Origin of the sequence: Coleofasciculus sp. B1-GNL1-01, assembly GCF_040220235.1 — a bacterium.
Taxonomy (GTDB): domain Bacteria; phylum Cyanobacteriota; class Cyanobacteriia; order Cyanobacteriales; family Coleofasciculaceae; genus Coleofasciculus.
This window is the reverse complement of record NZ_JAVJTO010000112.1, coordinates 1-95,451: the sequence shown is the minus strand read 5'-3', so window position 1 is coordinate 95,451 and position 95,451 is coordinate 1. Positions and strand designations below refer to the sequence as shown.

Below are 95,451 nucleotides of genomic sequence, written 5' to 3'. Positions count from 1 at the left end.
CTCCATTAATTTGGAGATAGCCGCCAGTTAGGTGGTGTTAGCTTGTGGACTGGTTGAGTGCCGACACCGCCAGGATGAAGCAGGAAGTAAGTTCCAGGGATGTCCATTTGTGGGTAGCTTTGGGTAAGTCTTATGTAACGGCTTGATATCCGATTATCGACTCGACGCCATCAGTTGCTGAGGCTGGTAATCGGAACCTTGCTTATTCGCACAAAATCCCAAATCATGCTTTTGTCCCGGTTCAATCACCCGTCCCCAATCCATCGGCGTGACAATATATCGTGATCCTTTCTGTTGAAAATTCCCATTCCAACTCTGATTAATCGCCGCTTGATTCATCTCAAATTGCACTTGCCAGTCGCGCACTTTGTTATCCGTGGGATTAATAACCGCTAAACTCATGCAAAATCCCTCTTGCCAATCCGATTGTAGATTAGACATGACTTTCAATTGCGGTGGAGTGGTGGGAATTCTGACGGAGGGAGGAAACTCAGCATCACTCCTAACCGCCACGGCTGACAGTTCTCGCGGTTGGTAATCCGCACCTTGCTTATTGGCGCAAAATCCTAACTCGCGGCTTTTTCCGGGTGCGATCGCCCGTCCCCAGTCCAAGGGTTTCCCGACATACTCTGAACCCTGGGCTTTAAAGTTCCCATTCCAGGTCTGACTAATTGTCGCCTGATTCATCTGGAACTGCACTTGCCAATCCCTCACCGCCTGATCTGTGGGATTGATCACCTCGATACTCATACAAAACCCATCTTGCCAATCCGATCGCATCGTTGAGGTGACTTTTAATTCCGGTTGACGGGGACGGGGTTTGAGGGTGGGATTCATCCCTAGGGATGGACTGGGTTTAATATCAGGAATGAACGCCATGGCGGGTTTGTGGGCAAATCGAGTGGCAATTAGGACTCCTTGCAGTAAATCTTGCTTCGGTTCCTGCACCGTCAGCCAGTCATCTTTGAGCAGTCCTCCGGTATCATCACTATTGGGATTCCAACTCCAGTAGGCAAAACCCAAATCCTCTTTCTGCACAAAATTAACCAGTTTCTGTTGCCAAACGCCTTCCTTGGATTGGGAATCAACTTGTCGTCCGCCAAACTCCCCGATAAAGACGGGGGCGATTCCTTTTCTGGCAATATAATTCCAGCCGATTTCCCAGCGTCGGGTGAGATTTTGGGGAAAACTGGGTTCAGAAAACCAGGGTTGATCAAAGACGCCCGGACCATATTCATGGGGAGAATAGACCACTTTATTAGGACGGGACAATCGTACTGGGAAGCGTTCCACGCCCTCTAGATTAGCGCCCATCCAATGAATCTCCAGTTGTTGACCGGGAACGTTATTTTCCACCCCTTCAACCACCATTAACCAATCCGGGTTAATCTCCAGAATCGCATTTCCAGCCCGTTCCGCCGCCAGTCGCCAATCGGTTTCTAAATCTCCAGTTCCCCAACTCGCACGCCCATGGGGTTCGTTTTTCAGATCCGCCCCAATCACGTTTAATTGATTTTTGTAGCGTCTGGCTAAGACTTCCCAGGTATCGATCCAATCGGCTTCAGTGAAGCCATCGCCGTACCACAATTCCGGAATCCGTTCATCGTTGAGTCGGTGAGAGTCCAACAGAATCATTAACCCTTGGCGATCGGCTTCTTGGATAATCATATCCATCACCTGTAGGGGCGATTTCCCTTCTAGTTCAGCATTTGCACCGATACTATAGTCAATACCCGTCACTTCTGGAGCTCTCAGGGATTTTACGGCATAAGGGAGTCGGATCATGTTGTATCCTAACCCTTTAATCTGCGCCAACATCTCCTTATAATCCCGTTTCCACAACCCGTGAGGGGCGTGCATTTCGGTTTCAATACCAAACCAGTTTACGCCTCGCAGAATGATAGGTTTACCTGTCGCATCCACGATTTTTGCTCCCTCGGTGGAAAGGGGGAAGGTAACGGTAATGATGGGATTGTTCGTCGCCGCCACGGGTAAATCTGTTGCCCAATCGACGCCCATCACCAGTGATAAAAGGAATGCTAAGAGGAAACAAATCCCTCGGCGTAAGCCCCGGACTTTTCGCCTTCGTTCCTGGGTATTGTTTTGCAGTGGGGGCGACAAATCCTTGCGTCCTGGCGATCGCGCCCAAGCTGATGCCTTTGGCATCGGGATAAATCCCTTATGCCATCTACCTTCTGCCCGCTGTTGGGCTTGGGTCAAGGGCTTCCTCATCCGGCGTAGCAATAGGGATGGGATGTGGCTAATGGGTAAGAGCAGGTCTTGGAAAACGTTAAACATAGTGCTGTGGATATCCGAATCAGAAACTGTGACGATTTCAAACTGGGCTTGGCAATTCCTGGGAGTTGTGACAGACGTTTATCCCAATCGACTCCTCCAAGCGATCGCTCTCCTGTCTACTCAGTATTCTAGATAAAGTCTAGGGGGTATAGCCAACTGGCTTAGAGTTAAGAAATGAGCCAAAAATTGTCAGCACCGGAGAGAGCTTGTTTTGTTTGGGTCAAGACTGTTCCTCACCCTGTCGAGTTTGACCCGAAGTCTCTATCTGATGTTCCCTCGTCCTAGTAATATTTTCTCTCTTTGAACTTTAATTGTAAAGAGATTTTAGGTTTATAAAGTTTACGTAAAAATACGGACTTATCCTCTGATTCTTAATCGTAACTTTATAAAAATATATGGACATTTTTCGTCACAAAGATTAACCTTAAAACAGTCCTCCTTGAAGTCCTCCTGCCAGTTGGAATTTCTCTCGCCAACGTTTAATAGTCATTAACAGTACAGTACGACGAACACTGGAAATTGTCACTAGGAACTACAAATTATGACGGGCTCTCCACTACAACGATTCTTAATTACACCCGCCGTTATCTCGACCGCCGTCTTTGGTGTCTTGACCTTACCTCTGGCTATCTTTGGGGATCAGCCAGTCACCATTCAACTCCAAGACGAACCTATATTTCATGGGGAACTCCGAGATCCTAATGTGGCTATGCCTTACCTAGGTTTAGCGGCTGTACTCGGCTTGACAGCAGGAGCCTCTAGTATTGCCATAACTGGTTGGCGTCAGTCTGCCCGTAAATCTGCGGAGACGGAAGCACAACTCTCCAGTTTGGAGCAAAACTTGAAAGAACGAGACGAATTATTAGAGTCTCTCAAAGCGGAAGAATCTCGACTAACCGCCTCTGGCTTAACCTCCTTTTTGGATGAAGAACTCCAAACCGGAGTCCAGGCGTCTCCAGAGGAACAGCCAGCTCAATCCGCATCAGAACCCGCACCTGAACAAAGTCAACCGGAACCTGCATTGTCACTACCCCAACTGACTCAACCGGAACCTGCACCAACTCCCCAGCCAGAGGTCAAACCAGCACCTGCACCGTCGTCTCCTCCCTTTGTGATTAATACTTCACTCGCGACGACTCCCTCTGAGAGTTCTACTCCAGCCACCGTGCAATCCGCCGCCGCCAAGTTTGCTTCCGCCCAAACCTACATGGCTTATGCGTCCAAAAAAGCCCCAAGCGAACCGCAGAATGTGACCCCTGCACTGACTCCCTCAGACTTGGAAAAACTACAAAGTCAATTCCAACAGATTAAAGAGCAAATGGAATTTCTCAACAAGGCAATACAAGCCCAGCAGGATGCCCCCAATGCTTCAGGAACAGCACACCCAACCCAACTCCGGGTGATTAAAAATTGGTCGGTGGAAAAGATTTCTTAGGGCTTTGTCAATGTCTTGACACCGATTTTATCGCTTGTTTGAGTGAATCGCCAAGACTTCAACATCTTGGCAAGCGAGCTACTTTCGGTTAAGCTGTCATGCCTTTCAATTGGGGATTAGTAGCGAGCTGGCTGGCTCGCCATGATTGACATTAAGGTTTAAATGCCGAACCGCTTAAGACGGACTGGTATTCCCCTCTACCCGGTTAGAATTTCCTTGAAGCTGGTTGGACAACATGGAAATAATTTGACCCACTTTCCGGCGATTTTGCTCCCCAATCCATAACGGTAGAACTTGAGTCTCGGCTAATTGTAAGACTAGCGACATAATTTCACTGTTTGATGCCTCGCCATGGAGCAGTAAAACTAACATGGCTTGGTGTTCGTCTGCTATCTGTTTCGCTTTGGGCAAAATTTCCAGGGATTTAGCCCAGTGGACTGGGAACATCAGGTGAGGCGGTTGATTGGCTCCAATGTCAACGAGGGTTGGCTCCAAAATAGTACAAGTACCGTCCTCTTTTTCATACCAAGGGCGACTATTGGGGGAGGAAGCTGCCTGTGATTGCATAAGATTGCCCATTGATTATCTGAATGTGGATGATTTTTGTCCTATTTAATCAAATTTTTTTAAAGATTGTCGAGCTTCTCTCCAAGAAATACCGTATAATTACGGACAGGATAATTTGTCAGAAAATAAAATTTAGTAAGTTGTAGAGATGTTGCCGGAAACGCCTCTACAATCTGAGACGTTATGAACTAGACGAGTAAGATGCCCATCCCCTAAAACACAAGCGAAACACCAACTACTGGGTTGTTGGATGTTCCTTCGTTTTTTCCCAATCCTCTAATGCTCCGATAACAAAGCTGGCAGCAGGATGGTTGAGGAACTGTTCAAAGGCTTTAACGCTGCCTGTTGCTAAAGCACTGAGAATTCGCTTGGCTAGTGTGGGATTGCTTTCAATGCGTTGCACGGCTTCAAGGGTTAATGCCATCTTACCCGTGTTGGTGTTGATGTCATAGAACTTATCAAGCTGTTCAAGTATGGCTTGAATTTCCTGTGCTGCATCAGCCAGGATTTGTCTTTGTTCGGGGGCGTAGTTGTTATTTATGATGCTTTGTTGTCTGCCTACATTTTTCCCCGCTAGATTACCCTGTGTTCCTTCATTAGCAACGCTGATTGCAGGGGCGTGAATGTTGATTTGTTTTTTAGATTCTGGCATGAGCTGTAGAAGTTATTCTTGTCGGTGGTTAATTCAAGAGCTGCCTTTGGCTGTGGCACTTTTATCGGCAATAAAAAACTAGGCGGCTTCGGTTAAAGTTGACTTTGACTCTAGGTCATCATTGTCTTGCCTGTTTTTTTGACAACCTTGGTTCTCTGTAGCTAAATTTCCCTGTACGCCTTGATTACCAACACTTACGACAGGAGCATGGAAATCCCAATCGTATTTAGTTGTGTAAGCTTCTGTCATTAGTTTAGGAATAGTGCCGAGTTGTTTTTGTAAGTGATTTACTAAATCAAAAAGTTGATTAATGTGTTCATTTTTGTCTGCTATCCTAGCTTGATATTGTTTTTCTAGCGCTTCCTGTACAAACTTATAGTTATGCCAGAAGTCATTGTCAATCTTACCTTTATCAGTATTAGCTGTAACACTAACCTTGATCAAAACCGTTCCATCTCCTTTGTTTTCAATACTTTGGATACCCAATGGAACATCTTCATGAACTATCTGAGTATTGGCAAAGGAATAAGCAAAAGCTTTCCAGTTAACACCATCACGGAAAATCAGATCAACGGTTTCTAGAGCTTTCTGGAAGAGTTGAGTAAATTCTCCTGGTGCAAATTCACCGACATGAGGACGGCGATCTTGTTGATATTCCTGTAGATAAATATAAAGGCAAGTCGTGCAATTTAAGTTTGTTTCTCCATTAATATTCCAGTCTTCAATACATGCTCCGGTTAGTGTTGCTTCTTCAAAGTTAGTAGCTAAGGCTTGAGTTCTAATTAATTTGGCGTCACTAAGATTCGCACCACTGAGATTCGCACCACTGAGATCAGCTTTAGACAGGTTAGCACCACTGAGGTTAGCGCCACTAAGGTTAGCACCACTGAGTTCAGTGCCTCTGAAATCTACTCTTTGCAAATTAGCCCCCTTGAGGTTAGCTTCGCTGAGGTTAGCTCTAAAAAAACTAGCGCCCCTGAGATTTGCACCACTCAAGTTGGCACCAATCAGATCCGCCATGCCAAAATTTACTTGTTCAAGGGAAGCTCTACTAAAATCGGCTCCTACGAGTTTTGCGTCAATGAGTTTGGCTTGACGGAGATTAGCTTGATGGAGGTTGGCTAGATTGAGTTGAGCTTTAGTCAGATCGGCTTTAGTTAGGTTAGCTTTCTTTAAGTTTATTTCTATGAGGCGGGTTTCATAAAAATCCGTAGCTTTGAGATGAGCCTGACTCAGATTGGCTTGAGTGAGATCGGCTCTTCTGAAAGTAGCTCCATTGAAATGGGCTTGACTCAAATTTGTTTTAATGAGTTGAGCTTCAAAGAGACTTACTTTACTGAAATTGGCTTTTCTCAGGTCGGCTCCACTCAGGTTGGCTCGTCTAAGAAAAGCTTGAATAAGATAGATAACTCTAGGTTTATCTGCGCTGAAGATAGCACAAAAAAGTTTAGCTCTTCTTAAAATAGCTATCAATGGGTTTATTTTCCATTCATTTTCCCCACTTAAACTCACTAACGGGAAAGACAGAATATCCATACCTAAACTCTCTAACACAAACTAGCCAAATTTTTCTTCTATTTGCAGGATAACTTAGGGTTTATAGAATGGCAAGCTCACCAGAGCAAAGACTGGATTTGCTTTGTATTATTATTTCGATATAGTTTTTTGTTAAAATTCAAAAAAATAAAAATATTTTAAATTTACAGACATGAATTGGATCAAATACTTCAGTTTACAGATATTCCTATTGTGCCAAGGTTTTACCGCTAATTATCGGTAATCTCTTGATCAGAGAGTTGCTAATAAAAAAGTATCCAATACAGGGGCGAGTCGCTAGATTACTGGAGATGGGGCAATAGATTACTGAGGTTGACTTGCACAGTCGCAGACCAACAGCGATCGCGCTTCTTCGTTACACTCCCAACCTCAGTGGAACCAAGCCTCGTCGCGAGAGTCATCTAAAGCGTTAACCCGCATTCAGTCAGAACTGAGCTACCCTAATTAACTAGGTAGACTAGGTAGAGCCAACTAGCGCCACTACCTCATTGTTACCATCACACCCTACCGAGCAATCCCTGGAGATCGGCTGATGAAACTGCTCTGGAATTCCCTTTTACTCTCCTTAGGCATCCTACTGCCAACTTCAACCTCTATCGTTTTAGCCGAGTCTGCGAAAACCCCCGAATCCATTCGTTCTACTCAAAATCTCACCGTTTCAGATTCCTCAATTGAGCCAACCGTTCAGACGTCCGATCCCCTCCATCACCCGATGCAGATCGGATTACCTGAACAAGTCACGGTTGAACACCAATTACCCACAAACAGGGCGGAAGCGATCGCCATTCCAGAGACTCCCTCAGCCGCTTCCCCTTCAGTTATCGTTGCTGAGGATTCCTCGGAAACGCCAGAAACGATTGTCATTCCAGAGGCTATACCCACTTCAATTCCCTCAACCCCCTCTGAGGAAACACCACCAGAGTTCACGACTCAATCTTCCCCATCCACAGTTGAAGACTCGACCGAAATCGAGACAATAGAAATCCCAGAAACCGTCAGTGATGACTCAGCGGATGCAGAAGACGACAGCGAAACCACCGCCGAAGACTCGACCGAAGTCGAGACAATAGAAACCCCAGAAACCGCCAGCGACGACTCAGCGGATACAGAAGACGACACCGAAACTACCGCCGAAATCCCCGAACTGACGCCCGAAGAACGGGAACGTCAGCAAAAGCTGATTGAAGCCGATCGCCTTTACATGAGTGGTCAATTTACCGCCGCCCAACAGCTTTATCAGGAAGCCAAAGCCTCTTTTGACACGGAAGCAGCCCTAGAGAAACCCGTCGCTATCTATGAGCCGAGTGAACTCTCACCTGCGGGTGCGGTGTATTGGCGTCAGTCTGAGGAAGGGTTAGAACAGGAACTAGAAACCAAGATTCTTGTCCCCCTCCAGTTTTTAGTCGAACAGCAACCAGAATTTATTCCCGGTCATTTGCGCTATGCTCAAACCCTCCAGGAGTACGATCGCCAAGAGGAGGCGATTCAGGTATTGGAACGGGCGACAACCTTATATCCCAATGAGCCGGATTTAATTAAAGCCAAAGTTACCGCCCTCGCCGACACCAAACGCTGGTTAGAAGCCTCCTTAGCCGCCCGTCAATTTGCCATGCTCAACTTCAATCATCCCCAAGCGGCTGAATTTGAGGTGTTGGCGGAGGAGAATTTGGAACGCTATCGATCGCACCTGCGGGGTGAACTGAGAGGAAACGCGATCGCGAATGTGATTACCGGGGCATTGGGTTATATTTTTACTGGAAATCTCTTTGGTCCGATTTCGGCAATTGAAACCACCACGTTAATGCTGCGCGGTGAATCCGCCGTGGGGGAAAGTTTTGCTGAACGGGTACAAAACCAACTCCCCATGGTGGAAGATGAACAGGTGTTGGAGTATGTCCGAGAAATTGGCAACAAACTCGCGATCGTAGCGGGGCGGGATGAGTTTGAGTATCAGTTTTATGTGGTCATGGATGACCAACTGAATGCCTTTGCCTTACCAGGTGGAAAGATATTTGTCAATGCTGGCGCGATCCTGAAAACGGACTCGGAAGCAGAGTTGGCAGGGTTATTGGCTCATGAATTGGCTCATGCCGTATTATCTCATGGCTTTCAGTTGGTAACAGAAGGGAATTTAATTGCCAATGTTACCCAATATATTCCCTTTGGTCGCACCGCCACCAATTTAATTGTTCTCGACTATAGCCGGGACATGGAACGTCAGGCTGATGCGTTGGGGACAAAGATTTTAGTTGCTGGCGGCTATGCGGCGGATGGGCTGCATAATCTCATGATTACGTTAAATGAAGAAGACCGCGATCGCCCCTTATTTGCATGGCTGTCTACTCACCCGAATACAGAGGAACGGATTGATAATATTGAAACCCTAATTCAGCGCAATGGCTACAACCGTTATACCTACGAAGGCGTCGCCCGACATTTAGAGATTCAACAGCGAGTAGCGCAATTGCTCAAGGACTACGAAGCGCAAAAAGAGTGCGAGGAAAATGATGATCAGGAGTGTGAACAGGAGGAGGACACCTCAGAAGAATAGTCTTCTACAGAAGGAATAGGACTACGGGAGCATGTCACTTTTGCACAAAATGTTCTTGTAGGTTGGGTAGAGCCTAACCGAAACCCAACAACCCGCATTTCTCACAAGTTTTGCTATCTGAATCGTCGAAACCTTTACCTGGAGTAGGTTCCGAGCATTTTTGACCGACCCGGAATTTCGACAGAGTGTTGAAAGCCTTATTCTACGGTTAATCCAGGTTGTATGAGCCTTTGGGTAATTGTGGTGAGAAATCCGGGTTTATAAGCTTTGACCGTATCTTCGGCATTCAGTGTTTCTTTTGGTACGGAACTTCTCACCACATATAAACCATCCAATGTAGCTTCTTTATTGATACTTTCACTGTTTCTTTGGTAAGAAAAGCTATCGAGAGTTATCTGGATTTTGAAATGTTTCGCTACACCATACTTGTTGATGACTTCACCCACTTTCAGTCCAATTTCCGCTTCACCCCTTAATGGGCATCTTTGCCGCGATGTGGCGCTGACTATTTTATCTAATTTCCGTTCTGTGGCTTGTAATAACTCTTCGCGATTTCTTTTTCTTTCTTCGGCTAAGAAGGGATTCCGACAGGCGACTAATCTCTCTCCCGGATAGTCTTCACAAGTAATTTCAGCTAGGTCTTTTTCTTTAATCCAAACCGAGTGCGGACTTTTTCTATCTGTTGGGTTAATGTACTAGGGTCGGCTGTATTTCCTGAAAATACTTCTACCGCAATTGGACATCCTTGGGCATTACATACAATTTAGACAGGTTCGCTAGGGTACGTTTACGCACTTTCTTGCCTATTGTCTCACAAATTTTCTCCCAAGAGTATTCAGAAAATCTTAAAAATACATGGGTACGATTTGAGGGGCTAATTGGCTCAAAGGTTTACTTAGTCCGGGTTTCGGCTTCTATCCTCAATCGGGATGGGGGGAACTTCAGTTGTCCAAAGTCCAAATGTAAGTCAGGACGGGTAAAAATAACTAAGTGAGTATAAAAATATAGAATCAGATGCCAAGCTGCAACAAGCCAACTTAGAAAATTTTGCTAGCCCCATTGAAAATGAGGCGAGAATGTCAGAGAAAGCAGACAATCTTCAAGCTACCTGCTAAGTTTGCTTATTCTTCAAGAAGGCTCTATCTACGTACCTCAACCCAATCGACAAAGGGGATCATAGAGCCGAAAATTAACTTGACCCAGTGAGCTGATCAGGTACGATTCAGATGGTATCCTCTTGGATGATCAGCTATGTGCAGGAGATGCTATGGATAACTGGCAATCTGTTCGCGTTTTTGGCTTGCCAGCAGAAAAAGGCAGATGGTTTTTAATCCCGTTAGGCTCGCTTGTCCTACTGTGTCTAGGCACAGTCTATTCTTGGAGTATCTTCCGTAAACCGCTAGAGGACTTATTTGGCATCAGCGCCACCCAAAGTTTGTTACCGTTCACCTTTTTATTAGTCCTCTATGCCCTGTTGATGCCCATTACGGGATTCTACATTGATAAGATCGGCGTGAGCAAAATTACCGCGATTGGTGGCGTGGTAACGGGAATTGGTTATCTCCTCTCCAGTTTCACCACGAATATCATTCTTTTAACCATTACTTATGGGGTAATTGCTGGCGCGGGAGTTGGCATTGCCTATGGTGTTCCCCTAGCCGTTTCCGCTAAATGGTTTCCCGATCGCAAAGGGTTGGCAGTGGGATTGACGGCGATCGGCTTTGGACTTTCTCCCTTGGTGACAGCACCGCTAGCCAAGGGCTTAATTGAGGCGTTTGGCGTTCTTCCTAGCTTTGCGATTCTGGGGATTAGCTTGACGGCAATTATTCTGGTTATCTCCATCACCTTAAGATTACCCCCAGTCGGATGGAAACCCCACAACTGGACGCCAAAACAGATTGAAAGCAGCAAAAATCAGCGACGACAACTCTTGCAATCGCCGTCTTTTTATGCCCTCTGGTTTTGCTATACCATTGGCACGTTTGTCGGACTCTCGGCGATCGGTATTTCTAGTCCTGTGGCACAGGAAATTATTCAACTCGATGCGACGACTGCTGCGATTACGGTTTCTATCTTTGCTGTCTTCAATGGCATCGGGCGTCCTCTATTTGGTTGGTTAACGGATCGCCTACAACCCAAGGGAGCGGCTATTATTTCCTATGTGTTAATTCTGATCGCTTCAATTTTGATGCTCAATGCTGGAGAGGGGCAAGCGTTGACCTATCTGGTTGCTTTTTCTCTGTTCTGGCTTTGCTTAGGAGGATGGTTGGCGATCGCACCGACAGCAACGCTGATCTTGTTTCCTCCAGAGGACTATGCTAAGAACTATGGGATTGTCTTCACCGCCTATGGCGCTGGAGCATTATTAGGGACTCTCGCCATCGGACAACTCCGGGATTTGTTTGGCAGTTATACCTACGCTTTCTATCCCACCGCCATTTTAGCCATTATCGGCATTATTATTGCCCAATTTAAGCTTCGCGCTTAAGTATTGGACTTTGGACAAAAAAATAAATTTGCGTAATTTATTCGTCAAGGCATTTGGGACAGAAAAACTAGATGTAGGGGCGGATTTAGGGATAATTGTAGGGGCGGGTTTAGGGACTCAATTCAAATATCCACCAATAACGGAACAACAAAACCCACCCATTCCCCCACCGAAAGGCAATCGATTAATCCAAAACTGGACAACCCAACCCACCTTATTCTCAACCGCGATCGCACTTTGTTTGTCCAAAGTCCAGTAAACACAATCCCATCAGTAAATCCGATTAGCTAACCTTTGCCAAGGTTCCCCATTCCAACGAATAGATCTCAATCAGTTCACGCAGTCGATACTGTTGATAATTTTTTGATGAACTGAGACGAGCTTTATTAATCGTCCGAACCAGTTGCTCTCGGCAGAATGGTTTGCTTAAGTGAGCAATAGCCCCCTGTTTCATGCCCCAAATTCGGTCAATCTTATGACTTTTAGAGGAACATATAACAATCGGAATAGCCTGCGTATCCGGATGTTTTTTAAGCTGACGACACACCTCAAACCCGTTCATTTCCGGCATAATTAAGTCGGTAACGATGACATGGGGTTGATAAAGAACTGCCTTATTCAGCGCTTCTTTCGGGTTGGTTAGATTGACAATCCTATGACCGCTATCGCGCAGGTAAAGATTCATCAATGCTAACTGGCTGATACTATCCTCAATCAATAAAATCTTACTCATGAGACGATTATCCTGCAAGTTTAGATGAGCTGGGAAGGAATAAAAATAGGAAATTGGTTTTAGATATCTTTAGCTTATTACCAGAGTAGCTTTACTTCCTGTAACAAATAATCCGTTGATTCGCTGAATAATCCTACGCAGAATGGCTGAGTTTCCGAAAAATGAATCAGTATATATGCTTATCGTGTTGAAAACTGGGGATTATTGGGATTATAATGATTCATTCTGGGGGACAGTAAAAACTTGCTAATGACAGACATCTCTGGTGCATCAACTCATCTGCAACACCATCGACAGCAGTTTCCAGCTTTAGCCAACAAAGCCTATTTCAACTTTGGCGGTCAAGGGCTTCTCCCCGCCAGGTCGTTAACGGCGATTCAACAGGCTTATGAGTATACTCAGGCTCACGGACCCTTCTCCGGTAAGGTTAATGAGTGGCGGTTGGAACAAACCGGGCAACTTCGAGGTGCGATCGCGTCGGAGTTGAGAACGCCTCCCGAAACGATTACCCTCACCGAAAACGTGACTGTTGGCTGTAATATTGCCTTCTGGGGGATAGACTGGCAAGTGGGCGATCGCATCCTGCTGACGGATTGTGAACATCCGGGTATTGTGGCGACAGCAGAAGAGATTGGACGGCGATTTGGTGTAGAGGTGTCCACTTGTCCAATTATGGCGACGCTGAACCAGGGTGATCCTACCGCCGTAATCAAACAACACCTGACACCGCGTACCCGGTTAGTCGTTCTCAGTCATATCCTCTGGAATACGGGTCAAGTTTTGCCCTTAAAAGAAATTGTGGAAACCTGTCGTAATACGGCGACAGAAAACACCCCGATCCGAATTTTAGTCGATGCGGCTCAATCGGTTGGTTCTTTACCCTTAAATTTAAGCGAACTTGGGGTAGACTTTTATGCCTTTACGGGTCATAAATGGTGGTGTGGACCTGCGGGGGTTGGCGGTTTATACGTGCGCCCTGAGGTATTAGACGATCTGCATCCGACGTTTATTGGTTGGCGCGGTATTACGATGGACAACAGAGGTAAACCCATCGGTTGGAAGCCGGATGGAGAACGCTTTGAAGTCGCGACATCCGCCTATCCTCTCTACGTTGGATTGCGAGAGGCGATCGCAACTCATCAGCAATGGGGAACGGATCAAAGCCGCTATGAACAAATTTGTCAGCGTAGTCAGTATCTTTGGCAACGCCTATCTGAGTTAAACTCGGTGCGTTGCTTATTAACCTCTCCCCCCCAAGCGGGTTTAGTCTCCTTTGTCTTAACCGATAGTACCCCCTCTTCCCAACTTGTAAAACAACTGGAAGAGAAGAGTTTCCAGCTTCGCACCCTTCGCGATCCCGACTGCATTCGCGCCTGCGTTCATTACTTTACGGACTATGAGGAAATGGATCGGTTAGTAGAGGCGATCGCGAATCAATTGTAGGGGCGGGTGTAGGAATAATTGTAGGGGCGGGTGTAGGGGCGGGTTTAGCCACACAATTAGAATGTCAGTGATAACATCTCAACAAAACCCGCCCTTATTCAATTAAAATGTCAGTGATAACATCTCAACAAAACCCGCCCTTATTCAATTAAAATGTCAATGATAACATCTCAACAAAACCCGCCCTAACACCAAATCCTGACAAATGACAAATGACAAATGACCAATGACCAATGACCAATGACCAATAACTATTCCGTTGACTTTTGCCGCACACCTTGCACAATTCGCGAGAGTTCACTCTTCTCATTAACCGTAATCCGACTGGGGGAACCACTGATAATCCGCTCGTAATTGCGGAATGAATCTTTAATTTCTGCCCCATCTTTGCTAATCGTATACTCCCGAATTCCCGTATCATGCCAAGAGCCGCGCATTTTAAACACATTAATTGCCCGGGACATTTCACCGCGAATTTCCACGTATTGCAGCATTAAAATCGTATCAGTAATCGTAGAAATATGGGAATCGGTAATTGAATTCGATCCCATAAATTGATCCGTTGTATTAGTGAAAAACCCGGTAATTTCTTCTTGCTTGGCGTAACCCGTCACCCCAATCACGAACTGACGGAATGCATTATTACTCACTCCCCGCGCTAACGCCGAAAGAGAATCAATGGCAATCCGAGACGGTTTAAACTCCTGAATTTGGGATTGAATAATTTGCAAATGATCTTCTAATCCTGCCGATTCTGGGTAAGAACAAAGAATTTTCAATAATCCTTTTTCCTCCATTTCCTCAAAATCGATTCCCCAGGATAAACCGTTTCGCGTGAGCTGCGCTCTGGATTCTTCGTAAGCGAAGAGAATCGCCCGTTCTTCATTTAAACAAGCATCATGAATAAACTTACTAACTAATAAAGTTTTTCCGGTTCCCGTAGCTCCCGTTGCTAGAATAATGGAATCTTTAAAGAAGCCACCGCCACACATTTCATCCAGGGTTTTAATTCCAGAAGATACCCGAACATTAGACGAACGCTGAGTTAATTGCATGGCACCTAAGGGGAAGATATTAAACCCTTGATTGCTTAGGGTAAACGGGTATTCCCCTTTCATGTGGGTTGTACCCCGTAGCTTGAGAATTTCAATGGTGCGGCGTCGCCGTTCTCCTTCCAAAACATTACGAACAATTACCACATTATCGGAGACAAACTCTTCCACACCAAACCGGGCTACAGGTCCATACTCTTCCACGCGCTCCGTCGTCATCACTGTCGTCACGCCAATTTGTTTGAGACGAGCGACTAAGCGAAAAATTTCTCGCCGCACCACCGAAGCCGCATCATATTGTTGAAATATGGCGGTGATGGAATCAACCGAGACGCGCTTGGCTTTGTACTTACGAATCGCGTATTGAATCCGCTCAATTAAAGCTGACAGATCAAAGTTGCCCACCACTTCTTGTCCTTCTGGATCAGGAGAAGCATCCAGAATAAACAGTTTGCCATCATCAATTAACTTTTGCAAATTCCAGCCTAAGCTATGGGAATTTTTAATAATATCGTTGGGAGATTCTTCAAAGGTAACGAAGACACCCGGATCATCGAATTGAGTAATCCCGTTATAGAGAAACTGAACCGCAAACAAGGTTTTTCCCGTACCAGACGTGCCACTCACCAATGTGGTTCGAGCCACGGGTAACCCACCATGGCTGATATCATCGAACCCCTCAATCATCGTCCGGATTTTATGGACTCCTGGGGTGTTAAAATCATCGGGTCTTTGCTCATCTAGATTAAATGGACTCATATTTTTCGTCAAATTTAAAGATATAACTAAAATCGCCGTCATCTGAGAATAGATCTCGAATCCGCTATTATCTCATAAAATCTGAACATGCCCTAAAAATCTATCTCTCCATCCCGAATTTCTTCATACAGCAGATCCAATCCGATTAAGACTCTTTCACGATCCGACAGATCCCCAATAATTTTTCGCACCGGAGGGGGTAAAACTTTCGCTAGAGTTGGCGTTGCCAGAATTTTATCTTCCTCGGCAAGTTGAGGACTTTTGAGAACATCAATCACTTTCAGGGCGTAAACTCCTTGAAATTCCTGTTCCAGTATATTTTTGAGGGTTTTCAATGCTGTAACTGAGTGGGGAGTATTCCCAGCCACATAAAGCTTGAGGACATAAGTTTTTTTTAGGGGACTCATAGGGTTAGCCATTAGGAATAAGCGAAGGATAGTTGCCAATTTAAAAGTAACCCGGAATAAATTCGTTCACCGTTGACGTTGATGGGTCGGGAGCGAATTGCTAATACCATAACTATAATTATAACTCTCTGGGAATCGAGCGACGATACATTTCACCTAAATGAGCAATTACATCGATCAGTGTTAGGCGATAGTCTGTGAGAATATCCTCATTGCGACCCTCTAGCTTGAGTTGTTGAGCAAAATCATCCATCAAATCCATGTGAATTTCTACAATTTTAGAAACGGATATATCGGCAAAAAATGCTTCATTTACCAAATTATCAATTAACTGGTTAATCACGCTTTCTTGACTGAAGTACATTAAAACAATCTCACGATAATCATGCTTAAGCTGTTCGAGCAGTTTGTTTTTTTCATTTTGAGGTAAATAGCGAAAGAAAAACTGAGGATTTCGTTTATAGTACACACCGAGATATCCCAGTCGCTCTTTTAGTTTTTCCGATAACCGATACTGCTGCTTCATTAAAGAACTCCGATTAATTTCTTCGGTTTTCTTATCCGCATTAGCCATAAGAGTAGGCAAGTTGCAGTTCGGAGAAAGAGAAAGGAACTGGGTAATTGCCTGTTCCAGAGCATGTTCTAGATCAGAGACTTGGCTAATATCGAGTCGCACTTCAGCGGCGTGAAACAAATAATGCACCTCTCCTGGTGTATAACGAACGGTTGTCTGAATTGGGTTTGGCTGAGCATTTGTGACAACAACAGAATCATTGTTTTTTGATTCTTTTGGAAAAATAACTAGAGGAAGTAGGGTTCCTTGTTCGTACAACTGATTAATAACGGGTGGTAAGGAGTCGTCATCTTGCAGCACTAAACAATCGATATGCTGCTGTTTTTGTTCCACGAACTCCAGAAACTCAGAGGCTGAGTTCGTGATCGATAAAACATAGCGATCGCCACTTAAAACCTGGCTCAGTGACTGCGCCAGGACTGGGGAATGAACAAAAATACCAATTGACAGTTGAGGATGCAAAACGATAGGACTTTAATGTTGAAAAACAACCTTACCAATTGCCGAGTTAAATTTCTCGACTGTCAAGTATTTTAACAAAATTTTTCTAAAGTTAATTAACATTACGTTAAGTACTCTAAGAATTGTAAGTAATTGTAAGCATTTTGCCCTTTACCCCCCCGATCGAGAGCAATAATTGATCTAGAGCGGTGGTTGTGCTGGTCAGCGGAGCAAGTCCCTGGCGCTATTCGGCTTATGGGCAACTTAATAATTTATAGCCTGCGACCTAGCCGCTTCCCCTGATTTGAGCTAATTGGTCATATCCATGTCAACTCCCAGTTTAAAAGAATGTGCTGCTCCTGTTCCGATTTGTTCCCAAACCACTGATCTAACTGCCCTACTGGAAATTTTTCACGCATCAGGGAGTGACTCGATTGTTGTGGTCAGTGAGCAGCAATATCCTCTGGGAGTCGTGAATCTGCGACAGGTTATGCCCCATCTCCTGACCGGGGCGACGTCAGCAGCAACTCTAGGAACAACCGCAACTAGAGATTTCTCTCAACGGCTCTCGGAATTGGAACCCTCTGTAATTGAACCCCTAGAGATTCTACCAGCATCGTTGACAATCAGCCAGTTCTGGACTATCTTAACCGACTTGGGTAGGGGAAAACCAGACACACGCTTCGATACATCCAACATTCCCTACCCAGAAGGTTCCAGACAATGGGCATTAGTCGAACCCAATGGTAGCTTTTTGGGACTGCTCAATAGCTGGCAATTATTGAAATTCTTAGCACCATTACCCCAGACTGAGGATGTAGAGACATTGCATGCAACGTCTCTACGTCAGGGCGGGTTCTGCACAAACGCTACCATCAATAGCCAAAAGAAAGTTTCATTACCCACCCCGACAAACCATTCCCTCGAGAATCGCGAAGGATTCCCCAATCCCCAATCACCCTTAGTCCAACTCCTCGAACAACTACCCCTACCCCTGAGTTTACAAACCGCAACCGGGCAAGTCTTGTCCGAAAATCGGGCTTGGCGTCAGCAGATAGGGTTATCCTGGGAGCAGCCAACTGGGATAGAATCAACCTCGGTTGAATCACCCTCCAACCTAGGCATCCTCAACCCTAACACTCAGCCCGACTCAACCCGCCACTGTGCCAATGGGCAGACAAATCCTCAGGTGACAGAACCATTAGCGGTAGCTGAACCGAACCCCACCCATAAGCCGCTTAACAATAGAGAGAAGCCAGTAACTTGGGGGGTTGGTGATCAAACTCAGCCAACATTCACTTCCCCTAGAACGATGGGTTTTGACTGTGCAGGCGATCGCACTCACCTCATGACACCCCATGCTCAACATCCAGAACTTGAGTCTCCAGCAACATCTCAGTATCCTCAAGACTCACACCGGGATGGGGAAACCCTAGAAATGACGAAAAAAATCCAGGATCGCCAGTTTGTGTTGACAAAAATGCCTCTACCTCCCTCGTTGTTCCCCGAATTGACAACTGAGGACTGGAACGGCACACCATGGGAAGATACACCATGGCACGTCTGTACCCAACCCGATACAGCCAACCCAACGATCCCGAAAAATACCCTCAATCCCCCTAATTCACAGCTTTGGTTAGTCATGGCGCAAGACACGACGACTCAACAGCAAGTCGCTCAAGAACTGACTGCCAAAAATGCGGATTTAGTCCAACTCAACCGCCTGAAAGACGAGTTTTTAGCCTGTATTAGCCATGAACTGAAGACGCCACTCACCGCCGTTTTAGGATTATCAACCCTGCTCAAAGACCAGTCATTAGGCGAACTCAATGAACGTCAAGCGCGTTATGCTCGGTTGATTTACCAAAATGGGCGTCAACTGATGGCAGTGGTCAATGATATTCTGGATCTAACGCGCATGGAAACGGGTCAGCTTGAACTGACGTTAGAACCAGTGCAGATTCAGAGCCTGTGCGATCGCGCTTATCAACAAGCCCTGCAAGTCTACTCAGACAACAATCCTAATCACGAAGGCGCAACCCCCGACATCTCCTTTGTATTAGACATCGAACCCGGTCTAGACACCATCATTGCCGACGAACTACGGCTGCGGCAAATGCTGGCACACCTGCTATCCAATGCACTCAAATTTACCGACAGCCAAAACACCGTCGGTTTAAAGGTTAACAATCAAGATGGCTGGATAGCCTTTACCATCTGGGACACAGGGATTGGCATTCCCGAAGACAAGCAGCACTTGATTTTCCAGAAATTCCAGCAGTTGGAAGAACCGCTCACTCGTCAGTTTGAGGGGACAGGGTTAGGATTAGTCTTAACCCAACGCTTGGCTCGCTTGCATGGAGGAGATATCTCGTTTATCTCTAAAAACGGCAACGGTAGCGAGTTTACCCTGCTCCTTCCCCCCTGTCCCCCTTCGGGCAGGGATTTGGCAGAGACTGAGGACTGGGGACAGGCAAACACCAACGTCTCATCCCCCAATCGTAACCGCTTGGTGTTAATTGTGGAAACTGTACCCCGGTATCTAGAAAGCCTGACGGTGCAGCTAAAACAATTAGGCTATTGGGCGGTCAACGCTCGTTCGGGTCCAGAAGCCCTCTCCAAAGCGCGTAGCTTACAACCGAGCATCATTTTACTCAATCCTCTTCTCCCACAAGTTTCGGGTTGGGATGTACTGACATTACTTAAGTCTGATCTGCAAACCCGTCACATCCCCATCTTAGTTACAGCGACTCAAGCTGAAAAAGAACAGGCTGATCAAAATAACGCCGATGGCTTCTTAAGTTTACCGGTTCAAGCGGAAGCATTAGCCAAAAGCCTGACTTGCTTGGGTAAACATCAGCCTCCCGTCACTCAGGTTCTAACGCTGCTTTATCTGAGTGCGGGGTTAGTCGAGGTTCCCCCGGAATCGTCAAGACTAATTTCTCAGTTAACCGATAGACTCAGTTGCCAACATTCAGATCTCAAATACCGGGTACTGGAAGCCGATGATTTAGAACAAGCAGAATTATTGGCGCGGGTTTGGCATCCAGATATTGTTTTGCTCGACGGGGCTGGGATCAATGATGCCCCAGGTTACTTTAAAACCTATTTGTTATATCCCACATTAGCGGATCTGCCCCTGATTACCCTGGATCATCAAACCACACAAGCTGCCAATCAAGCGATCGGTCTTTCTGTCTATCCTTGTTTAGCCCCAGATAACCCCCAGAAAATTACCACACTGCTGCAAGTGATTCAAATTGCGGCTGGTGTGAGTCGCAAGTCGAGTATTCTGATCTTTGATCTGGGCGACACTCAAGGAGTTAGTCCAAAACCTCACGCTTTAAATCCTAATTCCGTTACACCTTACACCCCTTGGTTACGGGCATTGATTCAATATCTACAAGCGGCTGGATTTAGAAGTCTATTCTCCCAGTGTTGGTCAGATGTCTATCATCAACTTCAAGCACAAATGGTTGATGTGCTGCTGATTCGGATCAAGGATATTGAAAATGATTTGGGCGTGGTTCAAGGATTAAAAGAGTTGAATCAGCTCCCGAATCGACCCCCGATTCTTTTGCTGGATCATCGATTGCCCGATTCCTCCCTCAATGTTGGAATCTCTGAGTCTGATAAAAGAACGACGGAATTAGAGTCGCAATTGCAAAGCGTGGCTACTAAAATTTTGCCCGGTCGTTCCTATTCCATGAGTCAATTGTTAGAACAAATTCATCAGGTTCTCGGCTAAGGTATATCCAAGCCAGATCCCCGACTTCTTGGAGAAGTTGGGGATCTCTGTTCTTACCGATCAACAATTAATTTGGTATGAATTCCTAGATAAGAGTGGCTGCCAATTCTCACCTCTAAATTTGAGGCTCTGTCAAAATAGACGATAGTCGCGGTAATCATCGCGAGTCCGAGGAGGATGACGCCAATATCAATTTTTTCCATGGTAGTATGCCCTCATTGCTGATACCTTCAACAATAGACGGCTGACTCCATGGGAAGAGAATACACAGGACAAGTTACTGAATTGACTATGACATAGGGGTTTAACTTAACCAAGATTGGGGAACGGTTAGCTTTGGGGAGTGGACAATTTCTCAGCTAGCACGGTTACTATAGGATCTGCTGAATAAGTCTTGTGGTGGGGAGAGGCAATAGGCAACAGGCAACAGGCAACAGTTAACTGTTAACAGGTAAGGTAGAGTTTGAGTTAACTTCCCCCGCTTCCCCATCTTCCCCATCTTCCTCATTTCAATGTAAATCTTCTTCCCAAATGCCGATATAGATTCGTCCCTCTTGTTGGCGTTCAATCACGCCTTCGAGATAGTCTAGCTGAAAGGAAAACTGCCGAGATTGACGTTGCCACACTTGTTCTAATCCCTGTTGGATTTGCTGATTCAGCTTGCACCCTAACATTCCATTCAATGTCAACAATACTGTCTGGGAATCAACTTCAGCCGTAAAGGAGGCTTCGGTTTGTCGAATTCGTAGAGAATTTCGGTCAAACAGAAAACCTAAGCTAATTTGATCCGGTATTAATTCATAGAATACAGCACGAGTATTGGGCCAATAACCGCGTGCGGTTCCGGTGGGAGTGCCTAATAAACGCATCACGTCTTCTTTGGTAATTCCTGGCTGAAAGGCGGGAATGCCAACGCCTGTCGGAACTTCTCGACATCGCGTTTCAATCATGTCCCCTAGAGGAGGTGGAAAGACGTTGATGGATTCTAAGGGGAATGTAGAGGGCTTTGAGGCAAGTAGGGAACTCAGTTGCAACCGCGTTAGTGGTGAGAAAAATTGAGCGGATAGCACGACAGGGAAAACCTCGGCTATCAGGCAATTTATAATGATGACTATTACCATGATAATTTTCTGAGGATTTAGAGTGGTAAAGCACCGCCGATAATCGGGTTAATTTACCTAATAATTGGCAATTACAAAGTTATAAATAGGATTAGATTTATACTCAAATAATGGCGCATTTTTTAGGACTATCCAAACATTACGCCTTAAATAATTCGGTTAAAAAACTGTCGCTCGTTTTTTACGAGTACATCATTTTTCTGGTCATCCCGCCATCAATGACAAAATTCGCACCCGTGATAAATGTGGCTGGAGAAGCGGCGAGATAAACAGCAAAAGCAGCAATGTCTTCGGGTTTGCCCACTCTACCCGCCGGATGTTGTTGATGATCCTGGGGGGTTAATTGGAGTTGATGTCTAGTTGAGGGCTTTTGCCATTCACTAACATCTATCCATCCTGGACTAATGCAGTTGACTCGAATATCTGGACCGAGGCTAATGGCAAGGGCATGAGTTAAGGCGACAATTCCGCCTTTAGCCGCCGCATACGCTTCTGTATTCGGTTCAGACATAAACGCTCTAGTCGAAGCTATATTAATAATTATGCCTTGGTTTGGCTTGAGATAGGGAACAGTATATTTGGCACAAAGAAATGCCCCCGTTAAATTAGTCGTTAGCTTGTGATTCCAATCGTCTAAACTGAGTTCTGTGATTGGCGGATTTTCGGGATTGGCAATCGCCGCATTATTGACTAAAACATCGATTCTGCCCCATTGGTTTTGGGTGGCTTGAATCGCCTGTTTCACAGACTCTTCCTGGGAAATATCCGTTTGCATAAATTGAATTGAACCAAGGGGTTGAAACTCGGCGGCTGTAGCTGTTCCGGCTTCTGGATCAAGTTCTGCGATCGCGACGTTCATTCCTTGTTCTAAGAAGGCTTTCGCGATCGCCTTGCCAATCCCTTGTCCGCCTCCGGTAACAATGGCGACTTTCCTGTGCAAGCTCATCGGTTACTATCCCCTAATCCTTAGGATTGAGCCGCCCGTTGTTGTTTCAGATAGGTAAAAACTGACTTATCGCCAATATCAGGGGGAATTGGCTGCATTGCCTTACGCACCGCAAAGATTAAAAATAGAACTGTCCACAGTCCTAAAAGCACCTGTTCCGCCGTGGCGGGTAACACATTAACTAAATGTCCCAGTAACAAGACGGGTACTAGGGGAGTCAGCAGTTTGGTTTCAAAGCGGTTGAAACAAAAGGCTTCTTTGAAATAAATCCCCGTTAACGCCGCAAACACAAAGCCAATCCCGAACAGGGTAACGGGTTGGTTATACACGAAAAGGGCGAGGGGTTCGCTAGTCTGGATGGCAAACACACCAGCCGAAATCGTGCCAATTCCCCAAAACAGTTGGAGGAGGCGGTGTAGGGGGGCTAAATAGATATGAATCGTTGCTAAACTCACGCCTAGTGCTACACAGAACAAGCCATACAGGGGCGTGAGGGCGGTTAAAATGGTGGGATTATCCGGTTGCCACAAGACCAACCCACTAGCGATCGCAAAACTCAATGCCGCGATCATCAGGCTACTGCGGTATACAATAACGCCGACGCGATCGTTGTCGGTAATCGTAAATTCGCCAAATTGACCCTGGTACACCTCAGAGTCCCATTGTTGTTGTAATACCATTGTTATCTCTTTTCCTTTCAATACCACGAGGGGCTGACTGTAGAGACGCGCCATGGCGCGTCTCTACACCACATCTCCCTTATCTCCCAGCCAATGCCCTCTGTCTTTATATAATTTAACCTTTCATTTCCGTGGTGACAGCCACATCGACCCGATTTCCAGACGCGCCATGGCGCGTCTCTACACCTAACTCTAACTGCAACTCAGATTGAGCGCTACCGCCATTCACAGCAATTTCGACCCAACCGTGACTCCCAATTAAGGCGATAAGTTCTCCGAGGGGGCGATCGCTATAGGTTTGACCCGTGGGGATCTGGCGCTGGTTGACGGTGACTGACCCCATTTTTCCCCTCACGTCATCGGCGGGAATATTGGTGATCAGGTTGCCGAAATGGTCAATATACTGGATAGAACCCGTGATCCCCGTCGCGGTTTTGGTCAGTTCCGGGATTGGCAATTGTACCAGAGTGCCAGGTTCGATCACTGATCCCAACTCGTTTAAGGAAACACCACTGGCAAGATGTGCGCCGACGGGGGCAAATATATCTCGACCATGGAATGTTTGACTAGGGGTGGGGGTGCGCCAGAATTCTGGGTTAGTGAGTTCAACGGCAAAAACAATCGTACTTTGGGTTAAGATACCGCTAAACAATCCATTATCAGGTCCGACGAGGAAACCGTCATCCGCTTGTAGCGCGATCGCACGACGCTGACTACCTACACCGGGATCAACCACCGCGACATGGATGGTGCGATCGGGAAAATAGGGATAGGCGTTCATCAGGTTAAATCGGGCGGCGGCGATGTTTTGTCGAGGAATCTCGTGGGTGAGATCGATGATCGTCAGGGCTGGGTTAATTTGGGCGATGACGCCTTTCATGACTCCCACGTAGACATCGTTGATGCCAAAGTCGCTTAATAGGGTGATGATTGGAGTTGTAGACATAGCATTAAGTTAACTGTTCTGGGCGGTTGAAACCACAGCTACACAAACGAAACCCGCCTGCGCGGGTTTCCACACCCTAGTTTTTCTCTCTTTCCTTTGATCAATAATCAGTTTCAGTACCACTTAAGGATCTCTCCATTTCAGATCATCGCCCTCAAGATGATAATCCTGTAAACCAAGACGCGCATCCTGCAACCAGTTTTTATTCTGCTTGCGATCGCCTTGAGTCATGATATTTCTATTTGCTGCTTAGGAAGAGGGTGTTAGGTTTCGCTTTCATCAACCCAACCTACAACCTAATTTTGAGACTGTGAACCCGTTTTAACGGGTTTTAGCTTTTAGCCTGAACTTTAGTTCAAGGCTCAAGTCTTAGGAAGAGGGTGTTGGGTTTCGCTTTCACTCAACCCAACCTACAACCTTTCTGATTCAATGATATGGATAAAACTCCTATCTTGCAGCACTGGTAATAAATCCTCACTTACTACGAACGGTTTTGTTCGTGTAGCTGCGGTTTCTAACCGCCCAGCTAAATTGTTGTGGGGAATTTTTTATTATCACAATCCTCATCAACGGAATGCGATCGCGCTTCGGTTAGGGCGCACGTCTATGCGTCCCTACGGGATTGTGGTATTGTTATCCCCATCAACGGAATGCGATCGCGAAGACAGCGCAACTACGAACCTTCGCTAACTTACTTTTGCTGTTTCACGTACAGACTCAATAAAATGAATGATCTCTTGAATAAACGGCGCTTGGCGTAAAATCTCAGCACCTTCATATTTCAATTGTGCAATAATCTGTAACTGATTTTGAACTTCTTTTGACTGAGAAAGCAATTGCTCTAAAGCTCTTTTAGGTTGAAAACTTGCCAAATTCAGTACATCTTGAGGAGGAGTGTATCCGAGTAAACGTGAAAGCAAAGAAACATCTTGAAAAAAAATAGTTTCCATTTCCGGAACAGCAGTAATCACTTTGACAGGTGTATTCACCGCTACACGTTTAACTATTTGCTCAATATTTTCAATGCGCTCTTGAATAAACTCAGGGTCTACTGAATCTGCATCAACGACAATAATGACTGGTACTTGCCTACGAACGAGCAAAGAACGAGCAAGTGACTTAACAGCATATAGCCCACCAGCCTCCACAACTTCCACATTATTCAGACATTTTTCTGGCAGCACAGTTTTCAGTAATTGTTTATCTAACGATCCTTCAGTCAAAATATAACCAATCATGGGATGTCTCTCTCTCTAATGTCGTAATCTGGAAATGCATTTTCTACACAAACACGATATTTCAGAGTTAATAGTTCGCAAATGATTTCATTCTCTAATACATACTTTATTTCTTCTCCATGCCACAGTAGAATTGCCTGCGGTAGTGAAAAGTGTGAAAGATGGCGAGCTGCCTCGGTGAAGCCAGTTCGGCTAAAAACTAATCCAACCGTACCTGCGGGGCGACGTAAAAGTTGATTACGGAGTTTGGCGATAGGAGTAACATCAACGTTGGTTTTGAAGTCTTTACTTTCAACTAAACAAGAAAGTCCAGAGCAATAGACGGCGCCATCAATTTGCTCAACTTCTTCTTCAAACAGTTGTACTCTGTAGGGATACTTTACCTCTGCGCCATCTAGTTGAAAGGCTCGTATAACCAGATACTCAAAGGCTTTGCCCTGCTCCCATCCTGGTGTGTTACGTTTCTCGATGTTGTCCCATAGCGCTCGTAATCCATCCCATTGCAGCGATGCTATTATACTTTCGTATTGTTCTGCTGTAGCCAATTATAGTCCTCCCACTATAGCAATCCTATTTAGGTCGTGGCAATTTTCAAAAATGAAACCCTTGCTATACCTGGGTTTCGAGCATTTTGCTTGTTGCATCCTATTTAGGATTGCTATATAGGCTTCTAAAGTTATCTGTAAGTCTATCAGATTCAAAAATATAAGTCAGGACACACATCGGTGCGCCCCTACATAATGAATTATGCCATGATCATTCCTATCAGTGCGATCTAGCCGACGAAGACAGCGCAACTACGAACCTTCCGCCATCACCATCCCCATCAGTGCGATCGCAGGGGCATTATAATCAATCGCATATTCGTTCGTGGCATAAGATCGCTGATCATCCACATAACTTAGCGGACCCAATCCTTTCGGAGCAATTCCATCCTGGGCTTCTGTATTCGCCCCCCCTACCATTAACCCAGGAATTACCGTCTTTTTCGCGACAGCAACTCGGTGATGCACATTGCGGACTGAATTTGACCCCACAGCCGTAACAAAGGATAGATTAAAATGATTGCGTCCTAACAAATAATCTAACTGATCCACCGCCGCCTGATAATACGCTTGATCCCCGGTTAGTTTATAGGCATAAAACAAGGTAATTCCTTCCTCCGCTACCATCTTATTCGACGCCCAAATAAACTTATCCAGTGCCAAGCGATAGCCACTGCGATTCACCGTATCCAGTAACCGATCTGCCCGTTCTAATAACTTCTGCTTCATTTGCGCCTTCAGATTTTCTAACCCTTGCTGACGCGGTTGCAACAGATAATCTGCCATCCCTAATGCTGAGGGATCTTTCCATTCAAATAGAGTATACGATAACCCAGGAAGCTCTTGCTCTAAATACTCCGAAAAACTTGCCTCCCCTGTCGTAATCAACAATTCCGCCGCCGCCCAAAAACGGTCATCTTTATCCGTCTTTAACGACGCTTCCTTGTCCCATTCCCCAGCTAGATATTTTCCTGAACCACTATCATCCCCCTCAACCCAATCCACACGCATAGAGGGTTCATTTTGCAAAAATTCCCAAGCTTTTTGCGCCGCTTTTAAATAATTCTTCGCCAACAACACATCATAGTCTGAATATACTCGCGCCGCCATAGCTAACGCTGCGGCAAACTTCCCTGTTTCTGGTGTGGAAATTCCATAAATATAGCGAGGTTGGATATCTTCATTCGGTAGAATCATGGGGGGCCATTCTTTCCCCGAAAGCTTGCGATAAACCGCACCATCGCGCCGTTGCATGGTCAGCATCCAATCCAATCCCACTTTCATTTCATCCAATACATCGGGACTGCCATTTCCACTTTCAGGAATCATCAATTGGCGGTCAGAAAATAGCGACGGATATTGCTCATATAAACTTAATAAACGACCCACAGTTACCGCCGTGGGTCCAACATATTTACCAAAATCGCCCGCATCATGCCAACCCCCTTGGGCGCGTTTCATTTCACCCGCCCGATGCATGTCATCGGTATGGGCAAAGGTGCCATCATTTAAATGGCAAGGAGAATGACCAATCCCATTAATAGAATCCCGTATGGCTACCCCGCAGCGTTGTAAATAGTAGGAACGTAGCATTTTGTTGAAAGCATCTTGATAAATAGCCTGACCAATTTCAAAGGGGTAGGACTGAATTTCTCCAATTTTCAGAAAATAGCGTCCGGGGCGGTTGAATGTGGTGAAATCAATCCTTTGGATACTATCTTGACTGGCTGTATCTTGTATCGGCGCTGACAACTTAGTCTCGAAAACGGGGCGGTTATTGCGGACGTTAATTAATTGGACGGGATTGGTGGTAGAAGAATTGTAATTGAGTAAAAAGACTACCTTAGGATGGGTTGTTGAATATCCGACTTGGTTAATCAAAAGTTTACTTGGGTTATCTGGGTTTATCGTTTGCGCTTGTCCTTTAGCCCAGAATCCATAAGCCATCGATATTGCCCAACCGAGGAAAAAACGTCTATCGATTTTCATGACATCATTCCATCCTATTCATTTACAGAGTTTAATCTGTAGACGCACCTTTAATTCCTAAAAAATTAATCACCTAAAGGTTTGAGGAGAGGGCGAACCAAGTCAAGTCAGGGCGGGTTTTGTACAAACGTTATTATCAATAGCTGCACGAAAGTCCCTAAACCCGCCCCTACACACTCACGCACTATACCCTCGAAAGTCGTGAAGCATCAAAACTATTTCACCCCTCTTTTGGCGGTTCAACTCCCCAAATTAATTGTCCACTATTATAAACCGGAATATGAGTACGTTTGCCCTTCCCAGCTTGTTCTAGCATCTCTTGGTACGACCAATCATTAGTCATAGTCCAGCTTCCTGTCGGCGTACTCACCTGAAATTGGACATCTTTTTTATAATAAACTTCTCCTCCAGGATAAAGTTGTGTCCCATCCACATCCACCTGAATATAATAAATCGTTGGGGAATTTTGCCAAGGATTGAGTCCAGATACCGTTATTCCTGATTCAGGGCTAGCATTGACTGTAATATCCCTTGGGTTTCCTCCGGCTTCAATCACCTCACTACTATCAATAAAATAGCGAAACGATAAATTAGGAATAATCCGGGCGGGCCACGCGGACTGGTTATAAATTGTGGCTTGAACCTCCATCAAATTATCACTCAGTTGATTCCCTTGCGCCTCGACAAAAAATTCATCACTTCGTTGTTCTGGTTCCGGAAAATTGGCTAAAGAATTACCCCCATATTTCTGATAAAGTTTCGCCACAGCACCCGTAAATCCAGCATTATAATCTGTGGCAACTTCAGTCATCTGAAAATTAGACCGTTCATCGATATAATTATCCTGCTGATCGGGTCCGCCAACTAAGGCTCCATACAAAATATGTCGCGTTTCTTCCGGAATTTCTTTACTATTTGCCCAAGAACCATGGGCTGTTCGATGATGGGGTTGTCTGGGTGGGTTCTTGCCAAATCCGACCACATAACTGCGCTGATCTGGATTCGATCCTAACATATAATTAATCTGCCGTTCGGCAAAGGCATGATATTTGCGTCGCGTCCAAGGCGAGTCTACTGAGTCCCCATAAATAAAGGCTAAAAATGCCGTTTTTGCCGCATATCTCAACGAACCCCATTCATCCAGCCAAGCCAGTCCTCCTGGAGTATAAGAGATGTGCTGCCAGTGACAGCGATCGCACCAATAGTCTAACCAACGTTCGGCGTCTTGTCGATACTTATTTTTCCCCGTTAATTCAGCTAATAAGACATAACTGCCATAAGATTTATCATCCCAGGTATGTGTCCAATTATAAGCGAGAGTCGCATTAGGTTGATCCCTTAACTGCTCATAATAGGCTTCAGATTTCTGTAAATACTCTGGCGCTTCTGTTGCTCGATAAAGCCATGCTGCACCCCAAACCAGCTCATCGGTATAACCACTGGATTTATAATACTCTGCCGCCTCAGTAATGCAATCCGAATAGATTCCCTGATAGTCCTCAGCAAAGTCATAGAGTTCCTGGGCATGTTTTAGCAAAGTTTGGGCATAATTCGCATCAGTTGCTTGAAAAACCATAGCTGAAGCTGCCATCGCCGCAGCCGTTTCTCCAGCTAAATCAGAACCCGGACAAGTGGCATCAATTTTATAGGAAGGACGCTCCATCGGCATCACCTCCGCTGCTCCCCACCACCCATGATCTAAACTTCCTTTACCCACCTGACCCCACAACACTGTTGGTGCAGGATGAGCTTTAATAAAATAGTCATTAACCCAGCGTAAATTATCCAGCATGGCATTATATTGACCACTTTGTTTGTAAGCGTCTTCGTATTCAATGACGCCCCAAGCCAAAAGCGTAGTCGAAGCTGCCATGGGAAAGCCAAATTTTAGATGATCCCCGGCATCATACCAGCCTCCGGTTAAGTCAATCCCATTATCTGCACCATCATTTAATGCCGAATCCCCCCGCCATTCCACCCGATTATTGGCAGGCAGTGTTCCGGATCGCTGTACATCATAAAAATAAACCGCTTTCTGCAATACCTCACCGTAATTGTACTGATTGCCTGCCAGGGAGTCTTGACCCAAAACATTGAATACACCGAACATCCAATAATGAAGGCAATTAAAGCTTAAAATAAAGACCGTCAGTAAAAAAATGATCAGGAATTTAATCAGAGTACGGGCTTTAAACATAACGTTGGGGTTATCCAGATTAATCTCATACTAGCTTAGTCAGTTCCTGAAGCCATCCGAAAATTCACTCAATTGCTAATTTTTCATTAAATCTTTAATTAAGATATATTTTTTTGACAAAGAAAAATTCCTTGGCAATTTAAGACACGTCACTATTTTTCCTCAACGGTGTACTATTCGGATCTACCTTTATCCCTCATAATCGTCCGGATAGTGTGATACCACATCTGCTTCAGGAATCCCCTTTATCCTGTGCGTACTTTTTCCTTGAAGCCCTCTGTCATTTACCTTCTACACCTGTGCAATCCAACTCAACCCCCATCTATCAGCACCTCTTCAAGGGGGCGGCGCGGTGAAGTGGGCATGACTTGAGCATAACCAATCCGTAGTAGTAATAGAGGTTGTGCTTCCTCTAATCCTAAATAGTTCTGGAATTGCTGTCGCACCTCTAACACTTCGCAGGGCATATTAATATGCGCGTGTTTAATAGTTAACGAACTTGCTGTGAGAGCCACACGTTGGAAACTTCGTCCCAGATTTACCCAATGTTTTTTATCATGCTTGTGGGCAATAAATACCATCAGTGCTGAGGAACTCTGAATCAGTTTCTCGCACCGCTTCGCTTCACCTTCTGGAGTGGCTAATACTTTCATCAGGGTTTGACCCAACCAGCGAGGTATCGATACAGACGGAAAACCTAAAGCCGCTGCGATTAAGCCATCCTGATGAGAGGTTATTTCACGCTGATTAAAGCGAATCCAGGAAAGGAGTTCATTAACAAACGCCGGATTATTAAACTGGTGGCGATTCCCTTGTTTAACAAAGTCAGTAATCTGTTCAATGTCGTCAGCTTCCGTAAATAGCCTCAACTGAATCCCGTCTTGAGTATTTGCCTTTTCCAATTCTTGCAAATCTGTCACTGGGATTGCTCGACTATCATAAGCGCAACGAGTGGATTGACGCTGAGGAATAGTGTGGAACAGGGCTGTATCCGCAGGATGGGAATTGGGGTGTAAATGAACGACCAAACAGTCCTGATCAGGAAAATACTCAACATCACCGTTGAAACCGCTATGCTGTGCCGCAATCAATAGATTTTCTAAGGCACAACCTAAACTGATAAACAGCGCATGGTCATCGGGATCTACTATCGGTAGACGACGGGAATAGTCCGGGTAGATACGGATAGTATTGGTATCAATAGAAAATTTCCAGGGTTGGGTGTTGTGACCCGATGGTGCTAAGGTGGCGAGGCGAATCAGTTCTCTGGCTTGTGGCTGAGAAATCATGGTTAAAGTAGTCGGTACAATTAACGTCCAGTGATGAGTGTCGTTATTGTAGTATTGTCATGTTGTAGGTTGGGTTGAGGTAGGAAACCCAACAAACTCTAGGCTCACATCCTTGACTACGAAGTGTGACCAAATAGGCGGTAAATACCTACTAACCAACCGTCAACCGCCACCAGTCACCAGCCACCAGTCAGCCGTCAACACTAAAATTACAATAATGACCCGATCGCAACCTGGGGTCAAGCGATGATTAACACCGCTTGATATCCTCAAGAAACCGAGATACTCCCCACCGCCTCTATGGATGGCAGAATGTTCCAGGCTTGGGCGACAATATCACTAAGCCAGCGTCGTTGTGCCTGATCTAAGACACTATCTTCCGCTAGCACTTCAGCGGTAAGCTCGTCTAAGGACTGTCCTTGAGAACGGGCAATCTGAATGACACCGGCAATTGCCGCTGCCACTAATTCTTCATTCACTGGTTTTTGACGGAGAGCCGCCATTTCTTTGGGACTAACTGGGATGGGATAATTCATGGCGAGTTAACAAAAGCACCCTAATTGACCGAAAATGAGAAGAGTGTAAACTTTTTTTACTAATATTAAACCAATCAGTATCCGGAAGTGTAGCGTATTTTGCTTCAAGTCACCTCCGTCATCTTGCGTAATTCCTCAGCGAATCAGATCACTCCGATGAAAGAACTTCTCTACGTAGAAATACCGAACCCCGATACCGACGCTGTTCGCACCTGGTTGCAGCAGGACTGGTACTTTGAGCTGGGGAAGAAAACTCTAACCCTGGATGGTATCCTGGTACAAATTGAACATGCGTCTTCAGCCAATTCATCTACACCGATTTGCGTCCCGATTCCGGAAATCTCCATTTTTGTTTGGTCGGTGCAGCGAACCACCTACTTGAAAGCCTTTCGCTGTTGCGATCGCGCGATCGCGGGAGAACGGCAATTACTCCAGAAGCTGACAGGGGACTTACGCCGTCAGTTTCCCTATCGCTATCCTGAACCCCCAGAGGTCGATTTATCGCAACAGTCGATCTTTGAGGCGCTAGCACCCTATTATCCCCAGACGGTTCATTTCTTCCAAAAAATGCCCAAAGGGGAATATGACCTCAACCGCGTCTATTGGTGGGAAAAACGATGGCGCGAAGGGGTGCGGAATCCACAGCAGCCTAAACAGGTTGTGTTTAAGACAACCGAGGAACCAACACAGCTTCGAGGACACAGCTACTCCAATTCCACCTATGACCTGATTTACATCGGTGGCGCTCTGGGAGTCATTCACGCCGCTGTGATGGCACAACGGGGGTATCGAGTCCTACTGGTAGAACGGTTACCCTTTGGGCGCATGAACCGAGAATGGAATATTTCCCGGGCTGAGTTTCAGAGTCTCATCGATTTGGGGTTATTTACGCCCGATGAGTTTGAAGCCATGATCGCCAGAGAATATATTGATGGCTTCAACAAATTCTTTGATGGCAACAATCCTCCTCATCTAAAAGCACCTGTATTACATACACCAACTGTACTGAATGTGGCAATTGATTCAGAGAAATTGTTACAATTATGTGGAGAAAAGTTACAAAAAGCGGGCGGCGACATCTGGGATGAGACGGAGTTTATCCGGGCAGAGATCACGCCAGAAGAAGTTGTCGTCAGTCTACAGCATTTGCCCAGCCAAACCCCCCGACAAGCCAGAGGACGACTTTTAGTCGATGCCATGGGCACAGCTTCCCCCATCGCTTGGCAACTGAATGGGGGCAGGGCGTTTGATAGCGTCTGCCCCACCGTCGGTGCAGTGATTGCCAGTGGGTTTGAGCCAGGGGTGTGGGATTCTAACTATGGAGACGTTCTCAATAGCCACGGCGACATTTCCCGGGGACGGCAGTTGATTTGGGAACTGTTTCCGGGGGCGGGGGAGGACTTGACGATCTATTTGTTCCATTACCATCAGGTGCATCCTGAGAACCCTGGCTCTTTATTAGAAATGTATGAAGACTTTTTTACAATTCTGCCGGAGTACCGCCGCTGCGACATGGAAAAATTGGTGTGGAAGAAACCAACATTCGGCTATATTCCTGGACACTTTAGCATAAGCAGTCGCGATCGCACGGTGGCGTTTGATCGGCTGGTTGCCATTGGGGATGCGGCTTCGCTGCAATCACCTCTAGTGTTTACGGGATTTGGTTCCCTGGTGCGTAACCTGTATCGGTTAACCGACTTACTCGATACCGCTCTACGCCATAATCTCCTAACTGCCAAAGATTTAAACCAAATTCGCGCTCATCAAAGCAATGTTGCGGTCACCTGGCTCTTTTCCAAAGGCATGATGGTACCAACCGGGCGTCATTTGCCTCCCCAACGGGTTAATGCCATGCTGAATACTTTCTTTGGGCTTTTAGCGGATGAACCGCCAGAGGTTGCTGATACGTTTATTAAAGATCGTTTTGATTGGTTAACCTTCAACCGACTGGCATTAAAAGCAGCCAGACGTAATCCTGCCCTGATTTTTTGGATTTGGGACATGGCAGGGGCAAAGGATTTCTTACGCTGGATGGGTAGTTACTTCACGTTTACTCGCCATGCTGTGGTGAGTGGGTTACTTAAGGGATGGTTCCCTAATCTGATTCGCCGCTTACAACCGTGGATTGAGCCGCGTTATCCAGCACTATGGTTACGACTGTTAGCCCAACGTTATGCCATGACATCGGGGATGGAACATCCGGAATGGGTGCAGCGTGAAGCACCAAATCAGGATGAATTAGTGACCCATTCGGGTCAAAAGAAAGCCTTTGATTCTTAAGGGTTCAACCCATGTAAATCTTACCCTACAATAGGGGCTGCTGAATAAGTCTTGTGGTGGGGTAGGAAGCAGGGCTGCAGGGGAAGCTCAAACAGATTCTCGGCTTAGTTAGGGAGTTTGTCCTACTGGCAATTGCCCAAACTATTGCCAACGCAATGCAGCTTAAAGTTCATCAAATGAATCAAGCTAAAGTCTCCCGCCTTCAAAATTGATGAACCTGAGCAATAAGTAAATTGTCTACGACGCCTACGTGAACTGCTGACTCAGCACGACAGGGTTGTGAACCGTGATTTTTTTCTTTTGAATAGAAATCATTTGATCCGTTCGCAGATCCCCCAGTAGACGAGTGACGGTTACTCGTGTAGAGCCAATCGCTTCCGCGATCGCTTGATGGGACAGCTTCAAGTCAATGGTAATCCCATCCTTACCAGGGACACCGAAGTCACGGCAGAGAATCAATAAAAAACTGACCAAGCGAGATCCCATATCCCGGTGAGCTAATGTCTCGATCATCATTTCCGTCTGTAAAATCCGCGAGGACAGTCCCTGGAGCATCAACATGGATAGCTCTGGGTTGTCCTTGAGCGCTTGCTCTACCTGGTCAATCGGAGCTGAAAGCAGTTCAACCGGGGTAAACGCCACCGCATGGTAAAACCGATCAGAGCGGTGACCTGTAATCAATGACAATACCCCAAAGACACTATTTTCCCGCAACAAGGCAACTGTAATTTCTTCACCCGCCTCATATACCCGGGAAAGCTTCACAGCGCCTTTCATGAGAAAGTAGACCCGTTCGGCAGGATCTCCTGGGAAAAAAATAGTTTTGCCCCGTTCAAAGGTTTCAATAACGGGAGGAAATGAGCTTCCGCCGATTTGACGGAACACAGCTGCTAACGGTCTATCTTGCATTACGACCATACCTATTACCCTTGCGCCAAAGCCTTACTGACTTCCTGTAAGTGATTGCCGATGAAGCTTGAGACTCCAAAATCGGCTCAATGAACGATCCCTATATTGTATTCAAGAATACTTAATCTGAGTCCCAATAGGTTTTTTGTACCAATTGTTACATAATGAGGTGAGATGTCAACGGACACCTGATGAATTGAGTTGATAGCTAACGGTTTGGCGTTATCATACAACGAACATCGCCCAAACACGGTTATTCTTTAACGAATTGTTTTATTGTCTTGAAGAATTAAGATACCTATGCTGAATTTGACTGGAAAGAATGCCCTAGTGACTGGGATTGCCAACAATCGATCAATCGCCTGGGGCATTGCCCAACAGTTGCACCAAGCGGGTGCTGAGTTGGGAGTCACCTATTTACCCGATGAGAAGGGACGCTTCGAGAAGAAAGTCAGAGACTTGGTAGAACCCCTACAACCCAGTGTATTCTTACCCTGTAACGTCCAGGATGATGCTCAAATCGACGCCACCTTTGAGGCGATTGAGAAGCAGTGGGGCAAACTGGATATTCTCATCCATTGTCTTGCCTTTGCCAACAAAGAGGACTTATCGGGAGAATTTAGCCAAACCTCGCGCCAAGGGTTTACCACAGCCTTAGAAATTAGTACCTATTCCCTCACGCGATTAGCCGCTGCTGCTAAACCCTTAATGAAGGAGGGAGGAAGTATTGTCACCATGACCTATCTTGGCGGCGTGAAAGTGATCCCCAATTACAATGTCATGGGGATTGCCAAGTCAGGATTGGAGATGAGCGTCCGTTACCTCGCCGCCGAATTGGGACCGAGTAATATTCGGGTCAATGCGATTTCCGCAGGTCCAATCCGCACCCTAGCCTCTTCAGCCGTGGGCGGCATCTTGGATATGATTCATCATGTGGAACAGGTAGCACCCCTACGGCGAACCGTTACCCAGCTAGAAGTCGGCAATACCGCCACCTTCTTATCGAGTGATCTCGCCAGTGGGATCACGGGTCAGGTTTTATATGTCGATGCTGGATATGAAATCATGGGTATGTAATTGGATGCCTCGGTCAAGAAACCGGGTTTCTTTGGGTGAAACTTGATATTTCTGTCATCTTCACGAGAAACCCGGTTTCTCATAATACTTGACCGACGATCTAGGCATCAGCATTGAAAGGAATGATGTTGGAGCAACTCATCAAATATTTTGTCTATAAGACAAAAGGGCATATCACAAAAACACAGCTCGTTAATTTTTTATATTTGGCTGATCTTTATACGGTTAAATGGACAGGAAAGCAGCTTACTCAATTAAACTGGTGTTACTACCACCATAGTCCCTGGCATGAAGATATAGACGCAGCTCTCAGTCAAATGGACGGGAAAGAGATTGCCCAGAAAGCTGAAGGCAGGATCACCTTTATTAGACTAGGTATAGAAGCAGAGATCACAACTGATATAAATTTACCTTTGGGTCTAAAACTAATGCTTGATAACATTAGAAGAGAGTGGGCTAGTGCAGCAAAATTTGAACAGTTATTAGATTATGTACAGAATACGGCTCCAATGCTGGAAATGAGGCAAATCCATAAAGCCGAAGAAAAAGTTAAGCTCAATTTAAACGCCGAACGAGAAAAATTGGTGCGTGAGTTAGGATTGTAAAATGGCTGGACAAAAACCTCGGCAAGGATGGATCTACTTGATTAATCCTTCTCGTGTTTCTTTGCGCTGTAAGCAGGGTCATGTTCATATTTATGATTTAAAAGAACCCAGTCAGATCGAGTGTAATCATGAATATTGTACAGAAAAGCTTAATGCTAGTCGAATTTTGAGAGGCAGTCATCCTCACCTTGTTTGGACAAGTGAGCAATTTAGAAATAACTCGAATGACATACAGACATTTGCCATTATTCCATTGAGTTCACAAGAGATATACAAGGGTTTACCAACGGTTTACCCGATTAACCCAACTCAAAGGAATGAGCTTGATACTGAATATTATGCTTTAATACATCAAATATACACTGTTGATGGTAACTGTTTTAAAGATTCTAACCATCATTGGTTGAAGCGCATAGGACAGTTAGATAAATCAGACAAAGAGGCTATAGAGAAACGATTACAATATTTTTTGGTAATACAAGATAATCCTGATGGGGACTGGTTTTCCCAAAATGCCTCTCCAGAGTTGACTAAAAAGGTATTCTATCAGTTATCTGAAGATGAGCGAAACAACCTCATCGATGAATTTCTAGGTTTTTGATAAAACACCAGCACTCTCAAATCTTATTTGACCTCCCTGCCTTAAGCTCTGCGATGGACGAGGATTCTTCCTTTATCGGGTAAGTTTGCTAATCTGATGCTCTCATAGCACAGTCAATTCATAGTCAAAAAAACAGCAGGAACACCAAAAAACTGGCACATACGGTAATGTGACAGTTAATTAGTTATTGGCTGAAACCCTAGTCGAATAAGAATACTGGAGTTTCTTGTTTAACGAGCACGGAGGGATTTGAACCCCCGACACCCAGAACCGGAATCTGGTGCTCTATCCACTGAGCTACGCGCCCCTGTGTGTAACAGCGTTTCAAAGGAAACACACTGACACAAATCAGATTATAACGTTGATTTGGAAAAAACGGCAATCTGTGCCGAATAAAAAATTTCCCTGCCTATGGCTCAGACTAAATCCGGGTTAACTACCCCCATGTTGAGCTTACTTTTCACGGGATCTGGAAAACCTCTCTCTGAACCTCTCCCTAGCCTTCTCCTACAGCACTTTCTAACACGGTGTAGTACAGTCACTCTAGGACAACTCTGTTCTGCTCTTGTTTGGGTGTATCACATCGAGTCTGAAAACGCTGTACAAGGAGAGGGAAGCGGAATATATTTTTTTATATTGGAGAGGCTTTGAATTCTCCCTCTTCATGAAGCATTCTTTGGTCTCCCCCATGGAACAAAAAGCGAAGCCTCCTCTGGCTTCCCCGTGCAAAAAAAGCGAAGCATCCTTTGGCTTCCCCCTTTTGAAGGGCAGGGCTAATTCCGCAGTGATGAGAGAAAATTAGGGCGACCAGGATAAGCGCGTACACTAAATCTTGCAACCATGTTTAATCGAGTCATTTGCTTGCTATGAAGGTCAATCTCCACCGAAGCCTTAACCCAAGTGCCAGACTTTCGCGCTAAAAGAGGACGACAGAACCTTTGTGGTAATAAGCTCCTAGGTGAGTGCTAGTGGAAAGAGCGATCGCGTTGTTGAGCCAAACCCTAGAACCTTTGTGGCAACAAGCTCCTCAGCCAGTGTTAGTGGAAAGAGCGATCGCGTAAAGTAACTATAGCAATCCTAAATAGGACGCAACAAGTGAAGGGCTGGAAACCCTTATCTGGTCTACCTTACACGCTTATGCAGCAAGCCCTACATATAGCAGTAGACACATCGATTAGGACTTTCGGCACCATTGTAGAGACGCGCCATGGCGCGTCTCTACATAACATAAATGATGTGTCCTAACCGCTATGGCGGTTGCTATAAATCCTCAAAAATAAAGCGACGCCTTTTGAACAAGGAGCGTCGCTTTTGATGATTAGAAACAGAGGCTAGCCTCTGGCTAACCCCTAATCCTAACCTGCTATTTCGTTTCCGAGAATTCAGCGTCGATGACATCATCACCACCACCGGATTCACCACCGGGAGCCGCACCGGGTTCTGGACCACCTGCACCACCAGGAGCCGCACCGGGTTCTGGACCACCCGCTTGTTGATACAAGTTAGCACTGATGCTGTAGAGTGCTTGTTGCAATTCTGTGGTCAGCGTCTTGATCTTCTCATCGTCTTCTTGAGACACGGCATCTCGCAGATCTTTGATCAAGCCTTCAACCTTAGTCTTGTCTTCTGCTGGGACTTTATCACCCAATTCATTAAGCTGCTTCTCCGCTTGATAGGTGAGCGAATCGGCTTGGTTCTTGCGATCGATTTTCTCACGCCGCTCTTTGTCCGCCGCTGCATTGGCTTCAGCTTCCTGAACCATGCGATCAACGTCTTCACTGGGTAGAGTAGATGCGCCTGTAATGCTAATCGATTGCTCTTTACCCGTACCTTTATCCTTGGCGGTAACGTTCAGGATACCATTGGCGTCAATATCAAAGGTAACTTCAATTTGGGGAACGCCGCGTGGTGCAGGGGGAATCCCATCCAGACGGAACGTACCCAGACTCTTGTTATCGCCAGACATTTCCCGTTCACCTTGGAGAACGTGGATTTCGACGTTAGTTTGACCATCCACAGCCGTGGAGAAGGTTTCTGACTTCTTGGTAGGAATGGTGGTGTTACGGGGGATAATCTTGGTCATCACACCGCCCAAGGTTTCCACACCCAAGGATAGAGGGGTAACATCAAGGAGCAGAATGTCTTTCACTTCACCCGCCAAGACACCCGCTTGAATTGCTGCACCAATTGCAACCACTTCATCCGGGTTTACCGTTTGGTTGGGATCTTTACCCAATACCCGCTTAACCACCTCTTGTACCGCCGGCATCCGGGTAGAACCCCCGACTAAGACAATCTCATTGATGGCACTCTTGTCAATTTTGGCATCACGTACCGCATTCTCAACCGGGATGCGGCACCGATCAATTAAGTCTGCACAGAGTTCTTCAAACTTCGCCCGAGTCAAGGTCATATCCAGGTGCTTGGGACCTTCCTGGGTAGCGGTAATAAAGGGGAGGTTAATTTCGGCTTGGGTAACGCTGGAGAGTTCAATCTTGGCTTTCTCCGCTGCTTCCGTTAACCGTTGCAGGGCTTGCTTGTCTTTGCGTAAGTCAATTCCTTCGGATTTCTGGAATTCAGCGGCGAGGTAATCAACAATTTTCTTATCGAAGTCGTCACCACCTAAGTGAGTGTCACCAGAGGTAGATAATACTTCAAAGACACCATCACCGACTTCTAGGATGGATACGTCAAAGGTTCCACCACCCAGGTCAAAGACTAAAATTGTTTCGTTGCTCTTCTTGTCTAAACCGTAGGCGAGAGAAGCCGCTGTGGGTTCGTTAATAATCCGCAACACCTCAACGCCAGCAATCTTACCCGCGTCTTTTGTGGCTTGACGCTGGGAGTCATTGAAGTACGCCGGAACCGTAATCACGGCTTGAGTCACCGTTTCGCCCAGGTACTTACTGGCGTCATCGACGAGCTTCCGTAGCACTTGAGCCGAAATCTCTTCCGGTGCAAACTGTTTGCCTTGAGAGGGACAATCTAGTTTAACGTTATCGCCAACTTTGAGGACTTTATAAGAGACTTCGGTAGCTTCATTGGTCACTTCGCTATGTCTACGCCCAATGAAGCGTTTGACCGAGTAGAACGTATTTTCCGGGTTCATCACCGCCTGACGTTTGGCGATTTGACCCACGAGGCGATCGCCATTTTTGGCATACGCCACAACTGAAGGGGTTGTACGTCCACCTTCTGCGTTAGCAATCACGGTGGGTTTACCCCCTTCCATAACGGCTACGCAGGAGTTTGTTGTACCTAAATCAATTCCAACTACTTTTGCCATAAGAGTGTTCCAAGTTCGCTTAACTACAAATACTGGTGAAGTCGGGGAGCGTGACTGTTGAACCAAAATCTAGTTCAATCAGCAGCCAATGTGAGCTTCAATATCATTGGTTCGGCTACCAATCTCTATACTGAACGCGGTTAGCCTGTCTCATGAAGGGGGGGTTCCCGAACCTGAGATGGGACGGTTCGATCTGGTGATTGCTCGTTCCAGTCGCTATCCCAATTACCAATCATCAACCATGAACTTCGTGCTGATTTCTTGCGCTGTGTCTAATGTAAGAAACTCTATGGACTAAAGGTTTGGGGCGAACCGTAACGAATCAGTTGTGTTTGCCGTCTGTTAGTCTGTTGAGGTATCTGCTCCCTGTCTTTGCTGGCAAACCTTGGTCTTAAGCACAACCCAGGAATCAGTGGTTAAGCACTTGATTTTTACCAAAATATCGGACTATTATATAAGATTATTTGAGAACCAATCCTCGATTTTTTGTCTCCTAGGGAGCTTCTAAATAGCCGATTTCTGGATAAATCCTGCTTACAGTTGTACGGAAAAAAGGAATTTTGTGTCTAGTAGAATCTTGTGGAGTTAACGGCGGTTAGCAAATTTCATCATCCAAGTGATTAAATCGGGAAACCATCGATAGGTTTGGGTGGCGATAACTGTCGGTCCAACCACAACCTCTGAACGCTGCTCCTGGAGAGCGTCCCAAATCCCTTGGGCAATGTCCTCGGGTTGACTCACCAGCGGCGATTGTAAAACCTGATTCATTTGTTGACGGCGAGACTCGGCTTCAGAGTCATCCTCACCCCGAAACATCGCCCGTTCCATAAAGCTGCTTTTAATGACGCCGGGATGAACGGCGCTGACAAAGATACCTTTAGGTTCTAATTCTAAGCGTAGGGATTCAGTCAAACCTGTAACGGCATACTTACTAGCACAATACGCCGTCATTTCAGGTAAGGGCATTTTGCCACCAAAAGAACCGACGTTAACAATTGAGCCAGTTTTTCGGGTTAGGAAATGGGGTAATACTGCCTCTATGGTGTAGACATAGCCAAAGAAATTGGTATCCATAAGCTGATGCCAATCACTTAACTCTGTCTTTTCCACCGATCCAGTCAAGCAGATCCCTGCATTATTGATCAGGACATCAATTTGGCTATAGTGTGACAGTGCCTTATCCACCAATTCTTGCACCTGTTCGGGGTTTGTGACATCAGTGGAAATAGCCAAGGCGTCGCCTCCCTGGGCGCGAATGTCTTGGGCTACCGCCTCTAATCGCTCAGGTTGGCGGGCAGCGAGAACCACGGAATAGCCGTTTTGGGCAAATAGATGGGCAGTGGCTTTACCGCTACCTTGAGACGCGCCAGTAATCAGAACAGTGGAAGCCATAGGCACCGAATGAGTAAGTTCATCTGTTTTTGATTGTGCCAAAACTTGACCCGATAGTGTTGGCTGGCGTCACTCAAGTTAGCGATCGCGATAAGTCATCAGTCCATTGTAGGGGCGGGTTTAGGAACTGAAGTTAGCTATTCACAAATAAATGAACCACAAAACCCGCCCTGATTAAATGCAGAACGTTCTCAACGTAATGAATCACTTAATTGAATAAGCCAAGCAATCTTCACAGTAAAGATTACCTGGCTCATAAATATCAAAACATTTTCGTTGACTGACTGGGCGATCGCTCAAAAACCGGACTGTAATCCTAAAGCAATCAACGCTAACAGCCCGCCTGTCAAATAAAACGCCCCCACAATTTGGGTTTCTGACCAACCGCTTAATTCTAAATGGTTATGAAACGGTGACATTTTAAACAGCCGTTTGCCCACCCCAGCCTCATCTTTGGTGGCTTTGTAATAAGCAACTTGAGCAATCACTGAGATTGATTCCCAACAGAAAATGCCACTGAGAACAAATAAACACCAGAGATTCTGACTCAATAATCCTACTGCCGCGAGAGCGCCACCTAAAGCCAGGGAACCCGTATCTCCCATAAACACAGCAGCGGGGTGGCGATTATGCACGACAAACCCCAGACAACTGCCACTGAGACAAGCACAGAACACCATTAAACCCGGTGACGTTGGGGCAACGATCGCTGCCAATGCCAAAAGCGCGATCGCACAGGTTCCCCCAGCCAATCCATCCACCCCATCAGTCAGATTCGTGGCATTGCTTTCCGCCGCCAGCACAAACAGCGCCAGGGGCCAGAACAGTAATCCTAAGGGTAAAACGATACCAAACGGGAGTGCGATCGCGGTAATACTAATCGGTTGACTTGCTGCCAGCCAGATACAAAACATCAACCCCACGCTGATCTGTAGTGCCAATTTCAGGCGAGGGGAAATGCCTTTATTAGAACGGCGGCGGATAATTTGCCAATCATCCAACCAGCCAATCATCCCATAAGCCAGGGTCACAACGGATACAACCAGGACATTAACAAACTCTTGCCCTGCTAGTGCCAATCCCGACCAAACTAGAGCAACCATTACTGCCACAGGTACAAAAAACACCCCACCCATGGTAGGAGTTCCAGCTTTTTGTAAATGAGTTTGGGGTCCATCCTCCCGGACAATCTGCCCCATTTTCAGGGTTTGCAGAAAGGGGACAACCCAATACCCCAGTGCTGCCGTCACCACAGCACAAATCAACAGGGGTAAGGTCATGGAAACTCCGGCGAACAGGGAGCGTTCCCCCAACCCATCTAGAATCAATGACCCCAGACTCAAACCAACGGCTAGTAACGTCAAGAGGCTGGAACCCGTTAAATTAAACGACCGCCCAGAAGTTAATTTTGCGTCTATCACGGACAAAACATCCCTTTATCGAACTTCCTCACACACAATCAGACGCATGGCGTCTTGGCGATTCCCGTGTGACCCACGGCACTGATGGGAATCGTAACATCAATAGGGTACTTGCAATCAATCCTTCAAGCAAATTTACTTATTGTTGCCCGATGATTCATCACGATCGCTAACGATAGAGCAACTAATAGCGGAAAACTGCCGCGATCGGTGATTGAGCGGGGACACGCTCGGATTCTACAGCAAAAACTGTGCCACCATTCAAAACCGTATAAACGGCTGCTAAATCCAATAAATCTTGGTCACCAGCCTGGTGTTGCTCATGTAGCTGCACCGTGTTGCTCTGTGGGTCAAAGTTACCCCACTGCTGATGGTCTACGGCGACAAACAACGAATCAATGCGTTGATTATAAGCCGCCGGCACTACTTCTTTCAGGGCATCAGAGGCTTGTTCCTGATTATTTCCAGAAAATTCTCTGAAGCGGTCAATTGCGTCTTTCTCTGCCTGTTGAAATTTCGGCTGCACGATTGCCCAGGCTTGAGTATGGAGTTCTTCGGGCTTCGAGAGTTCGGGATTACCCGTAATGCCTTCGTCCAAAAGATGAGGGTAGGAATTCACTCGTTTATAAATCGGCAGGAGATAGTCTACCCCCGCTAACACTAGCGGAACTGTCTCATCTGGTAGAAACTCTTGTATCCCTTGATTCACTTGGCTGAAAAAACGGATGATCTGATTTTCTTGATCTTCATCCACACCTCGTCCATGCATAGTTCCCGGATCTGAACCGGGTAATCCACCCGGAGAATAGGTTTCAGAGGACATCAACTGAGTCTGATTTTCCGAATCCTCATACTGTAGTACACTCATCAGACTTTCAGGCAGATTTTCAATATTCTCAGGCTGAATTTCCCGAATGCGATCGCGCCCTCCCACTAAGAGTCGTACTTGGTTTTGACTCAGTGCCAAGATATAGAAACACCCATCACCCGTCAGCAGTGGCATTAGTGGCTTGAGGTGAAATTGGTCACTAACCACGACTAACTCGTCAAAATCAAGGGGTAGACGGTAATAGCGAAAGAAATTGGGAGCAATGAACAGGGCAAGTCCCTGATTCTGATGACGCCAAAACTCATCGCGTTCCAACTCTTGAGCGCTGTTGAGCAGTTCTTGGGCATCGGATGGGCGCATACCCTTCTCAACCAACTGGGCTTCGGCTTTTCCCCGGAGATTCTTGAAGCGAATGGGGTCTTGTTGAATTTCTGGACCCGCCGTATGGGTGGGCATAAATATAGAAACACACAATCCTTCTGGCTGTTTAACCAGGGTTTTGAGTTCTTCTCTCGATAGTAATGGCATGAAGTTGAACTCCTCTTTTCTCTTCAATTGAAAAAATTAAACGAACAGGCAAGATAGCCAGCTAACCCTAATGGTTAGAGGCTAAATCTCTGACGATTTTTTGGGTTAGGCTGCACTACAAGCCCAAAAGCCTAAGCTTGCCTGCCTTCATTTCAACGAAGATAGTCTGTTCAATACATCTGCCTTACGATAGGAAAGTTATCAGGACTGATGCACTTAAGGTTATTGGTTGAGACAGGGTGTAGGGTATGGGGTCTGGGGTGGTAAGGATTTGGGTTTCCGGCGAATCCAGCTAAAATTGCGCCATTACACAAACAAAGTGGGAGCATGTCAGGGACAGCACAAAATGTTCCAGTTAACCAAGGGAGTTGGGTTTCGTTTCTCAACCCAACCTACTCTCGTTGACATGCACGCGACAAAGTCCGCCTAGGACATCGGTCAAGAAACCGGGTTTCTTTGGCTCGGTTGATATGGCGTTGTCATCCTAACGAGAAACCCGGTTTCTAGCCATACTTGACTGACGCTTTAGCCTACAAGCTAAAACGGACTAACAAACACAGACAGTTCACACGCTACCAAATGTAGGAATTGGGCTATTCGTCGGACGACCAAAACTGGGTAGGTCAACATGAGTGATATTGCGATTCCTGACAGCTAGTCGATAGCTGACACTTTGCAACTCCGCATGAAGTTGGCGATTCTCTCGTTGTAATCGGCTCACCTTTTCTCTCACTGGTGCCATGCGTTCAGCAAACTTCTGGCGATAAATTTGGGGTAGCTCCTGAACCACCTGCTCTAACATGCGAGAGCGATCCGTTAATTCTTGCACAGACTGGCGCAACTGATAAATTTCTTGATCACGAGTCGTAATCTGCTCTTGGTAAAATCTGACTTGCTGCTCCACATCTTGCAACTGTTCTCGCAAGACTCGCATTTGGGCTTGATGACGCTCAGAAACCTCGGCTGGCGGTTTGAAGTTCGCATTGCCTTTAACCAAGCGAAATAGCTCTTGAGAGAGTTGCTGCACGAGCTGATCTCTCAGATGTAACTCTTCCCGAAGCCGAGACACTTCAGTTTGTAGCGCTGGTAGGGTTTGGGTTTCAGTCGCGTTCACGATAGCTTACAGCTCCAATACAATAGGGACTTCCAATAGCAGAAGACGATGGGCAACGTCGCTCGGTGATGTGATTACCCTGTAGGAGGATGATATCACTACTAAGGTTATGCTTGACACGTTAACTCCAAAATAGTCATTTGTCATTGGTCATTGGTGGTTGGGGATGAGTAAGTTCCTCTTGCACCAATTGCGCTAACTTTTGGGCGGCACCTGATTCACCTCGGACTGACCGTAGGCGCGATCGCATGTCTTCTAGTTTTTGGGGATGCTCTAAATACTCAAGTACCAATTGTGCCACATCCTGAGGTTTCAGTTGACCCACGACTTCTGGGACAATTTCCGCTTTTGCCCAAATATTGGGCCACGCAAATAGGCGTCCTTGTCGCAGAATCAGCCAATTAATCAGTTTGGCAAAGCTTGTTCCTACCCCCGGTAACCGGGCTAACAATCCGGGTAATCCATCCCAAGCCCGCATCGCATCCAGTTGCTGAGTGGGTAATAAGACGATCATTGGTACACCGAGGGAACCTAATTCCGCCGTATTCGCTCCCACTGTGGTTAAACACAGACAGCATTGCGATAATATCTCATGGGCGGGAAATTCGGTTATAAGTTCTACCGTTACACCACTCGCCATTTTGAGTATTGAGTGTCGGGGCGGGTTTAGGGAATTTTGTTTCGCGATTGATGATAACTTGGGTTCAAAACCCGCCCTGAATAATGTAGAGACTTCGCTCAAAGAAACCTGGTTTTGAGTGTAGGGGCGGGTTTCACTACTATCGTTCTCTGTCACCTTGATGTGGCTAAACCCGCCCTCATCTTCACCATCTAGCATCACCAATCTCGCCGCCCCCCATCCTAATTTCTGAATCAGGGGATTTTCTTGGGGATCAGCAAAACGGGCTAGCGTGGGTAAATCCAAGGTTGGTGCAACAGGAATCAAAAAACGGGTTTGAGGTCTAACGTTGTGAATGTGTTCAGCAATCGCTAACCCTAATGGTACTCCCTGAATCAATTTGGCAGGTTTTGACCCTGGAAGTAAACCAATCCATTCAATTGGGGAAGTGTTAAGTGTTGACCCTTCGCTTCGCTCGAAGGGAACCTGGTTTTGATCCTTCTCTTCTCCTTCACTTCCTTCGAGGACAGGGTTTTGAGTTAACGCCCTCTGCTTCCCCAGCTCCCTCTGCTCCCCCTGCTCCCCCTGCTCCCTCTGCTTCCCCTGCTCCCCCAGCTCCCCCTGCTTCCCCTGCTCCCCCTGCTCCCCCTGCTCCCCCAGCTCCCCCAGCTCCCCCAGCTCCCCCTGCTTCCCCAGCTCCCCCAGCTCCTCTGCTCCCTTACTCCCTCTCGCCACATCTGCCATTAAATCTCCAACTACCGTTAACTTGTGGCGATATTTTTTCGGGGCTTTGGCGATAATATCGGGTTTCATCACCCCGAACCGATCAATCCAGCGATGCCAACGGGCATCCCATTCGGCATAAACAACAGTACGATATTTTAAGCGAGAACCAATAACGACAGGAAAAAACTGATCGCCGCCTAAGAATACCACCACGCCGCGATCGCGCCAGTCCCAATTTTCGGCAGTTTTCCCCCAAAGTAAAAAGGGAAAGAAATGCTCTGCCCCTTGCACTCGGTCTACTTCGGGGTAGGATTGAACAATCTGGGCTTCTTTGCCTGTAGCATTGGGACAAGGAGACAGAATCACCGAGATGCGGACAAAGGCGCGATCGCATCCTAGCTGCTGGCGCAAGGCTTTGACCACAGGACGTACCCAGGTGGTGACTTCTCCCGGACCATTGGAGAGAATTAAAATGTCAGCATTGGTCATTGGTCATTGGTCATTGGTCATTGGTCATTTGTCAGGAAATATTACCCTTTTATCTGTCATTGGTCACTCCAATCCCACAATAGAATTCGCCAACCTTAGCAAAAATCAGCCAAATCAGTGAGTGCTATTCGTTTTGATCAAGTTCATCTCCAATTTCCCGGGACGCCCCAACCTGCGGTAAATGGTGTAACCTGCGACATTGAAGCGGGTCAACTGGTCGTTATTTTAGGTCCATCGGGATGTGGTAAAACCACAGTTCTCAAGATGGTCAATCGATTGTATGAACCCACATCCGGTGCGATTTATCTGGATGGGGTTAACATCCGCAAAATGAAAGTCACGACGCTGCGTCAGCAAATTGGCTACGTGATTCAACAGTCGGGCTTATTTCCTCATCAGACGGTGGCAGAAAATATTGCCGTTGTTCCCAAGCTTTTAGGATGGTCACGCTCAAAATACCAGTCTCGCGTTGATGAGTTATTGACGCTGGTCGAACTACCCCCTCAAGTTTACCGGAATCGTTACCCGGCACAGTTATCCGGTGGACAGCAGCAGCGTGTTGGCGTGGCGCGGGCGTTGGCTGGTGATCCGAAGTTAATGCTAATGGATGAACCTTTTGGTGCCATTGATGCGATTACCCGCCAATCTTTGCAAGACGAAATCTTACGAATTCAGCGTCAACTGCATAAAACGATTCTTTTTGTCTCCCATGATGTGGAGGAAGCGCTGCGTCTGGGGGACAAGATTATGATTTTACAAAAGGGTGAAATTGTCCAATTTGATACGCCGTTAAATATTTTGACGCACCCGGCTAATGATTTTGTCCGGGAGTTAATGGGTGCCGATGATCTGTTGCGTCAGTTAAGTTTACAGCGGGTGGAGGTGGCAATGCAGCCAGTTTCTCCAGATTATCAGCATCAGGATAATCGTGCGATCGCACCTGACGAGAATTTGCGTCAAGCTTTATCCCTCCTCTTACAGACAGGAACTCAGAGATTGCCTGTCATGGATGAAGGAAAGGTAATTGGTGTGTTAACCCTGGAGACGATTCAAAAAGCCGCTAAAATGGGTCAAACTTGATAGCCAGTCATCTGTCTTATTCGGGGTTTCGGAAAATACCCACTAGGCAAAAAAATAGTGTTACATAGTTTTTGGAATTATCCAATTTAAGATATTACTATGAACAACTCGTCTTTTTTTGATGAACAAAAGGAACAATCACTCGTTAAAGCCAGAATAGTTGAGAAATACTTTTGGGCATGGGCAAAAGTTATCATCGGATTTTTGAAACAAAAAGAACAAAAGCAAAAGTCAAAGTCAAAGAAGCTGAAACTTGCTTATATTGACTTGTTTGCCGGTCCTGGTCGATATCAAGATGGTTCCGAATCGACACCGTTGCGTGTACTGGAAACTGCTATTCGAGAACCAGATTTTAGAGAACGCTTGATAACGCTTTTTAATGATGCTGATGCAAATAATACACAGTCACTCCAGAACAATATTCAGTCAATTCACAATATCAATAAACTAAAAAATAAACCCATTGTTATAAACCATGAAATTGGTGAAGAGATAGTTCAGAGGTTTGAACAAGTTAAATTGGTTCCCACTCTATTTTTTGTCGATCCATGGGGATATAAAGGATTGTCATTACAACTGATTAATTCTGTAGTTAAGAATTGGGGCTGTGACTGTATATTTTTCTTTAACTACAACCGGATTAATATGGGATTAGGTAACGATGCCGTAAAAAATCATATAAATGCTCTATTTGGCGAAGAACGTGCGTCAGAACTTCGAGAAAAATTGCAGATACTAAAGCCAGCCAACAAAGAAATCGCTATTGTCGAAGAAATTTGTGAAGCGTTAAAAGACATGGGTGGAGAGTATGTGCTTCCTTTCCGTTTTCGACATGAAAATGGCAACCGTACTAGCCATCATCTAATTTTTGTCAGTAAGCATGTAAGAGGTTATGAGATTATGAAAGAGATTATGGCAAAGGAAAGTTCGACAACAGAGCAAGGTGTTCCATCTTTTGAGTATAATCCGGCAACAAAATTCCAACCTTTACTTTTTGAACTTTCACGTCCACTGGATGAACTCACAGATATGTTATTAGATGAGTTTGCCGGTCAAACAATGACGATGATAGAGGTTTATCAAAGACATCATATTGGTAAAGGGTACATCAAGAAAAATTACAAAGATGCTCTTCTAAAACTAGAGGCTAAAGGCAAAATTACAGCAGAACCATCTAAGCGCCGGAAAAACACATTTGCCGATACAGTACGAGTTACTTTTCCACCAATTTAAGTTGTTTGGTAGACTGATGACGAGATACAGGGATATCTTTTCGCCATTGCTGTTGGTGTTGTTTCCAAGCTAATGGCATTTCATCCCAAATCTTGCCATCCAGTTCTCTTCCTCCAGCTTTTGGTGTTCTACCCCCCCACTGTTTAAAGAAAAAAGGAACATTATTTCTCTCACATTGATCACGAATACTTTGCGCCCACTCTAACTTCATCGGACGATATCTATTTCCCGATTCGCCACCCACAATAACCCAATGAATATCCGTTAAATTAAGATGTAAATCACCGAGAAGTGGTTCACAAGAGAGAAAACGCACATTGGCTGGAACTTGTCGCAGGGAATCAACCCGATGAACATAGTCCTGATTTTCAACCGATACCCCCATCCAAATATTGTTATGCCATTCTAACTGAGACGCTAATTCAACTAAACGTTCATGTCGTTTGGTCAAAATTTGATAGATATGCTGCGGCGTTTGACCCATCACATCAAACACGTCTTTGAGAAATCCGATAGGCACGTCTTCGTGAAAAAGATCACTCATAGAGTTGACAAAAATGCGACTTGGCTTGCGCCAACGCAAGGGTTCTTTTATGCGTTCCCGATGCAGGGTTAAATCAAATCCATTGGGAAAATTCTGATGAAACCGTTTAGTTAGTGCTTCTGCATAACAATGGGTACAACCTGGACTAACTTTGTTGCAACCAGTTGTGGGGTTCCATGTTCGGTCTGTCCACTCGATACCTGTATGAGTGCTAGCCATATTCTCAGTCTACCCCTAACATTAATAGTCTTTCCTTTGCTTATTTATAGTACCGATGTATTGTAAACTTGTCCAGAGTTATGTGATTTAACTTTTGCCTGTTAATATTTGATAAGTTGCACCCGTTATAATAAAGGTTTGTAAACTGCTGTAAGGTAGCGGTATTAATCGATAAAAACTTTCATAGATGGTGCGTTAAATTTCAGTCTTTTTATCCTGAAATTTGGCTGAAGCGGTGCTGAAATTTATTTTTTGATCATTAACTGCTATGATTCAATTTAAATTCTAAAGACCTATGTGGCTATTTCAAGACTTTCACCCCCTAGCTGCGATCGCCACAACGCCTACCGCCGCCAAAACCCTACAGCCTCTGTGTCATACAGCCGGGGCGACGTTGCCGATGAAACTGAAGTTCCCCCAGACAAAAAATCAAAACTGCCCCACCGTGAGGCTTTCCGCGATTTTTTAGACGTTTGGCGAGACCTTCGGCGAGCGCTCAGTCGAGTCGCGCTCAGACGTTCGGCGATGCTCAGTCGAGCCGTCGAGCCGCCGCTCTACTTATGTATGATCGCTGAAACCTTGATTTGGCGTTGGTTTCAACCGATCTCTTGTCATATTACCAAAATACCGCGTTGGCGGAGCCTGTTCCGAAGGAACGTATCGCGGTATTTTGGTAAAGTTTACATGGGTACAGTTTTTGAGAGCTTAATCGCTCAAATCACTACGGAATAAGGCTTTAGCCTAGGTGTAGTACATCCGCACGGGGGGCTTCAGTTGAATAAGTTATGGGAAGATGAGGGAGATGGGGAAGATGTTAGCTGTTGGCATTATTTCTGCCTTCTTGTACTAGAAACTATACCGTTCTTCTGCCCAAGGTTCACCTCGGCGGTGGTAACCATTACGTTCCCAGAACCCTGATTCCTCGTGGTCAAGAAACTCTAAGCCATTAATCCATTTAGCACTTTTCCAAGCGTAAAGGTGGGGAACCACTAAGCGCAGAGGACCGCCATGTTCTGGGGGTAAGGGTTCGCCAAGCAGAGTATGGGCAAAAAAGTTATCCTCACGCACAAACTCGTCTAGTGTCAGATTAGTGGTATAGCCGCCATAGCAATGTTGCATAACATGGGTGGTTTTAGGGTCGAGTTCCACCTGACTCATAAAGTCAGTTACCCTGATCCCCGTCCATTGCACATCCAGTTTTGACCAACGGGTCACACAATGGAAATCCTTGGTGAAATCATGTTGAGGCATTGCCATCATATCTGACCAACGCCAGGTCTTGGGTGTAGCCAAACCCCAAACCCGAAATTCCCAGTCATCAATGTTAACGTCGGGAGTCTCACCATAAGTTAGAACCGGGAAGCCCTTGGTCAGGTATTGACCTGGAGGAACGCGATCGCTCTGTTCTGGTTCTGGTTTATGGAAAAATTTTCCGATCATAGTTCAACTATAAAATTTAGGACTTCTCACCGTGTCTAGATAACCATCCCGACCTAGCTAGAGTGTAGAGACGTATCAGGCTACGTCTCTACTCCCCCATCTTCCCTCCCTGAACGCAGGTGTTCACAAACTCCTGCTACCCTACACTAGGCTTCTTCTTCTTCGTCTTCTTCAGTCGGATAGACAAACGTCGAACGTCCACTCAAAACTGCCTTACCCAGAGAGAGGGCTTTCTCCGCTTCCAATGATGCCTTGCGTCTCCAGTTAGCTCTACGTTTGTCTCGTTTTGACTTTGATGTTTTCTTCTTGGGTACAGCCATGGTTGTCAGTTAGCGAATTTTGCACAGCCTTTCCATTGTATGCCATGAAGCCAAGTTGACATCCTCTGATGAATAAGCGTTTTTCTTCACGATTGCATAAGACACACCGAGCGTGTTACCGAGCGCAGTTCGACTAGGCTCACTGACCATCGAGGTAAGCGTTCGACTAAACTTCGACAGGCTCAGTTGCCGCGCTCACGCCGAAGTCCGAGGTGTTGCCTATTGCAAGAAAGCCTAGCGCGTAGCGCTATACCTCACCTAGCCTGGCGGAAGCGACTTGGCTGAAATGTTAGACTGAGTAAGCCAATGTAAAGATTGGACAAAGATTGGGAATAGACCTAGACACAGGGATAGAAAACCTATCAAAATATATTTAGTGTAAAACAATTCTTTTGAGCCTTCGACGATGCTCAGGGCAGACTTTTGATTTATGACTAAGGGCGGGTTTTATTGAGAAGTTATCGGTTTGAGGCTCTCTTAAACGGCTTACACCTGCCTCTACACTATAAATTTTGATTTCCAAGGTAGCATTACTAGGCTATGTAAATGAATCTGCCACTCATTTAATCGTTCACTTACTCTTTAACTTATGTTTTCCATCTACATTCTGACCCATAACGAGGAAATAGATATTGCGGCTTGCATTGAATCAGCCCAGCTATCGGATGATGTCATAGTAGTAGATTCCTACAGCACAGACCGTACTGTAGAAATTGCCTCCCGCTACCCCGTTCGTGTCGTGCAACATCAGTTTGAGAGTCATGGCAAGCAACGAACCTGGATGCTAGAAGCGATTCCCACAAAGTATCAATGGGTTTATATCTTAGAAGCAGATGAGCGAATGACTCCTCAACTGTTTCAAGAGTGTTTAGCGGCAATAAAACACCCAGATGCGGTTGGCTATTATGTAGCAGAACGAGTAATGTTTATGGGGAAATGGATTCGCCACAGCACCCAGTATCCTCGTTACCAAATGCGTCTTTTCCAAAAAGGAAAGGTTTGGTTCACAGACTACGGTCACACGGAACGGGAAGTTTGTAATGGAGCAACCAGTTTTCTACAAGAAACCTATCCCCACTATACCTGTAGTAAAGGCTTGAGTCGTTGGATAGAGAAGCACAATCGCTACTCCACCGATGAAGCGGCTGAGACAGTCCGTCAGTTAGAACAGGGAAATGTCAATTGGTGGAACTTATTCTTTGGTCGATCAGAAGTTGAACGGCGTCGAGCGCTCAAAGATTTATCCCTACGTTTACCTTTTAGACCCCTGTTACGGTGGATTTATATGTACTTCTTCCTGGGTGGTTGTCTGGATGGCAAAGCAGGAATGGCTTGGTGTACCTTACAAGCGTTTTATGAATACTTAATTTTGCTGAAAGTCCAAGAAAGGAAGCAAATGCCACCCTCTCATCTGTCGCCAGCTCATCCAATGACTGTCTTATCAGATGTTAAGGCTTCTGAGGTCTCTAATAATTATCATCTACCTCCGATGGAACGGAAATTAGCCTCCACCATTAAACCTTAAGATCAAGGTAGACATACACCATCTTTGGTATTTAGTCAAAAATATATCAATAAACTATTCTCCGTCTAGAGATTATATATCGATTCGGAGAATAGTAAATTTTTTTATGTGGGGATGCAAGGCTTGCATTGGTGTCAAGGTAAGCTCAAAAATCTGCAATATAGCACTACGCATTAAGGTTAGGACAATACAATTGGGTGAAAAGGCAACAGGCAACAGGCAATAGGCAACAGGGGAATGTCCTAACGTATCCCCGTAGGGCTATACCTTGGTTTGACCTCTCCCTAGGGTTTGACCTCTCCCTAGCCCTCCCCTGCGAAGGGAGGGAAGCGGAATATATTTTTAGTTAAGTTATCGGTTTGGCGCCATCAGTTATCTGTCAAACCCGCCCCTACACCCCCTGCTTCCCCTGCTCCCCCTACGTTTCATCTTAGTTTCATAAAGTTACTCAAAAGCATGAAGACTTGATGATCTTCCTTCATTTCTACTGACATCTAGTCAGTTTGTTGAATAAGATAAAAACAACTGAGCAAAGGTTAGATTCAACATCTAACACAACGGACTTAGTTAAGAGTCATACCTAAAACTCAGAGTTCCTTACACAGTTGAATTTTACAGATGAATACTCAAACTTTTTCTCGCATAAGACAATTGGTAGCTCCCTTATCAATTGCGGCGACGATGGTACTAGGGATATCTGCCCAGGCTAATGCAATTGATCTCGGCATCGCTTCTGACTACAATATATTTGTGCTAGGCGATGTGAATCAAAGCAATACTGATTCTGAGGGTAAGGTAGCTATTGGCGGAAATGTCAAATTATCAGATTTTTATGCGGGAATGGAACTCCCGACAGACGGAAACAACGGTGATGTCTTGATTGTTGGTAAAAATTTAGTCTTTCAAAATGGTCAAGTTAGAGGCAATGCAGTTTACGGAGAAACAGGAGAACTTACTAATGTAACTCTTGAGCATGGGGGAACGCTTCGCCAAGATAATCCCATTGACTTCGCTGCAGCTAGTCAAGAATTACAAGCATTATCTCAATTTTTAGGAGGATTAGAGGCTACGGGTCAAACAGAAATAGCTTATGGTGGAATTACATTAACGGGTTCAGATGAAGATCAGAATGTATTTCATCTAAATGCGTCGGATTTAAGCAATGCTAGCAGCTTCAATTTTAATGTAGATTCGGGTTCGACTACCATTGTAAATATTAGTGGAGACGCCGCATCATTACAAAACTTTGGCTTCAATTTCAATGGTGGTATTGATCAGAGACAGAACGTTATCTACAACTTCTATGAAGCTAGGGATCTGTCAGCCAGTGGCATCGGAATAGAAGGCAGTATTTTGGCACCTTTCGCTGCGTTTAACTTTGACAACGGTCAAATTAACGGCAACTTAATTACTGCTTCGCTAACGGGAGGGGGACAATCGAATAACTATCTCTTCAACGGTGATTTACCTGACCCAATCAGTGAAACGGTTCCTGAACCCGCAACATTAGCTGGACTAGGATTAGTCGCTGCTTTAGGAGTTGCTTCTCGCCGTAAAGGTAAGCGGAAAGTCTAAGCCGGTCAAACGTGAGTTCAGCAATTGGTGCGATAACCAACACGATAGTTTCATCGCACCTCAGTGACTCCAACCTAACCTAAGTCCATTTTTTCATGCACTCCTCACACTATCGTCCCTGACTTAATCCTTTAGGTCAGGGATTTTCGTATGAGACTCCTAAGGAGAGGGCGACCCGATTTCACTAAATGGACTGGTGTCGTTAATTAAGCTAGGCGGGTCGCCCCTACAGGGGAAATACTTTCTGTGACAGAGGGTAAAGGAGAGGGCGACCCGATTTCATTAAATGGACTGGTGTTGTTCATTAAGCTAGGCAGGTCGCCCCTACAGGGCTTTTACCGGTGTGGCTTTCATCCATAAAAATGGGCGCGATCGCGAATTTAGACTGGGGTTTTTCAGACTGTAGTTTTCAGTTACTGATGATGAAGACGTAGGGAGTGCGGCATCTCCAAACCATGAGCGTTCATTAACGATTCATTAGCCATAACTTGCTGAGGAGTTCCGTCAGCAATAATTCGTCCTTCATCCAGTAAAAGCACGCGATCGCACACTTCGATAATTAATTCTAAGTCATGGGAAGAAATCAGAATGGTTTGCTGAGCGGTTTGGAGAAAGTTGATCACGCGACGACGATAGCGCATGTCTAAATTTGCGCTAGGTTCATCGTATAAAACTAACTGAGGACGCATAGCTAACACCCCCGCGATCGCAACCATGCATTTCTCTCCCCCAGATAAATTGTGCGGTACTCGTTCTGAGAGCATTTCAACACCAGCCAGAGACAGTGCATCTTGAACGCGATGGTTGACTTCATCCCCTGACATCCCCATATTCTGTAGACCAAAGGCGACATCTTCCCATACTGATGGTAATAATAACTGGTCATTGGGATTCTGAAACACTAAGCCAATTTCCGGGCGAAACTCACCCACAACCACAGGTTGTCCAAATAAGTCGATGTCTCCAGAGGTTGGTGTTAAAATACCACAGATTGAGAGGAATAACGTTGTTTTGCCCGCACCATTGGGTCCAATTAAACCAACTCGTTCTTCAGGATATATATTGAAAGTGACATCTTGTAAAACCGCCGATCTATCCGGATAGGAGAATCTCAAATCCGAAACCGCGATCGCTGGTTCTCTAGCACTATCTGGGTTAGATACAAGTTGTTGTTGTGGTCTCATAATTTGTCATTCGTCATTTGTCATTTGTCATTTGTCATTAGTAAGGATTGGAGTCATTTTTTCCGATTATTACCGCCTTTCTACCAGAATTTCAGCAACGACGAATCCAATCGCGATCGCAACGGTTATTCCCAAAATAATTAAATCCCCACCAGAAACACGATTCTTGGGATTAGGCGGTTTACGATGGTGCAGGGTATAACCATACCCTCGCAATATCATCGCTTGATAAACCTGCTGTGACTGGTTGTAACTGCGAACCAATAAGCTACCCACTAGAGACGCCAGCACATTCAGATTGCGGCGCGAGAAACGAGTCGCCCGAAACCCCCGCAGTTGCATTGCTCGTTTCATTTTGATCAAATCTTCACCAAACTGTTCGATATAGCGGTACGTCAATAGAGTCATATCCGCTAGTACCGCCGGAAGTCCCAGCGATCGCATGGCTTTGACGGTACTCAAAAATGAGGCTGTACCAAAGAGAATTAAACTCACGGTGAGAATACATAAAAATCGAGTCGCAATCAGCGCTAGCGCCACGATTCCCTCTTGATATAGACTCAAAACACCGATCTGAACGATTACCGTACTACCAACGGTAAACGGTAAAAGCAGAGTAATTGCCAGCAAAAAAAAACCGGGGTAGCGCAGCCGCGATCGCAAAAACGAGAAGGGTAATCTGGAGAGGTAATAATACACCAGTGTCACGACGATCATCCCTGGGAGTAAACTTAACTGTTCAACAAATGAAAACGCAAAAATTAAGCTAAATAAGCCAATCAGTTTACAACGGGATTCCCAACGATGAATCGGAGAGTCTAAATTGGCATAAAAATCCAGTCCGTGTTTCATTAACTCTCCAACAATTCAGGTTTGACTTGTTTCAAAAACAGAGCCACGGCTGTCGTAAACGCGCCCTCAATTGCCATGAGTGGGATATGAGCCAATACCAATCCGGAAATTGCCATTTTTTCGGCTGATGCATCTATAGTTGCGGGAATATTAGTAATCACTAAAGCGAAAAATAGCAGCGTGGCTATCGCCAAACCTCCCGCACCGCCGATAAAGGCAAAGATACCCGTCACCACTCGATTATCCTTATCGAATTTTAGGCGCAACTGAAATAGGTGATACGCCAAAATTGCCGGAACGCCAAACATTGTGGCGTTTACCCCTAGAGTCGATAAACCACCATGCTGAAACATCACGGCTTGAAAGAATAAACCGATAAGAATGGCAGGAAACGCATAATATCCCAACATTGTGCCTAACAACCCATTCAGAATCAAATGGACACTCGTTGGTGGGATGGGAATGTGAATCCAAGAAGCGACAAAAAAGGCGGCGGTGAGTAGGGAGGCTTTGGGGATATTCTCTTGGGGATTCGGATCTCGGTTAATTTGGCGCAGGGAGTACCAAGTGAAACCGCCTGTCGCTGCGTAACCTGTGATACAGACAGAAGCAGGCAGGATGCCATCAGGAATATGCATAATTTTTGTGTAGTTTTGACCCTTCACTTCGGAAAGAGGGCAGGGCGCGTGACCCTTCACAACCCTCGATGGAACCGGGTTTGTAGGGGCGGGTTTAGGGACTTACGTTTCACAACTGATGATAACATTTAATCAAAACCCGCCCTAACGTGTAGGGGCGGGTTTAGGGACTTACGTTTCACAATTGATGATAACATTTATTCAAAACCCGCCCTGATCTTATTTTTTTGACAATGAACAATGAACAATTCTAACCTAATTGTGACTACCTACTTAGTCTGTTTTGTCCCTTTAACAAAATAGAGTGCTGTACCGACAAACCCCCAGATCACCGCAACTGACATCACCACGATTTGCATGGGTGTGAATGAGCCATTCGTGGATTGAATATTCATTACTTGACTATCTTCGGTGTTCTCTGTTGATGATTTATCCTCACCCATAGAAATAGTAATCAAATCTCCGTGACCCGCCTGGCGAACCTGAACTGCCCATTCTCCCGATTGTGAGCGATCGGGAGCAAAGACAAAACTACCATTTTCGTCGGTGGTTCCTTGCAGCCAAGGAGTAGAAGGATCTTGGGGAGAGTAAACCGTCACTTGGGCATTGGACATGGGTTCGCCGTTATCAAAAGCCGCATCAATTTTAATCGCCTGGGTAGTTTCATAGTTAATCTTGGCACCATGAGCCGTAGCTTTAGCTGACCAGCTCATCACTAACATTAGGATAAGGGGGACTAAAAAATTCCTTGGCATCACTCAAATTTTCTTAATGTTTTAGGAACGGTTAAAACCCAGTTCGCGACCCATAACTCCTCTTTATTGTCCGTGATGATTTTCCTGATCGCAAAAGGACAAATGACATAAGACATAAGACCAATTTAACTCGATTCGTTGGCAACGGTTTGGATTTCTTCACAGTGACCCTCACCAACGTGACCTAAACTGGGAAGAATTTCCTGAAGTTTCTGGTATTCTTCTGGGGAGAGTCCCGACTTGAGCTGCTCTTGGTTTAACTCAAGTGTGCCGTCTTGGGCTAGAGTCGCTAATGGCTCAAACCCTAAGGCACCAGTATTAATCTCATCATCAGCGGGTGCGCCTGCATCACCAAAGAGGTGATCAAAGTGGAACGTGGCTTCCAAGTCGGCGGTATCCCCTTGAGCAAGAATTCCCTTACGTTCGTCGCCCACAAATTCCCCACAGACAAATTCTAAGGGCTGATTCAGGGCAACGGTAAAGTCAATGGTTTGCCCCTCTTTCTCGGCTGTCCCTACCATAACTAGGATTTGACCTTCAGCCGGTCCCTCTTCAGCTTTGACCATTTTCCAGGATAAAGCATTATATTGTCCGGCAGGGGCATCGGCAACTTCTTCCACGAGAATGGGTTCAGCATCTTCCCCACCTGCGGCTAAATCAACCGTGTGGGTTTTGTCAACAACCACTTTGTCTTTCGCTTGCACTTTACTACCCGCCTCAGCATTGAATGGTGGGTCACTTTGGTAAGCGGTGATATCGGCTAAGTTGACATAAACATGATCAAAGGAGATTTGCCATCCATCTTTTGATGTGAAACCCTGACGGACAAAATCCTCGCCATTCGCCCGGATTTCTAGGGTTCCACTCCCTTGACTTGCCTGAGTTTCACTCTGAGTTTCTGTTTGTGTCTGAATCTCGCTGGTGGTTTCACTCTGGGAACAGCCAACTAGCGTCCCAGTTGTCAAGACCATCAGGCTCGTGAAAATGATTATTGGTTTCCTCATTGATGACCTTTGGCGGTTTTCATACTATACCCAATTAAATCCAACAAGTTTTCCCAATAATTTGCAATACCCCTATAGGGCATCTTTTGGCAAACGGCGAACAGGAAACAGGGAACAGGGAACAGGGAACATAAGTTATTGTTCTCGCTTTTTGATTAAGTCATCTGATGGATTTAGCGGTGTACGGTAGACCGAAATAACGCTAGCTTAAGTCAGCGACATTCAAGTTTAATACATTGACAACTGAGTGACGCTTTTTCCACCCCTTCATTTTGCCAACAACCTTGCCATCAGGCATAATCGCTCCTTTAAGGATGGCGCTTTGAAGATGCGCTGAACTCCAATGAGAAGCCGCCTGGAAATTTGCCAAGCTCAAGTTGGCGTTTTGGAAGTTTGTTTGGTTTAACGACGCCTGGCTCAAGTTGGCTAAAATTAAAATAGCCGATGTAAAATTAGCTTGGGTTAAATTTGCCTGATTAAACTTGGCGGAAATGAGCAGAGAGTCGTTCAGTTTGGCACCGTGTAAATTTGCCTGAGAGAAATTAACATCCATTAACGAGGCTTGACTCAAATCAGCCCATCTTAAGTCTATTTGTTTTAAGGAAACCCCCCTGAGAAAGACGCCACGTAAGTTGACGCCACGAAAATACCGTTCTCCAGCGGCATATTGCTGCAAAAGTTCTTCTGCTGTCATAGTGGCTTTGGATTTTCCCTCCCACTGAATGCTGTTTCTGACCGGGCTGAATCTAGTTCTTTATTAAAGCAAACTGTAGGGCGGCTGAAAATACCAGGGAGGGGTATAGAACAATTTAGGGAGAATCCTCTACTATATGCTGTAAGTCCTGGTCATGATAACCAGGACTTGTAGAAAACCTATTAAAGTTGACCGGAAACTAACTGGATACACCAGCTTAGTTAATGGTACTGATAAAGAGTGCTGCAAGAGTTCCCGTCACTCCAACGGCGATTAACAGGTTGTTGAAAAATCGACCGAATTCCGGCTCTATTCCTAAGACTTTATCTTCTTGACCCGCTGTAAAAAACAATGACCAAGCTTGGTTCAGTGTTAGAGAATCAAAGTTGTTAAAATCAGTCCGAAAAATAACGGGTCTAAATAGGTCTTTGTTTGTGAAAGAGTCAAAATCAGTTTTCATTATGTCTCTCCTGACAAGGTTAAACGAGTGCGCTCTCTGATGTCTAGAGGTTGGTAAACCAGCCAATCAAGCTTTGTCCACTCAGCGCTTCTACCGCCAAGAGTGAGATGAAGCCAATCATGGCTAGACGTCCATTGAGATTTTCGGCGTATTGTGTCCAGCCAGTGCGGGGCGTGTCATCGACATAAACCTTGGGTTCGATCGCAAAGTTATTCAGTCTGTCTCCTTCTTCGACGCTGTAACCGCGTGTAGTCATTTGCTTGTCTCCTTTGTTTTCGTCTGACATTAATAAATGTAACACAATGTAAATATTTTTTGCAAGTGCTTGACAAAAGCCAAGTATGGAATTAAATAGCAAGCCCCTACTCACTTAACTAAACCCGCCCTTGTTGGAGGGAGGAGGAGGGGAAGAGGATTACCAATGAACCATCAACAATGAACCATGAACAAAGGACAAATCCCCAATTACCCTTTCCCTGTTAGCCAATAGGTAAGCATTTCTCCTTTGCCCTTAACCTCAATCACCCCGCGTTTTTCCAAGGTATACCGATCCTTTAACCGCTCGTAAGTTGCCTGAGTAACTTGAATTCCCCCAGAAATTCCTTGAGATTCCATCCGTGAGGCGACATTTACCGTATCTCCCCACAGATCGTAAATAAACTTTTTCATCCCGATGACTCCAGCAATCACCGGTCCAGTATTAATGCCAATCCGCAGTTGAAACGCTTCTCCGGTATCCATGCGAAATTGAGTAATCACCCGTTGCATCTCTAATGCCATATCCGCGATCGCTTCAGTATGATCGAATCGGGGTAAGGGTAGACCACAGGCAACCATATAAGCATCACCAATGGTTTTAATCTTCTCCAACCCATACTCCTCAGACAGCAAATCAAACGTGGAGATAATGGTTCCGAGTAATTGAACTAATTCCGTCGGTGGCATTCGGCTTGATAGGGGTGTAAACCCAACAATATCCGCAAACAAAATCGTCACATCGTCGAATTGCTCAGCGATCAGGGCTTCCCCATGGTACTTGCCTAAGGTACTGTGATTTTGTTTCAACTGCTGGGCGATCGCCTCTGGCAAAATGTTTAATAACAGGCGTTCTGACTTTTCTTGTTCCGCCCGCAAGTCTGCTTCCGCTTGCAGGCGCTTCTTCTCAACTTGAATCCGTTGGGTGATATCTTCTAATACCCCTAAAACGCCAACGACTTTACCTTGGGCATCATGGATGGGAATTTTACTCACATCCAGCCAAACCGTTTGTCCATCAACGGGGGGTTTTTGTTTGGTTTCGACCACATGAAATTCGGCTTGATTCCGGCTAATCACCCGCGCATCTTGCTGGCGGTAGAGTTCAGCAATGTCTCGACTAGGCAGTAAATCATAGTCTGTTTTACCCACCACAACCTCTGGGCTGTCTAACCCGGCTGTCTTTGCCCACTTTTTATTGCAACCGAGAAAGACTAAATTGATATCTTTCCAAAAGACTTGTTGCGGGATATTATCGATAACTAATCGTAAATATTCCTCTTTTTCTCTCAAGGCGGCTTCAGCTTGCTTGCGTTCTGTCACATCCGTGCCAATGGAGAGAACTTCAATTAATTCCCCCGCCTCATTAAAAATTGGTTTATTTGCCCACGTCACCCAAACCGTTTTCCCTGTCTTATGAATGGTTTCCACGGTTCTGATCCGATAGCGTTCTGGACGTTTGCGGATGGCTCGAATCAAGATAGATAGCATCCGTTGCGATCGCGGCGTATTCGGGACGAGAGTTCCGACTAGAGAACAATTTAGGAGTTGATCGTCATCGTAGCCAAAAAATGTCTGACCATAACGATTAATGAATTTAATTTGCCCCTGAACATCCCACCGCAAAATAATGCAATTGGGGGTTTCAACTAAATCTCGATACTGTGCTTCACTGGCTCGCAACGCTTCTAGGGTTTGTTTATGCTCAGTAATATCCCGCGCCACCCAGAGAACAGAGTCTTTTGAGATGGGTGAAATACTGGCTGCAAACCAAACCGTTCGATCAGCCAAGGTGAGACGATACTCAACCTGAACCGTCTGTTGGCTGTCTAAGGCTTGGCGAATATACCCGACAAACTGATCCGCCTGCGATCGCGCCAAAAGATCATACTCCGTTTTGCCCAGCATCACTTCAACCGGTTGACCTAACAAGTCAGGATTGGCTGAGACAATTTTCAGATAACGTCCTTGGCGATCTTTGACGAAAATTAGTTCCGTCATCGCCTCAAATAAGGCACGCAACTCTGAATCAGAGTTGAGGGAATTTGTCAAGGCTTTAGACCGTTGACATAAACGTGAGAGGGACTGACGTATCCCAATGGAAATTAACCCAGTGAGTAGGGCGACTAAGGCAAAAACCCCCAGCCAGACAAGCAGGATATGAGGGGTATAGGGATAAATGGCTGACCAATTGGTCATGGTTGACGGTAACATCAGTTTACATCACCGACCAGGCTTGCCTGTGAATCGTTGCCCAGATGCTACCCCAAATCAATCTGACACCGTTGCACTGGTTCGGTTCGATATGTCCTTCCTAGCAGACCAAACGGCGCGATCGCTTCGCCCTACAGCAGGTATTTCCATAAATCCTGCACTAAGTAAGTGTGTGGGTGTAGCTAGCTCATCCAATCAGTCTGTCTTAGAAGTGAATTCCATGATAGCGACAGACGGAGAATCCGGCGTTGATTTTGATCAACCCTTAGCATGGATGTTCTATGTTAAGCCGTCATGCTTCCTCGAATGAATAGACACGCCATGGTGCGTCTCATAATCTTTGATTTAGAGACGGGATCTGTCACAATGATGTCCTGGTTGTTTCCCAGGGTGAGAAATTCATGGGTCGTGCTGAAAAAGTTGTACTAGCCTACTCAGGTGGCGTCGATACTTCCGTCTGCATTCCTTATCTCAAAGAGGAATGGGGGGTGAAGGAGGTGATCACGCTAGCCGCCGATTTAGGTCAAGGTGATGAGTTAGAACCGATCAAAGAAAAAGCCTTGAAATCAGGTGCCGCCGAGTCTCTGGTGGCGGATGCGACTGAACGGTTTGTCACAGATTACGCCTTTCCAGCAATTCAGGCAAATGCGCTGTATGAAAATCGCTATCCTTTGTCCACAGCGCTAGCGCGTCCACTGATTGCTAAATTATTGGTTGAAGCAGCCCAGGAGTATGGTGCAGATGCCGTGGCTCACGGTTGCACCGGTAAAGGGAATGATCAGGTGCGGTTTGATGTGTCGATTACGGCGCTCAATCCTAACTTGAAAGTTCTTGCACCCGCGAGGGAGTGGGGGTTGAGCCGGGAAGATACGATCGCGTATGGGGAACGGTTCGGGATTCCCTCTCCAGTGAAAAAGTCGTCTCCTTATAGTATTGACCGGAATTTGCTGGGTCGCAGTATTGAGGCGGGAATTCTCGAAGATCCCATGGCTGAACCGCCGGAAGAAATCTATCTGATGACCAAAGCGATCGCGGATACTCCCAATGATCCAGAATACGTGGAGATTGGCTTTGAGCGAGGAATTCCAATCTCGCTGAATGGTCAAGCCCTTGATCCCGTCGCCCTGATTACTCAGCTTAACCAAGTCGCCGGAAATCATGGGGTGGGGCGAATTGATATGATTGAGAATCGGGTTGTTGGGATTAAATCTAGAGAGATTTATGAAGTCCCGGCTCTGTTAACCTTAATTCATGCCCATCGCGACTTAGAAAGCCTGACGTTGACATCTGATGTCAGCCAGTATAAGCGAGGGATTGAAGACACCTATAGCCAGCTTATTTACCAGGGGTTATGGTACTCTCCCCTAAAAGATGCTCTAGATGCGTTCATTCAGCAAACTCAGGAGCAAGTTTCCGGAAGCGTGCGGGTGAAATTCTTCAAAGGTAACGCCACCATTGTCGGACGAGCGTCTAGCAATTCTCTCTATACCCCAGAACTAGCCACCTATACCTCTGAAGATCAATTTGATCACAAAGCCGCTGAAGGCTTCATCTACATTTGGGGATTACCCACTCGCGTTTGGTCAGCCAAAACTAGAGGTTAAATGCCAGTAGAGACGTTGCATGCAACGTCTCTACAAATCGCTAGGATAGAAAGACCTACTTTCACGTTTCAGCCTCAACGTCCCTATGCCCACCTATCCTGGAATTTCTAGCGACGCCTTCCGACACCCCCTTGACCAACAAGCTGAGGATGCCCTACGGAGTGTTCCTGGATTTAACCTAGCTGCCCGCAAATTCGTCGAATTTATCTACGAACGCCCCCAATTCGTCTATCTGATGGGCAATAGTATCCAAGTGGGACCGCGCCAATATTCCACCATTTACAGCTTATTTCGCGAATGTGTGCGAGATTTAGATATCCATCCTGAACCCACTCTATTTGTTAGTCAAAACCCCCAAGTGAATAGTTATGCCTTGGGACAGGATCATCCATACATTGTGTTGAATACAGGGTTATTAGACTTACTCACTGAAGTCGAAATTCGCACCGTGTTGGCACATGAACTCGGACATATCAAATGCGGTCACACGATTTTAATTCAGATGGGAATCTGGGCGATGGGTGCGGCGGCGTTTCTGGGAGATTTAACCTTTGGGATTGGCAATATTGTCACCAGTGGTTTACTCTTTGCCTTTTATGAATGGCGGCGGAAAGCGGAGTTATCGTCAGATCGGGCGGCTTTATTGGTTATCGATGATATCAATATCGTCATGAAAACGATGATGAAACTATCGGGGGGTTCTCATGCTTATGGTCATGAATGCAGCCTTGATGAATTTATCCGCCAATCCGACCGATTTCAAGACCTTGACCAAGATAGTCTTAATCAAGTTTATAAGTTTTTATTATACAACGGTGGGAATGGTTCGTTTCTTACCCATCCTTTTCCGGTTGAACGTTTGCGCTATCTGCGAGATTGGGTCAAATCAGAAGACTATCGTCAAATTCGCCAGGGCAATTATCAACGAGTAACCGACGAAGGATCAGTCAATGTGCCATCCCAAGCGGCTCAAAACCAGGAAGCCCAACGATTACAGCGTCAACTCGAAGAATTACAACAGGAAATTAACCGGATGAAATCTGAGTCGGATCAGTCTTAAAGGTTTGTATGTAGTAAGCGCTTTAGCGCTATAAACGTTCGCATCGCTGACTTAAGCATTATTCTCCCCCTGCTAATAGACGTTGCATGCAACGTCTCTACATGCTTCCCCTGCTTCCCCCCGCTCCCCTTAACCGAACAGTATTGAGGACATTCTTTACTGTTCCCTGTTCCCCGTTCCCTGTTCCCTCGCCTCACCACAACGCTTATTCAGCACCCCCTATATATTTTCCCGAAAATATATATGATGAATTTATGTCAATATCAATTGTGAGATCGTCAAGCTGAACACGTCGATGAGCGGTAGCCTTGACGCAGGGTGTCATCAACTTGCTACTATTAGACCTTCAGTAAGGGCGTAAGCGTCCTCTTGGATTTCCATGATCAGGGAAGTTATCTTAGATACTCGTCATACTGAGTCTCGTACTCAATCCAACCAGCTAGGATTCCCTCTTCAGCAGGCACAGGATGTTATCTATCAATTTTTGCTAGATACGGTTAAACAACAACCGCCAGAAACCGTTTTGCAAGAATTTAAATTGTTATTTATTGACTATAATGCTTCAGAAGGTAATCCGGAAGCGATTCAAGCTTTATCAGAAATACTTTTTGCTAACGATGAAAAAGAATTTACCAATACCCTTAAACGTTCCTGTTATATTGTTATTAATAATTGGTATATCTCAAGAAATTTCACGGCTAGCCAAGACTTAGTATCCCTATTTTCTGATGTAAAACTGACGCGAAAAACATTATCGCCAACATTAAGCCGTCAAAGAGCATGGCTGTTAAATTTCATTAACAGTCAAGACTATCACGAACTTCAATTATTTATTACTCAACAAGTAACTTCAGATCCTGGTCATTGGAGTAACCGTTATATCTCTTATCTCCTCGTTCCCCAGTATACAAATTTGAACAACCCCGTGGAGCAACGTGAAGCGGCGAGAATCTTGTCAAAAAAACTCAAAGATCAGTTCAAGTTTGATTTGGCAATGTATACGGCGTACTCTAAATCCGCAATTTGTCGGGAACCTATTTACAATAATCCTACAGGTTTAGGGGATAAAGTTGTTGATCTAATTAAAAAAATTGTAGTTAAGCATGGAATGTTTAACTATAAAAATGTCGCTAATATATTTTTAGAACAAACCAAAGATTTAAATTATAAACGATTTAAAAAAAGTTTACAAAACTATCTTATATTTTCCGTTAAAAAGAAAGAGCTAGTTAAATCCTTAAATCAAACCTTAACTGAGAAATTAAATGATCTCTACGAAGATTACCACAATACAACCATAGAGGCGGCATTACTCCTGAGAACCTGTAACCGCTTAATTGAATATTTAACCACTGAAAATCAGGATGAGCCGTCGCCCCTGTTTATTTTGCTCATGTCTCAAGCTCATCACTTAACCTTAGCGATGCTCTTGCTAAAAATCATTATGATTTGTCCGAACTCGCGTAATCATCTAGAAACTTGCATTGCTAAATTAATTCAATATTACACCAATTATTCGGAAGAGAGCTGTCGTTGGGTGATTACATTTTTTGAAGTGTTTAAAATTACCTTTGCTATTCATACGGAAAATGTCCAATATAATCTGATCAAAATGGATAATACGACAAGTTCCGAATTTCAGCTAGATGCTTACCGAGTGTTTTCTCAGCTTCGGGACTATGTAAAATTGGAAGAGAAACCCGAAAATCAGTAGATTGAGACGTTTTCGGTTCAGATGGGGTGCAGCGGTGCAAGGATGCAGGGGAGAAGAGAAGCTGCTGAAGACTGTAAATGATTTTTCTCTGTCTTCAGTTAGAGACGAGCCGCTTCCAGGATCAAGTAGAATGTCACCTTGGCTAGAGATAGCGATCGCCTGGATAGTGATAAGCTAGGCAATCGTGAGGTGCATATCGCTTAGGAGTATAGCGTGAAACGACTGACTGAGATTTGGCGACAGATATTAACACTGGCTTTAGCCTGCGTGATGCTACTGATTGGTACGGCGTGTAGTAGTACAACGGTAGACAGTGGGCGTCCAGAAAATCCTCCGGTTCAAGCTGGAGGTACGAATAACCCCTACAAGAAGGGGGGAGACAGCTACACTGACAACAATATGTCTCTAAATCCTGATGTCAGCCGTAGGCTCAACGTATCAAACAACTCGGTAGAGCAATCCGAATTAGCTCGATTAAGTTGAGAACGGTGATTGCTTTAGACTTAGGATAATTCACTGACAATACAACTAAGGAGATTTTTTTTATGGGCAGAATGATAGATTGGCTAAAAAATAAACGGTTTACTCAATTATTAACCGTAGCTTTAGCGGGTATCTTTGTATTCATCAGTACAGGATGCAATAGTGGAGTATCAGCGAAGACGGCTGACGATGTGACAAAGAATGTTACTGAAGTTCTCACGCCTACAGGCGGAGCGAAAGACTATCAGGGGGTTGATTCTCCGAAAACGTCTCGAAAGACAAATGACAATCCTGATAAATTAATTAAAAACGCTGAGAAAAACCTGGAGAAGAAGGCGGATACTCCTGAAAAGTTTATCGAGAATTATCAAGAAGGAGCGCCGCTGAATAAACGAGTTGAGCGACTCGGCAAAGATGTGAAAGAGTCAGCCACTGATTTCACCGAGGGTGTGACTGAGGGAACTCAGAGAGGTGTTAAAAATCTCAAAGATAATACAACGGATGCGGCTGAAGATGTAAGCAAGTCCGCCAAGCGTTCGGCAAAAGAGGCAAAGGAAAAAACTGAAGATGTTGCTGAAGATGTAGCTAAATCTACCAAACGTTCAGCCGAAGATACGAAAGAAAAGGCACAAGAAACCGGTGAAACTATCGTCAAAAAGACGAAACGCGCCGCAGAAGATACCGCCGATGCCGTACAAGATAAAGCCAGTAAAGCCAGTAAATCAGCGCAGCGAGCATTAGAAGATACGGCGGATGCGATTGACTAGAGTCGGAACTCTTGACATAAGTCTTCTATTAGTGTGAGTATTTAGGGTTGATTGTTAATCGCAATGAACCTTGAACACCATAAAAAGGGTACGGTATTATCGTGCCCTTATTTTGTTGTCTATGACAGTTTATCCTAATCAACCTCAAAACACTGATGTAGTTTTGGGCGGTTCAATCTCCAGAGGAGACGCCGTATTAGGCGGAATTGAAGCCGTAACCCAGCAGTTGAGTCAGAACCCCGCCTCCACCCTAAATGCCAAAATCGCCGCCCTCCATAACGCTCTGAATTATCGGCAAAAGGGCATAGCGATACTTATTCAAGCCTTAGAGGATGAAGTGTGGGAGATTCACCAAACCGCCTATTCTCTCCTAGAAAAACACGCCGCCACTCAAGCCGAATCAGCCTTAACTCAATACAGTATCCGATTAGCCAAGGAACTCCTCAACCGTTACGAAGCTGGAAATCGAGTATTTTCAGGGGCGAATTTAAGTGGAATTTGTTTGCAGTGGGAAATCTTAAGCGAGATTGATTTAAGTGATGCTAATCTCAGTGGAGCATACCTAAATCGAGTCGATTTAACCGGAGCAATCCTGAAAGGCGCGAACTTCAACCAAACTATTCTAAACGGTGTAGAACTCAGTCAGGCAAATCTCAGCCATGCGAACCTAACGGGTGTTTCCCTAAAGGAGACAAACCTCAGTCAAGCTAAACTCATGGGGGCGAATCTCAGAGGGGCAGATTTAAGTAATGCTCACCTACAAGAGGCAAATTTGACTCAAGGGATTATCAGTTGGGCAAACCTGAGTAACGCCAATTTAAGCCAAGCTGATTTTACCGAAGCTAATCTGGTTGGTGCCAATCTAATCGGAGCAGATTTGAGTGACGCCAACTTGAGGGGCGCTAAACTAAAAGGAGTCAAGCTGACCGATGCTAATCTAGACAATACCGATTATGATGAGCATACCGATTTTCCAGTTGGATTTAGTGATTACAATCAATTAAGAAAAAATGGGTAGGGACAGGTTTCATCATGACGAATGACGAATGACAAATGATATGATGTCCGGACTCATCACCCCTAATAAAAATGTACGGGCTTGGTTACCAAGCCCCTACTCACCAATTATGGGTATTCAACCGGACATGATATGACTAAATAATCTCCGTTCAACTCCTAATCACACTGTCAAGAGGAGAGAACAAACTTTTCTGTGTAATCAGTGTGAATAAGCTCGCACCTCCCTACTCCATCTAGACAATAAATCCGTGAAATCAGTGTTTTGACAAATGACTAATACCTTCAATCCCCATCAAACCTTAATCGAACAATTAGATTTAATGATCCGGGCGCGTTATCCGTTACTTTATATCGTGGCGGTTGAAGAAGAACCCGTGGAAGAAGTATTACTCTCTGTCGCTGTGCAATCCCAACCCGAACGCCAAGTTTTACTCTGGGATATTGTGCGGGGATGGGATGATAATGGGGCGGATAAGGGTTCAGTTATGGGGGCGCTGCATCGGATTCGCAAGACTGATCCGCAAGAAAATAGCTTATTTGTCCTCCGGGATCTACATTTTATCTTGAAAAATCCGCAGAGCGATCGCAATGCGCCCGTGATCCGAGAATTAAAGAATTTAACCAAGGAACTTAAGCGTTCTCGCAAAACCTTAATCCTCACCAGTCATACCTTAGAAGTGCCAGCAGAATTGAGTGAGGAAGTTACGGTTATTGATTTTCCTTTGCCGAATTCCCAGGAAATTGATTACCTGATTAATATTCTGGTCAAACCCGAAAACTTAAACGTATCTGGATTAGCGCGGGAACAATTAGTTAAAGCCTGTCAAGGATTGAGTCGTGCCAGAATTGCCCGGGTATTGGCAAAGGCATTAGCCGCAAAACAACAGGTAAATGAAACGGATATTGATGGCGTATTAGGGGAGAAAAAACAAGCGATTCGCCAAACTGGGATTTTAGACTTTTTCACCGCCCAGGAATCGCTGAAAAATGTCGGTGGATTGGAGAATCTCAAGCAATGGGTACGGATGCGCCAAGATGCGTTTACGGAAGAAGCGCGACGCTATGGAATTCCCAATCCCAAGGGAATTTTACTGGTGGGAATTCAGGGAACCGGGAAATCCCTATCCGCGAAAACCATTGCCCATGAATGGCGTTTGCCCTTATTGCGGTTAGACACGGGGCGATTATTTGGCGGGATTGTCGGGGAAAGTGAAAGTCGGGTGCGCCAAATGATTCAAATTAGTGAAGCGATCGCGCCTTGTGTGTTATGGATTGATGAGATTGATAAGGCGTTTGGTAATATTGGTGCTGGCGTTGATGGGGATTCAGGAACATCCAGACGGGTATTTGGTACGCTGATTACCTGGATGCAGGAAAAGACGAGTCCCGTGTTTATTGTAGCGACGGCGAATAATGTGCAGATTTTGCCCGCCGAGTTATTGCGGAAAGGCAGATTTGATGAAATCTTCTTTTTGAATTTGCCCACGGAAGCCGAACGCAAGGATATCTTTAAGGTGCATTTGCAACCCTTACGCCCTTCTCGCTTACGGGATTTTGATTTAGCCAGATTAGCACGACAAGCGAAGAACTTTAGTGGGGCGGAGATTGAACAGGTAATTATTGATGCCATGCATCGAGCTTATGGTACTTTGGTGAATGGACAACGGCGAGATTTTACCACCGAGGATATTGTCCGGGCGATAGAAGAAACGGTACCACTTGCCGCGATCGCACGGGATCAAATAGAAGCCCTGAAACACTGGGCAGCCCAAGCGGGAGCAAGAACGGCGTCGAATGATAGTCAGTTGGTGGAGGAGTTAAAGCATTTTACCCAGCAAAAGGGGATTGGTCCGTTGGAAGTGGATTAATGATCGGTAACCAAAGCATTTAACAAACCCAGTAGTTCATCAATCGGCGTCAGATAGCGATCATTAAGATCAATGAAGACTTCCAGGCGGGTTGTCAGGGATAAAAACCGCCAAATTTGTCCGGTTGTCACCGTACCATAGACCGTTTTTGCAGTCATATCAGCGTCGCGTCGATTAACTAAATAAGCGGCATACATGGTGGCAATACATTGAGCTAAACCTGCATTAATGTTTTCATTCTTTGCTTCAATGACGGTAACAACGGGCGCTTTAATTGTCAGCTTATCCGGGTTAGCGGTGAACAAAAAATCAACAAAGCCATTGAGTCCGAGACTGGGGTCAGCCGTAAAGTTTTTGCCCGAAAATAAGGAAACCGTGGGATTAAGCGTAACCAGTTCACTCAAAAGGGGAGCAATTAAATACTCAGACCGAGCCTTTTCGGTGTTGATAGCAGTCGCCAGAGGGACAAATCGCTTTAAGGCTTCGGTTAAGAAGCTACTGGGAGCGATCGGCTCAAAATCGATAAGTTTCTCCACAGGAGTAAGCTGGCTAATGCCTAAAGGAATGAGTTGGTCTAATGAGGTGAAATCACTGTAAGCCATAACCTTAACCTTCACGCTTTCATGTACAGGACTTACGCACAGGTTCTATTTGTAGGGTGTGTTAGCAAAGCGTAACGCACCTTTCCCCCTAGAAACATCAGCTTAACGGGGTCGCGATCGCTAAATTTTTCCCACCTACTTACAGACAGTTGGGCATGATTATTGGTTGGCTAATTTCTGGACAAATGCCGCGTGTTCTGGAGATTGCCAACCTGCTTGTAAAACTGTTAATACTTGTGGCATATTCTCTGCTAATAACTCAGCAACGGCTAACCACAATCCTGGAAAAACTTGACTTCGCATAATACCATCGTTATCAGCCGATAATTCTAGATACTCGCCCTCTTTCAGATAAAACCAGCTCAATTTGCGATCAAGAACTTGCCAAACGATATATTCTTTGACTCCATTGCTGGGTTGTCTCCCATGGAAATATTAGGTGTCATGGCTGCATAAGTTCCGAGCCAAGTGATAATTTTACCATGAGGTTCACCGTGGCTCTTAAATCGTAAGGCAGCAGCCATGTAGACAATTCCTTCAATCAATTCGGCTTTTTTCAGGTGAGGCATGGCATTGTAGCGACGCTCGAATTCATAGCGGCTGAGCTTGTCGCCATTTACCAAAGGGGGAGTGGTCAAATGCGGTAAGGGTGTTTTTACCATGACGATTATACTGGAGATGATCCTCTGCTGATCCTACCGAATTAGGGATTGAGACTGTAATTCAATGTGGCGTGACACACCTAAATTCTGAGCTTAGAAAATGCTACGATTTTAATCCACCAAATTTCTGAATTACAAGTTCGGTGAATTGCCCATAATAACAATGCTGTAACCGCTTTAGTATGAAAACATACTGGGAGAATGGGTGATAAAAATCAGAATCCCCTGCACATTTTGGCAGGGGATCGAATTCAACGCTGTTCGATTCTTGAACCGTTATTGGTAAGGTCCGGGGGGTCTGTCTTCTTTGAATGAAGATAACCATTCGCGAACTTGACCCGCTGCAATATCGCGAGATCCGAGTCCAAACGCCAGCGCGATCGCCACAGCAATTGCACCTAAGAGTAAGCCAAAGGCTAAGTTTACGATGTCGCCAGCGATACCCATTTGTTGCAGCGCCATCGCTGCGGAAAAGCAAATAATCGCAATCCGAGCCGCTTGTGCCAGGATTTGGGATTGGCGCGATCGCGAACTGGTAATCAAGTTAAAGGCGAGATTAGCAAAGTACAAGCCAACCGCAAATACAATTAACCCCGCCAGAATCTGACCTGCGATAACAATAATCCCGGTGACAATTGTGGTTAAGGCTTCAAACTGCAAGACATTCGTCGCAGCAACCGTAGCAAACAAGAGGATGCCAATGAATGCAATAATACCCACCAGTTCTGACGGTGTGCGAATCGAGGGAGTTGATTCTGGTTGAACCCGCGTTTCCGGTCCAGTTTCTGGAGTGGGTATGCCTAACTCCGAAGGTTCGGCAGGTGGGGGAGTGGGCGCGGGACGACTGGGGCGGGGTTCCGGTATCCCTATCCAACGATAAACATTATTAAAGCCAATGCTGGCGAGAATATTGGTGACTAAATCCTTGACAAACTGACCGATTACATAAGCAATCATCAGAATCAACGCTGCCGTAAAGATTTTGGGTAGAGCATCGAGAATCTGATTTAACATCGCGATCGCAGGCTCTGAGATCGCCTCAATCTGTAAGGCGTTCAGCGCGGCGATGCCGACGGGGATCAAAATTAAGACATAAACCGTCGTGCCAATAATCCAGGACAGTGATTTCCCTCCTGGCGCACTTTGCAGTCCAAATCGCGCTCCGAGTTGATCCGTTCCGGCGGCTGACAACAGATTGGTGACGATGCGCCGCACCACCTGAGCCACTAGCCAACCCGCTGCTGCAATCACAAGGGCTGCCAAGATATCTGGCAAAATTGCCAAAATTTCATTCAGCAACTCTTGCACCGGGCGCAGAGTGCCTTCCAAGCCCAAGGTGCTGAGAATGGAGGGCAGAAATAACAGAAAAATGAACCAGTACAGAGCGTTCCCCATGGTTTCACTCAGGGAGAACTGGTTGGTTTGACGTTGAGTCTCACCTGCTCCGGAACGGGGTGTCTCACTGACTTGTTCACCCAAACGCTCATCCAAACCTAATGCCCGTAATCCTCGGGTTGTGATCATCTTGACCAAGCTTGCCAACAACCAAGCCACCCCCAAGAGAATTGCCGCTGCGAAAATCTTGGGTAAGAAGGTCAGGATTTGGTCGAGAAAATTATTCAGCGGTTGAGAAACAACTTCCAGCCTCAACGTTTGCAGAACCGCTACCACCGTGAAGATGATGATAATCCAGTAAACCGCACCGGCTACCCATTTCTCGATCGGCGGCGCTTCTGCCCCTTGACCACCAGCAAACCACTCGGCAATTTGATTGTCGATACGGGTGCGGTTGAGCAGTCCTTTGGTAATTGACTTAGCAATCAAGGCGACGATCCAACCGACAATCAGGATGAGGATTGCGGCAATTAGATTGGGAACGAAGCTACTCAGATTTTGCCAAATTCCCTGAACACCAGCCTGAGTTTCTTGGATGGGTGCTGGTGTGTCTTGGGCTAAGAGGGGATGCACCCAAGGGGGCACACCTCCGATTGGGATTATTCCTTGCCAAGGTTGATTCATAGTCTTCCTTATCTAATTACTCTCTAACAGTAAACGCAGTCACACATAATCTGTGACTTTCAGGCTACAACTCATCGAGTATTTATAATCCTCTCAATCCATCGATATCTTTGTCTCCATGTTTTTGGGCTAATTCAAGATTTTTCGCCTCCGAGCGTCCTTGCTATCGGTGTCCCACTGATTACGGCGTCACCTCTATCTTTATGGGGAATTTGGTGACAAAAATCAAGCTTATGTTAGTTTTTTACCTCAAATCAGCTTTTTTTGGCGTTCATCAGGGTATAGCATCTCTCTTTGTCAAATAGGTGAGGCAAGTGAAGCCGATCGGAAAACCCGATGCTCTCATCCCTCATCTGGCGTTGCCAAGAGTGTCCTGATCTCCGATTTGCCTCGTCTTCCTCCCTTTTTGCACAATAGAGGAGATTCAATCCGGATTGAGTCAGACACAGCGAGCTGGCGCTGTAGTAATACAAGTCAGATTACCAGCTATCGAGACGCTATTATCGCTTTAAATGTCCAATTCTCAAGTTTTTGAACAATCTATCCCCATAAAAGCCAGTGCCACTACTGTTGAGCGCTGTATCACGGATCTGACGCTGATGCACCGCTGGCTCAATCCAGCCCTGCGTTGCTATCCGGTGGGTGAGTGGAGTACAGATATCGGGAGTCGCAGTCGCTTTGTGATTCAAATTCCTCTAGTCCAACCTACCCTCAACAGCGTCGTTGTGGAACGCGAACCCGGTTTAGTCGTTTGGCAATTCCAAGGATTCTTCCAAGGGCGCGATCGCTGGGAATGTCAACCCACAATTCGAGGTACGAGGCTGCTGAATCGTTTTGAGTTTGAAATTCCCAATCCTCTCGTCAGTTGGGGCTTTGATACCTTTGCCACAAGTTGGACACAGCAGGATATGAAAGCCCAGCTACGCCGCCTGAAACGGGTGGCTGAACAGATGTATCAAGGGACGGATTAATAATTTCAACGAGTATATTAGATTCAGGGCTAACCCGAACGCCATTTGCCACTAATGCATCTCACCCACTATGACAATTCTGCTCACCCTTGGTATTATCGGACTGACTCTGATTTTATTTATCAGCGAATGGTTGCCCGTTGATATTACCGCACTCACCATCATGGTGCTGCTAATTGTGCTGGGATTAGTCACCCCAGAGGAAGGCATATCTGGGTTTAGTAGTTCCGCCACGATTACCGTAATGGCAATGTTTATCCTCAGTGCAGGAATTGCCCGCACGGGTGCGATTCAAGTCGTCAGCGAACTCCTGTTGAAGTGGGGAGGTAAAACCTCCTCGCAGCAGATTTTAGCGTTGGGGGTAATTGCGGGTCCGATTAGTGGTGTAATTAATAATACGGCTGTCTTGGCTGTCTTTCTGCCGATTGTGGAAGATTTATGTCGCCAACAGCGGATTTCTCCCTCCAAGCTTCTCATCCCTTTGTCTTATGCCAGTATTTTAGGGGGAATGATTACCGTAATTGGTACATCCACCAATATTTTGGCGAGTGGTTTGTCGGATAAATTGGGGTACGGTACATTTAGTTTATTTCAATTCACCAAATTAGGACTGCTCACATTCACGATTGGCTTAACCTATTTGGTGTTCATTGCGCCCCGACTCTTACCCAATAAAAAAGTGGCGGGTAGTGATACTCAAGAGTATGGACTTCAAGACTATGTGAGTGAAATTGTGATTCCACCAGGTTCCAGCTTGGTTGGACAAACGTTACGTTCGACTCAAATTCAGCGTAAATTTGATATGGACGTACTGGAGATTATCCGTAACGACACCCGTTTCGCCCAACCTCTGGCTGATAAAATATTGCAGCCTGGAGATATTTTAATTGTCCGGGGTAAACGGGAATGTTTACTGAATATTAAAGTGGAACGGGGGATCGATATTTTACCCGATGTCCAATTTGGCAAGAAACCCATCGAAGAAGATTTAACCTCTGGGGAAGATACGATCGCAGAAGTCTTAATCTTGTCCAACTCGGATCTAGCCGGATCTACCCTTAAAGACTTTCGATTTCGGCAACGCTATAACCTGACGGTATTAGCCATTCGTCGTGGACAAGAATTTGTTCGGGAACGGTTGGGGAAAGTTCCCTTACGGTTTGGGGATTTGCTCTTGGTACAAGGACCTAAACAAAGTTTTGTTGGATTACAAAACAGTCGCGATTTGTTAGTCTTTGAGCAACGAGACATGGAGTCGTTACGGCGAGAAAAAGCTGGAATTGCTGTAGCAATTGGTGTGGGTGTTGTTCTCGTTGCGGCGTTTAACCTATTACCAATTTTGGTTAGTGCCTTGGCGGGAGTGGTTTTAATGGTCGTCACGGGCTGTCTGAAACCCGGGGAAGTGTATAGTGCTGTTCGCTGGGATATTATCTTTCTCTTGGCTGGATTAATTCCGTTGGGAATTGCCATGGAAAATTCGGGAACGACTAAATGGTTAGCCGATAATTTAATTTCCCTAGGCAGTAGTTTTTCACCCTACTGGATGCTGACGTTTTTCTTTCTGATTACGGCATTATTGACTGAGGTGTTATCCAATAACGCTTCGGTGGTTTTACTCTTACCCATTTCAGTGCAAGTGGCTCAGACGTTGGATCTCAATCCCTTTGCCTTTATGTTTGCTGTCACCTTCGCAGCATCAAATAGTTTTATGACACCGATTGGGTATCAAACCAATACGATGGTCTACAGTGCAGGAGGTTATCGGTTTTTGGACTTTTTCCGCGTGGGCGCTCCTTTGAGTCTTTTGATGACTGTTGTTATTCCCCCGTTAATTATTCTGCTGTATGGTTTATGACTATTTGTCATTAGTCTTATGTCATTCGTCCTTTGTCCGCAGGAGGGTGGGTAAGCCCCACTAATGATAATATTAAGTGTCTCTAAGTTTATAAGTGTTGCTCACCCTACTTAAACTCGTTGTATTGAGACGGCTGCTAGATCCGAGTATTACGAAACCCGCCATGACCAAGTAGGATAAGTTGTTGACCCATTAACAATTCACGAAAACATGACAAAAGTACGAATCGGACTGCTATTTGGAGGACGCTCAGGAGAACACGAGGTTTCGATTTGTTCAGCACAAGCGATCGCGAAAGCGTTGAGTACGCCACCGAATACGGAAAAGTATGAGGTTGTACCCTTTTATATTCAAAAAGATGGCATCTGGCAATCCCCAGACATCGCCCAGCAGGTTTTGGCATCGGGAACGCCTCTAGAAGCCAATGGAGACGGAAACCTCTGGCAATTTCCACCTCAGGTGGCTGACGTGGAGGTTTGGTTTCCCATCTTGCACGGACCCAATGGCGAAGATGGCACGATTCAAGGCTTGTTAACGTTAATGCAGGTTCCTTGTGTGGGTTCGGGTGTCTTAGGTTCAGCCATGGCAATGGATAAAATTGCCATGAAACAGGTATTTGATCAAGTGGGACTCGCCCAAGTGAAGTATAAGGGATTGAATCGCGCCCAAGTGTGGTCAAATCCCTGTGTTTTCCCGAAACTGTGTGATCAGATTGAGGAAACCTTGGGATATCCCTGTTTTGTTAAACCTGCTAATTTAGGATCATCAGTAGGTATTGCCAAAGTGCGATCGCGAAGTGAGTTAGAAACGGCGTTAGATAGTGCCGCCAGTTATGATCGCCGGATTATTGTAGAAGCGGGAGTCGTGGCGCGGGAAGTGGAATGTGCGGTTTTAGGGAATGATCATCCTAAAGCATCTGTAGTGGGTGAAATTAGTTATACCAGCGATTTCTACGACTATGAAACTAAGTATACCGAAGGTCGTGCCACGTTATCGATTCCCGCACCGTTACCGGATAGTGTGAGTCGTCAGATTCAGGAGATGGCACTCAAGGCATTTGCGGCGGTGGATGCGGCTGGTTTGTCACGGGTGGATTTCTTTTATGTAGAGGCGACAGGGGAGGTTTTGATTAATGAAGTCAATACCTTACCCGGTTTCACCGCCACCAGTATGTATCCTCAACTGTGGGCAGCCACTGGTGTACCATTCCCTCAATTGGTGGATCAGTTGATTGAATTAGCCAAAGAACGGCAAACCTAAGTAGAGGCTGCTGAATAAGTGTTGTGGTGAGGGGGAGCGGGGGAACACCTCGACTTCGCTCGGTGTGTCAGCTGGGGGAGCTGGGGGAGCTGGGGGAGCAAGGGTACATTTTTCCTGAGCAAGGTGATGCCATACATTTAAAGAATACTACCCGAATTCGTCATTCGTCATTTGTCATTCGTCATTCGTCATTTGTCATTTGTCATTTGTCATTTGTCATTCGTCATTCGTCATTCGTCATTTGTCATTTGTCATTTGGAAACTGTAGGGGCGACCCGCTTGCTCTAATTTTCAACACCAGTCCATTCAATTGGGTCGGGTCGCCCTTTACTTAAGTCCTTGAGTCAGAATGTGTTTCTCAAGAGGAATGGCAATGAAGCAAGCATTTTTGGATCACCAAAATCCTTGATATGCCGTAGGGTGGGCATTGCCCACCAACCTCAAGTCGGTGACATTCTGCTTAAGATTTTCTATGGATTAGACTCAGGAGGGCAAAGCCAGTCTAACAATTCACCCGGAATATCTTCATAGCGTTCTAACACAAAGTCCATCAAGGCAAGATGGCGCAAATCTCTGGGTTGAGGACGGCGATAGTTGCGACCTCTTCTAAACCAGCTTGCGACGGTAGACATGGAACGATCGCAGATAAAGGCAATGGTTTCATGATTCACCTGCCATTTGGCGTAAAATTGTTGCGGCGTCATTCCCAGTTGACAGTAGCCGTAGAGGTCAATTAACGTGAGTTCGCGTTCGGTGATTGGACGGGGACTTCTCATCAGGCGTCCTCCAAGGGTTGACCCTGAGCAAAGCCGAAGGGTTCGAGATCGTCTTCCCAAGCCGTATCAGCTACCGTCCACCGAGAACTGGGGGAACGTTGGTCTAGCCAAATTAGATAGCACCATGTCCAAGCACAGTGGTGGGGCGCAAAGCTGTAAAATCTGCCGATCGCAATCCCCCAGTCTGGTGATTTAAGATTATCTTGGCGATCGCTTGTCCATTTCAGTTTGTCTCCGTCTCCAAAACGAGGGGGTTTGACCTGGGGAAAGTTGGCGGGTAGGTGAATGGATGGGAAAAGAAATCGCCGGAAACTGAAGCTGTGCAGTAAATCAGTGCTACCGTGACGTAGGGCGTTGAGATAAGGTGCGATCGCGTTTCCGTTCAGGTTGGCAGTTAAGTCTCGGATCAGGATAGCGGCGAGGCTTTCCAGTTCGGATGGGGTAAGCTGCATCCCAGCAGCATCAAAGTCAGGCTCAGAGTAGGTTTCCAGGCGAGTGAATAGAGGCGCGATCGCGAAATCCTCTAACGCTTGTTGATAGCCTTGCTGGTAGGTGAGTTCACCAGGGGGACAGTTTGGTTTTAACATGGTAAAAGTCTCCGTTTACGGGGTAGTCACAAGTCGGCAGGAAGCGTCGCAAACTTGATGCTGGCTTGTGATATTTAGGTTTGTTAGCGGTTGGATAAATAGACATATCGCTGCTGGTGGATTATTTCAAGTCGGGATAATGCCTCTGGTGTATAACGTTGGGCTTCAATGCAGATTGATTGCCAGAGGCGATCGAGGGCGTCGAGGTTAGGACAGTAGCGTATAAGCGTGCGACAAGCGGCAATCCACTGTTCAATTTGGCGATAACTGACGAAGTAACCCCCGATTCCTTTGATATGTACCCAAAGAACGTTATGCCATTTTTCCCAGTTAAGGATACGCTCTTGGGGGATGTTCAGGTGTTTGGCGATTTGCCCAAGGGTGATGACGAAGGTTTTGGGGTTGATGCGATGGCGTATGGGTTGCATAGCTTTACTATTGAGGTAGATGCTTTACCGAATTTTTGTGTCAGTAACTATATACAATATATGCGGTAGAGCATCAATATGTAAATACCCTCCTTGAAATTAGTTTGAGTGTTCTAGTCTTCTTCTATGACGTGAAATCCAACTTGTTCTGCAATCAGGCTTAAATATTTAGATGTAGCGAGAGTCGGCTCATAAGCGCTGTTTTCCCACTGACTAACTGTCGCCTGTCGTACACCAAGCTTTTGGGCAAACTCTGCCTGAGTTAAACCCATATAGCGACGTAGTGCCTTGATGAGTTGAGCATTCCATAGCACAGTGTCACCCAGATGCGGAACTTTGGGTTTAGCTGTAGGTTGGCGGAATGTTACCCGTTGTTGCTCGAAATCGACATCCTCAACCCGATATCCGGCTTCCATCCAAGCAGAAGCTTGCAGTGCGCCTTTGCTGCGATTGCTCCACCATGCCCGTTTTTTCCGTGCTGAGTCGGGTAGGGTGTCATTCATGAGTTTCTCGATTTCTGCAAAGGTGAGACTTATTTCAGCTTGATTGCTCTGTTGCAGAAATTCCAGGAGTGGCTGGTACTTGCTATCTGGCTTCATGCTGCAAAACCTCTACGCCCATCAACGTCTGTGGGTTGAGATGCTGGCGAGATTTCTTTCTTGGTGCAGTGGGAAAGGCGCATGAAGCTGTTCTAGGGGACTCTTGACCATCTCTAGGATGCCAGAAAATTTGGGAGTGCGATCGCTCTATCTTGCCAAATTGTCATTAGTAATCGAATCCAGCCTGATCAGCGACTAACATAAGATATTTCGATGTAGCCAGAGTCGGCTCATAAGCGCTGTTTTCCCACTGGCTAACGGTTTGCTGATACACACCAAGCTTTTGAGCAAATTCTGCCTGTGTCAAACCCGTATGGCGACGTAGTGCCTTGATGAGTTGAGCATTCCATAGCACAGTGTCACCCAGATGCGGAACTTTGGGTTTAGCCGTAGGTTGGCGGAATGTCACCCGTTGTTGCTCAAAATCCACATCTTCAACCCGATATCCGGCTTCCATCCAAGCAGAAGCTTGCAGTGCGCCTTTACTGCGATTGCTCCACCATGCCCGTTTTTTCCGTGCTGAGTCGGGTAAGGTGTCATTCATGATTTCCTCAATTTCTGCAAAGGTGAGAATGACTTCATCTTGATTACTCTCTTGCAGAAATGCCCAGAGTGGCTGGTACTTGCTATCTGGCTTCATGGGGCAAAACCTCTACGCCAATCAACGTCTGTGGGTTGAGATGCTGGTGGGGTTTCTGGATTAGTGCAGTTGGAAAGAGGCATGAAGCTGTTCTAGGGGACAGGTAATCATCTCTAGGATGCCAGAAAATTTGGGAGTGCGATCGCTCTATCTTGCCAAATTGCCATTAGTAATCGAATCCAGCCTGATCAGCGACTCACAGAAGAGGTGAATGTAGGGGCGCAAGGCTTGCGCCCTCACCCCCCCTATCTATCCTGATGAGAAACGCTATAATCGCTGTCGCAGTTGTTCTATAAAGCTCCGTTTCAAACCAAATTGCGCGTTAGCCATGCCTTCAATTAGGGTATTGAGTTCTTCTGGCGTTGGCTGCTTCGTTTGCACCCAAGCCTCAAGAATATCTGGCAAAGTCAGATGGGGAATTTTCAACTCTTTGGCTACTTCACAAGCTTTATCATCCGACGAAAGAAATACTGCTTGCACTTGGTAACGCTGGGCTAGCACCAAGCAAGCCACCTCACCTTTGCCTAACTGTGGATAGTTTATCTGAAGCATCTCTCGCTTGTAGAGTTCTTCCACCGTCAAAATTTCAACCACAAGGCTTCCTTGATCAAAATGATGATTAAGCTGCTCTGCATTTTTGAGCCAAGTTTGGAAACGCCGAGATTCTGTTGGCGGGAGTTGTTGTATCTGACGCTGAGCGTATCGCAGTCCCCTCGCTAGTTCACTTAACTCCTCATCGTTGACTTTTAGAGGAAGATTATCCTCATCACGGTTATAAACTTCAGTGGGAAACCGCCCACAGGAGACATTGATAGCGTCCAGCAGAATTTCTATTCCTTGGGGGTGGGCAAAACTCATCACCCGCAGGACTACGGTATCTATAATAATTTGTGTCATAATAATAACTGTTAACTAAAATAAATATAAAATATTATATTAACATTCTGTTAATGTAATAATCAGCATCAGCCTCTTTCAGGCTAATTCAGATGAACATGAATTACGAAATTTTAGGTCAGCGCCTGCGGCTAGCGCGTGAGCGTTCTCGAATAAGTCAAACCGAAGCCGCTCAAGTTATAGATGTCACGGCGGCGGCTCTAAACCAGTATGAGAGCGGGAAGCGTCGGGTGGATGCTCTTACCTTAGAACGTCTATCTCGGCTTTACGGAGTACCACTGCGATCGCTGTTTGGCGAAGAAACTGTTCAATCCGACTGGGAAGAAGCGTTACGGCTTAATTCTGAAACTATTTCTGCTTCCAGTAAGGCGGGAATTGCCCATTTGATTGAAAAAATTTATGCCCTAGAGGAACTCTACACTCAGACTGACACTCCTTTTCCTGGCGTTTCTCACCCACCTTTTGCTCCTCTTGCCAATCGCCTCTTACCGGAAACTGAGACGGCGGTGTTAGCGGCTCAAAAGGCTCGATATCACTACAACTTGGGAATGGCTCCTCTCGTTAATTTACGAAGCTTCTTAGAGGCTCAAGAATTAATGATATTTATCATTCCCTTTGGTAAGGAACAAAATGCTATATCTGGGCTATTTTCGTCTCATCCTAAACTGGGGAATATTATTGCTATTAACCAAACCCAGACTGATACTCGTCTCTCTTTTAGCTTGGCTCATGGATTAGCTCATTGTCTCTATCAACATGACCAACCTGCTATTCTTTGTCACCATGGAGTTACTAATCCATTGGAATGTTTTGCTGAAAATTTTTCTGCCTATTTTCTGATTCCTTCCGCAGCATTGCAGGAACGTTTACATAATTTGGGCATCAAACGGGTTAGGCATCCGGCGGAAGTTGTGCATTTAGCTCACTACTTCGGTGTTAGCTATGAAGAAATGTTAATTCGATTGGATTTGGAACATCAACTCGCAGGTTCTCAGGAAGACTTTAAGCAGATTCAGCCCACACGTTTATCTCAAAATTTGGGTTATAGTTCTTCGTTTGAGGAGAGTGGAGAGGGTTTTCTTCCTGTAGAAAAACGTTTACCTAGAATTTTCCGAGAACTTGCCTATCGTGCTGTTCTAATGGAAAAGTTATCCCTGCGACGGGTAGCGGAAATGTTGGGTATTAGCGATATTGAATTGGAGGATCGGCTGTTTATGACTGAGCAAACACTTGAAGAAATTGCCAGTTAATCAACGAGTGTGTATGGAGTGCGATCGCTTCTCATACATACCGAGTTTCCTTATTACCCAGATAGAGTGACGGCGTAAGTTAACTAAGAGTGTAAGTCAAATCTCAAACTCAGCGACAGACTAACTTGGCTTCGATGTCGTGATGTTGTTATGCCGAGTAAATTACTGAAATTAATTATCCTCTCTATTTATTGGACAATTTTCCAAGAGTATTGTTGATTGATTTGAGTATATTTGAAATTAGGATTTGATTAACTATTTTTTATTCCTAGCTTTATGCATAGAATTTTTAATAGAGCGTTCTAGAGTATAAATTTCATCATGATACCGATTTTCACTCCGAAAATCAGCGTACCTGTAGTCTTTTAACAGTAAAGGAATATCACATTCTTTGTATAGGATTGGCAGTATTTTAAATTCTCCTGCTAATCGTAATGCATACGCTGCTCTGAGTTCTTCTTTAACCCAAGGTCTTGAAATAGACTCATTAGATAAGATGATCGCGAATGAATAAGAATTTGCCAAGCCATCTTGAATTTTATCTGAGAGAGAATCGCCAACATCAATTTCGTTTTCATCAACCCAGATATAGAGACCTCGCAATTCAAGATCTTTAGCCAACCTCCTTGCAAAAGGTTTATCACCCGTGAAATGGCTAATAAAACAGTCATACTGTTTATCACGAGTTATGTCCATTATTTTTCTCCTAGGTATAGTCAGATCCCAAAATGTATATCCACTCATTTCGTAGGGAAGCAGGTTATCAATTAATTGTTCAACTTCTCCCCTGAAAATATAAGTTCCTGTTCGACACCAATAGATACAATTATCAATACCATTATCATTAGCAATACAATTAACTACCTTATTGCAGGAGCTGATAAGAGAAATTAAATGCAATACAAATTCTGCTTCATAAGAAGTAAATCCTGTTAAAATTAAATCTCTATTTTTAAGCATATCTGCAATGTTAATCAACTGAATTTGATTGTGATGATCCTTACTGATCGGTTCATAAATTCCGTACCAGGGATGAGGTTGATTCAGGTTGCAGAATGAGAAAAATATATTTGGTTGATCTGGGTTAGTTTGCTTCCATGCTCCAATAGTCTGATTGTTCCAATCATGAATTATTGGATTTTTGCCCAACTGAACAAGAGCTTTATATAGAGACCTGTCAAAGGTTGTGTCTATAAAATTTGAGATAGGTAGTGATGCAATTTTATAGTGAACCTGACAAGGCTCTGCTGTGGATAATCTTTCTTTTACAAGTTGGATTAAATAATCTCTATTTACATTTTCTTCAGCTTTTTTAACTATATCATTCCATCTTTGAAAGTATTGAGCTGGCTCCTGGACTTCAAAATCTAGAGCGAAGTGACTAACTATATATTCTGCAAGCTTTGGAATAGAAAATATTTCTTCTGATAGTGAACTGCCCACTGCAATTGCTACTTGATTTCCACGAGACTTTATTTTTAGCCTTGGTACGATTGGATCATTCATAATGCCCTAGCTAGATTTGTTATTTTTTTTACTTATTAATCATTGTACCTATCAGCACAATTCTAGATAAAACTCAACCCTAAAAAAATGAATAATTGTTCTGTTCTTTCTTGATTGCAATTCCATAACGCACTACTCTATTTATTCTACCCCATATCTATCTTACTTTATATCATCAGCAATAATCAAATCAATCATCTGATTCCGATTCTTCCGATAAACCCGAAAATCGCTATCTAGGGTTAACACACAACTCCCTTTGATTAACTCACTCATCATGACCAAACACCCGTCAGCTAACGACATTGGAACATTCTGATCCTGATTCATCAACTCTCTAACTCTTCCTATTTCATCACTAAGTTGATGAGGGCTTTTAAATGGTATCATGGTAGATATCTTTAGCTGGCATAGAAAGAACTGACTGTTAACCATCCAAAACTACCTGTAAATCCAGTACAAATCCAGGTAAAATATCTTCGCCTGATAAGCTATTCGGTGACTCTAAAACCTCAACCTCCCGATTCCTTCTATAAATCTCAACCCGTTTATTCTTCGCATCAATCAACCACCCCAAACGCACCCCATTGTCTAAATATTCCTGCATCTTTTTGCGTAAAGGTTCCATATTGTCACTCTTAGAACGCAATTCGATCACGAAATCTGGACACAGTGGCGGAAATGATTCCTGTTGTTCTGGCGTCAATGTATCCCATCGTTCTTGACTCACCCAAGACGCATCCGGAGAACGATCTGCACCATTAGGAAGCCGAAACGCTGTCGAAGAATCAAAAGCAACACCTAAACCAGCCTGACGGTTCCATGCTTGAAGCTGAAACGCGATATCAATATTCCGTTTTCCGGTAATTCCCCCAGTGGGTGGCATAATAATTAATTCTCCGATCGCTGTTCGTTCAAGTCGCACGTCGCGATTAGCCGCAGCGAGTTCCTCAAACTGCTCTTGAGTAACTTTTAGGGTGTGTGGGATAATAATTGGAATCATTGTTCGTCACAACTCAAAATTGCGATCGCCTGTTTTTCTGCCTGTGGGCGCACGTCTGTGCGCCCCTACAGGGTTAACCCTTGAATTTATGGCTGACAAATTGACTACCAATGCCGCAACCAATGGCAAGCACCACGACAATAATTTGACTAGCAAGATAGTGATGATGGTGAGGATGATCCTCCTGAATCTGGCTGATCGCCTCGACATCAATGCCGCGATCGCTCACCGGAATCACTAACATATCCCAATGACTATCCTCACCAATCTCCACTTCCCACTCTCCACTGACGGAGTAGTCAGGTTCAAAGACAAACATCCCTTGTTCGTTTGTCCTTCCTTCCATCGGCGCATAGTCTGAACCCGCAGGAGGATGGACAATCACAGGCGCATCTTTAAACGCTTCTCCTGTGCTGAACAGCGATTGAAGTTCCAGGGACTTAATGTTTAAGTTATAGTTTGTTTCTACACCATGGGCGAACGCTTCTGTAGGAAAGCCCAAAAGACTGACAAGTACCAGTAGGACAACAAAGAACTGTTTTACTTTCATTTGATATCTCTGAAAAGGTTGTGATTGATTTTGCCTCATAACGAGGTAGTGACTGAAACAACAGTTATACCAAAGCCAATGACCATGATCACGATCGCACTCAAAATAGATAACTTCTGCAACACTTGATCCGTTTGTGGCAATCGCTCCAGCCACTGGCGAGCATAAATGGCGACGACACCCAAAATAACTAACACTGATGCTAACCCCAGACTAAACCCGCCCACCAAAAACAGCCCATAGCTGATTTGGTGCAGAGCCACGGCACTCAATAACATCACCAATGCAGAAGGACAAGGAATTAATCCCCCCGCCATCCCTAATTTAACCAGGGATGAAAGGCTAGTGGGTGAGTGTGCATGAGCGTGTGAATGGCAATGGGAATCGGAATGCAGCCGCTTCCTCAGCAGGCTCAATCCGACGATACCAATCGTTAACCCGCTCACGAAACTCAGCACCGGATAGGATTGTTCAGGCAAAACGTATTGAGACGCAAACAGCGCGATCGCACCCAAGAGAAAAATACTCAGCGTATGAGTAAAGGTTATCGTTAATCCGAGTAAAACAGCCTGTTGTGGTGTGCCTTGAGAGCCAATAAAATAGGCACTAACAAGGGTTTTACCATGTCCAGGGGACAGTGCATGAACCGCACCGAATCCAAACGCTATCGCAATCCCGATTAAAACCGTGCTTAACGTGGGTTCAGAGGCAATCAGGTTCGGCACAGAGGATGTGTGACTCAAGTGAGCTAAAATACACGCTTGTGACATGGGAAAACTGGGTGGGTAAGTTAGGCGATTATATCAAAACGTTACACCCGGTTCACATCAAGTAGGGGCTTGGTAACCAAGCCCCTACTAGTGTTGTACAAAAAAAATGGGCAGTACTGGATTCGAACCAGTGACATCCTGCTTGTAAGGCAGGCGCTCTACCGCTGAGCTAACCGCCCGTGTATGTAACATACTTACTTAGGTTAACACGAAATTACCAAAAATATGCCCTCTGGTCAAATACACGATCGCATTACCTTATGGAGTCTCCCCCTTATAACCGCTGCAACCCGCATCATGACTAGGAATGGGGACTTAACCCTGATCGTATCTGGAGGCTTTTTTTTTAGTGGACTCATGTTCAGTCCCGACTTAGATCTCTACTCACGCCCCTTTAAACGCTGGGGGTGGCTGCGCTGGATTTGGCTACCCTACCAAAAGGTAATGCGCCACCGCTCTATTTTTTCCCACGGCTTTATCCTGGGGACGACAATTCGTATCCTTTATCTGGGGAGTTGGATCATCGCCCTAGCGGGAATCGGATTCGTGATTCTATACTTATTCCAGGCTGTACCCTGGACTGGGGAAGAGTTGAAACACCACATCACGCGATCGCTCCTCGATTATCAAGCCCACTGGATTGCCTTATTTATCGGCTTAGAACTCGGCGCTATCATCCACTCCATCAGTGATTGGACGAGTTCCACCTACAAGCGCTACCAGCGTCGCCAGCAAAAGCCGCGCCGTAAATCCACCAAACGTAAGCGAACCTCACGTCGATAAACTTGAGGCTCGGTTCAGGGGAGCTGAGGAGGCTGGGGAAGCTGGGGGAGCTAGGGTACATTTTTCCTGAGTAAGGTGATGCCATCTAGACGAAATCCTTGCCGTAGTGCGTTTAGCGAAGCCATGCCGCAGGCTTTGCATCTTGCTCGCTACCCATTCCAATTTAAATGCGTGACAGCTTATCTCAGTTAAAAACAGCTTATCTCAGTTAAAACGTGGATAGTATCCCAAGGACTTGCCAGCACTTTAGGTTGCGCTTCTTCTACAAGACTTACCCGGTAACTTCAGATTATCATCCTACTGAGTGATGTAATTTACAGTAAATCCTAGATATAAAAAAATGAATCGTCCATGTTTTTACTGATATTGGTAACTCGGTACCTGGACATAAATTCTGTAGGCTGTACTAAGAAATATTAACAAACCTCAAACCCTTACTGTTCCCTGTTCCCTGTTCCCTGTGACACACCGAGCGTGTTACTGAGCGAAGCCGAAGTAAGCCGAGCGAAGCCGAGGTGTTCCCTGTTCCCTAATCGCAACTATTAACTTTAACTTTGTCTGACTATTTTATCACTACTATGACCTTAGAAAACAAAATTGCTCAACTGTTTCAGATGGATGACGCTACATGGACACGCCATGCTAATCCCTGGAGTGTCTGGACGCGCAACACGGTTTTACCTTTGCTAATCTTAGCCATCTGGAGTCGAATTTGGCTGGGTTGGTGGTCTTTGCTTTTGGTTGCAGTGGCATTACTTTGGAATTGGGTAAACCCACGCCTATTTACCCAACCGGAAACAACTGATAATTGGGCATCTAAAGCCGTTTTTGGCGAACGGGTTTGGATGAATCGAGATAAAATCCCCGTCCCCGCCCGACATCAAATGATGCCCAATATCCTCACTACAGTAGCAGCAATTGGTACAGGATTTGTGGTTTGGGGCGTCATTGAACTTGACATTTGGATCACTCTGTTTGGTGCCGCGCTAATCTATGCCGGAAAGCTGTGGTTTCTAGACCGCATGGTATGGCTGTATGAAGATATGAAGGACAGTAATCCTGAATATCAAAGCTGGCTGTATTCGCAGAAGTAAGTTTAAGTTGATCAATGCTGATAACTCTCAATCGGTTCAAACGTTTTATCCTGATTCTAAGTGCTTGCCTGATTGCCACAGGATGTAACTCCCAAGACCCTAATTCTGAACAATTGACACCTGATCCCGTTCAGGAATCTACAGAAGAAACTCGTGAAAATATTTCCTTTGCCGATCCCAACCTAGAAGCAGCGATTCGCCGTGCGATCGATGTTCCTCAACCCCAACCCCTAACTCGTCAACACCTGGCTCAAATTACCGATTTCGGTGCAACAGAGGAAAATATCTCTCGGCTGGATGGGATTGAAAATTTAACGAATTTGAAGCAGCTAATTTTACAAGAAAATCAAATTAAGGATGTCACCCCTCTAGCCGGACTCAATAATCTGGAACGGCTGTATTTGAGAGATAATCAAGTTAAGGATGTCACCCCTCTTACAGCCCTGACTAATTTACGGTTTTTAGGGTTGGGAAATAACCAAATCAGCGATATAACGCCGCTGACCAAACTAAAAAATTTAGATACGCTATTTTTGAGGGCTAACCGCATCAGTGATCGTGATCTAATGAGTCTAACAGAACTTAATAACTTGAAGTCTCTAAAATTAGACAGGAATCAACTTACTGATATATCACCCTTGGCTGAACTCACTAATCTGGAAATCTTAGCGTTGAAAGAGAATCAAATTCTAGACATAACGCCTCTGGCAGAATTAACAAATTTGACTTGGCTGTATTTGGATAATAATACCATTGTCAATGTGAGTCCTTTAGCCAACTTAACTCAATTGGAACTTCTGACATTGGGGGGTAACTCAATTGAAGATTTTGAACCTGTAAACAATCTCCCTAATTTATCGCAGTGTTTGGGTTGTCAAGTGTCTGCTCAAGATATTTAACCTTAGCTATACCGTCAATTAACCCAGCCTTAAATCGATGACGCTTGGGCTTGCTGAATGCGTTCTGCCCAAAAATCATTTTGGTCTAACGTTAGGACAATTTTCTGGTAGGGTTCATCTTGTAGTGCTAGTACCAAATAATTGCGATCGCGAGTCACATACCAAAATTCTTTTCCCCTAGAACTATAGTAGGTTCCCGCCTTAATTACTCCCGGTAACGCTGTACCGGGGGCGCGAATTTCTGTCCAACTGCTTGGAGGTTCATCGGTGGTAACACTGATAATATGGTTGAGAGGAATTTCCCACAGTTTATCCAAGGTAAACGCCCAAAGTTGCTCATACCATTCCAGTTCGATGCGGAGTTTTTGATCAAAAATAGTTAGATTCATAATTACCCGATGAAACGGCTGGGCAGATTTTCCCTTCAGCTTAACCGAGATTTCTGCATCCTCGAAACATCCATCCACTCACCCCGACACCCGACATCCTCATCGATTGGCACAAATCGACAATCTCGTTAAGAATAGTTAAGTGGTTGTTGAATAGCTCCTGATGTCCAATTCCCCAGACGCTGCCCAAACCTCCCCTCAAGCCTCGGTATTAGCTGCCCTACAACAGCTAATCGATGTGGTTGCCCAGTTGCGATCGCCTGATGGGGGTTGTCCTTGGGATCTTGCCCAAACGCCGGAGACGTTAACGCCTTATGTGATTGAAGAAGCTTATGAAGTGGTAGATGCGATTCGCTGTGGCAATCCCCAAGCCATTGCCGAAGAATTGGGCGATTTACTGCTTCAAGTGGTATTACAAGCCCAAATAGCCGCCGAAGTCGGTCACTTTACCCTAAAAGAAGTGGCGGATGGAATTACCGAAAAACTAATCCGTCGTCATCCTCACGTCTTTGGTGATGTCAATGTGCAAGACGCCGAAGAAGTCCATTACAATTGGGAGCAAATCAAAGCTGCCGAAAAAGGAGAAACCCCAGCCGAGGCACAACGGTTGAGTCGCAAACTCCAGGGATACGCCCGGAAACTCCCCCCCTTAATGGCAGGGATGAAAATGTCTCAGAAAGCCGCCGCTGCTGGATTTGAATGGAATGATGTGGATGGGGTTTGGGCAAAATTCGCCGAAGAATTAGCGGAATTCCATCAGGCAATTGCCCAGGAAGGGAAAGAGGAGCAGCAGGCAGAACTGGGTGACTTATTGTTTACACTAATTAATGTCGCCCGTTGGTATGATCTTGACCCAGCCACAGCGCTGCAAGACACCAACCAACGGTTTATCCAGCGTCTGTCGGGTATGGAAGCGATCGCGACTCGCTCGTTGTCTGAGTATAGCCTGGATGAATTAGAACAGCTTTGGCAGCAAGCGAAAGCCGCATTGAAGCAGTCGCAGAGGAGAGAGTAGTACAAGAAGGCAGAAGTCCGAAGGCAGTGGTTCGACAGGCTCACCAACCGGGCAGAAGGCTATAAGGAACATAAGGTAGCTGCTTTCAGGGAGCTTGTTAACTGGTCAGTTATTTCTGCCGCGCTGCAGTAGTAGAGACTCCTCCAGTGGAACTATGGCGAGCTGGGGAACCCGAAAATTTTGGCTTGCGATCGCGCTTTTGGTTGAGGTGTTGCCAATTCGCTCACCCGAAAGATGTCTACCATGGACTACCAATCATCGTAAACGCTGACCAAAAATAGGGATGAGATAAGTCTTTATCCCCAATCTCTGCTAATTCTGGCGGTAGCGTAATACTCTCCCCACTCCCCAATAATTTCCCATCTTCTAACCGCACCTCTCCCCGAATCATCGCCAGTTGCGCTTGTCGCAGCGCTTCGGATTTAATCGGCGCTGTCTCTAACTGACGGTAAAATTCGGTCATTAATCCCAATGTGGCTTCATCGCTGACATACCAGAGACTTCCCAGCGCCGATTTCACCCCGGCTTGTACCGCTAACCCGGCAAAGCCTAATTCGGCTTCTTCATCCCCCACGGCGGTGCGACAAGCACTTAGGACTAATAATTCTACTGTGGGTTCATACAACTTTAACTCACGCAGTTGATCAAGGCGTAGTTTAGTATCCCATAACTGAATATAAGAGTTTTCCGGGCGTCCCGATTTAAATTCGCCATGAGTGGCTAAGTGGACAATCCCAAAGGGTTGTAATTGACGTTGGGTTTTTAGGTTTTCCAGGGTAAACTCTTGGTTAAGAAAGGATTCTCCTTGCCATAGTTCTTGGGTAATCGCGGCTAATTCTACCGGGACAGCTTTTAAGGGGTTGGCGTCGGTAAATTCAGAGGCTCCCATTGCTAAAACTTGGAAGTCATTAATATCACGATAGCGAGTATCGGTTAAGCTGATACTGGGCATTAAACCTGCACTGTATTTTTCAATCAGGAATTGTTCGCCATCGTGGAGAGCCAGCAAGGGAATGGAACGCAATCCTCCATCCATAATAAAGCTGAGATTCTGAATTCCTTGGGTTTGTAACTCGTCTTCAATTGGGGCAATTATCCACTGATAGAGTTGTTGGGCTGGGGCTAAATAACTATCAGTATTGCGGGTAATTGGATTAGTAATCGCACGGCGTAATTTCTGGGCTTGTGCCAGAACAGTAGCGCGAGTTGCGCCGGGAATGGGCATAAAAATCGGTTCCCCAGTGGGTGTAACTACAACCAGTTGGAGTAGGTCATTATCTTGGGGTATGGGATTAGTTAAAGAACCGGAGTTTGGCGTAATTCGGGTGGGGTAAAAGACCGTATAAACCAGGGCGGGTTTTTGACCTGTGGCTGACTCAATATTGCTCAAGGTTATCCGAATTTGACCTAGTGTGTTAACCGAAGGATTGAAGATTCCTAGATATTTCTCAAATTCACGGGTAAATAATTCTTCTAAGGGGAAACCTCTGTTTTCAAGTGTAACTGTTAAGGATGAGGGGGGATCAGCGTCTGGTAATAGTTCTTGTAAGAATTGGGCGAAGTCTTGAGAGGTGATAATCGAAATAGCGCCTTGGGTATAGGAACCCGGAAAAACTCTTAGAGAGAAAATTGAGTTGTCTGAACCTGTGGTAAGGGTTCCAGCCGTGCCGTTTATTAGCGCATCTCCAACATAGAAAAATGTTTCTCTGGCTCCACCATCATGGCGAATCGTTATTGATCCGTCGCCAGCGCCACCCGCCGTTGAAATGCTGGCAGTTATACCATTTTGGTCTGTAAATGTGCCAGTGGCGCGGAAGAATTGTTCTGTCGTAATATCAACGGTTCCACCTGTACCATCTGTACCGCCTTGAGCGTTAATCGATACTACTTCAATCTCATTTTCTGGGTCGAGGTTGACATTTCCGCCATTACCTGATAGAGAACTGGTATCTATTTTTCCAGTAATGATGCGATCGCGTGCTGTAATGGTAACGTCTCCACCATCAGTTTCTCCCGTCGCGATTAAGTCACCGCTTTCCACTGCACCTATTTGACTCGTAACAGTAATAGTCCCATTCGTTGAGGTAACGTTAGCGATATCAATGTCATTATTGGCAAAAAGATTCACTACATTGCCAGATACGTCATCAGTGCTAATCTGATTCCCGGCGGTTAGCTGTAAGCTGTTCGGCATTTAAATAGGGTATAATCAAAATAGAAAATCCGAAAAACGAAAAAATATGCCAGCCAAAAATTATTTAAAACCAGAGCAGAAAGAAAAATTACAAATTGCCCTAAAAACCGAGAATAACGCAGATAT

At 45.5% G+C, this 95,451-nt stretch carries 86 protein-coding genes, 2 tRNA genes and 2 pseudogenes; 33 read left to right on the top strand and 57 right to left on the bottom strand.

From position 1 onward, the window contains the following. Positions 1-153: 153 nt before the first annotated feature. The gene (locus tag RID53_RS27950) at positions 154-2,298 is read right to left on the bottom strand and encodes a cellulase family glycosylhydrolase (protein ID WP_446391201.1); all 2,145 of its coding nucleotides are present in this window, start codon (positions 2,296-2,298) and stop codon (positions 154-156) included. Positions 2,299-2,839: 541 nt separating this feature from the next. On the opposite strand from RID53_RS27950, the gene RID53_RS27945 reads away from it, so the two are divergent. Continuing rightward, the gene (locus RID53_RS27945) at positions 2,840-3,733 is read left to right on the top strand and encodes a hypothetical protein (RefSeq protein ID WP_446391200.1); all 894 of its coding nucleotides are present in this window, start codon (positions 2,840-2,842) and stop codon (positions 3,731-3,733) included. A gap of 174 nt (positions 3,734-3,907) precedes the next feature. Here RID53_RS27945 and RID53_RS27940 read toward each other — a convergent pair whose 3' ends face one another. From RID53_RS27940 to RID53_RS27930, 3 genes are all read right to left on the bottom strand, one after another. Then, positions 3,908-4,300: a hypothetical protein gene (locus RID53_RS27940; protein WP_446391199.1), complete on the bottom strand. Its 393-nt coding sequence runs from the start codon at positions 4,298-4,300 to the stop codon at positions 3,908-3,910. A gap of 235 nt (positions 4,301-4,535) precedes the next feature. Further along, complete coding sequence (locus tag RID53_RS27935; RefSeq protein ID WP_446391198.1) at positions 4,536-4,952, bottom strand: hypothetical protein; 417 nt, start codon at positions 4,950-4,952, stop codon at positions 4,536-4,538. Between the two features lie 78 nt (positions 4,953-5,030). Beyond that, positions 5,031-6,488 (bottom strand): pentapeptide repeat-containing protein, encoded by a 1,458-nt coding sequence (locus RID53_RS27930; RefSeq protein ID WP_446391197.1) that lies wholly within the window; start codon positions 6,486-6,488, stop codon positions 5,031-5,033. A 553-nt stretch (positions 6,489-7,041) separates the two neighbouring features. Here RID53_RS27930 and RID53_RS27925 point away from each other — a divergent pair. Continuing rightward, positions 7,042-9,060, top strand: coding sequence for a M48 family metalloprotease (locus RID53_RS27925; protein WP_446391196.1), 2,019 nt, complete (start codon positions 7,042-7,044; stop codon positions 9,058-9,060). A 257-nt stretch (positions 9,061-9,317) separates the two neighbouring features. Here the strand turns inward: RID53_RS27925 and RID53_RS27920 are convergent. Next, positions 9,318-9,823, bottom strand: a pseudogene (locus tag RID53_RS27920) (IS1634 family transposase); the annotation flags it as partial. A 504-nt stretch (positions 9,824-10,327) separates the two neighbouring features. Between RID53_RS27920 and RID53_RS27915 the strand changes: the two are divergent. Then, positions 10,328-11,548, top strand: a complete 1,221-nt coding sequence (locus RID53_RS27915; RefSeq protein WP_446391206.1) for an L-lactate MFS transporter — start codon at positions 10,328-10,330, stop codon at positions 11,546-11,548. Between the two features lie 28 nt (positions 11,549-11,576). Next, on the top strand, positions 11,577-11,807 hold the full coding sequence (locus tag RID53_RS27910; RefSeq protein WP_446391195.1) for a hypothetical protein: 231 nt from the start codon (positions 11,577-11,579) through the stop codon (positions 11,805-11,807). Positions 11,808-11,831: 24 nt separating this feature from the next. On the opposite strand, the gene RID53_RS27905 is transcribed toward RID53_RS27910, so the two are convergent. Beyond that, positions 11,832-12,281 (bottom strand): response regulator, encoded by a 450-nt coding sequence (locus RID53_RS27905; RefSeq protein ID WP_446391194.1) that lies wholly within the window; start codon positions 12,279-12,281, stop codon positions 11,832-11,834. Between the two features lie 249 nt (positions 12,282-12,530). Here RID53_RS27905 and RID53_RS27900 point away from each other — a divergent pair, with 249 nt between their 5' ends. After that, positions 12,531-13,724, top strand: coding sequence for an aminotransferase class V-fold PLP-dependent enzyme (locus RID53_RS27900; RefSeq protein WP_446391193.1), 1,194 nt, complete (start codon positions 12,531-12,533; stop codon positions 13,722-13,724). A gap of 251 nt (positions 13,725-13,975) precedes the next feature. Here the strand turns inward: RID53_RS27900 and kaiC are convergent, their stop codons facing one another. From kaiC to RID53_RS27885, 3 genes are all read right to left on the bottom strand, one after another. Further along, the gene (kaiC, locus tag RID53_RS27895) at positions 13,976-15,535 is read right to left on the bottom strand and encodes a circadian clock protein KaiC (protein ID WP_446391192.1); all 1,560 of its coding nucleotides are present in this window, start codon (positions 15,533-15,535) and stop codon (positions 13,976-13,978) included. 92 nt (positions 15,536-15,627) lie between these two features. Then, positions 15,628-15,942, bottom strand: coding sequence for a circadian clock protein KaiB (gene kaiB, locus RID53_RS27890; RefSeq protein ID WP_446391191.1), 315 nt, complete (start codon positions 15,940-15,942; stop codon positions 15,628-15,630). Positions 15,943-16,060: 118 nt separating this feature from the next. Continuing rightward, positions 16,061-16,978, bottom strand: coding sequence for a circadian clock protein KaiA (locus RID53_RS27885; RefSeq protein WP_446391190.1), 918 nt, complete (start codon positions 16,976-16,978; stop codon positions 16,061-16,063). A 304-nt stretch (positions 16,979-17,282) separates the two neighbouring features. Between RID53_RS27885 and RID53_RS27880 the strand changes: the two genes are divergently transcribed. Further along, a complete protein-coding gene (locus RID53_RS27880; protein WP_446391189.1) occupies positions 17,283-20,705 on the top strand; it encodes an ATP-binding response regulator in 3,423 nt (1,140 codons plus the stop codon). Positions 20,706-20,758: 53 nt separating this feature from the next. On the opposite strand, the gene RID53_RS27875 is transcribed toward RID53_RS27880, so the two are convergent. The 5 genes from RID53_RS27875 to RID53_RS27855 form a co-directional block, all read right to left on the bottom strand. Continuing rightward, complete coding sequence (locus tag RID53_RS27875) at positions 20,759-20,908, bottom strand: hypothetical protein (protein ID WP_446391188.1); 150 nt, start codon at positions 20,906-20,908, stop codon at positions 20,759-20,761. A 306-nt stretch (positions 20,909-21,214) separates the two neighbouring features. Then, positions 21,215-21,826, bottom strand: coding sequence for a hypothetical protein (locus RID53_RS27870; RefSeq protein WP_446391187.1), 612 nt, complete (start codon positions 21,824-21,826; stop codon positions 21,215-21,217). Between the two features lie 181 nt (positions 21,827-22,007). Next, positions 22,008-22,772: an SDR family oxidoreductase gene (locus RID53_RS27865; protein ID WP_446391186.1), complete on the bottom strand. Its 765-nt coding sequence runs from the start codon at positions 22,770-22,772 to the stop codon at positions 22,008-22,010. A 20-nt stretch (positions 22,773-22,792) separates the two neighbouring features. Next, the gene (locus RID53_RS27860) at positions 22,793-23,452 is read right to left on the bottom strand and encodes a DUF2301 domain-containing membrane protein (protein WP_446391205.1); all 660 of its coding nucleotides are present in this window, start codon (positions 23,450-23,452) and stop codon (positions 22,793-22,795) included. Between the two features lie 115 nt (positions 23,453-23,567). Beyond that, positions 23,568-24,398 carry an SAM hydrolase/SAM-dependent halogenase family protein gene (locus RID53_RS27855; protein WP_446391185.1) on the bottom strand — a complete coding sequence of 277 codons (831 nt, stop codon included), beginning with the start codon at positions 24,396-24,398 and terminating at the stop codon, positions 23,568-23,570. A gap of 429 nt (positions 24,399-24,827) precedes the next feature. On the opposite strand from RID53_RS27855, the gene RID53_RS27850 reads away from it, so the two are divergent. Beyond that, entirely contained in the window at positions 24,828-25,088 is a 261-nt protein-coding gene (locus RID53_RS27850; RefSeq protein WP_446391184.1) for a hypothetical protein, read from the top strand. On the opposite strand, the gene RID53_RS27845 is transcribed toward RID53_RS27850, so the two are convergent. The 6 genes from RID53_RS27845 to RID53_RS27820 form a co-directional block, all read right to left on the bottom strand. Continuing rightward, on the bottom strand, positions 25,085-25,636 hold the full coding sequence (locus RID53_RS27845) for a hypothetical protein (protein ID WP_446391183.1): 552 nt from the start codon (positions 25,634-25,636) through the stop codon (positions 25,085-25,087). The genes RID53_RS27850 and RID53_RS27845 overlap by 4 nt on opposite strands. Beyond that, complete coding sequence (locus RID53_RS27840; RefSeq protein WP_446391182.1) at positions 25,633-26,181, bottom strand: restriction endonuclease; 549 nt, start codon at positions 26,179-26,181, stop codon at positions 25,633-25,635. The genes RID53_RS27845 and RID53_RS27840 overlap by 4 nt, the downstream gene beginning before the upstream one ends. Before the next feature lie 252 nt (positions 26,182-26,433). Further along, complete coding sequence (locus RID53_RS27835; RefSeq protein WP_446391181.1) at positions 26,434-28,170, bottom strand: glycoside hydrolase family 9 protein; 1,737 nt, start codon at positions 28,168-28,170, stop codon at positions 26,434-26,436. A gap of 220 nt (positions 28,171-28,390) precedes the next feature. Then, positions 28,391-30,367 (bottom strand): glycoside hydrolase family 9 protein, encoded by a 1,977-nt coding sequence (locus RID53_RS27830; protein ID WP_446391180.1) that lies wholly within the window; start codon positions 30,365-30,367, stop codon positions 28,391-28,393. 311 nt (positions 30,368-30,678) lie between these two features. Next, positions 30,679-31,656, bottom strand: coding sequence for an Acg family FMN-binding oxidoreductase (locus RID53_RS27825; RefSeq protein WP_446391179.1), 978 nt, complete (start codon positions 31,654-31,656; stop codon positions 30,679-30,681). Positions 31,657-31,925: 269 nt separating this feature from the next. After that, on the bottom strand, positions 31,926-32,192 hold the full coding sequence (locus RID53_RS27820; RefSeq protein ID WP_446391178.1) for a hypothetical protein: 267 nt from the start codon (positions 32,190-32,192) through the stop codon (positions 31,926-31,928). 156 nt (positions 32,193-32,348) lie between these two features. Here RID53_RS27820 and RID53_RS27815 point away from each other — a divergent pair, with 156 nt between their 5' ends. Then, positions 32,349-34,472 carry an NAD(P)/FAD-dependent oxidoreductase gene (locus tag RID53_RS27815; protein ID WP_446391177.1) on the top strand — a complete coding sequence of 708 codons (2,124 nt, stop codon included), beginning with the start codon at positions 32,349-32,351 and terminating at the stop codon, positions 34,470-34,472. A 246-nt stretch (positions 34,473-34,718) separates the two neighbouring features. On the opposite strand, the gene ntcA is transcribed toward RID53_RS27815, so the two are convergent. Beyond that, a complete protein-coding gene (gene ntcA, locus RID53_RS27810) occupies positions 34,719-35,390 on the bottom strand; it encodes a global nitrogen regulator NtcA (RefSeq protein ID WP_446341422.1) in 672 nt (223 codons plus the stop codon). A 291-nt stretch (positions 35,391-35,681) separates the two neighbouring features. Here ntcA and fabI point away from each other — a divergent pair, with 291 nt between their 5' ends. The 3 genes from fabI to RID53_RS27795 all read left to right on the top strand — a co-directional run bounded on the left by fabI (position 35,682) and on the right by RID53_RS27795 (position 37,664). Continuing rightward, on the top strand, positions 35,682-36,458 hold the full coding sequence (gene fabI, locus RID53_RS27805; RefSeq protein WP_446351965.1) for an enoyl-ACP reductase FabI: 777 nt from the start codon (positions 35,682-35,684) through the stop codon (positions 36,456-36,458). A 125-nt stretch (positions 36,459-36,583) separates the two neighbouring features. Further along, complete coding sequence (locus RID53_RS27800; RefSeq protein ID WP_446391204.1) at positions 36,584-37,063, top strand: type II toxin-antitoxin system antitoxin SocA domain-containing protein; 480 nt, start codon at positions 36,584-36,586, stop codon at positions 37,061-37,063. A gap of 1 nt (position 37,064) precedes the next feature. Next, the gene (locus RID53_RS27795; RefSeq protein WP_446391176.1) at positions 37,065-37,664 is read left to right on the top strand and encodes a type II toxin-antitoxin system PemK/MazF family toxin; all 600 of its coding nucleotides are present in this window, start codon (positions 37,065-37,067) and stop codon (positions 37,662-37,664) included. A 234-nt stretch (positions 37,665-37,898) separates the two neighbouring features. On the opposite strand, the gene RID53_RS27790 is transcribed toward RID53_RS27795, so the two are convergent. From RID53_RS27790 to RID53_RS27760, 7 genes are all read right to left on the bottom strand, one after another. Further along, positions 37,899-37,971 (bottom strand) — tRNA-Arg (locus tag RID53_RS27790). Positions 37,972-39,027: 1,056 nt separating this feature from the next. Then, positions 39,028-40,950: a molecular chaperone DnaK gene (gene dnaK, locus RID53_RS27785; protein WP_446391175.1), complete on the bottom strand. Its 1,923-nt coding sequence runs from the start codon at positions 40,948-40,950 to the stop codon at positions 39,028-39,030. A gap of 585 nt (positions 40,951-41,535) precedes the next feature. After that, positions 41,536-42,342, bottom strand: a complete 807-nt coding sequence (locus tag RID53_RS27780) for an SDR family NAD(P)-dependent oxidoreductase (RefSeq protein WP_446391174.1) — start codon at positions 42,340-42,342, stop codon at positions 41,536-41,538. Positions 42,343-42,638: 296 nt separating this feature from the next. Further along, positions 42,639-43,760, bottom strand: a complete 1,122-nt coding sequence (gene mraY, locus RID53_RS27775; protein WP_446391203.1) for a phospho-N-acetylmuramoyl-pentapeptide-transferase — start codon at positions 43,758-43,760, stop codon at positions 42,639-42,641. 187 nt (positions 43,761-43,947) lie between these two features. Beyond that, entirely contained in the window at positions 43,948-45,120 is a 1,173-nt protein-coding gene (locus tag RID53_RS27770) for a baeRF3 domain-containing protein (RefSeq protein WP_446391173.1), read from the bottom strand. Between the two features lie 565 nt (positions 45,121-45,685). Continuing rightward, complete coding sequence (locus RID53_RS27765) at positions 45,686-46,234, bottom strand: Npun_F5560 family protein (RefSeq protein WP_446391172.1); 549 nt, start codon at positions 46,232-46,234, stop codon at positions 45,686-45,688. 136 nt (positions 46,235-46,370) lie between these two features. Beyond that, positions 46,371-48,068, bottom strand: coding sequence for a lipid-A-disaccharide synthase (locus RID53_RS27760; RefSeq protein WP_446391171.1), 1,698 nt, complete (start codon positions 48,066-48,068; stop codon positions 46,371-46,373). Here RID53_RS27760 and RID53_RS27755 point away from each other — a divergent pair. From RID53_RS27755 to RID53_RS27745, 3 genes are all read left to right on the top strand, one after another. Further along, positions 48,052-48,189, top strand: coding sequence for a hypothetical protein (locus tag RID53_RS27755; RefSeq protein ID WP_446391170.1), 138 nt, complete (start codon positions 48,052-48,054; stop codon positions 48,187-48,189). The genes RID53_RS27760 and RID53_RS27755 overlap by 17 nt on opposite strands. Further along, on the top strand, positions 48,186-49,148 hold the full coding sequence (locus RID53_RS27750) for an ABC transporter ATP-binding protein (protein ID WP_446391169.1): 963 nt from the start codon (positions 48,186-48,188) through the stop codon (positions 49,146-49,148). The genes RID53_RS27755 and RID53_RS27750 overlap by 4 nt, the downstream gene beginning before the upstream one ends. A gap of 99 nt (positions 49,149-49,247) precedes the next feature. Continuing rightward, positions 49,248-50,381 (top strand): three-Cys-motif partner protein TcmP, encoded by a 1,134-nt coding sequence (locus RID53_RS27745; protein ID WP_446391168.1) that lies wholly within the window; start codon positions 49,248-49,250, stop codon positions 50,379-50,381. Here the strand turns inward: RID53_RS27745 and RID53_RS27740 are convergent. Continuing rightward, the gene (locus tag RID53_RS27740) at positions 50,362-51,144 is read right to left on the bottom strand and encodes a DUF5131 family protein (RefSeq protein WP_446391167.1); all 783 of its coding nucleotides are present in this window, start codon (positions 51,142-51,144) and stop codon (positions 50,362-50,364) included. The genes RID53_RS27745 and RID53_RS27740 overlap by 20 nt on opposite strands. A 295-nt stretch (positions 51,145-51,439) precedes the next feature. Here RID53_RS27740 and RID53_RS27735 point away from each other — a divergent pair, with 295 nt between their 5' ends. Beyond that, a complete protein-coding gene (locus tag RID53_RS27735) occupies positions 51,440-51,613 on the top strand; it encodes a hypothetical protein (protein WP_446391166.1) in 174 nt (57 codons plus the stop codon). Between the two features lie 377 nt (positions 51,614-51,990). Here the strand turns inward: RID53_RS27735 and RID53_RS27730 are convergent, their stop codons facing one another. Both RID53_RS27730 and rpmF read right to left on the bottom strand, forming a co-directional pair. Then, positions 51,991-52,584: a sulfite oxidase-like oxidoreductase gene (locus tag RID53_RS27730; protein WP_446391165.1), complete on the bottom strand. Its 594-nt coding sequence runs from the start codon at positions 52,582-52,584 to the stop codon at positions 51,991-51,993. A gap of 146 nt (positions 52,585-52,730) precedes the next feature. Beyond that, positions 52,731-52,904: a 50S ribosomal protein L32 gene (gene rpmF, locus RID53_RS27725; protein WP_446391164.1), complete on the bottom strand. Its 174-nt coding sequence runs from the start codon at positions 52,902-52,904 to the stop codon at positions 52,731-52,733. Positions 52,905-53,493: 589 nt separating this feature from the next. Here rpmF and RID53_RS27720 point away from each other — a divergent pair. Both RID53_RS27720 and RID53_RS27715 read left to right on the top strand, forming a co-directional pair. Further along, the gene (locus RID53_RS27720) at positions 53,494-54,429 is read left to right on the top strand and encodes a glycosyltransferase family 2 protein (protein WP_446391163.1); all 936 of its coding nucleotides are present in this window, start codon (positions 53,494-53,496) and stop codon (positions 54,427-54,429) included. A gap of 618 nt (positions 54,430-55,047) precedes the next feature. Next, positions 55,048-56,004: a choice-of-anchor A family protein gene (locus RID53_RS27715; protein ID WP_446391162.1), complete on the top strand. Its 957-nt coding sequence runs from the start codon at positions 55,048-55,050 to the stop codon at positions 56,002-56,004. 413 nt (positions 56,005-56,417) lie between these two features. On the opposite strand, the gene RID53_RS27710 is transcribed toward RID53_RS27715, so the two are convergent. The 9 genes from RID53_RS27710 to RID53_RS27670 form a co-directional block, all read right to left on the bottom strand. Then, entirely contained in the window at positions 56,418-57,188 is a 771-nt protein-coding gene (locus RID53_RS27710) for an energy-coupling factor ABC transporter ATP-binding protein (protein WP_446391161.1), read from the bottom strand. A 69-nt stretch (positions 57,189-57,257) separates the two neighbouring features. Then, positions 57,258-58,040 carry a cobalt ECF transporter T component CbiQ gene (cbiQ, locus tag RID53_RS27705; RefSeq protein WP_446391160.1) on the bottom strand — a complete coding sequence of 261 codons (783 nt, stop codon included), beginning with the start codon at positions 58,038-58,040 and terminating at the stop codon, positions 57,258-57,260. Further along, complete coding sequence (gene cbiM / locus RID53_RS27700) at positions 58,040-58,678, bottom strand: cobalt transporter CbiM (RefSeq protein WP_446391159.1); 639 nt, start codon at positions 58,676-58,678, stop codon at positions 58,040-58,042. The genes cbiQ and cbiM overlap by 1 nt, the downstream gene beginning before the upstream one ends. A gap of 269 nt (positions 58,679-58,947) precedes the next feature. After that, complete coding sequence (locus RID53_RS27695) at positions 58,948-59,433, bottom strand: carboxypeptidase regulatory-like domain-containing protein (protein ID WP_446391158.1); 486 nt, start codon at positions 59,431-59,433, stop codon at positions 58,948-58,950. 125 nt (positions 59,434-59,558) lie between these two features. After that, positions 59,559-60,404: a DUF4382 domain-containing protein gene (locus RID53_RS27690; RefSeq protein ID WP_446391157.1), complete on the bottom strand. Its 846-nt coding sequence runs from the start codon at positions 60,402-60,404 to the stop codon at positions 59,559-59,561. Between the two features lie 235 nt (positions 60,405-60,639). Further along, positions 60,640-61,131, bottom strand: a complete 492-nt coding sequence (locus RID53_RS27685) for a pentapeptide repeat-containing protein (protein ID WP_446391156.1) — start codon at positions 61,129-61,131, stop codon at positions 60,640-60,642. Positions 61,132-61,348: 217 nt separating this feature from the next. Beyond that, the gene (locus RID53_RS27680) at positions 61,349-61,591 is read right to left on the bottom strand and encodes a hypothetical protein (RefSeq protein WP_446391155.1); all 243 of its coding nucleotides are present in this window, start codon (positions 61,589-61,591) and stop codon (positions 61,349-61,351) included. Between the two features lie 43 nt (positions 61,592-61,634). Continuing rightward, on the bottom strand, positions 61,635-61,847 hold the full coding sequence (locus RID53_RS27675; protein WP_446391154.1) for a chlorophyll a/b-binding protein: 213 nt from the start codon (positions 61,845-61,847) through the stop codon (positions 61,635-61,637). Between the two features lie 209 nt (positions 61,848-62,056). Continuing rightward, positions 62,057-64,045, bottom strand: a complete 1,989-nt coding sequence (locus RID53_RS27670; RefSeq protein ID WP_446391153.1) for an adenylate/guanylate cyclase domain-containing protein — start codon at positions 64,043-64,045, stop codon at positions 62,057-62,059. On the opposite strand from RID53_RS27670, the gene RID53_RS27665 reads away from it, so the two are divergent. The 8 genes from RID53_RS27665 to RID53_RS27630 all read left to right on the top strand — a co-directional run bounded on the left by RID53_RS27665 (position 64,044) and on the right by RID53_RS27630 (position 72,576). Continuing rightward, complete coding sequence (locus RID53_RS27665; protein ID WP_446391152.1) at positions 64,044-64,370, top strand: hypothetical protein; 327 nt, start codon at positions 64,044-64,046, stop codon at positions 64,368-64,370. The two genes, RID53_RS27670 and RID53_RS27665, sit on opposite strands and share 2 nt — an antisense overlap. Before the next feature lie 91 nt (positions 64,371-64,461). Then, a complete protein-coding gene (locus RID53_RS27660) occupies positions 64,462-65,664 on the top strand; it encodes an argininosuccinate synthase (RefSeq protein ID WP_446391151.1) in 1,203 nt (400 codons plus the stop codon). A gap of 85 nt (positions 65,665-65,749) precedes the next feature. After that, complete coding sequence (locus RID53_RS27655; RefSeq protein ID WP_446391150.1) at positions 65,750-66,724, top strand: M48 family metallopeptidase; 975 nt, start codon at positions 65,750-65,752, stop codon at positions 66,722-66,724. Positions 66,725-67,103: 379 nt separating this feature from the next. After that, the gene (locus RID53_RS27650) at positions 67,104-68,438 is read left to right on the top strand and encodes a hypothetical protein (protein ID WP_446391149.1); all 1,335 of its coding nucleotides are present in this window, start codon (positions 67,104-67,106) and stop codon (positions 68,436-68,438) included. 213 nt (positions 68,439-68,651) lie between these two features. Next, on the top strand, positions 68,652-68,921 hold the full coding sequence (locus RID53_RS27645) for a DUF6658 family protein (RefSeq protein WP_446391148.1): 270 nt from the start codon (positions 68,652-68,654) through the stop codon (positions 68,919-68,921). Between the two features lie 62 nt (positions 68,922-68,983). Continuing rightward, entirely contained in the window at positions 68,984-69,688 is a 705-nt protein-coding gene (locus RID53_RS27640) for a hypothetical protein (RefSeq protein ID WP_446391147.1), read from the top strand. A 121-nt stretch (positions 69,689-69,809) separates the two neighbouring features. Continuing rightward, a complete protein-coding gene (locus tag RID53_RS27635) occupies positions 69,810-70,706 on the top strand; it encodes a pentapeptide repeat-containing protein (protein WP_446391146.1) in 897 nt (298 codons plus the stop codon). Positions 70,707-70,977: 271 nt separating this feature from the next. Further along, the gene (locus RID53_RS27630) at positions 70,978-72,576 is read left to right on the top strand and encodes an AAA family ATPase (RefSeq protein WP_446391145.1); all 1,599 of its coding nucleotides are present in this window, start codon (positions 70,978-70,980) and stop codon (positions 72,574-72,576) included. Here the strand turns inward: RID53_RS27630 and RID53_RS27625 are convergent. The 3 genes and pseudogenes from RID53_RS27625 to RID53_RS27615 all read right to left on the bottom strand — a co-directional run bounded on the left by RID53_RS27625 (position 72,573) and on the right by RID53_RS27615 (position 75,859). Next, positions 72,573-73,178, bottom strand: a complete 606-nt coding sequence (locus RID53_RS27625) for a hypothetical protein (RefSeq protein WP_446391144.1) — start codon at positions 73,176-73,178, stop codon at positions 72,573-72,575. The genes RID53_RS27630 and RID53_RS27625 overlap by 4 nt on opposite strands. Positions 73,179-73,337: 159 nt before the next feature. Then, a pseudogene (locus RID53_RS27620) lies at positions 73,338-73,840 on the bottom strand (Uma2 family endonuclease). Positions 73,841-74,116: 276 nt separating this feature from the next. Next, complete coding sequence (locus tag RID53_RS27615) at positions 74,117-75,859, bottom strand: mechanosensitive ion channel (RefSeq protein WP_446391143.1); 1,743 nt, start codon at positions 75,857-75,859, stop codon at positions 74,117-74,119. A 512-nt stretch (positions 75,860-76,371) separates the two neighbouring features. Between RID53_RS27615 and RID53_RS27610 the strand changes: the two genes are divergently transcribed. The 3 genes from RID53_RS27610 (at position 76,372) to RID53_RS27600 (ending at position 79,945) form a co-directional block, all read left to right on the top strand. After that, entirely contained in the window at positions 76,372-76,830 is a 459-nt protein-coding gene (locus RID53_RS27610) for an SRPBCC family protein (protein WP_446391142.1), read from the top strand. A 70-nt stretch (positions 76,831-76,900) separates the two neighbouring features. Beyond that, entirely contained in the window at positions 76,901-78,685 is a 1,785-nt protein-coding gene (locus RID53_RS27605) for an SLC13 family permease (protein WP_446391141.1), read from the top strand. 210 nt (positions 78,686-78,895) lie between these two features. Further along, entirely contained in the window at positions 78,896-79,945 is a 1,050-nt protein-coding gene (locus tag RID53_RS27600) for a D-alanine--D-alanine ligase family protein (protein WP_446391140.1), read from the top strand. A gap of 470 nt (positions 79,946-80,415) precedes the next feature. On the opposite strand, the gene RID53_RS27595 is transcribed toward RID53_RS27600, so the two are convergent. The 6 genes from RID53_RS27595 to RID53_RS27570 form a co-directional block, all read right to left on the bottom strand. Beyond that, the gene (locus RID53_RS27595) at positions 80,416-80,721 is read right to left on the bottom strand and encodes a helix-turn-helix domain-containing protein (protein WP_446391139.1); all 306 of its coding nucleotides are present in this window, start codon (positions 80,719-80,721) and stop codon (positions 80,416-80,418) included. Next, a complete protein-coding gene (locus tag RID53_RS27590) occupies positions 80,721-81,308 on the bottom strand; it encodes a hypothetical protein (protein WP_446391138.1) in 588 nt (195 codons plus the stop codon). The genes RID53_RS27595 and RID53_RS27590 overlap by 1 nt, the downstream gene beginning before the upstream one ends. An 83-nt stretch (positions 81,309-81,391) precedes the next feature. Beyond that, complete coding sequence (locus RID53_RS27585; RefSeq protein ID WP_446391137.1) at positions 81,392-81,736, bottom strand: hypothetical protein; 345 nt, start codon at positions 81,734-81,736, stop codon at positions 81,392-81,394. A 113-nt stretch (positions 81,737-81,849) separates the two neighbouring features. Next, positions 81,850-82,335: a helix-turn-helix domain-containing protein gene (locus tag RID53_RS27580; protein ID WP_446391136.1), complete on the bottom strand. Its 486-nt coding sequence runs from the start codon at positions 82,333-82,335 to the stop codon at positions 81,850-81,852. A 166-nt stretch (positions 82,336-82,501) separates the two neighbouring features. Beyond that, complete coding sequence (locus RID53_RS27575; protein WP_446391135.1) at positions 82,502-82,975, bottom strand: helix-turn-helix domain-containing protein; 474 nt, start codon at positions 82,973-82,975, stop codon at positions 82,502-82,504. A 267-nt stretch (positions 82,976-83,242) separates the two neighbouring features. Next, positions 83,243-83,872, bottom strand: a complete 630-nt coding sequence (locus tag RID53_RS27570) for a hypothetical protein (RefSeq protein ID WP_446391134.1) — start codon at positions 83,870-83,872, stop codon at positions 83,243-83,245. A 92-nt stretch (positions 83,873-83,964) separates the two neighbouring features. Between RID53_RS27570 and RID53_RS27565 the strand changes: the two genes are divergently transcribed. After that, complete coding sequence (locus RID53_RS27565; protein WP_446391133.1) at positions 83,965-85,122, top strand: helix-turn-helix domain-containing protein; 1,158 nt, start codon at positions 83,965-83,967, stop codon at positions 85,120-85,122. Positions 85,123-85,377: 255 nt separating this feature from the next. On the opposite strand, the gene RID53_RS27560 is transcribed toward RID53_RS27565, so the two are convergent. From RID53_RS27560 to RID53_RS27535, 6 genes are all read right to left on the bottom strand, one after another. Then, positions 85,378-86,628 (bottom strand): toll/interleukin-1 receptor domain-containing protein, encoded by a 1,251-nt coding sequence (locus RID53_RS27560; RefSeq protein ID WP_446391132.1) that lies wholly within the window; start codon positions 86,626-86,628, stop codon positions 85,378-85,380. A 162-nt stretch (positions 86,629-86,790) separates the two neighbouring features. Continuing rightward, positions 86,791-86,934 carry a hypothetical protein gene (locus RID53_RS27555; protein ID WP_446391131.1) on the bottom strand — a complete coding sequence of 48 codons (144 nt, stop codon included), beginning with the start codon at positions 86,932-86,934 and terminating at the stop codon, positions 86,791-86,793. 121 nt (positions 86,935-87,055) lie between these two features. Beyond that, entirely contained in the window at positions 87,056-87,631 is a 576-nt protein-coding gene (locus RID53_RS27550) for a Uma2 family endonuclease (RefSeq protein WP_446391130.1), read from the bottom strand. A gap of 73 nt (positions 87,632-87,704) precedes the next feature. Further along, positions 87,705-88,181 (bottom strand): hypothetical protein, encoded by a 477-nt coding sequence (locus tag RID53_RS27545; RefSeq protein ID WP_446391129.1) that lies wholly within the window; start codon positions 88,179-88,181, stop codon positions 87,705-87,707. A gap of 35 nt (positions 88,182-88,216) precedes the next feature. After that, positions 88,217-88,951, bottom strand: coding sequence for a nickel/cobalt transporter (locus tag RID53_RS27540; RefSeq protein WP_446391128.1), 735 nt, complete (start codon positions 88,949-88,951; stop codon positions 88,217-88,219). A gap of 107 nt (positions 88,952-89,058) precedes the next feature. Beyond that, positions 89,059-89,130 (bottom strand) — tRNA-Val (locus RID53_RS27535). Positions 89,131-89,176: 46 nt separating this feature from the next. Here RID53_RS27535 and RID53_RS27530 point away from each other — a divergent pair. The 3 genes from RID53_RS27530 (at position 89,177) to RID53_RS27520 (ending at position 91,727) form a co-directional block, all read left to right on the top strand. Continuing rightward, positions 89,177-89,734 (top strand): metal-binding protein, encoded by a 558-nt coding sequence (locus tag RID53_RS27530; RefSeq protein ID WP_446391127.1) that lies wholly within the window; start codon positions 89,177-89,179, stop codon positions 89,732-89,734. Positions 89,735-90,312: 578 nt separating this feature from the next. Continuing rightward, positions 90,313-90,828 carry a DUF6653 family protein gene (locus RID53_RS27525; protein ID WP_446391126.1) on the top strand — a complete coding sequence of 172 codons (516 nt, stop codon included), beginning with the start codon at positions 90,313-90,315 and terminating at the stop codon, positions 90,826-90,828. 14 nt (positions 90,829-90,842) lie between these two features. Beyond that, positions 90,843-91,727: a leucine-rich repeat domain-containing protein gene (locus tag RID53_RS27520; protein ID WP_446391125.1), complete on the top strand. Its 885-nt coding sequence runs from the start codon at positions 90,843-90,845 to the stop codon at positions 91,725-91,727. Between the two features lie 29 nt (positions 91,728-91,756). On the opposite strand, the gene RID53_RS27515 is transcribed toward RID53_RS27520, so the two are convergent. Then, positions 91,757-92,116 (bottom strand): hypothetical protein, encoded by a 360-nt coding sequence (locus RID53_RS27515; RefSeq protein ID WP_446391202.1) that lies wholly within the window; start codon positions 92,114-92,116, stop codon positions 91,757-91,759. Positions 92,117-92,279: 163 nt separating this feature from the next. Between RID53_RS27515 and mazG the strand changes: the two genes are divergently transcribed. After that, positions 92,280-93,131: a nucleoside triphosphate pyrophosphohydrolase gene (gene mazG, locus RID53_RS27510; protein WP_446391124.1), complete on the top strand. Its 852-nt coding sequence runs from the start codon at positions 92,280-92,282 to the stop codon at positions 93,129-93,131. A 238-nt stretch (positions 93,132-93,369) separates the two neighbouring features. On the opposite strand, the gene RID53_RS27505 is transcribed toward mazG, so the two are convergent. After that, positions 93,370-95,325 carry a CHAT domain-containing protein gene (locus RID53_RS27505; protein WP_446391123.1) on the bottom strand — a complete coding sequence of 652 codons (1,956 nt, stop codon included), beginning with the start codon at positions 95,323-95,325 and terminating at the stop codon, positions 93,370-93,372. Positions 95,326-95,451: the final 126 nt, after the last annotated feature.

Bases quoted from the DNA above. Each gene is read 5' to 3' on its own strand.
- RID53_RS27950 (WP_446391201.1), bottom strand. From the start codon at position 2,298: ATGTTTAACGTTTTCCAAGACCTGCTCTTACCCATTAGCCACATCCCA.
- RID53_RS27945 (WP_446391200.1), top strand. From the start codon at position 2,840: ATGACGGGCTCTCCACTACAACGATTCTTAATTACACCCGCCGTTATC.
- RID53_RS27940 (WP_446391199.1), bottom strand. From the start codon at position 4,300: ATGCAATCACAGGCAGCTTCCTCCCCCAATAGTCGCCCTTGGTATGAA.
- RID53_RS27935 (WP_446391198.1), bottom strand. From the start codon at position 4,952: ATGCCAGAATCTAAAAAACAAATCAACATTCACGCCCCTGCAATCAGC.
- RID53_RS27930 (WP_446391197.1), bottom strand. From the start codon at position 6,488: ATGGATATTCTGTCTTTCCCGTTAGTGAGTTTAAGTGGGGAAAATGAA.
- RID53_RS27925 (WP_446391196.1), top strand. From the start codon at position 7,042: ATGAAACTGCTCTGGAATTCCCTTTTACTCTCCTTAGGCATCCTACTG.
- RID53_RS27915 (WP_446391206.1), top strand. From the start codon at position 10,328: ATGGATAACTGGCAATCTGTTCGCGTTTTTGGCTTGCCAGCAGAAAAA.
- RID53_RS27905 (WP_446391194.1), bottom strand. From the start codon at position 12,281: ATGAGTAAGATTTTATTGATTGAGGATAGTATCAGCCAGTTAGCATTG.
- RID53_RS27900 (WP_446391193.1), top strand. From the start codon at position 12,531: ATGACAGACATCTCTGGTGCATCAACTCATCTGCAACACCATCGACAG.
- kaiC (WP_446391192.1), bottom strand. From the start codon at position 15,535: ATGAGTCCATTTAATCTAGATGAGCAAAGACCCGATGATTTTAACACC.
- kaiB (WP_446391191.1), bottom strand. From the start codon at position 15,942: ATGAGTCCCCTAAAAAAAACTTATGTCCTCAAGCTTTATGTGGCTGGG.
- RID53_RS27880 (WP_446391189.1), top strand. From the start codon at position 17,283: ATGTCAACTCCCAGTTTAAAAGAATGTGCTGCTCCTGTTCCGATTTGT.
- RID53_RS27875 (WP_446391188.1), bottom strand. From the start codon at position 20,908: ATGGAAAAAATTGATATTGGCGTCATCCTCCTCGGACTCGCGATGATT.
- RID53_RS27870 (WP_446391187.1), bottom strand. From the start codon at position 21,826: ATGGTAATAGTCATCATTATAAATTGCCTGATAGCCGAGGTTTTCCCT.
- RID53_RS27865 (WP_446391186.1), bottom strand. From the start codon at position 22,772: ATGAGCTTGCACAGGAAAGTCGCCATTGTTACCGGAGGCGGACAAGGG.
- RID53_RS27860 (WP_446391205.1), bottom strand. From the start codon at position 23,452: ATGGTATTACAACAACAATGGGACTCTGAGGTGTACCAGGGTCAATTT.
- RID53_RS27855 (WP_446391185.1), bottom strand. From the start codon at position 24,398: ATGTCTACAACTCCAATCATCACCCTATTAAGCGACTTTGGCATCAAC.
- RID53_RS27850 (WP_446391184.1), top strand. From the start codon at position 24,828: ATGATATGGATAAAACTCCTATCTTGCAGCACTGGTAATAAATCCTCA.
- RID53_RS27845 (WP_446391183.1), bottom strand. From the start codon at position 25,636: ATGATTGGTTATATTTTGACTGAAGGATCGTTAGATAAACAATTACTG.
- RID53_RS27835 (WP_446391181.1), bottom strand. From the start codon at position 28,170: ATGAAAATCGATAGACGTTTTTTCCTCGGTTGGGCAATATCGATGGCT.
- RID53_RS27830 (WP_446391180.1), bottom strand. From the start codon at position 30,367: ATGTTTAAAGCCCGTACTCTGATTAAATTCCTGATCATTTTTTTACTG.
- RID53_RS27825 (WP_446391179.1), bottom strand. From the start codon at position 31,656: ATGATTTCTCAGCCACAAGCCAGAGAACTGATTCGCCTCGCCACCTTA.
- RID53_RS27820 (WP_446391178.1), bottom strand. From the start codon at position 32,192: ATGAATTATCCCATCCCAGTTAGTCCCAAAGAAATGGCGGCTCTCCGT.
- RID53_RS27815 (WP_446391177.1), top strand. From the start codon at position 32,349: ATGAAAGAACTTCTCTACGTAGAAATACCGAACCCCGATACCGACGCT.
- ntcA (WP_446341422.1), bottom strand. From the start codon at position 35,390: ATGGTCGTAATGCAAGATAGACCGTTAGCAGCTGTGTTCCGTCAAATC.
- fabI (WP_446351965.1), top strand. From the start codon at position 35,682: ATGCTGAATTTGACTGGAAAGAATGCCCTAGTGACTGGGATTGCCAAC.
- RID53_RS27800 (WP_446391204.1), top strand. From the start codon at position 36,584: ATGTTGGAGCAACTCATCAAATATTTTGTCTATAAGACAAAAGGGCAT.
- RID53_RS27795 (WP_446391176.1), top strand. From the start codon at position 37,065: ATGGCTGGACAAAAACCTCGGCAAGGATGGATCTACTTGATTAATCCT.
- dnaK (WP_446391175.1), bottom strand. From the start codon at position 40,950: ATGGCAAAAGTAGTTGGAATTGATTTAGGTACAACAAACTCCTGCGTA.
- RID53_RS27780 (WP_446391174.1), bottom strand. From the start codon at position 42,342: ATGGCTTCCACTGTTCTGATTACTGGCGCGTCTCAAGGTAGCGGTAAA.
- RID53_RS27770 (WP_446391173.1), bottom strand. From the start codon at position 45,120: ATGCCATTACTATCGAGAGAAGAACTCAAAACCCTGGTTAAACAGCCA.
- RID53_RS27755 (WP_446391170.1), top strand. From the start codon at position 48,052: ATGTCAGCATTGGTCATTGGTCATTGGTCATTGGTCATTGGTCATTTG.
- RID53_RS27760 (WP_446391171.1), bottom strand. From the start codon at position 48,068: ATGACCAATGCTGACATTTTAATTCTCTCCAATGGTCCGGGAGAAGTC.
- RID53_RS27745 (WP_446391168.1), top strand. From the start codon at position 49,248: ATGAACAACTCGTCTTTTTTTGATGAACAAAAGGAACAATCACTCGTT.
- RID53_RS27740 (WP_446391167.1), bottom strand. From the start codon at position 51,144: ATGGCTAGCACTCATACAGGTATCGAGTGGACAGACCGAACATGGAAC.
- RID53_RS27735 (WP_446391166.1), top strand. From the start codon at position 51,440: ATGTGGCTATTTCAAGACTTTCACCCCCTAGCTGCGATCGCCACAACG.
- RID53_RS27730 (WP_446391165.1), bottom strand. From the start codon at position 52,584: ATGATCGGAAAATTTTTCCATAAACCAGAACCAGAACAGAGCGATCGC.
- rpmF (WP_446391164.1), bottom strand. From the start codon at position 52,904: ATGGCTGTACCCAAGAAGAAAACATCAAAGTCAAAACGAGACAAACGT.
- RID53_RS27720 (WP_446391163.1), top strand. From the start codon at position 53,494: ATGTTTTCCATCTACATTCTGACCCATAACGAGGAAATAGATATTGCG.
- RID53_RS27715 (WP_446391162.1), top strand. From the start codon at position 55,048: ATGAATACTCAAACTTTTTCTCGCATAAGACAATTGGTAGCTCCCTTA.
- RID53_RS27710 (WP_446391161.1), bottom strand. From the start codon at position 57,188: ATGAGACCACAACAACAACTTGTATCTAACCCAGATAGTGCTAGAGAA.
- cbiQ (WP_446391160.1), bottom strand. From the start codon at position 58,040: ATGAAACACGGACTGGATTTTTATGCCAATTTAGACTCTCCGATTCAT.
- cbiM (WP_446391159.1), bottom strand. From the start codon at position 58,678: ATGCATATTCCTGATGGCATCCTGCCTGCTTCTGTCTGTATCACAGGT.
- RID53_RS27695 (WP_446391158.1), bottom strand. From the start codon at position 59,433: ATGCCAAGGAATTTTTTAGTCCCCCTTATCCTAATGTTAGTGATGAGC.
- RID53_RS27690 (WP_446391157.1), bottom strand. From the start codon at position 60,404: ATGGTCTTGACAACTGGGACGCTAGTTGGCTGTTCCCAGAGTGAAACC.
- RID53_RS27685 (WP_446391156.1), bottom strand. From the start codon at position 61,131: ATGACAGCAGAAGAACTTTTGCAGCAATATGCCGCTGGAGAACGGTAT.
- RID53_RS27680 (WP_446391155.1), bottom strand. From the start codon at position 61,591: ATGAAAACTGATTTTGACTCTTTCACAAACAAAGACCTATTTAGACCC.
- RID53_RS27675 (WP_446391154.1), bottom strand. From the start codon at position 61,847: ATGACTACACGCGGTTACAGCGTCGAAGAAGGAGACAGACTGAATAAC.
- RID53_RS27665 (WP_446391152.1), top strand. From the start codon at position 64,044: ATGGTTGACGGTAACATCAGTTTACATCACCGACCAGGCTTGCCTGTG.
- RID53_RS27670 (WP_446391153.1), bottom strand. From the start codon at position 64,045: ATGACCAATTGGTCAGCCATTTATCCCTATACCCCTCATATCCTGCTT.
- RID53_RS27660 (WP_446391151.1), top strand. From the start codon at position 64,462: ATGGGTCGTGCTGAAAAAGTTGTACTAGCCTACTCAGGTGGCGTCGAT.
- RID53_RS27655 (WP_446391150.1), top strand. From the start codon at position 65,750: ATGCCCACCTATCCTGGAATTTCTAGCGACGCCTTCCGACACCCCCTT.
- RID53_RS27650 (WP_446391149.1), top strand. From the start codon at position 67,104: ATGATCAGGGAAGTTATCTTAGATACTCGTCATACTGAGTCTCGTACT.
- RID53_RS27640 (WP_446391147.1), top strand. From the start codon at position 68,984: ATGGGCAGAATGATAGATTGGCTAAAAAATAAACGGTTTACTCAATTA.
- RID53_RS27635 (WP_446391146.1), top strand. From the start codon at position 69,810: ATGACAGTTTATCCTAATCAACCTCAAAACACTGATGTAGTTTTGGGC.
- RID53_RS27630 (WP_446391145.1), top strand. From the start codon at position 70,978: ATGACTAATACCTTCAATCCCCATCAAACCTTAATCGAACAATTAGAT.
- RID53_RS27625 (WP_446391144.1), bottom strand. From the start codon at position 73,178: ATGGCTTACAGTGATTTCACCTCATTAGACCAACTCATTCCTTTAGGC.
- RID53_RS27615 (WP_446391143.1), bottom strand. From the start codon at position 75,859: ATGAATCAACCTTGGCAAGGAATAATCCCAATCGGAGGTGTGCCCCCT.
- RID53_RS27610 (WP_446391142.1), top strand. From the start codon at position 76,372: ATGTCCAATTCTCAAGTTTTTGAACAATCTATCCCCATAAAAGCCAGT.
- RID53_RS27605 (WP_446391141.1), top strand. From the start codon at position 76,901: ATGACAATTCTGCTCACCCTTGGTATTATCGGACTGACTCTGATTTTA.
- RID53_RS27600 (WP_446391140.1), top strand. From the start codon at position 78,896: ATGACAAAAGTACGAATCGGACTGCTATTTGGAGGACGCTCAGGAGAA.
- RID53_RS27595 (WP_446391139.1), bottom strand. From the start codon at position 80,721: ATGAGAAGTCCCCGTCCAATCACCGAACGCGAACTCACGTTAATTGAC.
- RID53_RS27590 (WP_446391138.1), bottom strand. From the start codon at position 81,308: ATGTTAAAACCAAACTGTCCCCCTGGTGAACTCACCTACCAGCAAGGC.
- RID53_RS27585 (WP_446391137.1), bottom strand. From the start codon at position 81,736: ATGCAACCCATACGCCATCGCATCAACCCCAAAACCTTCGTCATCACC.
- RID53_RS27580 (WP_446391136.1), bottom strand. From the start codon at position 82,335: ATGAAGCCAGATAGCAAGTACCAGCCACTCCTGGAATTTCTGCAACAG.
- RID53_RS27575 (WP_446391135.1), bottom strand. From the start codon at position 82,975: ATGAAGCCAGATAGCAAGTACCAGCCACTCTGGGCATTTCTGCAAGAG.
- RID53_RS27570 (WP_446391134.1), bottom strand. From the start codon at position 83,872: ATGACACAAATTATTATAGATACCGTAGTCCTGCGGGTGATGAGTTTT.
- RID53_RS27565 (WP_446391133.1), top strand. From the start codon at position 83,965: ATGAACATGAATTACGAAATTTTAGGTCAGCGCCTGCGGCTAGCGCGT.
- RID53_RS27560 (WP_446391132.1), bottom strand. From the start codon at position 86,628: ATGAATGATCCAATCGTACCAAGGCTAAAAATAAAGTCTCGTGGAAAT.
- RID53_RS27555 (WP_446391131.1), bottom strand. From the start codon at position 86,934: ATGTCGTTAGCTGACGGGTGTTTGGTCATGATGAGTGAGTTAATCAAA.
- RID53_RS27550 (WP_446391130.1), bottom strand. From the start codon at position 87,631: ATGATTCCAATTATTATCCCACACACCCTAAAAGTTACTCAAGAGCAG.
- RID53_RS27545 (WP_446391129.1), bottom strand. From the start codon at position 88,181: ATGAAAGTAAAACAGTTCTTTGTTGTCCTACTGGTACTTGTCAGTCTT.
- RID53_RS27540 (WP_446391128.1), bottom strand. From the start codon at position 88,951: ATGTCACAAGCGTGTATTTTAGCTCACTTGAGTCACACATCCTCTGTG.
- RID53_RS27530 (WP_446391127.1), top strand. From the start codon at position 89,177: ATGCCCTCTGGTCAAATACACGATCGCATTACCTTATGGAGTCTCCCC.
- RID53_RS27525 (WP_446391126.1), top strand. From the start codon at position 90,313: ATGACCTTAGAAAACAAAATTGCTCAACTGTTTCAGATGGATGACGCT.
- RID53_RS27520 (WP_446391125.1), top strand. From the start codon at position 90,843: ATGCTGATAACTCTCAATCGGTTCAAACGTTTTATCCTGATTCTAAGT.
- RID53_RS27515 (WP_446391202.1), bottom strand. From the start codon at position 92,116: ATGAATCTAACTATTTTTGATCAAAAACTCCGCATCGAACTGGAATGG.
- mazG (WP_446391124.1), top strand. From the start codon at position 92,280: ATGTCCAATTCCCCAGACGCTGCCCAAACCTCCCCTCAAGCCTCGGTA.
- RID53_RS27505 (WP_446391123.1), bottom strand. From the start codon at position 95,325: ATGCCGAACAGCTTACAGCTAACCGCCGGGAATCAGATTAGCACTGAT.